This window comes from Bacillus cereus group sp. BfR-BA-01408, from assembly GCF_022663305.1.
Lineage (GTDB): Bacteria > Bacillota > Bacilli > Bacillales > Bacillaceae_G > Bacillus_A > Bacillus_A pacificus.
This window is the reverse complement of sequence record NZ_JAKUFF010000013.1, coordinates 1-81,754: the sequence shown is the minus strand read 5'-3', so window position 1 is coordinate 81,754 and position 81,754 is coordinate 1. Positions and strand designations below refer to the sequence as shown.

Here is an 81,754-nt window from a genome sequence, read left to right as displayed (position 1 = left end):
ATACTTTACGTATATAAACATGCATAGCACCTATTAAAATTACATACAAAAATACGAGAGATAAAAACAGTAGATTACTTGAAAATATACATAAAATAACTGCTACAACTGACATAACTCCCATTACGAAAGGCTCCGCTAAAGGTGTATACACAAGCTGTTGATTCATCGTACATTCTCCACTGGCACATCAATCGTATGAAGAATTTCTTTCATGATTTGTTCTTTCGTCGTTTTCATCTCCCCCTCAATCGTTAACGTTAAACGATGAGTGCATATGGAAGCAGCAAGTTGTTTTATATCATCTGGCGTACAGTAATCTCTTTCATTTAATATTGCCCGTGTTTGAATCGCTCTCATAAATGCCAACGTTCCCCGCGGGCTTACACCAATTTCAATTAGCTCATGCTTACGAGTTGCTTCAATAATTTCAAGAAGATAATCTTGCACATCATTCCCTACTAACACTTCTCTTGCACGCTTTTGCATCGTAATAATTTCTTCACTTGAAATAATAGAATGTAACGTTTCTAACGGATCATTCATTTGAAACCGATTCATCATTTCCTTTTCAGCTTCTCTCGTAGGATAACCTTGGCGTATTGTGAGTAAAAACCGGTCTAACTGAGCATCTGGTAACGGAAATGTACCGGCTGATTCGAGTGGATTTTGCGTAGCTATAACTAAAAAAGGTTCTGGTAAGGAATGCGTCTGTTTCGCAATTGTAACAGTACGCTCTTCCATCACTTCTAATAACGAAGATTGTGTTCTCGGTACAGCCCGATTAATTTCATCCACCAATACTATATTTGCAAAAATAGGACCTAGCCTCGTTTTAAAATCCGATTCCTTCACATTAAAATATTCGAGACCAATAACATCTCCGGGCAAAGTATCCGCTGTAAATTGTATTCTTTGAAATTTTGCGTCCACGCTTTTAGCCAAACTTTTCGCTAGTGTTGTTTTTCCTGTCCCCGGTACATCTTCTAATAAAATATGTCCTTTTGCTATTAGAGCAATGGCTGCAAGTTCTATGGATTCATCTTTTCCTATAATAACTTTCGAAATATTATTAGTGATTTTCTTTAATGTGTTCATCTATTTATCCCCCCACTTTCTCTTGTTCCGAAAATTAAGAATTATCATTTTCCGAATTATAACACATTACGATAAAAGTAAATATATTCCTGTCAAAATAAAAAAGATGACCTTAGCACTATAAGCTAAAGTCATCTTTCTCATTATTTTACTAACTCTCCATTATAAGCTTTTATATCAAGAGGAGCAGTTAAAAACTGTTTTACTTTGCTAACGAAAGATGTGAAGTGTTCACTCGTATTATGACTCGCAACTGCTGCTTCATCTTTCCACACTTCAACCATCGTATACACATTTTCTTTTTCTATGTCCTTATACAAGTCATAAGAAATATTTCCACTTTCTTCTCTTGAACTATGAATCAGCGGACGAATCTCTTCTAAAAATGTTTGTTGTTTCGCTGGATCTACTTGAAATGTTGCGTGAATAATAATCATGGTGTTTCCCCTCTCATATCTCACTTATTTCTTTTAAAATTACTTCCACTCAGCAACTTTTTCAACTGGAAGACGTACTGATTGGTAACCACTGTCAGCAGCTTTTCCGATTGAAATTAACATAACTGGTACGTAACGTTCTTTATCTAATCCAAACGCTTCAGCAATTTGGTCTTTTTCAAATCCACCAATTGGACAAGTGTCATAACCGTGAGCACGAGCTGCTAGCATAAATTGCATTGCTACAAGACCGCCGTCAATAAGTACAGTATCTTTCATTACTTCTGGTGTAACCATTGAGAAGTAAGCTGAAAGTTTTTTCATTTGATCTTCTTTTACTTCAGCTGGCATGAAACCGCGCTCTACTGCTGTTCCGTAAATTTCTTCTGCATTATCAAAGTTGTTTAAATCACCAAATAAAGCGATCATTGCTGAAGATGTTTCTACTTGTGATTGATTGAACTTCGCAAGTGGTGCAAGTGTTGCTTTTGCTTCGTCACTTTCAATCACAAGGAATCTCCATGGTTGCATGTTTACTGATGATGGTGCAAGTGTTGCTTCTGTAAGAATTTCTGTCATTTCTTCTTTGCTAATTTTCACTGATGAGTCGTATTTACGAATGGAACGACGTCCTGTTAAAATTTCGTTAAAGTCATTTGTTTTTACTGAGTTAGTCATAGTTGTATTCTCCCTTTTTTAAAGTTCTTTTATATTTTCTTGAATGTGATTTAACATATTTAAAAGATTATCGCGTTCTTCCTCACTTAATCCTTTAAATGCAGATGCTGCAAAACGTTCTTTTTCCTCTTGAAACGCCTGGATTTTATTTCGTCCCTCTTCAGTTAGAGAAACTAACGTAATTCTGTTATCATCTGGATTTTTACGTCTTACAATCATTTCATTGGCCTCAAGCTGCTTTAAATGCCTCGTTATCGCCGCATTATCAATATTCACTTCTTGCTGAAGTGCTTTTTGACTAATTTCACCTACTTCATATAACTGAAGTATAAGCTCTAAACGAGATTGGCTCATACCCGTACACCCTTCAAACTTCGAACTTACTTCCTTGTTTAGAAAGTGTAATTTATATAAAATAATCGCTTCTTTTGAGCATGAACTTGTCAAATTACCCCTCCTTTACATCCAATTCAAAAACGTTTGATATATCAATAGTTGATACGTCAATTAATATAATCTATATCGATTAAGAATGCAAGCATTTTGTTTTCATTTTATTTTTTCCAAATTAAGGCGCTTTGTAGCGTTACAAAAAATGTAAATTACATTATAATAGTAATAATTTAAATGACTGGAGTGTGATTGTAATGCGGCAATACACAAATAGAAATGAGGAAATGAAAATGGAAAATGAAATGAGGATATTGATATATGACAACAATAAATATAGGGATTGTCGCGCATGTAGACGCTGGCAAGACGAGTTTGACTGAACGTATTCTTTATGAAACGAATGTGATTAAAGAAATTGGCCGAGTTGATGGCGGAAGTACGCAAACAGACTCAATGGAATTAGAAAGGCAGCGCGGAATTACGATTAAAGCATCCGTCGTTTCTTTCTTTATTGATGACTTAAAAGTAAATGTCATCGATACACCGGGACACGCTGATTTTATTGCTGAAGTGGAGCGATCATTCCGCGTTTTAGACAGTGCAATCTTAGTTATTTCTGCCGTTGAAGGTGTGCAAGCACAAACGAAGATTTTAATGCGAACGTTACAGAAACTAAACATACCGACTATTTTATTTGTAAATAAAATTGATCGTCGTGGTGCAAATAGTAAAAAAGTTGTAAAGCAAATAAAAACGATTCTTTCAAATGAAGCATTCCCCTTTTACTCTGTCCTAAACGAAGGAACAAAGGAAGCTCGTATTATTGAATATAAATCATATGATGATTGTATAGAACGATTAGCACCATATAATGAATCGTTACTTGAGTCATATGTAAATAACGAAATCGTAACGGACACAATGTTAAGAGAAGAACTCATTAAACAAATAGCGCAAGCAAATGTGTATCCGATTTTCTTCGGTTCCGCAATGACGGGTATAGGAGTATCTGAACTACTTGAAAATATTTCAGCCTTACTTCCAGCTAATAATCTGTCTCAAGATGAAGAATTGTCCGGTATTGTTTTTAAAATTGAACGTGAACCTTCTGGAGAAAAGATTGCATATGTAAGAGTTTTTTCTGGTAACTTACACGTTAGAAAACATGTTGATATACAGCGCGATCAGTCTCTACCACATAAGGAAAAGATTAAAAAAATGTGCATGTTTCATAATGGAGATGCCGTTCAAACTTCTACCGTTCCTAGCGGAGAATTTTGCAAAGTGTGGGGACTAAGTAATATTAAAATTGGTGATATTATCGGTGCACGGACTGATTATATAAAAGATATTCACTTTGCCGAACCACAAATGGAAGCTGCCATCGATGCAGTACCTAAAGAACGAATTCATGATTTATACGCTGCACTTATAGAACTATGTGAAGAAGATCCACTCATTAAAGTGTGGAAAGATGATGTTCATAATGAACTATATATTCGCCTTTTCGGTCAAGTACAAAAAGAAGTAATTGAAACAACTCTTTTTGAGAAATATAATTTGCAAGTTACTTTTTCAAATACGCGAGTTGTATGTATTGAGAAGCCAATTGGCATTGGGATTTCCGTTGAAATAATAGGTGAAAAAACAAATCCATTTTACGCAACAGTTGGATTCAAAGTTGAACGTGGTGAACTGAATTCTGGCATAACATATAAATTAGGCGTTGAACTTGGCTCACTACCTTTAGCCTTTCATAAAGCGATTGAAGATACTGTATTTCAAACGTTAAAACAAGGTTTGTACGGATGGGAAGTTACGGATATTATCGTTACGTTAACCCATACAGGTTATGCTAGTCCTGTTACAACAGCTAGTGACTTTAGAAACTTAACGCCACTCGTTTTAATGGATGCTTTAAAGAAAGCTGAAACATATGTATATGAACCAGTTAATGCGTTTGAATTAACTGTACCGGAGCAGGCAATTAGTACCGCAATGTATAAGCTCGCTTCTATTTCAGCAACTTTTGCAGAGCCTATATTCAATAATGATTCTTATCAGTTAACAGGATCATTACCTGTTGCAAAAACAGAGAATTTTAAACGCATGCTCCATTCATTTACAGAAGGAGAAGGCATATTTACAACGAAGCCAGCTGGTTTCACAAAGCTGAGACCTCCCTTCCCTACTCGAAAACGTGTTGATTATAATCCGCTGAATCGGAAAGATTATTTGCTTCATGTGTTGAGGGCTTATTAAGTAAAACACGCTGGGTTCTCCTCAGCGTGTTTTACTATTAGAAATAGCTTAATAAATAACTGAATTTTCTGATTTAATTTGAGAAATTTTGAATTTCCATATTTACAATTTATTTTCGTTAACATATTTATTACAATAATTGGTATATAAAATATAAATGAAAGAAGGGGTTTGAAATGAGCATCCAGCTACAGGGATACGAACAAGTCACTCATCTTTTACATACTTGGTACCATGAAATACGCGCTCAACACATATCGACAGCTACCAAGATTAAACATGAAATTGAAGAAATAATTGACACAATTGAAAAGGATCGAAATTTACTACTCTATTATTATCTTCTTGATTTTCGCTTTAAGGTTTTACATAATAACTTAAGCATCGCTCCAAATAGTTTTGACAAGATTGAAACAATATATACTGAAACAGAAAGAACACTATCTTACTATTATCACTTTTTCAAAGCCATTCATTCTACAATTCTCTCAAATAACAATGTAGCAAAAGAGCATTACGAAAAAGCGGAAAATTATATAAATTCATCATCAGATGAACTAGAGAAAGCAGAATTTAACTACCATTTTGCTAACTTCTATTTACATACATATCAGCCACTATTAGCTATTCAATATGTAAGTAAAGCAAAAGAGATTTTTTCTAAACATGTCGGGCACGAAAATAATGTAGCCGGATGCGACAATATATTTGGTGCAGCGTGTATTGATATAAAACAATTTCCACAAGCTGAAGAAAGCTTTAATTCTGCAATAAATATTTACAATAAACAACATGAAGAAACCCTTCTTTTAAGAGTGCGTAATAATTTAGGATTCCTATATGCAAGTCAAAATTTATCTGAATTAGCTATACGTCAATTAACTGATGTTACGAACAAACTTCCAAATCATTTCAAAGCAATTTTTCTTAAAGCAAGAGAACACTTTAAACTAGGAGAATTGTATGTTGCTGAAGAACTAATTACTCGTGGATTAACTATTTGTAAAAACATAGATAATCAAGAATACTTGTATCATTTCACAATTTTAGACCTCATAGTAAAAGGAAGTCCTGCAAAAGTTCTCGAAGAATGTATTATTAATGCTATTATGTTCTTCAATAACGAGCAATTGTTTAATTACACTCAAGAATATACTGAAAAATTAGCACTTGCATTCCATGCGGAAGACAATCACTCTAAAGCAAGCGAATATTTTTATTTGAGTCATCAAACGAAAGAAAAAACTTTTGAAAAGGGAGCGTTAAAATAATGAAAAAATTTACTGGAATTTTAATGGGGTTATCTCTTTCAGCTATCTTATCTTTTGGATTCACATTCTCTGCACAATCAGAAAATGTGAAAGATTCAAAGTCAAATACACCGGTTATTCAGTATAGTCATGCTGATACTTGGTAAAAAACAATTTGTAATAGAAGAAGGTTACGATATATAATCGTAACCTTCTTCTATTACGTTGAGAAATCCTTTAGATTCCCCCGTTCTCTAACAATTCTTCAAGCTTTTCTATCACTCTTGATAAAGCTAAAATTGAATTCTCTGTTTCAAATTCTCCAACATTCACAGAATGATTTGCATTTTTGACAACATCGATCGTTAAATTCGTTTTATATAACTGATCAATTTTATTTGCATTATAATGATGATCTTTATCCCCAATAACTAAAAGTCCTTCGTGATTACTTTGTAAAATAGATTCGAAAATAGATTCAAAATTTAGTAAAGGTGTAAGTACTATCATTTTTGACTGTAAAAAATCTTCTCTCTTCATTAAATCATTTGCAATTGGAATTGTTCCGAGTGATTTTCCTAAAAACATCGTCTCGTTGTATTGCTCACCTTTTAATACTTCATTCATTATAGGATGAATATCCCCCATCATTACTTTCGTTACTTCTTCTATTGGTTTATTCATTAATTGTTCGTCGTAAGAATAATGAATATGTACAACATCTATTTTATGTTCAAGCATAAGCATCGTCGCGTAATAAAATAACGGCTTATCATAATTGTATCCTGAACCTGAAAACATAAAGCAAACCGTACTAGAACCTTTTTCGATATGTGTGTAATAAATTACTTTGTCATTTATATGTATCTTTTTTTTAGTCCTCTTCACCGTTTTCCCCTCCGAATACATTTACTTTTGTAATACAATATGTTCTGTGTGAGCTACTATATCCTTTACTTTTTCTTTTATAAATGCTGGTTGTAAGTTATATGCATGTAACTCTTCTACCGACACCCACTTAAACAAATATGTTCTACCCTCTTCTTCCAAAATATATTGATTCGCTCCATTCGCGGGTAATTCATGCAATTCTACTTCGTAATAAAAACTAATCTCATGAAACTTTCGCTCAGAAAGTGTGAAGAAATTTTCTACTGACCATAGTAATCTCTTTACTTTAATAGAAACAGCTAATTCTTCCGCAAGTTCTCGTTTTAACGCGTCTTCACTATTTTCTAGCATTTTCACTCTACCGCCTGGTACGTACCAAAAATCTTCACCTTCACCTTGCAATATAAGGATTTTATTACCGTGTTTACAAATGGCTCCGACTCGGTAATTAAAACATGTTTCCTCAACTTTGAACGTAAGATCCACAACGATTGCCTCCTATACTTCATTTAAAAATCGCTATAAAACTATTATGTATGTATCGTATAAATAAGATTACTAAATTTTTCTAGTTCATTCAATAGTTTTTAATTTTCCGAATCTTTTTCCATCAATTATACATATGCATCTATTACAATAACAGTACACACGAAAAAGCGCCTTGTTTCTTTAATAACAAGGCGCTTTTTCTTGATACTATATTTAAATTGTTATCTTCCCACTCTCCCACCACTCCATGAAAGTTTTTAAAGAAAGCGCAACCCACGTTCTACTATCATTTTCATGATTCCATACATATATATCATCTCTTTGTACCATTCCATTCAAAATGGAATAACCAAACAAGTCACCATTTCCGCCACCGATAAGCTGCTCCACAAAAATCTTTTCTTTTGTTAAACGAATTGCTATCATAAAAAGTTACGGGGGATTTGTTATTTTACTTTAATTCTAGAAACAAAAATAGAATCCATTTTGAAAAATAAATCAACATGGATTCTTAAATAAAAAACAATTTTTTGATGTATCTTAGTTTAATTGTTAACTCCGCACAACTTTCCCATCAACTAACTCAATGATTCTATTACACTGATTCGCCACTTCCATATCATGCGTTACAATAATAATTGTTCGTCCTTCCTCATTCAGTTGTAACAGTAGGTTCATAATTTCTTCTCCTGTTTTTCTATCTAAATTTCCGGTCGGTTCATCTGCCAATATTAATTCTGGTTCGCCCACTAACGCTCTTGCAATTGCGACACGCTGCTGTTGTCCACCTGATAGCTCGTCGGGTGTTTTATACATATGTTCTTTTAATCCTACTTTTTCTAAATAGAACTTCGCCTTATTTTCTCTTTCCCGTTGCTTTAACTTTCTATATGTGAGTGGTAGCACTACATTATCCAGTACAGTATGTTCTTTTAACAATGCAAAATATTGAAAAATAAATCCGATCATTTCATTTCTTGTTTTATGAACTTTATTTGCTCTAATTTCAGTTAATGTTTTTTCATTTAACGTATATTCACCCTCATTTGGCATATCAATTAACCCGATAACATTTAATAGGGTACTTTTCCCTGAGCCTGATCGACCCATTATCGCTATCATTTCGCCCTTATTTATCGTTAAGTTTATACCGTTTAACGCAAATGTTTTATGATTCTTGTTACTATACACCTTTTTAATATCTTTTAGCACAATCAAACTCATTATTCCATTCCTCCTATTAATGTTTTCGGTTCGAGCTTTCTAATAAATAAGAAGACAATTACATTTGATACAATGATGATCAGTAATAAGAAAAGAAATACTAAAAGTAATATAGGCATGTCCAATTTAAAGTCTAATGCGGATACTGCTTTAAAATCCTTTGACATTTGCAGCAGATTACCATATCTCCATGAAAAGTAAGCTATTGACATTCCTAAGCCAGCTATTGCTACAATAATGTTTTCTATAACAATTTGAATAAACATTCCAAATTTACTTTCGCCAAAAACTATTTTTATACCAAATTCCCTCTTTCTCATCAAGATAGAAACGATGGTTGTTACTACCATTCCGACGATCGAGAATAGAATGAATAAGATTCCTACTATAAGTTGAGGTATTTCAGAATAACTATTAAGAGTAACATCTATATTTATTTCATCACCTAAATTTTTTAAATAAAACGTACCGCCGTTTCCTTTAAGTTGAATTGATTTTTCTAGTTTCTTTACATCTGCATCTTTTCGTAAATGTAAAACTGTACTTTGATGCAGTCTTAAAAACATCGCTTCATAATTTTCATATCTATCAGATGACATAGGCATTATCATTGCATAATCCAACTTCAAATAAACGTTCGTTGTATTATTATTTACGATAAATTTATTCTCTGGTAAAAAGCCTATAATTGTATATTGATTATTAATTGTATCCCCAACTTGAAAATATTTCTTAAAGTAAGAACCCATTAATACTTTTGTTTTTTCTTCACTATTTTTTGGAAAATCTTCATGCAAGAAACCCTCTTCAGGTTTTAAAGGTAAACCTAACAATTTATAGTAATTTTCATCAACAACAATTGTTTGAACAGTAGGTCTGTCATCGTGAAACGTTTTATGTTTCAAATCAGCAATCATACTATTTTGAAGTGGCCTATTACTTAATTCTATTTCAATTAAACTCTCCTCGTATGTACCATACGAAATCACATCTTTATTTTGATGAATTGTATTATAAACCGCTTGAATTTGCTCTTTATTAAATTGATCGCTTTGTAACCTATCTGTCGTCCTTTCAAAAGTAACTAAATATGTTTTATCCACATTTAATGCTGAGCTGGCTTTATCATTTAGTTGGTGTAAATTATAAAATACATTAATTGAACTCGTTATAGTTGCTAATCCAAATGTAATCTGTATTAGAAGAAGTACGGAAAATAGAAATCTCTTTTTTAATGCTAGGAACGCACTTTTTATTCTCATCATTTTTACTCCTTTAACGCTTTAGCAGGTTCACTTTTAAGCACATATACAAATGGTATTACAGAGAGGATAAAAGCTATAGTAAGTGAAAAAAATACACACATTACAATATGAGTAGACTGTAAACTAATGCTATAACTTGTAAACTCTACAATATTTTCACTCAAAGTGCTAAAAATCCATTGTATGCATATTGCACAGGTTGATGCAGCGATTGCACATAAAAATAATTGACTAAATATAAAAATAAACAGATTTACATTACTTGCTCCCAAAGCTTTCCTTAACGACAGACTTTTTTTCTTCGTATAAATCCAATAATAACTTACTATTATACTGGTAATGAAAGCTATACAAAAAAGCCTAAATGGAAAACTAAGTAACTCTTTCACGGCTTTACTTGTGTTTTTTTCTTTCTCATAGTTCTCTTTTTCACTAATCACTTTGGCATTTATATCTTTATTGTTCTGTTTCATATGCTGTATGAAAGTTTCTATCTCTTCTTTAGGGTTTTCGTTAGAACGAACAATCATTTGGAATGTATTATCTTTTTGTATCATCTGTTTCACTTCATCTGGCATGTCATTTAGAGAGACGTAAATTTTAATATTATACTCATATCCAGTATTTTCTCCAGCTACGCCTTTAACTATATATTCCTTATTAAATAATTTTATTGTTTCCATATCCTTATAAATTTTCTTCCCCACTATTACACTATTTTTTTCATCTTGTCCCATCTGAGAACCTTTTAGCAAAGGTGGAGACCAATTTTTATTAAGGAGACCATTCATTGTTACTCGGCCGATATCTGGAATAGTAGTACGAATATCATTTGTAATAACACTAGCATTTTTAAAATCCGATTCTACTAACGTCTGAAACTGTTTGAAATTGATTTCCCCCATATTAGTAAGTTGAACGGAATAGTAATAATTAAAATAACCATTTTTTCTATCATAAAATTTCTCATCATAATAATCTTTCGTCGACATTGCTATAAGTATCGGCCATATTGTCAATACAAACGCAATAAATAACATAATGAATATTGTTTTGTTTACCACTATTTCTTTTAATACTAGATTCATATATCCTCCTCATTTTAAAAACCGTGAAAAAGGCATTTATCCTTTGTCACGGTTTTTGTTGATTGTTATCTAATTACCATTTCCTTAGAGGTATAGGCACTATCCCCTTTCATTACCCATTCATGACCCGAATAGCCAGTGGTAATTGGCCCTCTGGATGAAACTTTAACGTTCACACGATCTGTAATTTTAGCATTATTCTTTTCTACCTCTTTAGAAGACCCATCATCAAAGCTAGCCCTTACAGTCATCTTGTAAAAATGAGGTTCATTTGTTTGCGCAGTGTAGGCGTATCCTGTAGCCTTTCCTCCACTTCCGTCCCATTCCCCATAAGAATCCCAACTAATTGAAGCAAATGAAGCGGAAGAAACCATACCTAATAAACAAGCAGTAATCCCTGTAGTAGCTAAAGTTTTTTGAAGTAAGCTTTTCATATATCCTTAATCTCCTTTTTAAAATATTCACTTAAATATTTAAGTATTTTTAGGCCTTGTCCTCATTATACATAAAGAAAACAAGATGATATTTAAAAATCCTAATATTTACATTATTTTACACGGAACTTACCTTCTCATGAACTTTCCTTCATAAAACAAAAAGATAGTATGAAACTCCCATTCACACCATCTTTTTGCTTCCGTTATTTATTTGATTCTGTATAAGGAAGAATATATTTCACAATTAATTCCCATCTATCCCGTGCATTCGGCATAACTTCTGAAGCAATTACTACAACCAAATCCTTCTTAGGAATACAACAAATCACATTCCCACCATCGCCCATTGCACAGTATGAAAAGATTCCATCCTCTTCTCGTAACCACCATAAGTAACCATATTGATTTTGGTTCATTGTTGTCGATTCTTTTATCCATGGTGTTGATAGAATTTGTTTTCCATTATGAGTACCTTCATTCAAATACAGCTGTCCAAACTTAGCCATATCTTTAACCGTTAACGTTAGTCCCCAGCCGCCTGTCGAAATACCATTTGGATCATGAACCCATCCTTTTACATCTTTTCCGAATAAGTCATCAAATCCAAACGCTTTCATATTGTAGTTTGGAATTTCTCTCATACCGAGTGGCTGGAATAAGTATTCATTCGCAAATTCACGTGTATTTTTTCCTGTTACGCTCATTATGATTGCTGATAGTAAATGAGCTCCTGCAGATGAATATTTAAAAGATCCAATTTCTCCGCCGTTTCCTATCCTATTTAACGTATATTGTATCCAATCTTGTTGTGTACATAGTTCTTCTAACGGTTCCTGCCAGTCTACAAAAGGATATGGCGCTGTCATTGTTAGAAGATGGCGTACTGTTACTTCAGATGCCTTAAGTTTATATTCCGGGAAAAACTCTATTACTCTTTGATCAACGCTTTTTATATATCCCTTATCTATACATATCCCAATTAGCGCAGAGATTATCGTTTTTGTAACTGACGCTACATGAAACGCATCATCTGGACCGTGTCCCTTATAATATTTTTCAAAAATAACATTACCTTTCTGCACTACTAACATACCATTCATATTTTCATATTCTTCTTTTATAATCTGATCTAACTTTTCAGCAGTTTTCATTATTCCTTCCCCTTTAACCTATCATTAAAAAGGTTCGATAGGTACATATATATCAACTATATGTTTATGTTTTGGATGCTGCTTTGGATCATTTCTATATACTTCAAAAGGATACGAGTCTCTCGGTTTATATCCGCTATTTGGAAGCCACTCACCGTATAAAAAATCCCATGCTCCTTTATATTCATCTTGGAATATTTCAAAATGACCTACCGCATACTTTCCAGAAGGTATTACCATTATTCCTATGTCGCTCGTTTCTACTGCGGACTCATTTGGAATTGTTATACATAAACTTGTTCTTAAATGATAGTCCTCTGTAAATTCATGATGATCGTGGTAAATGGTTAATACTTTCGTATCCTCAAATACATGATAGTTTTGCAACGCTGCGTAATGAAATAATTTCTCTATCATTTTCGGAAAAGCTACAGTTAACTCTTCATATGTACCGATATGTCTTATGTATGCGACGTTTATATCGTCCGCTGTTACAATTTCAACATTCCCTCGAACCTTCTTACATTCATTGTATTGAGAAGTTCTTCTTACGTCTTTGCAATTCTTGCTATTGTCGTTTCGATATTGAGACGGACTTACTCCGTAATAATTTTTAAATGTACGGGAGAAAACTGCTGAATCTGTGAAACCAAAATGGTAAGCGATATCTGTAATCGTCATATCCGGGCGATATGTAAGTAGATTTGTTGCCCTTTCTAACTTCAAGCGATTCACATACCGAGATAACGGCTCGTGTACTATTCCTTTAAAAATCCGATGAAAATGAAACTTTGAAAATCCTGCTACATCGGCCAGCTCTTCAATAGATAGTGAACTATCTATGTTTGATTCTATATAATCTTGAACTGTATGTATGCGTCTTACATACTCATTTCTACTTTGTTTATTCTCCATACTTCTAGCTCCTCACAACAAAAAGGCTAACTTTGTGCTAGCCTACTTTTACACATTTTTCAAAAATAAAACTCTACTCCCGCCATTCCCGTCATAATTTGTATGTACCGATACACCCTCTATCTCATCATCCCCAGCCTCAATTTGAAAGCCAATCTCCCTATGAAACTGTATCGATTTTTTATTAACCGGTGATGTGATTGCTTTTATAACTTTACGATTGTTTGCACGTGCGACATCAAAGAAGTAAGAATACAATGTCGATGCGATTCCTCTTCTTCTATACTTCGGATTTACTCCGATAAAATGAACGTACGCTTCCTCTTTATGTGTTTGCGAAAAGAAGCCGCATAAGAAACCTAACGTTTCGCCTTCTTCTTCAATAATAAAACTCGTTTCTTGAAAGTGAACGAAGAACAGTTTTGGCAACATAGCCGCCATATCTCTCCCGCCCCACCAATCATTTAAAACAGAATGAATCTTTACATAATCTTCCCCTTGAATGTTTCTTACTCGCATATGTTTCTCCCTCTCACTCACTTCATTTTTTCATAAATTTTAATGACTGTTTCTACTAATAGGATGAATACCCATATTCCGCAAAATACAAGTACAGACTGGAATAAAGAACCTAGCATAACAATACTTATTAAACCTAATTCTGGGCCTGAAATGGACATTTCATCAAATCCTATATTATGTATAAATGGACCGGTTGAAAAAGCCATAAAAATAGATCCTATTAAATAAATCACACTCATTATTTTTAATATTTTTATAGAAAGATACGAAGTTTGTTCTTGCTCCACTTGTGATAATTCGATTTCCCCACTCTCAATTCCTTTTTGCAAACAATCTTCACACAAAAATTCTTCCTTAATTTTTTTACCACCATGCAATGCACCTGTAATTTCTTTACAGCGCGAACACTTTCGATTTATCATTTTGTTATCACTCCAATCTCGTAAGATTATACTTATACAATCCCATTTTTACCTTATTATCCCTTTTATGTATTTTATAGAAAGGTGACGTGTTTTATGATATCTAAACTTACTTTTGGTTATAAAAAGCCTACTGAGCAATATGTATTACGACCTAGTTGTTATGCAATTATTTTTAACTCAACCTCTTCAAAGATTGCTATTATCCAAAAAGGAGAACACTACTTTTTACCCGGCGGCGGTATGGAAGGTACCGAAACAAAAGATGAATGCTTACATCGTGAACTACTAGAGGAATTAGGATGGTCTATTGAAATTGATCGGTATATCGGTAATGCAATGCGGTATTTTTATGCTGAAAAGGAAGATACATATTATTTGAACGATGGGTTCTTTTACATTGCGAACATGGTGCAGAAACAAACTGAAAACTGGGCGGAGGATCACGTTCTAAGATGGATGTCTCCATTACATGCTGTAGAACTTCTACTTCACGATCATCGAAAATGGGCGGTTGAACAAGCACTTTTATTACGAAATAAAAAAGGATCTCCTTCTATATGAAAGAGATCCTTTTTACTGTTAACTCACTTTCTTCAAATTGAGAGCTGGCTTTTTCATTCCGCCTTTTTTTACAACGTATAAGCCGATAAAGATGATAAGTCCACCAACGAGTTGCATCATATTGATCTGCTCTCCGATTGTTACTGCCGCAAAGATAACTGCGAACAATGGCACGAGATACATATAAACCATTACTTTCGTTGAACCGATTTGACTAATGCCGACATACCACATTGCTAGCCCAAAGATGGTCGCAAAGACGATTGAATATGCTAGTGATCCCCAGCTTGGCGTATCTACTGGCCACGTTAATGTGTTTACGTTGAATAAACAGTATATAACGAGAGGTACAATTCCAATTAAAGTAGACCATGATGTGACTCTCATTGCGGAATATTTTGTAATAAGAGGTTGCGCTAATATTGGATACCATCCCCACGCAATTGCTGCGACTAATCCAATTATATTTCCGAGCCATGCATACTCGTAAGTAGCTCCTCCTGTATGTCCTGTTAATAAAACGAATGCTGCACCAATAAACGCTACTATTGAACCAATTTGTACTTTCATCGAAAAGCGTTCTTGTTTGTGCAATACCGCTAATATCCCTGTAAATATAGGTGACATCGCAATTAATAATGAGGCGTTCGTTGCTGAAGTATATTTCACAGATAGCATAAACATCGTTTGATACATTGTCGTACCAACGATACCGACTGCTACTAATCGTAACCAATCTTTTCTTTCAATACGTAATGAGCGTTCCATTAAAAATGTAATAAGTAATAATACCGGTGATGCTACTAAAAATCGTAAGCTATTAAATTGAATGGATGACATAAATGCCACACCATACTTTCCAATTGTATAATTTGCTCCCCATACTAATGCTACTGATACTAGGAGCCATTCCATTTGCCATCTTTTCATCCGAATCTCCCCTTCCATATTTAGCATAGTAAAATTGGCTGGATATAACACCGTCCAATTGGCTGTTTTTTTACCCAGCCAATTTGTTATACTAAATGTATATAAGAGTTACGGAGGCGTTTTTTATGGAATGGAAGCTAGATAGCGACAGTAAAATCCCTATTTATCAGCAAGTTGTTGACTTTATTGAGAAACGTATTACATATGGAGAACTTCCTCCAGGTAGCTTCCTCCCTTCCGAACGGAAATTAGCTACACAGTTAAATGTAAACCGAAGTACAGTAACGACTGCTTATAATGAACTTCGTGCTATGGGAATTGTAGAAAGTACGACTGGTAAAGGAACACGAGTGAGTACACATATGTGGGGCGTTTCTCCAACATTAACGCCGAACTGGAGAAATTTCGTAGAAGGCGGTACATTTTTACCAAACTTACCGTTACTTCGCCATATTCGGGCAGAAATACAACAAAATGAAAATATTATAGATTTTGCAAACGGAGAGCTCGGTTGTAACCTCTATCCTCACGATCAACTACAAATGATTTTACGAGAACAACCGTTAACGCATTCATTAAGTTATGATCACCCGCAAGGCTATCTCCCACTAAGACAAGCGGTCGTAAAATATATGAAGGAATATTTAAAAGTTGAAGCGACTGAACAGTCCATTATGATTACTTCTGGCGCACAGCAAGCCTTGCACCTTATCGTACAATGTTTATTAAATCCAGGTGATGCTGTTGCTTTTGAAAGTCCTTCACACTGTTATTCCTTACCGTTATTCCAATCAGCAGGTATTCGTATTTTCCCGTTACCTGTCGATGAACACGGTATTAATCCAGATGATGTGCAAGAGCTATATCGGAAGCATCGTATTAAAATGATCTTTTTAAATCCAAACTTCCAAAATCCTACAGGCACAATGCTGCATCCAAGCCGTAGAAAAAAACTATTATCACTTTGTGCAGACTTACGAATTGCGATTGTTGAAGATGATCCGTCTAGTTTACTTACGTTAGAAAAAAAACAACCTTGCCCTACTTTAAAATCAATAGATGAAAATGGAACAGTCATCTATGTACATTCTTTATCAAAAATGATTGCACCGGGATTACGAGTCGGCTGGCTTGTCGCCCCGCAATCGGTAGTAGAAAGGTTATCTGACGCACGACATCAAATGGAATTAGGTATGAGCATTTTCCCACAGTGGCTTATGCAGCAATTTTTTGAAACTGTACCATTTCAGTCTCATATCGTACCGTTACGAAAACAACTAGCAGAAAAAAGAAACGTTATCGTCCGTGCCCTAAACGAGCAACTTCATGATAAAATCTCTTTTTCCAATCCTACTGGTGGTATTTACATATGGGGAAAATTAAAAGAACCGATAAACGAAAAACAACTCATTATGCAAAGCTTAAAACAAGAAATAGCCTTTATGCCGGGGAGTATTTTCGGCGCGAAAGATGGTTATATTCGTTTATCTTATGGAAAAGTGAATATTGATCAAATTGAGGAAGGGGTTTCTCGTTTGCGTGAGGCTATTTTGGTTTGTGGAAAATAAGTAGCATCCTTACATATCGTCAATAGAATTTAATTAATTTTTAAATAAGTACATAAACTAAAAACCACTTTAGTTTATGTACTTGTATTGGTTCATTTTTTTATTTGAATAAAATATGTATCATAAGGTTCTTTAAAAGTGTAGCCTAGCTTTTTTGCTAGTTCAACAGATTCAACATTTGCTCCATCCCAACTAGGATATTTCTCTCTATCTAAACAATCTAATATAAGTGCAGATGCTACAATCTTAGCTAAGCCTTTTCTTCTATGTTCAGGATGGCTCGCAATTTCAATCTCGATTCCATCATCAAATATACTAAATGATGTTGCAGCAGAAACAACTTGCCCTTTATTTAAAATGGCGTATCCTACGCCCCTATCAATAAAATCATCAATTGAATCAAACTGACTAGTAAAATCTTCTGAGAGTGCATGAAATGAAGATGCCTTTGCTATATCTTTATCAATTTTTTTCATTTCGTAATTTTGGGGTAATGTAGACAATATATCCCGTATGTATTCTTTATCTAAATCGCCGGGGTTCTTATTAAATCTAAATCTTTGAAACTTCTCAATTGATCCTTTGTGAACAGTCTCTATCCGTTTTTTCCATTCATCCGAATCTACAATGGCAAGAGTAAAATCAGGTAGATTATATAATAATTCTTCCGCCTCTTCTGCGTTTGGATTCCCGGCGTAAAACACAAAAATTCCTACAGTTATTTGAGCAACAGTTGGATTTTCGAGATTGTCTACCCACGCACTTCCCATATGTCCTTGGAGATAGGAAAGTACAATCGTACTATCGAAATCATCAAACATCTCAACTAACTTTTGCCTTACATTGTTATCTGCTTTATAAATCATTCCATTCCCACTTTCTGAAAATTATTATTATTACACCGATTATATGTTAGCATATATTTTTAAATATATACAATTTTTGTAAGTTGAAATACAAAATCCTCGTTTGACAAAACCTAAATCTACCATTATCATCAACACGAACCTAGTTATAGGAGTGATACCAATGAAAATCTATGTTGATGCAGATGCTTGCCCTGTAAAAGATGTAATTATTTTTGAAGCTACGAAGGCAGAAATTCCTGTTACCCTCGTTACAAGCTTTTCTCATTATTCTAATGCTGAGCAGCCAAAAGGCGTGGAAACAATTTATGTTGATTCTGGAGCAGATGCTGCGGATTACCGAATTATGCAGTTAGCCCAAAAAGAAGATTTAATCGTAACACAAGATTACGGTCTTGCTTCGCTTGCTTTAGCAAAAGGCTGTATCGTTCTTCATCATAAAGGGTACAAGTATACGAATGAAAACATTGACCAACTATTACAAACACGTTATTTAAGTGCAATGGTTCGAAAAAGCGGTAAGCGTACAAAAGGACCGAAACCATTTACAGCAGAAGATAAAGAGAAATTTAGAGCGCTCTTTAAAAGTATGATCGCACTGTAGAAATGAACCGTCTATTTGTAGAGAAAGAAAAGAAGAGAATATCCAAATGAACATTCTCTTCTTCAGGTTTACCCGTTTAAAATGAAGGTAAATTATCTAAGTTATTTTCTTTTATTCCATCCGGTTCGCTACGTATAATATCTCTACCATACTTATGAAATACGTCCACATGAGCTAATTTCCCTGATTTTGCTTCGCTAAGAGCAGTCATATAATCTAACTCTCTTCCGCTACTTGTTTTAAACGCTATTAAATCCCCATCATCATTTTTACGAACGGCAACAATTTGTTCTGCTCCTGTATTAACTTCATGGTCTACTTCAAATTGAGCTTGTTCTTCTCCTTGATGTAAATAATCATTATACACTTTTTCAAAATCTTTTTTGTCCATTAAACTCACCTCCAACACATTTTATTAGTATGGTTGGGAGATGGTGGTTTTATGTAATTTCATTTTAGCAAAATGGATTTTTAATACCTACGCAAATCCTTCAAAGTTTCCAAAATATCATCTGTAAAGGCTGTACTACCCTCTGTCTCTAAAACTCTAAAGTATAAACTTCTTAAAAAAGCTCTAATATTTTGTACTAAAATATCATGCTGAGGATGCGGGATGTCTTCAACGATTGCTATACTATGTAACCAGTTGCTCCACTCTTCTTCTGTTAAAAGATTTTGATTACGTAATGACATAATTGGCGTTACTAATCTCTCATCCTCAAAGTGTATGTAAACATAGTCATTTAGGCGAACTTTCTGACGAACAGCTGCAAGAATCGCATATGAAAACTCACGATTTTGTATTGTACGTGCTAACGCATCGAGCGCATCCGCTGCATGCGCAGTAGAGTGTGCCCACCCTTTTCCTTCTACGTAACCTCTTACATCTTCTTCTAAATATACATATTCCAGCACTTGTTCTGCCACGCTGTACAGTTGTTCTTCGGATAACAACGGTTCTCTTTCATGAACAGATAAAATAAGTGGTGGAATTAATACGGAGAACGCACGTTTAAATACAGAATCTGTTCCCTTTTCACCAATTTTATAAAATAAATAATCAGGGCTAATTGCTTGTAACATTAATCCTCGTAATTCTTTTTGTCTAAACACATCAGTTGTAATCCATGTGTGAAGCGTACTATAAATTAAATCATCGCGTAATTCAGCATCAGGTGATCCGATATAATCTAACATCCACTGCGCATATGGATATGCATCTACGTCTTCTGGTACAGCATAATTATTATTTTTAATTTGTAGTAGTTCTTCTTTTAATTCTAATACTTCATTCATTATATTTTTTCTCCCCTTTTTGCGTTTCTTATTGCCTTATCCCCCGTTTTTCACTTTCTAAAGCTAATATAATTATACGAGAATTATAACTATTAATAAAAGGCTATACATATACTTTTGATTGTGTATTTCTTCCGCGAATTCGTTTGCAAATGTTGTTTTTCCTGATGCTGTAATACCGCTTACTCCAACTCTTGTTGGGTGAGTTAAGTTTAATTTTAAAATATGATCTACAATTTCTTTAATTTGTTGTTTTCGGTTCATGATATTTCCCACCTTCATTTAGTTTACATAACAAAATTATAATTAACTTTTATGTCACTATTTGTCGGTAAGTCGATATCCTATGTCGAATCGTCGATATATCGAAAAAATCGTTGATATATTTTAAGTTACGATAGATATATTATGATTGGTTTACTTCCCCTTAAATCCTCGATACAATGCAGTCCGTAATTCTTGCTTGTATTCCTCTATTTCTGGCATATCGAGTTCTTCTGCTAGTCTGATAGCTAATTCAATATCATACGGTACACGTACGAGTTGTATGGAAAAGCTCGCTGCTTCTTTTTCATTGTAAATCCCTTCGAATATTAAATAAGAAGCTTGTGTAATTTCAAGCGGATTTCCTACGCTACCAGCGTTACATAACGTTTTGCCACTGAAATTTTGAACGAATGCTTGGTGAACATCACCGTAGCAAACGACATCTGGTTTTCTTTCTCCTTCTATATTCTCCGTGAGCTCACTGTTTTCAAACATACTAATTCGCTCTTCTCTTGCGGCATGTGGTTGAATTCTTTCATATAAACTTCTCGGTGAAGCGTGGAACATACGAATGAGTTTGCCACTCATATAAAACTCGATTGAAAATGGTAAGCTTCTTAAATAGTCATTTTGTTCTTCCGATAGTTGTTTTTGATGCCATTTTAATGCCTCAAATTCAGTCGGTTTTGTTATAAAATCATCCCAGTTTCCCATTACAACTACTCCACATTCTTTACGAATGATTTCAATTACTTCGCTAGAATGAGGTCCTTTTCCAACTAAATCTCCAAGACAAATTATGTGTTCGATTCCTCTCAATTTAATATCTTGCAGTACCGATTCTAAAGCTGGAATATTACCATGTATATCTGAAATTACCGCAATTTTTTCCATATGTATTCCTCCTTTATTTATTACATTCACTTGATTGATACCATTTTGGAATATAGGATGAAAAATGATTATGATCATCTAAAATTCCGTTTAATCTTTCCTTCATATCTTCTACTAAATGCGGTGTGCTTCGGTTTGTCCAAACGATATCCGCAGGGAATGTCATTGCTGCATATAATGAGTACAGTTTCCAAAAATGAAGCGACGGTTCACCTCCGCAATAACCGTGAACTTGTCCAACCGCAAATGGTTTGCTTATTCTTGTAGTAAAAATCGCTACGTTATAAAAATCGTGTATCGGATCTCCAAAATCATATCCACCAAAATCAATAACGATAAATTCCTTATTATGAATCATACTATTTGCTGGATGGAAGTCATCGTGTAAAAATGTGATTGGACGATTTCCCAATAATTGTTTATGCTCCGCTACAAATCTTAATACTGGCTTCAAATCAAGGAAATCTATTTCATAGTTTGCTAACGCTTCTACGTATCTTTCGTATTTATTCCATCGAACCGTTTCCCATTTATCACTTGCACTTTCTCTTTCAATTGAGTGAATTCGCTTTAATACTTCTCCAGCTTTTCTTCCTGCATGATACTGTTCTTCCGCCGATAGCTTACTTAAGCCCTCTTCACCATTTACACCTTGGGCCCATTCAAATACTTGAACACATTTATTTAATTCCTCAAGTTTTATGAAGTGAATTAACTTAGGCGTTGGAATATGTAATGACTCTAATTGTTTCATATATGTATATTCTTCTTGTTTACGTTCAAAGTTTACAGCATCACATACTTTCACAAAATATGTTACTCTGTTTTCTAATTTTATTTTATATTTCTCTTCATGTGAAAAACCTTTTGAAATAGCTGTACACTTTACAATACGAGGCCATTCTAGTTTTCTCTCTATCTCTCTAAGCATTTCTTCCACAACGTTCACCTCTATCAATATATGTACAAACTACCTAGTACTTCATGCTCTCGTTTACTTTCACCTTTAAACTCCACTGCAAATGGATTTTCGCCATGATGATTCAATCGTTCTAGCACTAGCCCTTCTCCAATTGGTTCACAAAACTGCACTTGAATGTCGCCAAACGATACACTTTGACATTCCGCATTCCATTCTTCATTTTTAACGATCTGGCTTGCAGTTAGTCCCATTACTTCTTCCCATTTCCGCACTGTTTCTCGAACATTTTTCACTGCGTAATGAACTGTATCAATTTGTTGTACTTTGTTTTTATGCACAGTGATCGTTCCTATGTTACGTAAATCGTTTCTTCTTTCTTCATCCGTTTCATTCCACTGTATAAAGAAAGGTAATTTCGGCCCGTTCTCTTCTTGCTTTACAAATAACATTTTCCATTCTAAAAGGCGGCCATCTTTTCTCATACGTTTCCCTTCAAATGGTCCTATCGTATGTAATCCATGTTTATTAAACTTAACTGCTAGTTCTTCAATTGCATCTGTTCGAATTGCGATTTGTAACATTCCTTCTCCATCTTCTAATTTCACTACCGTTTCTTGTACTAATGGATTGTCTGCTTTCTTCGCTTTTTCTTCATGCTGAACTGCCAAAAATTCTATATAAGATAAATCAAAATAACATAAACTATTCCAAGTACCCCAATTTGTATGCTCTCCGCCTAGTACAGTATGAAATCCACGCTCCTGCATTTGTTTTGCCGCTTCCTCCGGTGTACAATGTACCGCGTGAACGAGATGATCAAATGCTAACATATTCCTTCTCCCCTTTCTCTCCATCCTTTTATTGTATATTTTATTTTTCTTTCGTTCAATTCAAAAAACTTTAAAACCCAGTTGATTTATACGATTAATATGTATTATAATGAAACAAATTTCAATATTGCCGATTGGAAAAACCAAAGGCACTTTTCTCACACGGGAAAAGTGCCTTTTTCATTTACTATTACAGGGGGATTATTTATGCAGAAATTAATTGTATTTGCTATTATTGGATTTTTCGCTCAATTAATCGATGGAGCGCTTGGAATGGCGTACGGTGTAACATCTACCTCACTATTACTAATGTTTGGTATCGCACCAGCTGTCGCTTCCGCCTCTGTTCATTTAGCTGAAGTCGTTACAACCGCAGCTTCTGGTGCATCTCACATCAAATTTGGAAATGTTGATAAATATACCGTTTCTAGGCTTACATTACCAGGAGCAATTGGCGCATTTGTGGGGGCATGTTTTTTAAGCAATTTACCTGGGGATGTCATTAAACCGTACATTTCTGTATTTTTATTTACTTTAGGGGTTTATATTTTATTACGATTCATTATTCAAAAACAAGTTATTACTTCAAATAAACGTATGTCGGCTAAACAACTTGTTCCACTTGGCTTATTTGCTGGATTCGTTGATTCAACTGGTGGTGGTGGCTGGGGGCCGATTACGACACCTGTACTTTTAGCAAGAGGAAATGAAGCTAGAAAAGTTATCGGATCTGTAGATACGAGTGAGTTTCCTGTCTCACTCGCTGCAACAATTGGTTTCTTCATCTCACTCGGCTGGGAACAAGTAAGTTGGGTTTGGGTATTTTCGTTAATGCTTGGCGGTATTGTCGCAGCTCCAATCGCTGCATGGTTAGTGCGCATCGTTCCTTCTCATTTACTTGGCGTATTAGTTGGTGGCCTTATTATCTTTACAAACATTCGTACACTACTTACTACATTTAAAGTGGATCCAACTATTATTTCACTTTCTTACGTGGCAATTGGTCTTGTCGTTATTATTTCTATTTTCATTGCTGTTCGCAATCATTCCAATCGTTCTAACACACCGACAACTGGATATCCGAATGATCAAAAACAAATGCTTCCATAACAATAAAAATACCGCCCGATATACTTCGAGCGGTATTTTTTATTTTTCTAATTTCCAATTCATCATCGTTTCTGTAGTGCCAGTTCTCTGCATATGTAATTTCTCTAATACACGAATGGAGCTTTCGTTTTCCAGAAGTGTCTCCGCAATAATCATTTCTACCTCTCCAGTTTGAAAAGCCCAATTTATTAGTTCTCTTACAGCTTCTGTTGCATACCCTTTATTCCAATATTTCTCAATAAAACCGTAACCAACTTCTACTGTATGTTCCTCATTTGGTTTCCCTTTAAACCCTATATCGCCTAGAACGATGTCATCTTCTTTTCGAATAACATACCAGGCGCCCCAAGGTAATAAATCCTTATCCTGTTTTACATTTTCAACATGCCCTACAATATGCGGACCACTATTATATCCTTGCTCGTTAGCAACGTGTATACTCTCCTCTGTACAAGGCACTATATAGAGCCTTTCTGTTTCTAATTTCATTTTGATTTCCCCTTTTCACTTAAACGTTACTCTAATTATAGCAAAAAATATGACTTTATTATGAATGTCGAATTATATTTTCTGAATTTTCTTTTAATTTTTGAAGGGTTTTTCAATATTTTTTGCGAAACATTTGTATAACAATTTTTTCTTTGCTTATTGTTACATAATAGTAGGTTCGGGTGGAGTTTTGCAAGCGTTTCCTATACAATAACCGATATTTTTTGACTTTTCCTAACAAAATATCTTGCAATATATTCAGAAACTCATTACAATTGCCATATATTAAAAATCTTAGCAATATATAAATCCTCATCAATCCGATGAGGTAGAGGTTGCGACTTTTAATAGTAAAACGGACGAGACACAGAGAATGTCTTAGACTCCGTTTGAAAGGAAAAGTTGCCGAAGTTTATATTTCTTCTCTGGAAATATGAGCTGGGGCTGTCTCCGAAAGGAACAGAACTGTCACGTTTACAAAATTACCGTGTAAACGTGGGGTGCTATCTTAACGGAAGGGTATGATGGGGTGGTTATTTGTGAAACGTTCCGCCAAATTCCTTTGGCGGTTTTTTGTATTTTTCTCCCCCGCTCCTTCCTATCTTACAAGAAAAGGAGTGTTGAACATGAATAGCGCAACGAATCAAGCTACCTCTAAAACAGAAACTACAAAAGGAAAAGGTGAATTAAGACGCGGTCTAAAATCTCGGCACCTTACGATGATTTCTCTCGGCGGTACAATTGGTACCGGACTATTTCTTGCCAGCGGTGGTGTCATCCATTCAGCTGGACCTGGTGGCGCATTAATTGCATACGCCGCAATCGGAATTATGGTTTACTTTTTAATGACAAGCCTAGCTGAACTCGCAGCTTACATGCCTGTTACTGGATCTTTTAGCACGTACGCAACAAAATTTGTTGATCCATCACTTGGCTTTGCACTTGGATGGAACTATTGGTATAACTGGGCAATTACTATCGCTGCTGAACTAGCGGCTGTAACATTAATTATGAAATTTTGGTTCCCAAATACCCCTTCTCTTATTTGGAGCGGATTATGTTTAGCTATTATTTTCCTTTTAAACTACTTATCTGTTAAAGGGTTTGGTGAATCTGAATATTGGTTCGCACTTATTAAAGTCGTTACTATTATTATCTTTTTAATTGTCGGCTTTATGATGATTTTCGGAATTATGGGCGGTGAAACTGTTGGATTTAAAAACTTCACTGTTGCAGACGCACCATTTAACGGTGGTATTATGGCAATTATTGGTGTATTTATGGCAGCTGGTTTCTCATTCCAAGGAACAGAATTACTTGGGGTAGCTGCTGGTGAAACTTCTGATCCAGAGCGCAATATTCCGAAAGCAATTCGTTCAATTTTCTGGCGTATTCTCTTATTCTATATCCTTGCGATTCTCGTTATCGGTTTATTAATTCCTTATACAACTGAAAGCCTTGCTGCAAGTGATGTAACAGTAAGTCCATTTACACTTATTTTTGAAAAAGCGGGCGTTGCCTTCGCTGCTTCTGTTATGAACGCTGTTATTTTAACGGCAGTACTGTCTGCTGGTAACTCTGGTATGTATGCTTCAACTCGTATGCTTTGGGATTTAGCTCGCCAAGGAAAAGCACCAAAATTCTTAGGAAAATTAGATAGCCGCGGTGTACCTGTTAACGCATTAATCGTAACATCAATTGTCGGTAGTATCGCTTTCATTGCTTCTTTATTCGGTGATGGTGTTGTATACATTTGGTTATTAAACGCATCTGGAATGTCTGGCTTTATCGCATGGGTCGGCATTGCAATTAGTCATTACCGTTTCCGTAAAGCATATATCGCACAAGGAAAAGATTTAAAAGACTTACCTTATAAAGCAAAATGGTTCCCATTCGGTCCACTCTTCGCTTTTACGCTTTGTATTATCGTAATTTTAGGACAAAACTACGGCGCATTTATGGGCGAATCAATCGACTGGAACGGTGTACTCGTTTCTTACATCGGTTTACCACTCTTCTTAGTACTATGGTTAGGATATAAATTTACGAAAAAAACGAAAGTGATTCCACTTGATAAATGTGAACTGAAATAAAGGGAGACGAGCAAACATATTTGTTTGCTCGTTTTTTATTTACTTCCCTATTTCTTCTGTTTTTGCAATAATAAAGGAAATATAAATAAAGGTTGGGATATCATGAACATTCGCATTACTGATGAAGCAAAAGCAGCTATACATAGATTAGAACGTGAAGACAAAAAGATCATTCGCATTAGAGGGACAATGACAAACTCTTGTAGTATATTCGTTGATGTCGATTTAATTTGGGATACATATGTTGCAGATGATGTTGTATATGAAGATGCTGACTTTATTGTACAAATGGATTCATTCACGAAAGACTACACTGGTGATACGGTGAAGCTTGATTATAAAACAACAGGTTTTAGTATTACGACTCCGAGTGAGACGTTAGTTTATGGGTTGTCGATTAAAAAATAAAGATTGTTTTTATTTAACCGCCGGGGTAAAAAAACGAGTTGAGAACGGTAATAAAAAATGATACTTTACCAAACGATTTTTGTTTTTGAGTATTTTAAACAAAACCGCTTATGCTTCAAAAATGAAGTATAAGCGGTTCTTTCTTTTGAATGAACCAATAATAAACGCAATTCTACCCTTATTCAATGAAAGGTCTACAGCATTATTTCGATGAAGCTAAACATTCATAAAATCTATCCCTCTTCCATTTCTACTTGCTTCATATAATATTCCATCGCTTCATTAAGCCATTTTTGTTCATCTTCTGCGAAAGGCGAAGGTATCATATTTTCAAGTTCTTGCATATCCAGTTCTCCCACACTAGTATTAGCTAACTTTTGTATCAAATCTTCACTAAGAAATGAAAAAGACTCTTCTATATATTCCTTTACCATCTCTTGTACTTTCAAGTCCTCGACTGGTTTACCATATAATCGTTTAACCTTTTTAGACAATTGAATAAACGTTTTATCCAAAGCAATTTTATCTTCTTCTCGTTTCTTTGATAATTCTTCCACGATATCCGTTAACTCATGACGTTCCATCCATTCTTTATGTGTATGTTCTGTATTCATACCGTAAATAAGACTAAATAATACCCTACTATCTACCTCTTCTTCCGCTTCGACTAACTTCATTACTCTTTTAATTGCTTGTATTGATTGCCCAATTTGTTCTTTTTCTCTTTCTAACACTTGCAAATGGAGAGACAAACTTTCATTCAAATCAACACCAAAACTTGATTCGTGTAACAAATTAGCGACTTTATCTAGACTATAGCCTAGAAATTTTAAACTTATAATTTTTTGTAAGGTTATAATATCTTGATACTTATAAATGCGGTGCCCTGAAGAAGGATTCTTTTCAGGTTGTAATAACCCGATTCCATCATAATAATGCAAAGTAGGAATTGGTATTCCCGTTTTTTCTGAGAATTCTCCGATAGAAAACTTTTTATCCTTTTTCATCTAAATCCCCCTATTAAAATTATAAATTCATTATAAAACCTAAAGTAACTAGAGGTTCAAGAAGATAATTCAAGAAAATTCAAAAACGTTAAAATACATGTAATCAATACGTATTGCACTATTTCATTTAATGGCCCAATTATTGAATAGCATAACCTTCCCTCACAAATTCAAAAGACTTTCACTTACTTATCCCGAATATATAAATTATCATTCTCACAAGGAGCGAATGTATATGAATCTATTCGAGCACGAAACGTAAAACCGTTCCCCTTTCATAAGAGGTCCTCCTTTTTTCTTTTCTCACCATATCATTTACTTACAAAATAGGAGGATACAATTATGAAACGTGATCCATTATTTTTAACTTTATTAGAAAGTGCTAATACACATTTTAGCGGTTGGGATTTTTCTTTCATTTCAGAAACGGGCCGAATGAAGAGCGAGCCTTTATCATGGTCGTATGGTAGCACTGCTTATCAGCTTATGCAACGTGCTAAATCAATGCTCGATATGGGTACTGGTGGCGGAGAATTTTTATCTATGTTACAACCATTCCCGCCAACTATTTATGCGACTGAAGGTTATGCTCCAAACTTGCCAATTGCTCGGAAGAAATTAGAGCCTTTAGGGGTTACAGTTGTGGCAGTAATTGATGATACTGCATTACCATTTCAAGATGGGCAGTTTGATTTCATTATGAATCAACATGAATCCTATTCTGCTTCTGAGGTAAATAGAATACTTTCTCCTAATGGAACATTTCTTACACAACAAGTCGGTGGTCTCGATTGTGCGGAACTAAATGAGCAGTTTAACGCACCGCTAAATAACGAATTTGCAAGTTGGTCTCTTGAAGCGGCATGTAATGAACTACAGGAAAATGGATTTACTATCTTAGAAGCAAAAGAAGCATTCCCTTTCCAACGCTTTTATGATGTTGGCGCTATCCTCTATTATTTAAAAGCGATTCCGTGGCAAATTCCTGATTTTACTGTCGAAAGGTATTATGAGGAATTATATCATATACATAAAGTCATCTTACAAAAAGGGTATTTTGATGTGACGCAACATCGTTTTCTGATTAAGGCGATTCGCAGTTAATCATGGAGTATATGAAAAAGAGATGGATCTACCATCTCTTTTTTATTTTCACTCAATATTTTCTACAGTTAAATACTTCGTTTCACAGTAATAGCCTTTGCCACCAACATAAACCTTTTCTATTTTATTCTTGCTATCCGTTGCTAATTTAACTAATATTTCAGAAGGCGAGTGTAAAGAATAACCTTGTTCAAATACATAGACTTCTTTTTGTAAGTAGTGCTGTTCATAAAGGTAGCAAGCTAATGCACCGTTTGAAGTTCCAGTGGCTGCTTCTTCATTGATATCATATAGTGGAGCAAAGTTTCTGCATATTATTCGATTGTCATTAAAAGTATATAGGTGCATCCCGACAACATTATAATACTTGCTGATTTCTTTAATTTGTTCAAAATTAGGTTGCAATGTATGTAATTGTGTTTCGCTTTTTATAGGAATTAAAATATCTTTTAAGCCCGTGGAGACAATTTGAATTGGGTATGTATTGTCTATAGCTTTACTATCAAAACAGTCAATGAATTCGTTTGGAGATATAACATCATAGAATATCGGTTCGTTTTGTTCCATGAATATGATGTCATCTTTTATGGTAATAGTAAGAACACCGCTGTTCGTTTCAATCGTATAGCGATTCTTAAAAAGTTTATTTACATGCATCAGTATCGCGAAAGAGCCAATTGTGGCATGCCCACATAAATCAACTTCCTCTTTTGGTGTAAAATACTCAATTTTATAATCCGCAATTTCAGATTCTGATATAAATGCGGTTTCCGCATAGCCCAGTTTTTTGGCTATTGCCATTTTTTGAGTAGTGGTCAATATATTCTCCATAAATACCACTCCTGCTTTATTTCCACCTTTATGATCCTTGCTAAATGCACTTGCAACATAAACGGATATTTTCATAAGACACCTTCCTCCCTTATAGTAAATTGTAGCATAGAACGTACTACATATATATATTGTTGGATAAATTCGCCATAAAGCAAAAGACAAACTATTTTTTAGCATCTAAACTCTCCAAAAATGTTTGTCTACAGCCTGAGAGATGGGTCTACATCTCTTTTTTTTCGTTTATTTTTAAAAATTTTGTGGGGGTTTCTAGATTGTTAAGTACGTCCACGTCTTGCAATCACATCAGCTTAATTACATAATGATTGTTATTTCTATTTGATGAGAAGTAGTACCCCTCCCCACCTTTTGCATTACTCATTATACTTTGGCCATCCACTTCTATTTTACTAATCTCATTTCCTTTCTTATCATATGCATATATGTAACCACCGGCTTTCATTGCATTTGAATAGGATACGAGGTAATCTACTTTTTGAATGTCTTTAAGTTTTTTATCACTTTTAGAACAGGCTACAAAAAGGAACATCGTACATATGACGATTATGATCAATGAATTGTATTTCTGGAACATATCATCACCTCACATATATAGTGAAAGCAATCGACAAATAAATGCCGATTGCTCTTTAAAATATTTTATCAATTAGAGTATGAAAGTGATCTTTTTATATACTGTTTGTTTACATCATCTTCTGTCAAAAATGAAGTTGTGTAATGAATAATATTCCGGTTATCATATGTGAATATATGCTCTAACTTATTTTCTTCTGTTAATACTATTGGTAAGTATTTTGGTAAATTGCTAACTACACCTCTATTATCCTTATTTAATATCCATTCAATTTCTTTCCATTCTAATAATCCTTCCGCCGTACTTACTGGTGTGTCCATATGTACTCCAGCTGGCAGGTCAGCAAGGAATACGTACATTCCTTCACGCCCCTGAGGCTCGTCCTTGCTTTTAAAAACTACATTCCCTTTATACGTTACACTTGGAAGATCTATGCCTGTTTCCTCAAGCGTTTCTCTAATTATTCCTTCATATGGTGTTTCATTGTCTTCAATTTTTCCACCAACACCATTCCACATTCCCATATTCGGCTTTTTGTTTCTATTCAATAAGAGTATTTTCTTTCCCTTTTTAATGAAACAAATTGTGTACTTATACATACGTTCATCTCCTTTCCTTTTCCCCTCATTTACAGATTTAAACTGTAACTTCCTGCAAAAAGTTTTTTATTATACAAACAATTGGTTTTTAATGAGGTATTTTTCTCATTTTTATTAAAAAACATTCTCCTTACAATTATATTTCACATAATATATTGTACAACTTTCGTTTCAGAAAGGAGTGTTCAAAATCGATAACATAAGCAGCGAATTTTTAAAACAATTTTACGATAGTCGAGTCTGGTTATATGATACACATTGGCTTGGAGTCCCCATTCTCAAACTTCCTTCTGATCTTTTTTTATATCAAGAAATGATTTACGAATTAAAACCCGACTTAATTATTGAATGTGGCACTTGTTATGGTGGTAGTGCACTATATTTAGCTTCTATATTAGATTTAATTGGAAAAGGTCACGTTCTTACTATCGATATATTTCCACAACCAAATCGTCCATCCCATGATCGCATTACGTATTTAACAGCTTCCTCTGTTTCAGTAACCGCTGTGCAAACAATATTAAGTATGCGCAAACCTAATGATGTAATTTTAGTTATTTTAGATTCTGATCATAGTAAAGAGCATGTAGCAAAAGAATTGTTGCTTTATAAATCTATCGTTACTAAAGGCAGTTATATTATCGTAGAAGATACATCTATTAATGGAAATCCTGTTTCTCCCGATTGGGGGCCTGGTCCAATGGAAGCAGTTGAAGAGTTTTTAGCTACAAATAACAATTTCATAATCGATGAATCTAAGCATAAGTTTTTCATATCATTTAACCCAAAAGGTTTTTTAAAGAAGATAAAGTGAAACGTTAATAAGTGGGGTTTTGTAAATCCCCACTTATTCTATAATCTTCATTTTTGAAAAAGGATAATATACAAATTCCACTTTTCCTATTATATTATCTTCTTCAATATATCCTAAGCCGTTTCGACTATCTCTACTAATTTCACGATTATCGCCCATTACAAATAACTTATTTGGCGGGATTTTTGTCTTTTGAAAGTTATAAAACACTTGCGTATTATTAAACAAATCTTTATTTGTATACGGTTCTTCTTGTTTTTTATCATTCACATATACAGATCCATTCGTTATGTTAATTACGTCACCAGGAAGTCCTATTACTCGTTTCACATAATATTTTGATTCATCCTCTTCCTTTATAATGACAATTTCTCCATGCTCTAAATCGGAAAAGTGTACCGCTGCTTTATTTACAAATACGTAGTCTTCTTCATATAAAGTCGGTTGCATCGATTTCCCTTCCACTTTACATAAAGTAAAAGAATGATAGGCTACGACCAAAACAAACACGAAGAGTATGTATTTCCCCCAACCTCTCTTAATCTCCTGTTTCATATCCATTCCCACCTTATTCAAACGCTTTTTAAATCAAAAAATATATCACTGCACCATAAGTCTCAATGCAGTGATATTATTTTTACTGGGCCTTGTTCGGCTGCTCTACTGGGACTGGATTTCCACCCGATCTTTTCGTTTTCAATTCAAAATACGCATCCAAAATCTCTTTACCAATCGCGGAATTAATTCCTGATTTGTCATCATTTACCCATGGTACAACAACTGAAAAAGCTACTTCTGGATCAGCATCATATGGTGCATAACCGGCAAGAGTTAAATTATAACATTTTTTTCTATTATTGTTTTCATCTCTTCCAATTTCACTTTCTCCACCATACACGGTTTCAGCTGTTCCCGTTTTTCCAGCTGGTTTATATGGTAATCCTTTAAACGTTGCAGTACCAGTTCCATCATTCTCTTGAAAAACTCTTCTAAATCCTTCTTTTACATGATTAATGTATGAGGTGTTCATATCCACTCGATTTAAAATAACTGGCTCAATAGACCGAATAACTTTTCCAACATCCTCTGGTCTATGTGGTTGCTCTCTCACTTCTTGCACAATTTGCGGTTTCATTCGGTAACCACCGTTTGCAATTGTTGAAATATATTGAGCAAGTTGCAGCGGCGTATATGTATCGTATTGTCCAATCGCATAATCGAGTAAAAAACCAGGTATGTTATCTGTTCTACCCATTTGACCAATCGATTCATTCGGCAAATCAATACCAGTCGGTACACCTAAGCCAAACTGTCTAAAATAGTAACGCATTTTATTAAATGTCTCTTGTTTAATGTCTAATGGATTGTTTGGCACATAATTTATACCTGCCATTTTTAAAGCCGTGTTAAACATATAAACGTTTGATGAAACTTGTAAAGCTCTTAAATCATCAATATCACCAAATTCTTTCCACGATTTCTTCGGCTTGGAGCTTCCTTTAAAATACATTGGTGCATCAAAGAAATGCGTATACGGCTTAATTGTGTCAGTTTGATAACCGGCTAATAATGTAGCCCCTTTCACAGTTGACCCTAACTCATAAGAACTTGTCATCGTTCCTAAAGCGTAGTCTTCTATTTGCATCCCGCCATCTTTATTTACAATTTTCTTTCCTGCCATCGATAAAATTTGACCGTTTTTCGGGTTCATCATTACAACGAATGCACGATCCATCATCGGCTCTGCAGAATGAAATGCTCGTAAATTCTTTTCAAGACTTTGCTCTACTTTTTTCTGTAACTCCATATCTACTGTTAACATTAAATTATTTCCACTTTTTCCTTCGGTTACTTTTTCATTTCGAATCACATTTCCTGTTTTATCTGTAATACTTCTAGTCTGTTCTTTCGTTCCATGGAGTGCATCTTCATATTGTTTTTCAATGTAACTCTTACCAATACGATCATTTCTGTTATAATCACGTACTAAGTAATAATCTAATTGTTCTCTTGGCAATCCTTCATTTTCAGTAGAAACGCTACCAAGGATAGAACGAAGTATTTTATCATTTGGGTATTCACGTTCCCAGTCTACTGTCGTATCTACTCCAGGCAAGCTTGCCAATCTTTCACTTACGACTGCATATTCATTTTGACTTACATCTTTTTTAACGATTTGCGGCGTCATTTTATATCCCGCATTCATTTTGCTTTTAATTGCTAATACTTCTAGATCCTCTTTTGAAAGTTCGCTTAATTCTTCTTGTGTAATTCTTTCCCTACGTAACTCTTCAACTTTTTTATCTAATTCTTTCCCTTCTATCTCCTGCTTCCTAAATTTACTCTCATCTTCTTTCGTTACTTTTGCTGCTGCCCGCTTTTCATTTAACTGCATCCAAAAATCCTTTTTGTCTGTTTCTGTTAACTTGTCTATATCCTCTGGCGACATTTCAATTAACTGTGCTAATTGTCTTGCTACTTGTAAAACTTCTTTCGAGTCTACTCCTTTCATTTTTGTATATGTAACGGTTCGTAGTGGTTTGTTATTTACAATCACCTGACCTTGTCGATCAAACATTTTCCCTCTAGGAACAGGTGTACTTACCGTTACATCTTCCTTTTTGTTCACTTCATTTCTATACGTTTCTCCATCAATGATCTGTACTTTACCTAATTGAATTATAATAGCTGAAAATAAAAGAAAGACGATAAAAAATAGTACATTTAACCGAAAAGGAATATGAGTCTTTTTCTTTTTCGATTGTTTCTTCTGCTCCTTTTTCTGTCTCATTTCGCTCCCTCGCTTCATTCTATTAACATTTCTACGGAAAATCATTATGTATCAAATTTATTTATATGATATATATAGAATTTTATATTAATTACAAAAGAAATAAAAGATTTAATTTTCAGTTTTTTAATTTTATATCCTATTTATTACCATTCCCTTATTAAGGAATAACATGAATGTTATTCTAAAAGAAAGATTATATTCCATTGTTTTTATACCATTCATTTATATTTATTTGTATACTAATAACAAAAGACATTACTAAGGAGAACATGAAATGACAAATTCATTTACAATATATACTAATGCGTCTCATTGTTTAAACTTTATGATTTACATTCAAAATATGTATCTCAACCAAAAAGAGAAAACAGGAAATTTACGTTTTCCTTACATAGCAAGACAATTCAATTTCTCTACTAACTTTGAAACAAATTTCAAAGAATTATGGCATTCACTTCGCAAACAAATTGCTAACGAACGATATGATTTACAAATTTTTCATGAAGAAAACCATATCTTCTATGAGAAGCTTTTTGACACCCAATTATGTAATGAAGACTCTTTTAAAGAATTAATATGTAGTTTTAAAGTATGGTGGACTAGCATAGTAGGTCAGCATTCATTAGAATGGTCTGTAAGTGAGTATAGTACGCAACTTTATAATGACTTAGTTGTATACTTAAAACAAAACGAAATAGAACCTTTACAACAGCTACATATTAACTTACTTTATGAAGACTGTGTATTCGTTAAAAATAATACTACTTCTTACTCTGCTATTTTACCTACGAAACACTTTTTTATAAATTATAGAGACGTGGTTACTACATTATCGACATGTTTTCATGTTGCTTAATATAATGATTACTCAAATAAAAAACTGAGGCGGATACCTCAGTTTTTTCGATAACTTATTTCCTTGAAGACAATCCTTCAACAAATTCACCAATCTTATTTTGAAAAACATAATCAAAGTTATATTCTTGCCCTGTTAACTCTTCATTTACTAAGATGGTTGTTGCTCCTACTTCTCTCTTTGCGATTTGCGGGAATGAAGCGACAGGTTGTACTTTTAATGACGTTCCCATAACGATAAGCACATCTGTTTCATATAAACGTTTGACCGCATTTTGATATTGCGGCAACGTATCTCCGTATAACACAACGTCTGGATTTAAAATGAAATTACACTTCTCACAGCGCGGCACTTCATGATCAATCATATACTGCAAATCATATCCCGCTTTACACTTCGGACAATGTGCTGTTTGAAGTGTTCCATGTAGATCGATGACATGTTTACTACCACCTAATTGATGTAAACCGTCAATATTTTGCGTTAAAATCGTAATATCTTTCCCTTGTTCTTCTAGTTCTGCTAAAAAGCGATGACCACGATTTGGTTTATATTGATGAAACGTATTAATTTGAAAGATTTCTTTATAATGCTTCCAAAATTCTTTCGGACTTCGGTTATAGTACCCTCTTGATAAGTACATTTCCACATTCGCATCAGCATACAATCCATTTGCTGAACGGAAATCTGGAATACCACTTTCCGTACTTGCTCCTGCACCTGTTAATACTGTAATTTTCTTCGCTTTTTCTAAAATCGAATGTACTTCTTCAAATTGTTGCACAAAAATCACCTCTATGTATATTGCTATACTTATTATACCAGTTGTTTACAGGAGGTGTCGTACAATTCATTCTACTTAATGCGTCGCACCCCCAATTTCCACTATATCCACCTCAACGGTCATCGTTACCTCAACTGCCAACTCTATCCCTTTACGAATAGTAGAAAGTGACATACTCGGTTGCCCTGGATACTTGCTCGCTTGCTCTGGTAAAAATGGAATATGAACAAATCCGCCTTTTATTTTCTTATCACGCTTCTCTAGTTCATGCATGAGACCATAGAATAAGTGATTACAAACGAATGTACCTGCTGTTTGTGAAACGGAAGCTGGTATGCCTTCTTCTTGAAGTCTTTTTACAATTGCTTTCATCGGAAGTGTAGACCAGTAAGCAGTTGGTCCTTCTTCTACGACTGGTACATCTACCGGCTGGTTCCCTTCATTGTCAGCAATTCTTGCATCATCAATATTAATTGCGACACGCTCTATCGTAATATCTGGTCTACCCCCTGCTTGTCCAATACATATAATAAATTCCGGTGCTAATTCTTCTATATACTCTTTTAATACGCTGATTGATTTATGAAATACAGTTGGGACTTGTTTACTAATAATCTTGTATTCTCCGATTGTTTTTTCATGCAAATTTTTTGCAACTTCCCAAGCTGGATTGATGTTTTCTCCGCCAAACGGATCGAACCCTGTTAATAATACTGTTTTCATAGTTTTCCCCTCCTAATTAGAAACGATATACGAGACCGTACATAATAAACATATTTATGATAAAGATGGAAAGAGCGATTGGTACTTGCGCTTTAATAACGGCATTTTTATCTTTTAGCTCTAATAGCATCGCAGGAACGATATTAAAGTTTGCTGCCATTGGTGTAAGTAACGTTCCGCAATATCCAGCAAACATACCGAGCGCTGCCATAATTGCTGGGTTTCCGCCGTGCATTTGTACAATTAAAGGTAAACCAATTCCACCAGTAATAACAGCAAACGCTGCGAAAGCATTTCCCATTACGACTGTGAAAAGCATCATCCCTAAACAGTACGCCATAACAGCAACGAACGGATACTCTGTCGGTAACACTTGGCCGACTAAATCAGAAACGACTTGTCCAACGCCAGATTTTGCGAAAATACCGCCAAGTGCCGCTAACATTTGTGGTAAAATGACAGCCCAGCCGACAGCTTGTAATAGTCTACTTCCTTCTTGTACAGGAGTTGTTATCTTCGATTTTGTAATACGCATCGCCGCAACGAATGCAAGTAATGCTCCTAGTGCTAATGCTACTAGCGTTACTTTATCTGGATCAACAAGGGAGACATTTCCCCATTTCATTTTCCCTAACGTTAACGTACCGATAATTGTAAAAATAGGAATTAATAGTGCAGGCATAAAGATTTTATTTTTTAATTTCTCCGCATGTTTTACACGTTGTTGTACTGGAACTTCTTTCTCCTCTGATTTTGTTACTTTATTTAGTGAAGCTAACACAACCATAGCGAGTACAATACAGCCAACGTAAAACGAAGGGATTACATTTCCAAATAAAAATGTAACTGCAAATAACGCCCAAAATAGGCTAGAACCAAATCGATTTGGATGTTCACGATCGAATGCGATACGAACAGCGATAAAGGCAACGATTATACCTAATAAGTAATAGATTGTATCCATTGTGATAATGTTCATTTTATATTGCCACCTTCTCTTCTTTTTCTTTTGCTTCCATCGTTTTCGCTATATATTTATCAAATCTTCTAAATCTGATCCAGCTCACAATAAGTGCAGATATTGCAGTTGGAATACCCCAAAGCGCCATATCCCATACACCGACATGCATACCTACTGAATCGAAGAATCCCTTCATTAATAAAATAGCACCAGTTGCGATAAAAATATCTTCTCCGAAAAACCAAGCTGTATTTTCCGCCGCTGCTGCATTTGCTTTAATTTTTTCTCTTAACTTTTCAGGAAGCTTACCGTATTTACCTTGCGCCGCCCCTTCGGCCATAGGCGCAACGAGTGGTCTTACTGTTTGTGCATGACCACCAATATTCAGTCCAAGTGCTGCTGATGATTCTCTTATCGTGAAATATGACATTAATACTCTTCCAGTTGTTGCGCCTTTTGATTTCGTTATAAGTGCTTCTGCTCTTTCTTTTAAACCGTAACGCTCTAAAATTCCGATTACCGGTAAAGTTAATATAATTGGCATAGACATATATCTATTTTCTATGAAAAATTTACCGAACATACTGATGACATCATAAAAGCTTAATCCTGAAACCATACCAGTAACAATACCTGCAACCATAACTACTAAAAGTGTATTTAATCTAAATAAAAAACCAACTGCAACGAGTAGTATCCCGATTAATTTAATCATTTCAGCACTTCCCCTCATATTTTTACTTCGGTGCACAAATAGAAATACCATTAAGTTCGAATGTTCTGTATATTCTCTCCGCAAATTGCACTGCTTTTTCACTATCACCATGTAAACAAATCGTTTTCGCTTGAACTTCTACTTTCTCGCCATTCACCGAATTTACATACCCTTCTTTCACCATTTGAAGCACTTGCTTTATCGCTTCGTCTTCATTTTTTATAAGCGCATTTTCTTCCGTACGACTCGTTAATGTTCCATCTTGCTTATACGTACGATCTGCAAAAGCTTCTTGTACGAGAGTTATATTATATTTTTCCGCAGCCTGTATAAACGCCTCGCTATTTGCTAATCCATAAAGTAATAGATTTGGATTACTATGATATATTGCCTTTGCGATTGCATCCGCAATTTCCGGATTAGTCGCTGCCATATTATATAAAGCACCGTGCGGTTTCACATGCTGCATCTTCCCACCTGCTGCTTTCACAAATGCGTCTAATGCGCCAATTTGATATAAAACATAATCGTATACTTCACTTGCTGAAACATTCATGTTCCTTCTACCAAATCCAATTAAGTCTGGAAAACCTGGGTGTGCCCCTATCGCTACGTTATGCTGCAGAGCTTTTTCAACCGTTTGCCGCATAACAGACGGATCACCTGCATGAAAACCGCAAGCAACATTTATAGAGGATACGAATGGAAGAATTTCATCATCATTCCCCATTTTATAAGCGCCAAAACTTTCTCCTAAATCACAGTTTAAATCAATTGTAGTCACACTGTTCCCCTCCTAATTTCAGCTTCGTAAAACAATGAATTTCTTTAATAGATTCATATTTACTTCTTGTTCTATGTACAATTGTTCCGCTTCTTCAAGCGTAATTTTCTCAAAAGAAACATAGTCCCCAGGTTTTAGCTGGGCTAGAAGAGGTAAATCTACTGAAATGATATTTCCCATTCTCGGATAGCCACCTGTCGTTTGCCTATCTGCCATTAATATAATCGGCTGTCCACCATTAGGAACTTGAATGGTTCCAAATGTAACAGGACTCGATAAAATCTCTTTTTCAACGGCTCTATTTAAAATTTCTCCTTCAACCCTATAACCCATACGATCAGCGTAATTAGATACTTTATACTCTTTCGTAAAAAATGCCTTTTTGCTTTCTTCTGTAAATTGATCATATTCAAAATCAGTTATAACGCGAAGTTTAGGATACTTCTTATATTTTGGTCGTACGCTGCTACTAATTGCCCATTTTGTTTTTATGTGCTCATCCTTTTGTAAGTCTTGAATGAAACAATTTGCTATTTCTGATCGTTCACCAATTTGAAAATAATCTCCTTTTTTCAACATTCTCCCTTCTATACCGCCAATCGCAGCACGTATGTAAGTACTTTTGCTTCCCATGATGCGATCAATATGGATACCACCTGCAAAAGTCACATATGCTCTGCAACCACTTTTCACTTTTCCAAAGCAAAGCATACTACCTTCTTCCGCTAAAATGGGACGCCATAATGGTATACGCTCCCCATTCAATAACGGTTCCATATCCGCACCGCCAATCGCAAGTAACGTCGTTTTCTTTATTAACAATTTCGGTCCCATAATCGTCATTTCAAGCGCCGCTTCATTTTCTTCATTACCAACTAACATATTGATCATCCGAAGTGCACTTTGATCCATCGCCCCGCCAACGGTTACGCCGTATCGTTGGTAATGAGATCGTCCTAAATCTTGGACTGTTGTAAACATTCCCGCATGCAAAACTTCTACATCCATTCTTTAGCCCCCTCAAGTGATACGTACTCTTCCTTCGTTATTGGGATAAATCGTAAATACATGCCGCTTTGAATAAAGGTTGGTGTTTTTTCTTCCGGATTAAATAAGGAGATTGGTGTTCGTCCAATAATATTCCATCCACCCGGTGTTTCAAGCGGATAAATACCTGTTTGATTTCCGCCGATTCCTACCGAACCAGGAGAGATTTGTAACCGCGGTGTTTCTTTTCTAGGCGTTTCTAGTTCTTTTGATAGTCCTCCTAAATACGGGAACCCTGGTGTAAAACCTAACATATACACAAAATACGTTGTTTCACTATGTATTCGAATAACATCTTCTACTTGTAAACCGTGATAATGTGCGACCTCTTCTAAATCAGGTCCATATTCTCCCCCGTAACAAACAGGTATAGAAATATGTTTCACATCTCGTTTCAGCTCTTCCTTATACGTATGTAACATTCCAGTTATGTATTGGCATACGTAATCATACGGTCTTATCTTTCTATCATTTTCCTTCCATACTTCATACAAATCATAGTAAACAGCTAATGAAGTAAACGACGGAACACATTCAACCATCCCTACAAACGGATGTTGCTGCAGCGCTTGAAATAATCGCTGCACTTTTTCGTAAGTATCCATTCCAATTCTTTCACCAAATGTAACAATAATCGCTTGATCCCCTAACGCAGAAAATTTCATCCTACTCCCTCTTTCTATGCCAAAAAGCCGAGTTCTTTCGAAATGCGATTCGCTGTCTCTTTTACCTTCTCGATAAAATAAGGAATGTTACTTTCGCTATACTCAATTGCTAATCCCGAAATACTAATGCCTGCTACAACCGTTCCATCGCTTGCGAAAATGGGCGCTGCTATAGCCGCTGTATGATTTTCTAACTCAGAGTAGCTAATTGTATGTCCTTCCTTTTTTGCCATTTGTAACACTTCTAGCAATTGTTTCTTATCTACAATTGTTCCATCTGCAAATTGCTTTAAATCCGTTTCCTCTATGTATTTTCGTTTTTCTTCCTCAGAGAAATACGATAATAAAATTCTCGGACATGCACCCGCATAAAGTGGCGCTCTTCTTCCAACCGCCGTATACACACGTACAGGTTGAGCACCTTCCATCTTTTCCACATAAATCGCATCATTACCATCTTGAATAATTAAATTAACTGCCTGCCCTAAACTATCTCTAAGCTCTTTCATATATGGAATCGCAATATTTCTTACGGATAGTCTTTGTGAAACAAGTTGACCGAACCGTAAAAACACGACTCCTAAACGATATTTCCCCTTTTCGTTTTTTTGTAAAAACTCCATTTCTTCTAACGAGCCAATTAAACGATAAACAGATGTTTTCGGCATACTTGTAAGCTGAACCATCTCTGTTAAACTTAGCTCTTCATGCTCATAAAACAACTCTAAAATATCCATTGTCTTAACTGCCGTTTTATTTATAATCATTCTATCTCCTTCTTGTTCCGAATTCCGGAACTTAAATTCCATTTTCTGAAACAAACATATAATTTAAAATTATAAAATATTCTTTCAATTTTAACAATATATTTTTCAGCTACTTAACCTTTATGTAAAGTGAATACAAAATGAAATTTAGAAATAATGATGGTTCTCTTTCAAAAGCTCAAGTTATGGCAAAACCAAACATTTAAATAAATAGGCATAAAAAAAGTATGGAAGAATATTTCTCCCATACTTTTTCTTTATAACGCTCTCACTTGTTTCAACGGCCAGAAAACAGCTTGTCCTTTTCCGACAATTTCATCTTCTGAAATAAATCCAAACATACGACCGTCTTTAGAAACTTCACGATTATCTCCTAAAACAAACACTTGGCCTTCTGGCACTTTCGTTTTTCCTGTGATTTGTTCTAACGTAAAGTCTGGAGTTAACACACGGCCTGCTGCTTTTTCTTTAAACTCTTTTAAATATGGTTCTTCCATCGCTTTTCCGTTTACATATAATACATCATTTTTATACTCAACTGTATCGCCTGGTAAACCAATTACTCGTTTTACTAAATCGTATCCTTCTTTTCCGTGGAAGACGATAATATCAAAGCGTTCTAATCCACTTATACTATAACCAATCTTATTTACGAGAACTCGTTCATTATTTTCTAGTGTAGGCATCATCGATTCGCCTTGTACTAATGACGGTGTAAATAATACACCGCGAATAATTGCGATTAATACAAGGGTAAATCCTATCGTTTTAGCCCATGAGAATAATTCTTTCTTCGTATTTTCCTTCATCATTTCTCCTCTTTCTTACGCATTTATTTTATGATTTGAACTAATTCTTGTACTAAATTAAGATCAATTTCAGCAAAACATGATTTCCCTTCTCTTACGGCTGTACCGACATGAGCTTGCGAAATGCCAGTTTCATCTAGCAATTGCTTTATATTTTCTTTCGTCACGCCAGCTCCAACTACAAGCTGAATTTGACCATCGCTTACCTTTTGCATTTCTGTAAGCACCGGGATATTCTCCACTATATTTCCTTGTCCACCTGAAGTTAAAACGTGAGTCACTTTATGAAACTTCTTTAAAGTTCTCATCGCTTCTACTGGATTTTCTATGTCGTCTATTGCACGGTGATATGTAACATTTATCCCATCTACCACAGATAATAAATTCGCTAGTTTCTCTTCATCCACTTCATTCTTTTCATTTAATACACCTAATACAACACCAGCTACTCCTGATTTCTGAGCAACTACAATATCTTCTTTCATCATTTCAATTTCTTCTTCCGTATATGTAAAAGACTTCGCATGCGGGCGAATCATAACGTGAATCGGTATATGTACTGCTTCTACCGCTTTTTTAATAAATGCATAACTCGGCGTCAAACCGCCTTCTGTATAAGATGAAATTAATTCAATTCGCTTCCCGCCAGCTCGTTCAATTCGTTTTACATCTTCTAAACATGTTGCAATAACCTCTAGCATGAGATGACCTCTTTTCGTGCTTTTTCCTTATTATACAGTAGGTGAAATAAGAAGCATAGCATTCTCCTATAAAACTAGAAAAAGAAGAATGAAAAGAAAGATTTTTTAACTACTAACATCTATTGGTGATTTTATATTCTACAAAAAAAGGAGTAACCCCCTAGCACTTCTGACTAGATGTCACTCCTTTTTATTTTAATTATTTTTCTTAGTTACTTCATTATAATAGTGGCTAAATGCTTCTACTAATGCATCAACGGAAGCATACAATTCTTCTGGTGTATTATCTACCCCTCCCATTTCAATAAGTAAAGCATTGGGAGAAAGGTCTTGATTATATACTCCGTTCCCGCTTTTACGATCTTTAATAAAAATACCTCGGCTTAAACCGTAATACTTTTCATCTAAATATGAATTGATTGCCGTTACTATTTTTTTATTTTTTTCATAGTTAGGATTTTCTCGACCTAAAATAAAATAGAGTCGTGCATAATCCTTTCCATTAATCGTTTTCTTCGTAATATTTTTTCGTGCATCGTCCCTATGAAGATCAATGGGAAACATAATATTTTTATCTTGTGCCAATTTATCTTGTAATATTTGACGGGATCCTTTGTAGGATTGCGCCCAATTTAAATTTTTATTTCGCAGAAAATCTCTCATATTTGTCGTATCATGTGAAACACCTATTCCTTTTTCTTCTAGCTTTTGTTTTAAATAGTTTCCAACAAACGTAATGTTCACTTCATTATTTGTACTTGAGGCATCATCAGGTACAGTAGCACCTGGGATGAGAGGAATAAACGACTCCCAACTATGTGTATGATAAATAAAAACTTTATTTTCACCGTTATTTTGTGTATTTGAATTGTTTTCTTTCTCACTCTTTGGGTGTTTAACAGCAGTACCTTCATTCTTAATATTCTCTAAAGGAATACTAGATTCTTCAGGAATATTCGTATAATCTGTTCCTTCCCCGGCAATTAATATTTCCGAATAAAATTGATTCATATTTGGAAGTTCTCGAGTTAATAAGCTTCGGAGGTCATTTACATTAATATTTGTAGAAAGTGAAAGTAAAAAAGATTCCAAAGACGCTCGTCCTTTTTCTTTATGAAATTCTTCTGCAAAATAACGATTTTCACTACCTATCATATACATGAGGCCTTTCGTAGAATTCGTTCCTAATAATTGATTAACATAATACGATTTAAATACGTTTGAATTACTAGAAATGAAGAATGAAGTGAGAATACATATAATCGTGAATAAAATACATATCATTACATACTTTATATGAAATACTTTCAGTTTCACTTTATTCATTTTATATCTCCCTTCATTTACTCTATTCTTACGCTTAATTTTTAAGTAATATGATTACTAATTTAATAGAATTCCCTTTCTATTAATTTTTATAAAAAAAGAAGATCCAACAATAGGATCTTCTTTCTCTTGCTAGTATGTTTTTAAACCTACGACCGAAACGCCGCATCCGCCAACATAGATAGTGTTGCATCATCCATCGGCGGATTGTGTAGTCCTGCTCTAACGTTTAAATAATAACGATGAAGCGGATTTTTTTCTGATAAACTTTTTGCTCCTACGATGCGCATTGATTTATCCACTATGGATATCGCCGCATTTGTTACGGCGTATTTCACTGCTGCCAGCTCTACTTGTAGTGACAGTTTATCTTCTGCCTCATCGTATTTTTTCGCAATTTGATATAAAAAGACGCGAGCTTGCATAAGCTCGAGTTCTAATTCTCCAACTAATCTTCTAACATTCGGTAATAAACTAATAGAATGGTTTAAACTATTTGGTTTGTATGATCCCGCAAACTGAACTGCATAATTTCTTGCTGATTGTGCAATTCCTAAATAACATGCTGGTATATGTAGCAACCAACCAATACCCTTTTGTTTCCCTTTCCCGCCCAATACATTCGTAAAAAAGCGGTTTTCTATCTCTACATTTTGTAAGACAAGGTCGTGGCTAGCAGTCCCTCGCATCGCGACGCTATCCCACGTTTCCTCAATGGATACACCGAGTGTATTTCTTGGAATGACAAATTCTCCAACTTCTTCTCGGCCTTCAATACTTGCTGAAATAATAAAATAATCAAGTATTGGCGCCATCGTTGTAAAAGTTTTCCTTCCATTTATAACCCACTTCTCGCCTTGTTGAACCGCTATTGTTTCTGGTTTACCGCCACGCGTCGGGCTTCCTGTTTTCGGTTCTGTTGCTGCCCTGTTAAAGAGCGCCCCGTTACGCACTTCTTCGCAAAACCATTTGAACATCTCATCATTCCAAGAGCGATTTTCCGCTAGCTCTTTCACAATGCCAAGATGCCAGCCAATCGATAAGGCAGTTGCTCCGCAGCCTTCTGCAATTTTTTCTTGAAATAAAACGAAGTCATATAAAGAAATCGCACTGCCACCAAATTCCTTCGGTAACGTTAATTTCGTATATCCGATATTTTTCAAATCATTTATATTTTCATGCGGAAATGATCCTAATTCACTTAGTTGATGCTCCCTTTCCATGAACTTCGGAATCAATTTATTTAGTTGTTCAATAATAAAAAATTGTTTTTCTGTTTCAACAAATGAGAGTGCCATACTATAATCTCCTTTATGCTCGATTCATCAACCGTTCATTTTGTCATTATGATTATATGAAGCTACCTCTCTATTGTTTCACTATTCCGATAAAAATACAATGTTTTTGACTAATAAGAAAAGTTCCTATTTAAAGATAGGTTCTTTTCTTATTAATCTCCCTTCAATGCCTTTAATGGTAACGAGGTTACATATCCAATATACGAGAATAATTCTTTAAAGAAGAATGGTATTTCTGTATCTAACGTTTTATATGCTGATGTCGGCGTTGGTGAAGCATACGCTTCAATATTAATATGTTTTGCGATTCTCATTGCGCGTTTCATATGAAGTGGATCACTTACAATCGTGTATGTGCGTATTCCGTTCTCTGTTCCAACTTCCTTCGCATTCTTTAAATTTTCTTCAGTGAAAAGGGATTTTGTTTCAATTAAAATATCTTCCTCTTTTACACCTTGTTTCATTGCATATACTCTTGCCGTACGCGCTTCCTCAAGCTCTGCCTCAAACTTTGTACCACCTGTAAAAATAATCTTTTTAATATTTCCGTTCTTATATAAAGAAATCGCATGATTAATTCTTTCTTTAAATACAGGAGATGGTTTTCCGTTCCAAGAAGCTGCTCCTAGTACGATACCAGCATCCGTTTTCACGCTATCATCTGTTTTAAAACGATAACTCCAAATATCGTAAGCTGCATAACTTACATATAAAATAGCAGAACAAATCATTAGTAAAAATACTTGAAAGATTCGTCTTTTCTTACTCTTCTTATTTTCTTTCATTTGTAATTGCCTCCGTACATCATCCATACTTCTATAAAAAAACATTTATATCAAATCGTTTTGTTTGAGTTTATTTAAAAGAAGGAACTTTACTTGTTATTTATGTATAAAAGGGTTTTCATTTAAAATTGAGGATTATCAATTCATTTTCATTTGCGGTTTTCATTACATGTTTTAAATTCATAAGTTTATTACCATACAACTACATTGTAACGAATTTTTTCTCAGAAGGGAACGATGAAACAAAAGGAATTAAAATAAAGTAGCATTTTGTAAGAAAAAAGGTATATTTTTTATGTATTACAAACAATATACCTTTCAAAACACGAATTATAGCTTTTCTTTATACAATTCTAATTTTTCTAATAGACGTGCTTTCACAACTGGCCATTCGCTTGCGATAATACTATACACAACCGCATCTCTCACATGTCCATTCGGTAATTTTCTTTCATTTCTAAGCACGCCCTCTTTTACTGCTCCTAACCTTTCAATTGCTCGTTGTGCTTTTTCATTTCTTGCATCCGTCTTAATTTGTACCCTCAGCATATGCAGTTTTTCAAAAGCATACTGGAGAAGCATATACTTACACTCTGTATTTATACTCGTACGCTGGACACTTGGATGATACCACGTTTGTCCTAACTCGACTGTTTTATCTTCTACTGAAATATTATATAGACGTGTACTTCCTACAATCGCATTTGTCTGTAAATCCACTACAACGAAAGGAATTTGCGTACCTTTTCCATAACCTTGTATCGCTTTTTGCACATATTGCTGCATATCTTGCACACTATCCATTTTAGAGATTAAATACGCCCAAATTTCCCGATTTCCTTCTACAATCGAAAACAAAGTTTCGACATCATCACTATCCATTAACCGTAGCTTTACTCTTTCGTGAATGATTTCCATTTGTAAGCCCCCTTTTTCTTACTATATCATAGAAATACACATTTTATTATATGGATATTAAAATCAAAGTTTTAATACCTTCTTACATAATAATCGGCAAAAACCTCTAACAAATACCGTGTACATCCCATTATAGCAAGCTACATTTATATTGGTTTCATTTCATGTAAGGTTTTTCTTTTTCTAAAGGTCTATATACGTTCTTTAAAAATTTGCATACCAAAAACGCTATTCTTTCTACAAAAAGATTCTTTTTTTCATTTATGAATCAATTTTTCAGCTTAATAGTATGGATAATTCTGGATTAAACCAAAAAAATACTATATGATAATAAAGTGAAAATTTTACAGTTAATTAATATGGGGTAAATGGGAGGATATAAAAATGCTAGATCAAATTACTTGGGGAACGCCAGGCAGCTTATTATGCTTGGGATTCTTTTTTGCAGGATTAGGAATTTTCTTAAGAAGTATTACGTCATATTCGAAAAACAAATAAAACATCAAAAAAGTGTACATTTTAAGGTATTTAATTGATAAAAACACTAAACAAAAGAATCCTTCCTTTTATAGAAGGATTCTTTTTTATACCTTTCCCCTTTTTAAAGCAACAAATAAGCAATCGGTGTAATGATAAGCAACGTTAATATCGTTCTTTGTACATAGAGAATGATAAGTTCTGATACTTTTAACGGAATATCTGTCGATAAAATGCAAGGGATGGAAGCTGAGAAGAACAATATAGATGATACTGAAACGACCGCAATGACAAACTTTGTCACAAGTGGTGCACTAACTACTAATAATGATGGTAAAAACATTTCTGCAATACCAACGGATGCCGCTTTAGCAGCTAAGTCTGCTTCTGGTAATTGTAATAGCCATGTAAAAGGATAGAAAATGTAGCTGACCCAATCAAATATTGGCGTGAACTTCGCTAAGACAATACCAATTAACCCTACAGACATAATCGATGGTAAAATTCCCATCGTCATAATAAAACCATCTTTTAAATTTACTGCAATGTTTTTCATAATACTCGGCGCAGATTTCGATACTTCTAACGCATCTTCCCAAGCGCGTTCTAGCATTTTCTCTTTATAAACGGGCTCTGGGAACCCTTCTTCCGTTACATATGTATCTGGTTTTCTACTAAGAGGCGGGATTCTTACAGTGATAGCAGTTACGATGAATGTTACAACGAGAGTAGTCCAAAAATAAACATTCCATAAATGCATAATGTCTAATGTTTTTGCGATGATAATCATAAATGTTGCGGATACTGTAGAAAAACCTGTAGCGATGATCGCTGCTTCTTTTGTCGTATACTTTCCTTCTTTATACACGCGATTTGTAATTAATAAGGCCAACGAATAACTCCCCACAAAGGAAGCAACCGCATCGATTGCTGACCGGCCTGGCGTTTTCCATAACGGTCTCATAATGGGACGGCAAAACGTACCGATAAATTCAAGCAATCCATATCCGACTAATAACGCTAAAAACGCCGAACCAATTGGAACGAGTAAGCTTACCGATATGACTAATTTCTCATATAAAAACGGCCCTACATCTGGTGCAAAGAACCAAGCTGGCCCTACTTTCAAACAATATAATACACCAAAAACGACGCCAACTACTTTTAAAACAGAAAAACAAATATCTACGATAGATGTATTCCATTTTTTCATATAAAACGGATAAATTGCACCTATTGCCATAACGAGTAGAGCGTAATAAGGTACGACGCTTGGAACAGAAGTCCTTATCCAGGATACGATATGATCAATCATAATAGAAGAAGCACCATTTATCGTAACTGGTACGAAAAACATAAATACCCCAACTAGACTAGCGAGTATAAACCGAAGAATAACCCCCTTCTCACTCCCAGTCTTAATTACATTCCTTTTTAATTCAATTTCACTCAAAATTCGACACCTCCTATTATCTAAATATTCTGTATAATTATGTTAGATTCCTTCTTTCAATTTCTAATATTTCACCATATGAAAAAGCCTATTTTGAAATAGGCTTTTTCTACTACCTCTTATAATCATTCGCAATCACTTGAATCACACGATATGATTCGTCTACTACTATCTTATTACTAGTCTTATTCGCATCATATGTAATTAACGCTTTCCAAAGTGCCCATCCTCTTGCTCTATTCCATGTTTCTTCATCTATTTGCAATACTTCTTGAAATACCTTTCTACTAAACCAGTATCAATTTGATTCATTCACTATCCCCTTTTCTTTTGAAACTTACTAAGTCCATCTGTACTGCCAACATATTCAAAACCATTTCTCTTATAAAAATCATTTAATATGCGATTATGCCCTACACAATCTAGTTTTAAAAACTCTTTATCATGTTGTATATTCTCTTCTATCCACTGTAACATCCATTCTCCTATTCCGTTCCCCTTATACTTCCGTTTCACCGCAAATCTATGAATATATAATGAATTAGAAACTTCCTCTTTCCCAAAAATATATTCATCCCATTCATTTTGTTTAGGAGATACTGTAACCGTACCGACAATTTCATCTCCTTTCGTAACCACATATGTATATTTCTCTTTTATACTTTCTAGTATTTCAGCCGTAGCTTCTTCTCCTAACAGATACTGCCACTGATCCACTTCTTTATGTTGTAGCCACTGTGCCACTTCTTTTAATAGCGTGATAATGCTATCACTTTCCTCTTCCGTAGCAATTCGAATTGTATATTCTTTAACTGTAGTTCTCTCCATATTGCCGTTCCCCTTTCAAATGACTATCATACTGATAATCGCGTTCTACCGTCATTTTCGTCTGTAACGTATTCAACATAATAACCTTGATTCCTTGCGTTTTCATACATCAGTTCAATCTTTTTTTGATCTTTAGCGTAAATCGTGACGTATGTACAATCCGCAACTAGTAAAACTAATTCACACTTACTCTCTTTAAATTCTTCATATGTCTCAATATCTACTACTTCCTCTCCTTTTGAATACGCTTTTAAATCTGCAAAAATAACATAATATATGTTGTCTTTAAATAAAGTTTTCAAATCTGATCCTTCCACTATACTTGGTTCTTCTGGAAATAATGCCTCATCCAATCCACCACGTGCTACTAAGCATGACTCTTCACTCCCTACCCACCAATCATATGAAGAAATATCAATTGGCTTTAACACTTTCCAAAGTAAATTATCATATTCATTTGGAATATCTACTGTAATTCCTCTTTTCATTTGTTTGTACCTCCCTTATAAATCATAATCAATTCTCTTTCTTCCCCGAATAAAAAGCGGTAATTATTACCTAATCGGGCATATGAATCATTGAAAAGCAAGTATTATCAAGGTTTTTAATATTTGATTAAACAATAGTACTTTTCTAAAAAAACGTAAATCCTTTAAACACTGATATAATGAGCACTGCTACATATCTATTAGGAGGAATACATATGAAAAAACCTTTTTATAAAAAATGGTGGTTTTGGACTGTTGCAGTCATTATAGTATTTTTTATCGCGGGTAACAACGGTAGTAAAAAAGAAGAAACTGCCCCTAAAAAAACTGCTACTACACAGAAACAAGAGCAATCTAAAGAGGCTGCTACACCGCAAGATAAGATTAAAAACAATATTACATCTATCGTAAAAGAATTACACGGCGTATCTATTAAAGAGATTAAAATAAACGAAAATCTTGGTACTGATACTCCTGATGATTATATCGCTTTAGTCCACTTATCATTCGATGCAAAAAATAGCGCGAAAACATCTAAAGATATGATTGAAATGTATAATAATGACATCGGAGCTAAAGTGGGTAAATCAGAAAAGAATGTACAAGAATTAACGATTTTCTGGGAAGTTCCATATCACCAAAAAAATAATAATTTAGCAAAAGCAAATCTTGAACGAGTTGGAGACAATATGAAATTTAACTCCCAATGGTTCGCTCCTGCTTTAAATTAAATATATAAAAGCACCTTAGTTGTTACATTCAACTAAGGTGCTTTTTCTTCTATTTATTTTTCATTCACTTCGTCTTCACAAAATAATATAAAAACCACACCGCATGATTTTGTTCATCGGCAGCTATTCTGCGCATTAACTCTTTCAAATGTGCATCCGATGTTTCATCTGAAATTTCTAAGTAAAAATCTACTGTCTTCTGTTCATCTTGTATAGCGAATTCTAATCCTTGTAAGTACGTATTTGGACAATCTTCCGTAATTTGTGGTTTCGGCTGCTGACCAGTTAAATTTGTATAGATTTGTACAAAATGATGGAAATGCTTTATTTCATCGTTACGAATTTCAAGAATTTGATTTCGTTCCGCCGCATTTGGAGCCATGTTGGCTAATTTCGCATAGCAACTTATTGCACTAAACTCTCCATTAATTGCTTTCTCAATATCGCGAATCAGCTTATCATTTTGCCTATACGAATCATAATAATTCCAATTATACACTGTATCCCCTCCATTATTCCGCATAACATTTTATGCAATTTGTAATAGCAGGAGCATGTATACAAAAAGAACCACAAATGCGAACTCTTCATTTCCCTATAGACTAATAATTATTTCATCACAAAAAGAACGCTTCACTACGAGTGAAACGTTCTTTTTTCTAAGCGTTTAATTCTGTTTTATGTTCCTTTATTGCACTACGTTTGAAAGCAGTCAATAGAATAATAGCCATACTTACCGCACCAATCCAAACGAGTACAGTAAGAGGTGTACTCCAGCTTAACCCTTTTCCGAAGAAGAATATTTCTCTCAGTCCTTCAATCATAAATCGCATTGGCAACCATGCGTACACCCAGTCTTGATAAAATGGCGACAACATTTCCGGTGCTAATGATAATAACGGTGCCCCAAAGAATAGTAAGAGTGCGAATACACCAATTCCTTTTAGTCCAACTAATGAAAGTACGGCCGATATCATTAAGAAGAAACTAAAGGATGTAATAGATAAAAATAGTGCTGTATCAGTGAAATTTGAAATATTTAATCCTACCATTCCATCCGCAATCCATGTAAGACCGAATCCAATAACAAATGCAGCAATTGCGCCTGTTACGATTTGCTTTAGTTTTAATACGAAGTTTTCGTTTCTTGTACGAATCGGCATTTTACTTATCGCCATAAAGATAATTGCTGCGCTCGCTAAACTTGCAATCCATAACGGTTGGAATAAAGACATTGGCGAGTTACCGTTCGCACTATTTTTGCCGGTTTCATTTACATTTGTCACTTTCTTTGTAATCGGTGTTACTACATTTGAAACTTGATCTGCTGTTAATGTAGCTCCTTTTGCTTTTAATCCATCTAGGAGCTGAGTACGAACAGTATTGTTCATATTATCAACGATCCCATTTAACATTTGTCCTGCCATAGATGATGCTGCTGTATTCATTCCTTGATTGATGAATATTTCTACCTCTGGCGAAGATGGCTGCGGTGTTCGTAATGATGCTTGTTTTGTACTAAAGTCTTTTGGAATAACTAATGCTGCGTAATACTCTTGATTATTTAAGCCTTTTTGAACTACTTCTTTATTTTTCACTTCTACCCACTTCACTGCGGGTTCTTCCTCTGATTTTGATGTTTTTTTCATATTATCAACAATCGTTTGCCCCATATTCATCTTCGGTTGATTCGGAATTTCTACTCCTTGATCCTCATTTACAATTGCGATTGGCAAGTTTTTCGGCTGAGGCTGAACGGTTGGAAATAACGTTAATGAAAAAATAAAAACAACAAGTAGTGCAATAACTGGTGATAACCATAAAAGTTTATTTTTAAACATTTTCTTTTCTCCTCCTATCATTTGATTTATAATAACCAACAACGTGTTGTTTATTTATATTTGAATTATATGTTTGAGTTGAACCTTATACAATAATCAAAAATCGTGAATGTGTCGGTTATAAGACACATTCTTAAAATGTGTTGGCTAAAATTAAGGAGGAACCTATTTTGCGTGAGAGTAATTTAGATTTACGTGTTGTTCGCACGAAAACTGCCATACGAAATGCGTTTGTGGAATTAATTGAAGAAAAAGGTTTTGACGCCATTACAGTGAAAGATATTACAACGAAAGCAAACATAAATCGTGGTACGTTTTATGCACATTATCAAGATAAGTTTGATTTAATGACGAAATGCCAAGAAGAAATTATGTATAAGTTTTCTAGCATTGCTAAACAGAAACTTCCGGAAGTTATTGCTGATCTCGGCTCAAGCCCTTCCCCAACAATGCCGTTTATACTCATCACTTCTATTCTTGAATTTCTAAATGAAAATAGTGATTTTATGAAAGCTGTATTAAGTCCAAAAGGAGATTTATCTTTCCAAACAAAACTGAAAGACTTTATGTGGAAAACAATATTTGAAGATACGAATGGCGCTCTCATTAATAAAGAGAATTTACTTGTCCCAAGCCAATACTTAACCTCTTATATGGCATCTGCTCATATTGGTGTGATTCAGCAATGGTTAAATAACGGACAAAAAGAAACACCAGAGGAAATTGCTCGTATTTTATCAACAATCGCAGTTCATGGACCTTTTTATGCGGCTGGTTTAAAGAAATAAGTCAAGTATATATGAAAAGATCATCCACTATAATAGCGGATGATCTTTTATTTCATTACAACACTTCAATATACCCTTCAGTCCCATGTACCCGAATTCGTTGTCCGTCTTTTATTAATTTTGTAGCATTCTCTACTCCAACGACTGCTGGTAATCCGTATTCACGTGCAATTACTGCTCCGTGCGTCATAAGTCCGCCAACTTCAGTGACTAATCCTTTTATAGACACAAACAACGGTGTCCAGCCGGGGTCAGTAAACGCAGTAACTAATATATCTCCTTCTTCTAAATTCGCTTCTTCCATGTTTAAAATCACGCGAGCTCTTCCCTCAATCACTCCTGAAGAAACAGGCAGGCCTACAATCGCATCAGCTGGGAGGTTTTCTCGTTTATATTTACCTGTAACGATTTCTCCATCAGACGTCATGATGCGAGGAGGCGTTAGTTTTTCATATAATTTGTAATCATTTTTTTGTTTTTGTATCAGCTCGTAATCTAGTTTATTCGTGCGAACAACTTCGTGAAGCTCTTCAAAAGTTAGATAGTATATATCATTAACTTCATGAATGACACCGCTCTGCACAAGTTGCTCAGCTTCTTTCAGCAACACCTGCTTATATATGAAATAGCGATTAATCATACCGTATTTCGGATATTCACGATAACCGATAAAATTACGTATATTACGAATCATTCGCTTCGTTTCTTCTACCTTTTGTTTTCCATCCGGCAATTGCTGCAATCGCTCTAATAATTCTTCTTCCTTTTTCAAAGCTTCTTGCAGTCCTTCTTCAAATTTCCGTTTACTAGCACCCGCTTCAAAGTCTCTTATATTATTTAAAACCATCGGAATAATTGTAGTTGGCTTTTCACTCCAGCGCGTTTTCGTAATATCAATTTCTCCGCTACATCTCATTCCGTATTTATTTAGAAAAGTTCGAATCGCATCTCGGGCTTCTTCTCCACCTTTAAACTGAACTATTTCATCTAAAAAGTTATTGTTTTCTACATGTTGTAGATACGCAATAACTTCTGGGTACGGCCGAATCACATCCGCAACATCCATTAATGCTAAACCCATTTCAGATGTAATATTATTTTGTACCGATTGAGAAAGCGTGTCTGCTGCATTTTTTTCGCCTAGCCATTGCTCCATTTTTTCATTGATCCAAGCCGAAGCATTCATGCCTGCCATAATGACAGCCGTACTTTGCGGGTTAAATAATACTTTCTTTAATTGCTGGATGTCTTCCAAAATAAAATCAAGTACATCCGTTCCTGATTTCGTTTGCATGTTTCGTTTTAACTCTTCGATTGATGCTTCACTATTCTGTATTAAATTCGTAACGATTGCCGGATCATTTTCGATTTCTGATTGCGAATTTACAGGTTGCTTACTTTTACTAACAATCTTTTCTTTTTCATCATCCGGCAACAATGTAATAAAATGATCTCGCTCGATTATAGTCGTTAATGCATCTCTTACGAGTGGATCTGATTTTCCTAAAGTATTTATTAAATAATCTCTGCTAGCAGGTGAAGCTAATTGTTGTGTAGCATCAACAAACAGCCGTCCTCCAGCTTTACGCATAGGAGCATTAGTCGTTAACAGGAAAAAAGATAACCCAAGCGGTTTCATCGCATCGGTCATCATTTGTTGGTGACCAACTGATATATACACATGATTTCCCCCATCATTTTCTTCAGGAATTGGATATACAGTCGTAATGGGGCGACTTTGGACAATATAAAATACGTTATCGACTAAACACCATTCTATATCTTGTGGACAGCCAAAATAAGCTTCAATTTGTCTTCCAATCTGTTCTAGTTGTAATATTTGTTGTTCAGACAATGTTTGAAGTTTTTGCTGAGCCGGATCAATTTGTTTCGTCTCTGTTCCGCCCTCTTTTACAGCATAAATAGCTAATTTTTTAGTCGCTATCATCGTTTCGGTAATTTTGCCTTCTTTTACTTTATAATTATCGGCAGAGACCAGTCCTGATACTAACGCCTCACCAAGTCCAAAACTGGCATCAATTGATAGCACCTTTCGGTTAGAAGTAACCGGATCAGCCGTAAATAAAATTCCCGAAGCCTCAGGGAAAACCATTTTTTGAACGACAACACATATAGAAACTTGATTATGTTCAAAACCATTTTGCATGCGGTACATAACGGCTCGCTCTGTAAATAAAGACGCCCAGCACTTTCTTACATGCTGCAAAATCGCTTCTTTTCCGATAATATTTAAATACGTATCTTGTTGACCAGCAAATGAAGCATACGGTAAATCTTCAGCCGTCGCACTAGAGCGCACGGCATACGCATGTTCATTTCCAAAACGTGAGAGATAATGAGTTACTGCTTCCACTACATCAGTAGGGATTTGTACTGCCATAATGACTTCTCTAATCTTCTTGCTAACTTCACCAATTTGAGCTCGGTCTTCACGCTTCAACTTGGTTAGCTGCTGCAACAAAGTGCGAAAATCTTCATTTTGCTCGATGGCCTTTTCATATCCTACTGTTGTCACACAAAATCCTTCTGGCACTTGTATCCCTTGAATATTAGATAACTCCCCTAAATTCAATCCTTTTCCACCGACAAGTGAAAGCTGCACCTTTTCTATTTCCTGAAAATCGAGAACGAAAGAACTCATATAACATCTCTCCTTACTTTACATGTGTTCTTGATTGTAGCAGGAGTAAATACGAATAAACAGTCTATTTCGAACTTGATTTACGTGGTATAATTAAGTTAGGAAGAAATAATAAGATGCCCCAGCTGCTGTGTTTGGCAACTGGGGCATCTTATTTAATACCCGTCTTCAACTTAAATAGTTCTATTGTTTCAGCGGCTTTAATATATCCACCAGCATTTTTTAAAGTACATTTGATTTTATGACTATTTTCTAAGTATACATCATTCGATAATATTTCCATTACTGCATTATATAATGTCACTGGAGTAAGCTTTTTTAGATTTAATTGTATGCCAGCTTTTAAATCTTCTATTCTTTGGGCCACTATCGGTTGATCTCCCATAACTGGGATAACGATCATAGGAACGCCAAAATATAAGCTTTCACTAGAACTATTCATTCCCCCATGTGTAATAAAAAGATTAGCTTGTTTCAATACCTCTAACTGAGGCACATAATTATAAACTTTGAAATTAGATGGGATATTTTTCAATTGGTTGATGTCAATATGTTTTCCTACGGACAATATGATGGTAGCAGGAAAATTTTTAAATGCTTCAAAACATATGTAATAAAAATCCATCTGTTGATTAAATACAGTTCCCATAGAAATATAAATGAGTTTCTCTTCTTCCTTCTGTTTAAAAGTAATTTCTTGCATATCTTTCCGTGATGTAATAGAGGGTCCAACAAAGATATAAGAATCATCCAATTCCTCCACATCAGGTTGGAAAAATTCAGACGTATATACGATAGTAATATTTCCAGCACAAGTCATTACATTTTTCTTTTCATTCATAGAAAAGCCATATACCTTTTGCCACTCTTCTAAAATATGCGTAACTTCTTGATAAAGAGGTGATTTTTTGTCTCCTTCATTATGATTGTTCATCAATGCGTTAAATAACTTTTTCGTAACTGCAAATGTTGTGCATGAAGAGATTTTAGGTAAATGTAATGCTTCAGCTATGATCCATCCTACTGCAAAATTGTTATCATATATTACGTAATCATACTTTTCTTCTTTCAACTCTTCTATAACAATCTTTATTATTTTATCCATGGATTTTACCATATGTAATAATAGTTCAGAGGGATCTATTTCTCCATTCATCCTTTTCAACATGTCTACTTTTGCTAAAAAATTTTCATATGGACGAAACAAAGCTCCTGTTTTTTCAATTTTCTCCTTATACTCCTCTACACAATAATAAACAACCTCTTCCCCTCTTTTTACTAATTCTTCAATAAGTGCAAGAGTTGGGTTCACATGTCCTTCCCCTGGAAAATTAAACATTAGTACCTTTGCCATATGATAGTTCCTCCTCTTAAATAAAAACTTCCTATAATCAAGTACGTTTCTCTCCTCATTTTAATAAGGGCACTTGTGATAGTAAATGTAATAAACGAGTAAGAAACAAAGTCAGTATACTGTAAAGTGAAACTTTAATCAGTGGGGTCTTACTGCCCATTAAAGCGGGAGAAAACGACATCCCCCAAAATGGATTTTCAAAATTAGGGAACTATAATGTCATATTGGAATAAGTTAAGGGGGAGAAAAAGTGGACAATGAAATGAATTATGGAAGTGATTACAAGTTTATTCCAGCAACTTCAATTGAGAGTGGTCATGGCCTCGAAGTATTGCCTGATTTATTTTGCTACACGATTCAAATCGTCAACATATGTTTTGTTGGAAATCCGCATACCGATAATTTTGTTTTAGTTGATGCTGGAATGCCTAAATGTGCAAATGAAATTATATCTGTTACTGAGAAGCGATTTGGTACAAATAGCCGCCCAAAAGCAATTATTTTAACTCATGGGCATTTTGATCATGTTGGAGGAATAATTGAACTCATCAAGTATTGGGATGTTCCAGTCTATGCACATCAAATGGAAATACCTTTCCTGACTGGACAACAAAGCTATCCTGAACCAGATCCAACAGTTGAAGGTGGTATGGTAGCGAAAATGTCACCTCTGTTCCCTAACGAACCGATTAATTTAGAAAATAGCGTAAAAGTATTACCTGCAGATGGAACCGTTCCTCATATGCCAGAGTTTAGATGGGTTCATACACCAGGACATACTCCAGGGCATATTTCATTATTCCGAGAAAAAGACCGAACTTTAATTGCTGGGGACGCTTTTGTTACAGTGAAACAGGAATATTTATATAAAGTAATTACTCAGGAACAGGAAATAAGCGGACCACCTCGTTATTTAACAACAGACTGGAAAGCCGCTAAAGAGTCAGTTATTAAGCTAGAGAAACTAAAGCCTCTAGTTGCTGTTACTGGGCATGGGATACCGATGTCAGGTGATTTGCTATCAACAAGCCTCAACACACTCGTTCAAGAATTTGATAAAATTGCTGTACCTGATTACGGAAAATATGTAGATAAAAAGGCACATTAAGCAAAAAAACTTTGGTTTTAATATTAAATAATTAAAATATACTTCAAAATCAAAATAGAAAAAATTATTAAGTTTAGTGAAAAAACACTGTACTTAAGCAACATCTCTATTATAAGGATAGACCTACCCTTTGTGAATAAAACTCGATATTCCGCAAATACTATCCGTAGTATAAGCCTGCTTCTTACCCAGCTTGTACCTCTTCCCATTAAAGAGTAATTAAAACGGGTTACGCTATATAAAAGCATAACCCGTTTTTAATGAAATATTTTATTCCATATACGTTTAAACAATGGAGGAAAAGGATGAAACATATTGTTGCTTTATTAATTAAATACACAGCGATAACTGCAGTATTACTAATCATACTTAGTATCTTTAAAGGCATTTCAATTCCTAGAGTATTACTCATTTCTCTTTTCCTTACAGGAGCTGCCTATTTAATCGGAGATCTCTTCATTTTACCTAAATACGGAAATATGATTGCTACAATAGCAGATGTCGGCTTAAGCTTCTTCGGAATTTGGTTACTAACATCCTTGTTTACTAATTTAGATGCTACTCGTAATATTGGACTTTCTTCATTTATAGCCGCTTTAATTATTGGTGGAACAGAAATTTTCTTCCACATTTATATGAAGAGGTTAGTACTGCGTAACGAGAATACATTAAGAAATCACAATCATATTCAGCATGATAACTATGCTATGGAAATGTCAAATGAATATATAGATTCTTCTACAATAAATAAATCCAAGCTTGAGGATACATCTAAAAAATAAAAAAGTGGCAAATGCCACTTTTTTATTTTTGTTTATTAAGCTTGATCAGAGTTTTTCACATGTAACGGAGGTGGTACTACCCATCCTTTTTTCTTACTTAAACGCAGCAAAGTTACACCTGCTTGCGCTTTTTTCATATGAAATTGTCCAAATAGCATGCCTACATCTTCTCGAAGACATTTTCCCATCACTTGACTACATGTGACAAGTCCAGCTGCTAATCCTGTAGAAACAGCTGCTGCTATTTCAACATCATTAATACGCGCTCCTGGAGGAATGTCTTCAATAGATGCAACTGGTCGTTCTGGAGGCGCAGGTGGTAAAGCAACCCCATTAACTTTTAAAAGCGCCTTTAATTCTTCTATTTCCGAATTCATGTCATTTTCAATTAAGCCTTCTAGAAACTTTTTCAAATCTTCATCACCTGTGTGATTCATAAATACTTGGTGACTTGCAATGGCACCTTGTGCAGCTAGAAGATAACTCCAAATATCAAATACTTCTCCGTAATGTAATGGTTCGTTTTGAGGATTTCCACTTAATATACCCATTTTTAAATTCCTCCCTTTCGAAAATATCATAATAAATATTGATTTCAATATTGAAATCAAATTTTTAAGTATGCTTTTTCCTGCAAAAGATTTTCTACTATGCATGGAAAACACCTTTCCAACACTGCGTGTTTATTGTTTAGGAAAGTAGTTTACAAATAAAATACTCAAAGATTATGAAAGAAGATTACCAATAATCTTTGAGTGAGAATCCATTTACTATAAGGGTTTTTATTTTTACACATATACAAAAGAAATTGATTTACATATCTACTATATTGTATGTCAATTTACTTAGCGGTTAGCTCTACCACCAAGTTGTTGTTCAGCCATTGCTACTAAACGTTTTGTAATTTCACCACCAACAGATCCATTTGAACGAGCTGTTGTATCTGCACCAAGTTGTACACCAAACTCTTGTGCAATTTCATATTTCATTTGATCAAGAGCCTGTTCAGCACCTCGAACTAACAATTCATTACGATTTCCACTATTATTGTTTGCCATATTATTTCACCTCCGATGTTTTTAATATGCTACAGATTATGAAATAATAATTATCCTTTTTATGGGAATTAGTTTATGAATAAATATTGAATTTCTTCTTAAAATAGTGCAGAAGACATAAGAAAGAAGAGTTGCTATAACATACTGTCATAACAACACTATGTATAGATTCCTCTTTACTAAAGATTTCTGTTTTGCCAAGAGATACATATAAAGTGAAACTTTAATCAGCCCTCACCAATCGGGCTTTTACGTGCAGCCCGCCCCCCCCACCTAACTTCTTTGCTTCCGCTGAATTTTGAGGTGGGGATCTTACTGCCCGTTAATGCGGGATAAATTTTGAAAAATGATTCCTAAGGAGATACGAGATGAAAGCTGTAACCTATCAAGGTCCAAACCAAGTACAAGTTAAACAAGTGGATGATGCAAAGTTAGAAAAAAAAGATGATATTATTGTAAAAATTACTTCAACCGCTATTTGCGGTTCTGATTTACATTTATATCAAGGGAACATGCCTTTACCGCAAGGGTACATTATTGGTCATGAACCAATGGGCATTGTTGAAGAAGTTGGTCCAGATGTTACGAAAGTGAAAAAAGGCGACCGTGTTGTAATCCCCTTTAACGTTGCTTGTGGACATTGTTTCTATTGCCAACATGAGATGGAAAGCCAATGTGATAACTCCAATCCTCATTATGATTCTGGTGGATACTTTGGTTATACAGAGAAATTTGGTAACCATCCAGGCGGACAAGCAGAATATTTAAAAGTTCCTTTTGGAAATTTCACTCCATTTGTCATACCAGAATCATGCGAACTGGAAGATGAATCTCTACTGTTTTTATCCGATGTTTTACCAACAGCCTATTGGAGTGTAATAAACGCAGGCGTTAAGCGAGGTGATACTGTTATCGTTCTTGGTTGTGGCCCTGTTGGATTAATGACACAAAAATTCGCTTGGATGCAAGGTGCTAAACGCGTAATTGCAGTCGATTACTTAGATTATCGGATAAATTATGCAAAAAAGATTAACAATGTTGAGGTATTTGAGTTTACAAAATTTCCTGATATGGGAGAACATTTAAAGGAAATTACACATGGCGGTGCCGATGTAGTCATTGATTGCGTGGGCATGGATGGAAAAAAATCACCCCTAGAATTTCTAGAACAAAAATTGAAATTACAAGGTGGAACTCTCGGCCCTATTCAAATTGCTACGAAAGCCGTAAGAAAATATGGAACAGTTCAAATGACCGGCGTTTATGGCGGCAACTATAATGCCTTCCCACTCGGTGCATTTTGGGTTAGAAATATTAATCTGAAAATGGGACAAGCACCTGTCATTCATTTTATGCCAGAACTATTTGAAAAAATAACAAATAAAGAATTTGATCCAAAAGAGATTATTACGCACAAAATCCCCCTTGAAGAAGCGAGCTACGGTTATCAAATTTTTAATAATCGTGAAGATGATTGTATAAAAGTCATTTTAAAACCTTGAAAATACAATTTATTATTATTAGTGCGAAGATAAGATTACACTCCGTAATCTTATCTTTTTTATTAGATTCTAAATAGATATTCCCCCATTTTCATCTCACATCGAAAATAGTTATTTTCGAAAAACTTTGCATTTTGATGCAATACTTTATTGGTAAAAAAATGAATTAAGGTATTAATTAACCAACTAACGGACACGATAACTATGTTAACTAAGTTAAAAAGAGGTGTACTTCAAAAGACTAGAATGCACTTCAGTTTTGTAGAACTGATTGAACCCTTCCTCCATAATTCTAATTATTTCAAAACATCTATTACCTAATTGTTGAATTCAATATTATTTTACAATAAATCTACATATGTCTCGAACGTTAAATATTAAGACTTTACTATCATCCCTTAGTATTATCATGGTTTTTGATAGGGACCATTCTGGCTTTTTTTAATCCTTTCAATTTCATATGTGCTCTCTAGACAAACTCATAATATAGCTTGTTAAACTCTCGCACATGTTTTTTCTCATTTCTTTAATAAGAAGGTCTACTAAAGACCCTCTATTCATCCACCTATGCTATCAAGCTAAGATTCTTACATACCCCAAAAACAAAAAAATACTCTTATAGGGCTGGTGATTTATAAAAATTCAGCTCGTTTTTTCATTTTTGGGGAACAATTAGTTTCTTAAATTAATGGGTATCCCATAAACTTTCATTGGTAGATAAGTCAAGGACTGTCCCGTAGCAGAAGCAGTTAAGTTTTTTTCTAATTCAAATCCTTCAACTGGTTCGATACAAGAAAACTTTTGTAAGAATACCTCTAATACAATTTTCATTTCTAATCGTGCAAGGGGTGCACCTAAACAAAAATGTGGACCACTTCCGAAAGTTAGGTGCTTTTTATTATTTGAGCGATGAATGTCTATAGAAAAAGGATCGCTATACATGTTTTCATCCATATTGGATGCACTCATCCAAGCAATGACTACGTCACCTTTTTTTAACTCAATCCCTAATAGATTATTATCTTTTTTGACCGTACGATCCCTTCTTGAAATATGAAAGCGATATCGAAGCATTTCTTCAACGGCTTTAGGGACTAGATCTATATCCTTTCTTAGTGTTTCATATAATGACTTGTCATCATAAAGCAATGAATAGAATGTATTGGCTATTGCGTGACTAGTTGTTTCAATACCTGCCCCTAAAAGTAACATAGTTGTTTGTACAATCTCATTATCCGTAAGTTTCTCCCCATCCACTTCAGCTCGAATTAAATCAGAGATAATATCATCACAAAGGTTCGAACGTTTGTGAACTACAATAGGATAAAGATATTCAAAATATTCTTTCGCTGCCTTTTGTTTTTGTTGTTCAAGGTCTTCTAACCGTTCTTTATCATATGGTTGGAACAAAATATCAACCCAATTTTTAAACTGACCTTGACCTTGTGCAGGTACACCAAATAAATCACCTATTACTAGAGCAGGTAAAGGGGATGCCAAAGCGTCCACAATATTAATCGTAGAATTTTCTTGTATGTTTTCTACAAGCTCCGTTGCAATTTGTTGAATGCGGGGTTCCCACTCTTTTAAACTGCGAGGAGTGAAAGCTGCTGCCAATAAGGACCGTACTTTTCGATGATCAGGAGGATCAAGGAACGTAATCATTGTTATAGGTGAAGTGTTTTTTTGATTTTTATTATCACCGACAAAAATACCACTTCTAGGCCCTTGACTTGAAAAGAATTCATAATTGGTTAACACCTGCTTAACATCTTCATACTTAAACGCATTCCATGTATTCGTTTCCTCGTGAAAATAAACAGAATGATTGTAAAGCATTTCTTTATACCACTTTAAAGGGAAAAATTCTTCAGTACGCGTCTGGAAATTAGGGATTTCTTGAATTGCAATAACCTCTTTTTTCACTGATATTCCTCCTTAAAAATACAAATTGTATAAATCAATCTATAAATAGTCATATTTGGAGTAAATCTCATTCCTAACCAGCATAAGATAGAAATGATTTACTCCGAATATGATGACTAACAGTTGGTATAAATTTCTTCTTTTTGATTCGGAAATTCAAATGGTTTTAATTTATTTTCTCTGTAGTTACCATCTCTGCGGGAATATTAGATTCTAATTCGGAAGCCTGTTTAACTTTCTTTATAAAGAAGGAAAGTATTAATCCGATGATACCAATTCCAATGATGACAAGATAGGCGTCATTAATCCCCTGTATAGCGGCTGCTGTAACAAGCTCTTTTTGATTCAACCCTTTAGCTACTGCGGTAGGAACCATATCCTGCAGATGTGATTTCGTACGACTCGTCATCACTGTCACGAGAAGCGAAGTACCGACAGCACCGGCAACTTGACGAATCGTATTGCTTATCGCTGTTCCATGTGCATTTAACCTTTGTGGCAATTGATTTAGACCAGCAGTCTGAATCGGCATCATCATTAAGGCCATACCAATGCGACGCCCTGTTGACATGAGAATCAAATAGATATAACTAGTGGAATCCGTCAAGTTGATAAAACCCATTGTTGTAATAATGGTAATTGTCATTCCAGTAATAGCTAACCATTTTGCACCAAAGCGATCAAATAGCTTACCGGTAACTGGCATAAGGAATCCCATGACCAGCGCACCAGGAAGAAGCAGAAGACCCGACTCAATGGCTGTGAAACCACGCATATTTTGGAGGTATAACGGGAGTAACATCATATCTGCATACATAATCATAGTAATTGCGATATTAATGATTGTTGTTAAAGAAAACATATTGTATTTAAATACACGTAAGTCCAGCAATGGATTTTGTGATCTTAATTCCTTCCATGAAAAGAGGACAAGGGCTAGGATACCTACAATAATCGTACCTGCTACCTCTATATCTGACCAGCCAAGGCTTCCGGCCTGGCTGAAACCATAAATTAATGCACCGAAACCAATGGTAGAGAGAATAACGCTTAGGATATTAAGTTTTGTCTTGATTCGGTCGGATACATTTCGGAGATAAATGAATCCGAGCACAATGACAAGGATAGCAAATGGAATCATTCCGTAAAACATCGTTTCCCATTTATAGTTATCAATAATGTATCCGGCAATTGTAGGACCAATTGCTGGCGCAAAAATGACGGCAAGCCCCACCATTCCCATAGCCGCTCCTCTCTTTTCGCGAGGGAAGATGGTCAAAATAACATGCGTAAGCAATGGCATAATGATTCCTGCACCGGCTGCCTGAATCATACGTCCAGTTAACAAGACAGGAAATCCTGTTGCTACAGCTGAAACAATGGTTCCAGCTAGAAATATAAGCATGGAAGTTTGAAAGAGTTCACGTGTGGTAAAACGTTGCATTAAATAAGCGGTAATAGGAATCAAGACGCCGTTTACTAGCATGTAACCGGTTGTTAACCACTGGGCTGTTGTAGCCGAAATCTTAAATTCAACCATAAGTTCAGGAGTAGCGACACTCATGAGTGTTTGGTTTAATGTTGCAAGAAAAGCACCTAAAATCATAATAAACATAATAGGTCCTTTTTTTATCGAATTGGGGACTGTTTTAGTCTGATTATACAATTCTTTCATATCCTTTCTAATTTTAACGTAGACTTTTTTTACAAAGTGTTGAATAATTTACACTATATAAATTACATTATTATAGATTATTATGACAACAGACAATTTCTTAATAACTGTCTATTAGTTATCACTTCTTATGATTTCTGTTAATAAAGTCTAAGATAATAGACACAACTTAGAATATTGTAAATTTCTAATTAATAGGAAAGGTGATTAGATATGACAAACCATCCAAAGTCCCGTGTAGACCCTCGAATCATTCGTACACGCCAGTTAATAAAAGCGGCTTTAATAGATCTTCTACAAGAGATGGAAATTAGCAAAATAACAGTTAATAAAATTGCAGAACGTGCAACCATTAATCGTGTTACATTCTATCTCCATTATCGTGATATTCATGACATGTTGGAGAAAATGGCACAGGAAATGGTCGAGGATATTGAGAAGATAATGATAAGCACGGAAAACCTCTCAGATTCCTCTGAGGATATAGAATGGTTAAAACTCGTAGACCTACTTGAGTACATTGCTGATAATGCTAAATTCTATAAAGTAGTTCTTGGTTCTAGACGAACACCGATTTTTACAGAACGCTTGTTAAATACACTTTCAGACAAAATAACAGAGAGAACAGAAAGTCACCCCTTTCTCGTTACTAAAGACATTCCAAAAGACATTGTTATTTGGTACGGTTCTTCAGCTTTAATTGGAACAATTGTAAAGTGGTTACATAGGGACATGCCGTATACACCACAATTTCTTGCCAAGAAGTTGTATGTACTTTTTAAATCAAGTAATAAAGAAGTTTAAGTTGGTATGGATTAAAAATCACTTACATAAATCTGAAAGCTACAATTGCCTAGATCTATCGAATAAAAAATTCATTTACGCCATATAAGGTTACGTTAAAGTCGTGCGTCTAGCTCCAAAAAGATTAGCCAGCACTCATACCCAAAAACAAGGGGAAAATACAATAAAAAACACTAATCTTATGTAAGATTAGTGTTTTTTATTGATGACCTTTGTTTATAGAGATACAACAAAACCAATAATACTGATAGTTAAAAATGTATAACCCATTGGTAATAAATAAAATGATTGTATAACCAACAAAATGTCCGCTTTTTATTATTGTCCGTTTAAAATGCTTATTGCAAGATTTGCTTCCATCGCTACTTTACTCAATAATAAATTCGAAGCAATACCAATCGTACTTTCAATTCGCGTACGTTCATATATTTCTCTCTTAAATTTTAAATGCGAACTCGCACGGATTACTCGCAAACAAATGAATGCTTGCGGTCATATCCATGAAAAACTCATCGATACTATATTGATGAAAATCTTCCAGCGCAACATACTTTAAAGTTAAGCCTGATATGTAAGTTGAACATTTCATATACGTATGTATAATCAGATTCACAATTATAATATCCGGCCGCTTCGATATTTCGTACAACCTTGCCATCTTCTTAATTCCTAATGATTTTAATAGCGGTGTTGCTGCTAATACGATTGATCCACTGCGGTTTACATCTCCTACGACAGCCAATTTTGTATATCGGGGATCAAGTCCTTTTTTTAATACATGATACGATTTGGTAAAAGAGAATAATCATATAAGCTTATCACTTCTTGCAAAAAACATAAGTTCCTTTTAAAGATATTCCCATGAAAATTTTGGTTAAAATAACCGTTACTAAAATCTTTTTTAGAAAACCTTAAAGAATTCCCCTCTGTATTCATAGGCATTGTTTTCTATACCGAAAAGTATAAATAGATACAAGGAGAAACAACTAAATTCTTCGTGAATAGGTACAGTATTTTAGAACTCATTTTTTAGTATTCAAGCAAAACCCTGTATTTAAATAGATATTTTCATAGTAGCCATATACTTATATAAGAAAGGGATTGAATTTATGCACAATCTTAATTTCATTTGCGAACAATTTGCTACAATACTTAAAGGGAAAAGTAAAATAAGTCAAGGTGGTTGTTCGGTGTCTTTTCACCGCGATTTTAAAGTACTTGTACAAGGAAAACAAAGTACCTATGTAGTACCCGTCGGAGTAAGTTTTGAATCGTTGGATCAAAATGGTAATGCATTAAATTTAGGCGAAATTGCTATTCTACAAGAAGAGATTCCTGCATTTATGAAATCAATTGTACAACAAGGAATTATTGTAAGTGCTTTACATAATCACTGGCTGTACATGAATCCCTTAATTATGTATATTCATATCCAGTCGATAGAGCCCCCATTACATTTTGCACAAAAGTTAGCCAATTCTTTTTTGTCCTTAAGCAGCTATCCTATCGCTAATAATGAGGGGCAATGATTGGTGTTTAGGGTAATTACATTTTCTATATGTGTGAACATAATAAAATGATTTCACTTTGTGCCCAAAAGTAAAAAAACTACCTATCAAATTTTTAGATAGGTAGTTTTTGAATCTATTAAAGTAAAAGTACTCTACTATTTTATAAAATACTATTCTCTAAACAAAAATACAGATTTTCAATTCACTGTGGCTTGCTTATCCCATATATTCCTCTAAAGTTAGTTTTTCCTTATATATTTTTTCAGCAACCTCTCCTATATAGCGTGAATATGCCAAGGCTCATACACATAACCAGTTATATTTCCCTTTGAATAACGAATGATGTACCCTGCCCAATGCGCATTTTCTTTCATCCATTGTTAAGCCTGTTTTATGTTTGCTATGTCCCGTTTTTTCAAACAAAGACTCCCTGTACGTTCAGGATATCAACTTTTGTTTACTTCACTTTTTTTCTACACTCTGCATCTAGGCGGTATATCCATTGACCACGGTAAGATTTATTTCAAACCCACAAAAAATAGATTACCTGCACACGAAAAAGTATAGCGTACAGGTAATCTATTTGTTTTTGAGATTAATAAAAAACTAATTTATTTTTTGAATTCTTCCATCAATAACAGACTGAATTGGTTCTTTTGATTTTTTTATATAATCTACTAATGCTTCAAAATCAGTTGGTCCTGTTTCAGCATCTTTCCCGTTTTTAAAGGATACAAATCCATCTCCACCTGAAGCTAGAAATGCGTTCGCAACGACGCTGTAAGTTTTAGAAGGAATAATTTCTTCTCCATTTGTTAGGCGCACACTTGTTACTTTTTCTCCATTAGGTTTGTTTGCATCCCAAGTGTATTGGATCCCTGAAATTTGAAGCATTCTTGTTATGTCTTTTTGCCATTGTTGATTTAAAATATCACGAATATCTTGACCCGTTAAATTTACTTTTATTAATTGATTTCCGAATGGTTGAATACCATATATCTCTCCCCATGTAATATCACCAGCATCTAAGTCATTACGAATACCACCAGGATTCATAAGTGCAATTTGAGATTGCATTGTTGCACGCTGGGCATCAGCAACTAAATTTCCAAGAGTAGATTCACCAGCCGTATTTAGTTTACGATCTAGCGGAGCAATAGACTTACCTACAACTTCATTAACAAGAGGTGCGATTTTTGCTTGATATTTCTCCATCTTCTTCTTTATTTTTTTATCAGGCTCTATGCCTTCATGGTAAGTTGTAACAATTTCTGCTTTTTTCTCAACAATATCTTGTGTTTTACGATCAATCTTTACATCAACATCAGCAAAAGCCATACCGTAAGAATTTGCTTGTACGACAAGTTTATTATTAACAGTTCCATTTACATACGTGTGGCTATGCCCACCAAAAATAACATCGACTTCTGGATCAGTCTGATTTGCTAATCGGACGATATCACCATTTGTTACGCCGTTCCCATCTGTTGTACCTCCGTTATGCGCAAGAACAACGATAGATTTAACGCCTAGTTTTTTTAATTTCTTTACGGATTTGTTAATAGCTTCAACTTCATCTGTAATTTCTACATTCTTTAGCATAGTAGGCATAACAAGGTTAGGCACATCCGTTGTTACGACTCCGATAAATCCAACAGGAACTCCTTGTACCTTTTTTATAGTGAATGGTGGTAAAAATAAACGACCAGTGGATTTATTATAGAAATTTGCGGCAACATATGGGAATTTTGCACCTTTAAATTTCCCTGTTTTCTCATGGTATCCACCATAAATAAGGCGGTTCATTTCCTCAACACCTTCATCAAATTCATGATTTCCTATCGTTCCAACATCGAATTTCAAATCATTTAGAAATTCAATGGTAGGTTCGTCTTGTAATAATGCTGAAACAGGAGTACTTGCTCCAACAACATCGCCGGCATGTACCTTTAATGTATTTGGATTTTGTTTTTCGCGATCACGTAAATAAGACCCTAAGTACTCAATTCCCCCTGCATCTTTATTGTTAATTTTTTTTACAGTATCTAGTTGCCCATGAAAATCGTTAATACCGAGCATTTGTACATCTATGTAGCGGTTTGGTTCTGTACTTGCTTGGGCTGAAGGCACAGCGAATACACTAGTAAAAGTAACTGTACTTATTGCTAAAGCAACTGGAATGATTTTTTTCAACATAAAATTTCTCTCCCCTAATTAAAATCTTACATAATACAATGTTATTTTAATATATTAAGAGGATTATTTCTATAAAAATTCTACTAATTATAAAAATTAATAAGATTTTATTATTTCCCAACAAAACACTATTTACTCAAAAATGTGAGGATGTAAAACGACAATTTTAAGAAGGAAATGATTATTTGTAGGCTCTATCCTACACTTTTGGATTAGGATATAAAGGCCCCACTCAACTTAAGAAAATTCACTACCCAAAATAAGAAAATGTGCATTTCTTTGTTTTGAGGATTCTTCAAAATATTATCTTGATAGTAATATAACAATACTTCTAAGAGACTAAAAAACTCTAATCCATACATGTTAGCTGTTAAGAAGCATATTCAATCCAAAACTAATGGATATTTATAAACCTAACTCAATATCACCATTTAAAAATGAATAAAAATTTCATTATGGAAGATTTCGATTCTTTAAATTGATTACAGTGGTGCACTACGCCGCATTCAAAAAGATGCTCCTGGATTTATCCAAGAGCATCTTTTTAAATGCTTTATTTTACTTGTTTATAATTTATCAATTAACAATTATATAGTTGTAATCAGTCCTTTAAAAATAATAGGAGCGCTTCATTAAATTCTTTAGCATGCGTTGCATTTAGCCCATGTGGACCACCCTTTATTAATGCTACTTTAGAATTAGGAATTGCTTCATGTGTTAATTTCCCACTATATTCAAATGGTACAGTTGCATCTGAATCACCGTGAATAATAAGAGTAGGTATATTAAACTGCTCCAAGTCTTTTCTAAAATCTGTCATACTAAAGGCGGTAATACAATCAAGCGTTCCTTTAGGTGATGCACTGGCTGCAATATCCCAATTATATAAACGGAATGGCTCACTAACTAAATCTGTTCGATTACCAGCCGCGAAAAATCCCTTAGTAAATTCATCAAGAAATGCAAGGCGATCATTTATCACACCACTTTTGAATGCTTCAATTGTTGCATCATCTAACGCCCCTTCAGGATGATCCTCTGATTTGTATAAATATGGAGGAACTGCCCCAGCAAAAACAGCCTTTTCAATACGATTTGTTCCATACGTACTAATATACCGTGCTACTTCGCCTCCACCCATAGAAAAACCAACAAGTGTGACATTTTGAAGCTCTAAATGTTCTAATAGTTGATGTAAATCAGAAGTAAAGGTATCATATTCATACCCTTCCCACGGCTGAGATGATTTTCCAAAACCTCGACGATCATATGTTATCACTCTGTATCCAGCCTCAACAAGAGCGGGAACTTGGTATTCCCAAGATCGACCACTTAACGGCCAACCATGAATAAGTACAACTGGTTTTCCTATACCATAATCCTCATAATATATCTCAATTGGTGCTTGGTTTTCGGTTCCTACAGTAATTTTTGCCATTGTCCTACCTCCTTTAATATGTACCCTTCTCTTCAATAATCCGGATAAATCTCATAACCTATTTATGCTTATTTATAGTGTGAACTCTATTGTTCCGATGAATTCATTTTCTGTTTATGGACGATTCCCCATCTCCTACCTTTTTCATCACGAAGTATTTGCTGAACACTCCTCCTGTTCAATTCTAATAACAAAAATAGGTGACTATCAATATCATTCTATCTATAGAATGTATAGATAAAATCAATCTATTTTACAGTAAAAACAACTATAGTTACGACCTATACAAATTATAGATAATTCGGAATTGATTAATGAATCAGTTTTCAAATACTATAAATTTGTATAGCGCTTCATGTTCCGTGAATGCTGCTATAACCAATATTATTGGTGAGCTTAGTTATAAACGAAGAAATTTATGATAGTATTCGACTATTTAAACTTTCTTCGATTACTTAATTTTTAGGAGGAATACATAATGACTGATCTCTATTCTCGTATTAACAAAGATGATGCTATCGTGCTTTTAGTAGATCATCAAACTGGTCTTATGTCCGGACTAGTACGTGACTATGGTGTTGATGAATTCAAGAACAATGTTTTAGCTCTTGCTCATACTGCTAAGTTTTTTGATTTACCAGTTATTTTAACAACAAGTTTCGAAAACGGGCCTAATGGACCTTTAATGCAAGAATTGGTTGATCTCTTTCCTCATGCACCAAAAATAGCTCGACCTGGACAAATTAACGCATGGGATAATGATGATTTTGTAAAAGCAATTGAAGAAACTGAAAAAAAACAACTTATCATCGCAGGCGTAGTTACGGACGTTTGTGTTGCTTTCCCGGCACTTTCCGCTATAAAAGCTGGATATGAAGTATTTGCTGTTACTGATGCTTCAGGAACTTTCAGCAAACAAGTTGCAGATGTTGCCAATACGCGTATGGCACATAATGGTGTACAACTTATGAACTGGTTTAGCGTAGCTTGCGAATTACAACGCGATTGGCGCAACGATGTCGAAGGTTTTGGCAATTTGCTTGCTAGTAATCTTCCAGGCTATCAAAATATAATTGGAAGCTATAGGGGAGCTCAGCGAGATCTTAGTAAACAAAATGCATAAATGTATCTCAAGGAAATAGCTTTAAATCACCTTTTTTAAAGTAGATAGTATAAATTTAGTGCTGATTAAATCAGCACTAAATTTAAATTAAAAAGTATAGTAGAGCTTCAATTGACAGAAGATACATTACTTTCAATAAACAATTGAAAAAGGAGCGTTTTATTATGAGTAATTTAGAATTGTTAAATCCGGAGAACAGTGCCTTAATTTTGATTGATTTTCAACCTCAAATGACTTTTGGAGTTGCAAGTATTGATAGACAAACATTGATTAATAACGTTATGCTACTTGCTAAATCAGCAAAAACTTTTAACGTACCTACTATTCTTACTACAGTTGAAACACGTAGCTTTTCTGGTTATTTTTGGCCACAAATTCTTGATATATTCCCAAACCATGAAATTATAGAACGTAGTTCAATGAACTCTTGGGAAGATCCGAAATTTGTTGAGGCAGTTAAAGCAACCGGTAGAAAGAAATTAATATTTGCAGCACTTTGGACTGAAGTTTGCCTTGCATTCCCTGTGCTTGAAGCAATTAAAGCTGGCTATGAGGTGTATGCAGTTGATGATGCTTCAGGTGGTACTAGTTTGACAGCACATAACGCTGCTATGCGTCGTGTAGAGCAAGCTGGTGCAATTCCAGTGACAGCCATTCAAGTTTTACTTGAATACCAACGTGACTGGGCACACAAAGACACTTATGATGCTGTAATGGAGATTGTAAAGGAACACACTGGTGCTTATGGTCAAGGTGTAGAATACGCATATACTATGGTGCATGGCGCGCTCCCAAGCAGAAAAATATGAAACAAGAAGGCGTAACTGTCGAAGAGACTCATACAGAGAACACAATGGATGCTACTGATCCAGTAACAACGATTGTTACATGGGAAATTCAACAAGGGAAAGAAAAACAGTTTGAAACATGGAGACATGAAATCGAAGCTGCCGCTACTAAATTCCCAGGGCATTTAGGCGTAAACCTAATAGTCCCAAGTAACGAATCCAGAGAGTATACTGTTATTTTTCGCTTTGATACGTATGAGCATCTACGTGCTTGGCAACAATCAGATGTTCGCCGAGATTTGCTAAAAACGGCAGAACAATTTCAAGTTACTAATCCAACTTACAAAACTGAAAGCAGTTTGGCTTATTGGTTTGTTACTCCGAAAACACCAGTTCCACCGCCAAAATGGAAAATGTCTATCGTTACCCTTCTGGGTGTATGGCCTCTTAGCATGTTAGTTCCTAAATTGATAGGACCTATTATAAAACATATGAATCCTATTATGTCGGCTTTTTTTGTTTCTGTATGTATAGTGTCCTTGCTATCATGGGTAGTTATGCCGATTTTCGGTAAATTATTTCATCCATGGTTACAAAATAATAGGAAGTAGACGAGGTGTGAATATGAATGTACCGGATATGATTTTATATAACGGAAAAATTACTACCCTTGATCCCTCTCAACCTGAGGTATCTGCTATCGCCATAACTGATGGTTTAATAACTGCAGTAGGTGGAGATGAGCTTCTTAATAGTGCCACAGAAAAAACAAAAAAAATAGACCTTAAAAGAAAAAGAGCTATTCCAGGCCTGAATGACTCTCATATACACGTTATTCGTGGCGGTCTTCATTATAATATGGAATTACGATGGGAAGGTGTGCCTTCAATTGCCATTGCTCTTGAAATGCTCAAAGAACAGGCAAGGCGTACACCTGCTCCTCAGTGGGTAAGAGTAGTTGGAGGTTGGTCTGAATTTCAATTTAAAGAGAGACGGATGCCAACTTTGGAAGAGATTAACGCTGTTTCTGAAGACACCCCTGTCTTTGTGCTACATCTTTATGATAGAGCACTTGTAAATCGTGCAGGGCTTCGTGCACTGGGATACACAAAAGATACCCCAGACCCTCCAGGTTGTTTAATTGAGCGAGATAAACGAGGTAATCCAACGGGCCTTTTAATTGCGAATCCTAACGCTTCTATTCTTTATTCAAGTTTGGGTAAAGCTCCCATACTTAATTTTGACGATCAGATTAACTCAACTCGCCATTTTATGCGCGAATTAAATAGATTAGGTATTACAAGTGCCATTGACGCAGGTGGCGGTTTCCAAAATTACCCTGACGACTACAGAGTTGTTGAACATTTAGCCGAGAAGGAACAATTAACTTTACGTATTGCTTATAATCTATTTACACAAAATCCTAATCATGAATATGAAGACTTTGCTTCATGGGCAAAAATTGTTTCTCCAGGTCAAGGAAATGATAAGTATAAAATGAATGGTGCCGGAGAAATGTTAGTATTCTCTGCAGCTGATTTTGAAAAATTTCAAATGCCACGGCCCGAACTAGCTACGATGATGGAAGCTGACTTAAAGAAAGTAATTTCTCTATTGGTGGAAAACCGTTGGCCATTCCGTTTACATGCAACTTATGACGAATCAATAACACGTTTCTTAAATGTATTTGAGGAAGTCAACAAAGAAATTCCTTTTAATGGTCTACGATGGTGGTTTGACCATGCAGAAACAATCTCAGATCGTAGTATGGAACGTGTTAAGGCTTTAAATGGCGGTATTGCCATCCAAGACCGCATGGCTTTTCAAGGTGAATACTTTGTTGATTTATACGGAAAGGAAGCTGCAAAGCGTACTCCTCCGATTTATCGGATGTTAGACCTAGGTATACCTGTTGGCGCCGGTAGTGATGCAACTAGGGTTTCCAGCTATAACCCTTGGGTTGCTCTTTACTGGATGGTTGCCGGAAAAACCATTGGTGGGCTTTCCATATACGATGAAAAAAATAAACTTGATAGAAAAGTAGCCCTGGAATTATATTCAAAAGGAAGTGCGTGGTTCTCTGGTGATGAAGGTAAAAAAGGTACCCTTGCAGTAGGTCAGTTTGCTGATATTGCTGTATTGTCTGCTGACTACTTTACTGTGCCAGAAGAAGAAATTAAAGACCTTGAATCATTACTCACAATTATGGGCGGGCAGGTTGTTTATGGAAATGATGAATTTAAAAATTTATCACCTGAATTGCCGCCAGCATCACCTGATTGGTCACCGACGGGAGTTTATGGTTATGGTGGCGCTAACCTAGCCCACACTATACTTTCTCACACTTCTCATGATAACAAGTTACATAGTTGCAGTAACCCTCTCCATCAACACACTCATACCGTAATAGGAAAAGATGGAACTAAATGGGGTATTGGTTGTACTTGCTTTGCTTTCTAAGTCAAAACCACCGGTATAATGCCGGTGGTTTTCTTTCTACAATAAGGATATGTAGATTCAATATAGCAATGTATATCCATAATGGGACTATACGATAAGAGCGAAGAGTTGATTGATTAACTTGACTTGTTTTTGACAGCCTTCTCTTCTTGTAAAGTCCGTCCTTTTTTCCTTAATTAAAAGTCAGTGGTATCCCCTTTTGATCGACTACACCATACATATAAATCCACTACCCTTTGACTTTAATATAGGTCTCATCTCAAGACGTATAGATTTTTTCAATTGTTACACTAAAATCATTATTATACTAATACCTTTTGAGGGTTATTTAACTTCTGCATAAAGATACGTGCTGCAAAACTTAAAAATTTATCGTCAAAGTGAATAAGATTAATATCTTGCCTTGGTGTTGGATCAATAATACGAACTATGCTCAAAGTATCATTATTAACAAAATCAACCAGTGAAAGAGGTATTATGGCAACCCCATGACCATTGTATACAAGGCTCAATAGAGAAATAGAAGATTTTGTTTCTATATTTGCTTCAGATAAAGATAACCCTAAACTCTCACAATATATTTTAATAGATTCACGACAACTACATGAAACCATTATTCTACTCAGTCCTACTAATTCTCTAAAAGAAACAAATGATGTTTCATTCAAAGGATGATTTTTTGGAATGACAAGGACAAGCTCTTCGCTATACAAAAGGGTACTTGTTAATGTGTCTGGAATTTGAGCACTACGCGTGATGCCTATATCAATATTTTTATCAACGATTTGATTTACAGCAACTTCGGATTCTATAATTTTTACAACGATGTTGGGATAATGTTGTTGAAACTTCATAATATAAGGTGTTAAATAAGTGAGGTCCTCTAATAAACCTCCTATAGTAATTACACCTCTTTTTACACCCTTTAATTCAAAAATTTCATTATAAACGTCATCAAATTGTTGCATGATAAATTTTCCTTTATCAAATAGCAGCTTACCCGCTTCTGTCATTTTGATACCTCTTCCAACTCGATGAAACAAAGGTGTATCAAGTTCACCTTCTAACACACGGATTTGTTGACTTAAAGTCGGCTGTGAAATACCTAGAACTTCCGCAGCTTTAGTAAAACTATTATTATTACAAACTTGAATAAAGTACTCTAAATGACGTAATTCCATTCTTGATACCCACTCCCACTCTCCGCTTTATGAAAGATTTATAATGACAAGGACAATATGTATACGTTATGCATAACAACTATCTTTCCTACTATATCAATTGCAATTACATAATTTCTTTATTTTGTACTACAATACATTTACTACTATTTATTAATTTTCCCTCCTATTTATTTAATTTATATTTAATTAGGATATTACTAAACAGAAATAACATCTAAAAACTTACACTTTCTGTGCGTAATATCCTAACTTTTTCAACTGTTTACTTATCATTTTTTCTCAATATAGTCCAAACTACCAAATATTTGCCGAATCCCCTCTTTATGCTGAGGAAAAATTAGTGTCACCAATTCAATACTTTCTGAAATAATTGATGCATACGTGACACGGCGGTCTTTAGGACATGGTTTCACCTCTTCTTTTCCAACCTATCCACTACATACGTGATACAAAAACTTGCAAGTAATATTTTGTCCCCAATTTTTTTATAGGCTGATCAGCTTTACTGTATAGTAGCTCAAGCACTGCAAATTCAGTTGCATTAAGTCCATAAATTTTTAAATCCTTTTCAATACGTTTAGTGATTGGCTGTAATTCCCTTGATAATATAACAATTAACTTTAAAGATAAGCTCTCATCCTTAATCACGCTCACAATTACCAATCCTTTACAAATTATCTCGAATTCGAGATTTATTATATTATCGTCAAAATATTATGTCAATCATTCATTTTAGCTTTATCAAGCCACTTATAATTTATTTCTCAACATAAGACATATGGAATTAGAAGAAAACAATTGCTAATATATAAGTATCTCAATTACGTTATTTCTTTTAAAGAGAGCTTGTTTTTAATCGCAAGTTCTCTTTTTCCATATTCTAAATTGGATTCGAACAAATTTCAGATGATGAGACTGCCCCATGTATATGCTATAGTTTTTAAACAAAGATTACTAACCATATATCTATCATATTTTTTATAAACTGGATTAATTAGATTTAAAAAAAGACTTCTTTTTCTTTACTCGTAATAAATCACCTGTCCATCCTTTGACTCGCATATACAAATACATACCCCCTGTTGTAAAAATAATAAATAAGAGAGCGATTAAATAGCTATATTTCCATTCCAGTTCAGGCATATATTTAAAATTCATCCCCCACAATGCTCCTAAAGCCGTCAAAGGCGTACTTACAGCAGTTAATACAGTAAGAGCTTTCATAATTTCATTCCCACGATGAGAAGAAACAACTTCTTGTAAATGAATCATCGTGTCTAATTCTTCTTGGTATTCTTTAACGAGTTGTAATCCACGCTCTAATTTTACGTGTGTTTGTTTATAGCAAAAGGTGTTTGTTAAGTTTTCTAACCAAGCTTCCTCCAAGCCTTGTAACACTTCTTGTATTAAGCGAAACACATGTGTGTTCATAAATAATTCATGACGAATATGGTAAATTCTTTCTAAAACTGCTATGTTATTATGATGATAAAAATCCCATAACACATTTCTGAAATTGTTTTCAAAGTAGTCAACCTTTCGTAAATAGTGAGATATAAATATTGATAAGATCGCACATACTCCTTCAGCGGAACTATTACAATTTTTTATACTCATAGGGAAATTATGTATTAATTTTTGGAAATCCTCTTCCTCTTTTTCCTGGACCGTTATCAGTATTCCATGAGCTACGAAATAATGAAGAAAGTTTTGGATTTTGGCGTCCTTTTTATCTTGATCATATAAAAACGAACCATATACACAAGTTTGACTTGGTGATAACGTATAAACATATAATCCATTTTCACAAGGAGAACTTATTTTTTTTACAAATTGAGAGAAATAAGATGTTACATCACGAGGGATTATAGAAGAAAGTTTTTCAAGTTCACTAGTTTTTACATGATACCAATCCCATTTCGGCATTTTTATGCATTCCATATTATTCTTCCTTTCTGAATAGTTTTATGTTTGATCAAATAATATCCGTAATATGAAATTTATATGTAGGTATTCATGTCTTGGAGGAAAAGTTTTTAGATCCTCTAAATTACAAACTAATATATAGGAGGTCTTCTTCTGTTACAAGGAAGACCCCCTATATATTAGTTATTTGTATTCTCAATTTTAAACATTTCCTCTATACAAGTACTTTTTATCTTTTCTTATTGATATGTGGAAAAGAAGCCACATACTTTGGCGCGTCTATTCAACGAACTACATTCCGGTCGTTATTATAATTTAGATTCATATGCAGATTGATTGGTGATGTCGTCAAATACTTGACTTCCAATCATGTAGTATCCATGAAGTGCAGCCTCTTTCGAAGCGTCTACCATACGGAAAGAAGAAATTTCATCTTGCATTTTTTCAATTCGTTTTTTGTGGAGATCTACTATTCCTCCTGTCCAAATAATAGTGTCATACTGGTCTAACTTAAATTGTTCTTGTAATACACGTATTACGTCTTGGAAGTGTGTATCCAACTCTTTTTGAATCAAAGTATAAACCTGACTTGTCTGAGGATTTTCTTCTCGATCCCCATATCCTTTTTCTAATATGTTTGGCATGTCGTTAATATGCAAGTGATCACTTTCCCCTGCATGATTCTGCACGATATTCTTAATATTTTTCAAAGGCTTGCTACATCCTAGTTCCGTCTCATAATGATTTAAAATGACATTCTGTTTCATATCTGTCATTTCTAATGTACGAAATCCACCATCAATAATTAAGATACGATCTCGTTCCTGAATAATTCCCTCTTTTAAGAAATAGGCATGTAAAGCGACTGGTTGCTGAAGAATCAAAGCATTTTCAACCGTAATATTTATAAATTTCCCATCAATTTGTACGGAAGTTTCTTTTTTTAGTGCACGTTGTAATTGCTCATGTTGACTACCAAAATAAGTAACGGGAAGCCCGGTAACAACTAAAGGTAACACGACATTTTCTTTATAATCCTTTGCAATGCAACCAAATATTTGTTGTTTAAACTGTTCGCTTTCATAATAATTTTCTATTTCTTCGTCAAATGGAGGAAGAAATGAAGCGTCAGATTGATGCGCTTCATTTCCCATGTAGTATGCAAAGTCTAAGTCTATAAAACTTACCTTTGTTAAATCTTCACTTTCAGCATGATTAGGTACAGGGGCTAGTGTGGAAGCTTCACTCTTAATCGTCACCTCAGAATCTACATCCTGTCGATATGCCCGCTTAGTAAAGCCAATTCCTACATCAATTGCATACAGAGATTTCATACTTTTTTCCTCACTTTCTCTTTTTAGAATTAAATCTAAGCACTCTCTTCTTTCCCTTCTTTCATATATTT

80 protein-coding genes, 8 pseudogenes and 1 riboswitch are annotated in these 81,754 nt (G+C 34.7%); of the genes and pseudogenes, 23 read left to right on the top strand and 65 right to left on the bottom strand.

What is annotated here, in order from left to right; all coding sequences use genetic code 11:
- The 5 genes and pseudogenes from MR083_RS28335 to MR083_RS09165 all read right to left on the bottom strand — a co-directional run.
- Nucleotides 1-169: pseudogene (locus MR083_RS28335) on the bottom strand (DUF58 domain-containing protein); the annotation flags it as partial.
- The gene (locus MR083_RS09180; protein WP_242269044.1) at nucleotides 166-1,098 is read right to left on the bottom strand and encodes an AAA family ATPase; all 933 of its coding nucleotides are present in this window, start codon (nucleotides 1,096-1,098) and stop codon (nucleotides 166-168) included. The pseudogene MR083_RS28335 and the gene MR083_RS09180, both read right to left, overlap by 4 nt.
- Before the next feature lie 143 nt (nucleotides 1,099-1,241).
- A complete protein-coding gene (locus MR083_RS09175) occupies nucleotides 1,242-1,535 on the bottom strand; it encodes a putative quinol monooxygenase (protein ID WP_000583837.1) in 294 nt (97 codons plus the stop codon).
- 39 nt (nucleotides 1,536-1,574) lie between these two features.
- Nucleotides 1,575-2,213 carry a nitroreductase family protein gene (locus MR083_RS09170; RefSeq protein ID WP_000185398.1) on the bottom strand — a complete coding sequence of 213 codons (639 nt, stop codon included), beginning with the start codon at nucleotides 2,211-2,213 and terminating at the stop codon, nucleotides 1,575-1,577.
- 18 nt (nucleotides 2,214-2,231) lie between these two features.
- The gene (locus MR083_RS09165) at nucleotides 2,232-2,660 is read right to left on the bottom strand and encodes a MarR family winged helix-turn-helix transcriptional regulator (protein ID WP_000204172.1); all 429 of its coding nucleotides are present in this window, start codon (nucleotides 2,658-2,660) and stop codon (nucleotides 2,232-2,234) included.
- Between the two features lie 264 nt (nucleotides 2,661-2,924).
- Here MR083_RS09165 and MR083_RS09160 point away from each other — a divergent pair, with 264 nt between their 5' ends.
- The 3 genes from MR083_RS09160 to MR083_RS09150 all read left to right on the top strand — a co-directional run bounded on the left by MR083_RS09160 (nucleotide 2,925) and on the right by MR083_RS09150 (nucleotide 6,285).
- Nucleotides 2,925-4,868, top strand: a complete 1,944-nt coding sequence (locus MR083_RS09160) for a GTP-binding protein (RefSeq protein WP_242269041.1) — start codon at nucleotides 2,925-2,927, stop codon at nucleotides 4,866-4,868.
- Nucleotides 4,869-5,044: 176 nt separating this feature from the next.
- On the top strand, nucleotides 5,045-6,139 hold the full coding sequence (locus MR083_RS09155; RefSeq protein WP_000027217.1) for a response regulator aspartate phosphatase: 1,095 nt from the start codon (nucleotides 5,045-5,047) through the stop codon (nucleotides 6,137-6,139).
- Nucleotides 6,139-6,285: a Phr family secreted Rap phosphatase inhibitor gene (locus MR083_RS09150; protein WP_000714748.1), complete on the top strand. Its 147-nt coding sequence runs from the start codon at nucleotides 6,139-6,141 to the stop codon at nucleotides 6,283-6,285. Before MR083_RS09155 ends, MR083_RS09150 begins: the two co-directional genes overlap by 1 nt.
- A 70-nt stretch (nucleotides 6,286-6,355) precedes the next feature.
- Here the strand turns inward: MR083_RS09150 and MR083_RS09145 are convergent, their stop codons facing one another.
- The 11 genes and pseudogenes from MR083_RS09145 to MR083_RS09095 form a co-directional block, all read right to left on the bottom strand.
- Nucleotides 6,356-7,027: an alpha/beta hydrolase gene (locus tag MR083_RS09145; protein ID WP_242269040.1), complete on the bottom strand. Its 672-nt coding sequence runs from the start codon at nucleotides 7,025-7,027 to the stop codon at nucleotides 6,356-6,358.
- Nucleotides 7,028-7,495 (bottom strand): NUDIX hydrolase, encoded by a 468-nt coding sequence (locus MR083_RS09140; protein WP_242269038.1) that lies wholly within the window; start codon nucleotides 7,493-7,495, stop codon nucleotides 7,028-7,030.
- A gap of 216 nt (nucleotides 7,496-7,711) precedes the next feature.
- Nucleotides 7,712-7,870: pseudogene (locus MR083_RS09135) on the bottom strand (SMI1/KNR4 family protein); the annotation flags it as partial.
- Between the two features lie 180 nt (nucleotides 7,871-8,050).
- Nucleotides 8,051-8,722 (bottom strand): ABC transporter ATP-binding protein, encoded by a 672-nt coding sequence (locus tag MR083_RS09130; RefSeq protein ID WP_242269036.1) that lies wholly within the window; start codon nucleotides 8,720-8,722, stop codon nucleotides 8,051-8,053.
- On the bottom strand, nucleotides 8,722-9,987 hold the full coding sequence (locus tag MR083_RS09125; protein WP_242269033.1) for an ABC transporter permease: 1,266 nt from the start codon (nucleotides 9,985-9,987) through the stop codon (nucleotides 8,722-8,724). Before MR083_RS09125 ends, MR083_RS09130 begins: the two co-directional genes overlap by 1 nt.
- A 2-nt stretch (nucleotides 9,988-9,989) precedes the next feature.
- Nucleotides 9,990-11,075 (bottom strand): ABC transporter permease, encoded by a 1,086-nt coding sequence (locus MR083_RS09120; protein ID WP_001055046.1) that lies wholly within the window; start codon nucleotides 11,073-11,075, stop codon nucleotides 9,990-9,992.
- A 65-nt stretch (nucleotides 11,076-11,140) separates the two neighbouring features.
- A complete protein-coding gene (locus MR083_RS09115) occupies nucleotides 11,141-11,509 on the bottom strand; it encodes a hypothetical protein (RefSeq protein ID WP_000838686.1) in 369 nt (122 codons plus the stop codon).
- A gap of 206 nt (nucleotides 11,510-11,715) precedes the next feature.
- A complete protein-coding gene (locus MR083_RS09110; RefSeq protein WP_242269029.1) occupies nucleotides 11,716-12,663 on the bottom strand; it encodes a serine hydrolase domain-containing protein in 948 nt (315 codons plus the stop codon).
- Between the two features lie 24 nt (nucleotides 12,664-12,687).
- Complete coding sequence (locus MR083_RS09105; RefSeq protein WP_242269026.1) at nucleotides 12,688-13,578, bottom strand: AraC family transcriptional regulator; 891 nt, start codon at nucleotides 13,576-13,578, stop codon at nucleotides 12,688-12,690.
- Between the two features lie 48 nt (nucleotides 13,579-13,626).
- Nucleotides 13,627-14,097 carry a GNAT family N-acetyltransferase gene (locus tag MR083_RS09100; RefSeq protein ID WP_001266056.1) on the bottom strand — a complete coding sequence of 157 codons (471 nt, stop codon included), beginning with the start codon at nucleotides 14,095-14,097 and terminating at the stop codon, nucleotides 13,627-13,629.
- A 17-nt stretch (nucleotides 14,098-14,114) separates the two neighbouring features.
- Entirely contained in the window at nucleotides 14,115-14,522 is a 408-nt protein-coding gene (locus MR083_RS09095) for a DUF3980 domain-containing protein (protein ID WP_000610478.1), read from the bottom strand.
- A gap of 96 nt (nucleotides 14,523-14,618) precedes the next feature.
- On the opposite strand from MR083_RS09095, the gene MR083_RS09090 reads away from it, so the two are divergent.
- Nucleotides 14,619-15,086 carry an NUDIX hydrolase gene (locus tag MR083_RS09090; protein WP_242269023.1) on the top strand — a complete coding sequence of 156 codons (468 nt, stop codon included), beginning with the start codon at nucleotides 14,619-14,621 and terminating at the stop codon, nucleotides 15,084-15,086.
- Nucleotides 15,087-15,104: 18 nt separating this feature from the next.
- On the opposite strand, the gene MR083_RS09085 is transcribed toward MR083_RS09090, so the two are convergent.
- The gene (locus tag MR083_RS09085) at nucleotides 15,105-16,016 is read right to left on the bottom strand and encodes a DMT family transporter (RefSeq protein WP_000832948.1); all 912 of its coding nucleotides are present in this window, start codon (nucleotides 16,014-16,016) and stop codon (nucleotides 15,105-15,107) included.
- Nucleotides 16,017-16,141: 125 nt separating this feature from the next.
- Between MR083_RS09085 and pdxR the strand changes: the two genes are divergently transcribed.
- On the top strand, nucleotides 16,142-17,584 hold the full coding sequence (gene pdxR / locus MR083_RS09080; RefSeq protein ID WP_242269020.1) for a MocR-like pyridoxine biosynthesis transcription factor PdxR: 1,443 nt from the start codon (nucleotides 16,142-16,144) through the stop codon (nucleotides 17,582-17,584).
- A gap of 92 nt (nucleotides 17,585-17,676) precedes the next feature.
- Here the strand turns inward: pdxR and MR083_RS09075 are convergent, their stop codons facing one another.
- Complete coding sequence (locus MR083_RS09075; protein ID WP_000639432.1) at nucleotides 17,677-18,450, bottom strand: GNAT family N-acetyltransferase; 774 nt, start codon at nucleotides 18,448-18,450, stop codon at nucleotides 17,677-17,679.
- A 163-nt stretch (nucleotides 18,451-18,613) separates the two neighbouring features.
- Between MR083_RS09075 and MR083_RS09070 the strand changes: the two genes are divergently transcribed.
- Entirely contained in the window at nucleotides 18,614-19,054 is a 441-nt protein-coding gene (locus MR083_RS09070) for a YaiI/YqxD family protein (protein ID WP_000708754.1), read from the top strand.
- Nucleotides 19,055-19,130: 76 nt separating this feature from the next.
- Here MR083_RS09070 and MR083_RS09065 read toward each other — a convergent pair whose 3' ends face one another.
- The 6 genes and pseudogenes from MR083_RS09065 to MR083_RS09040 all read right to left on the bottom strand — a co-directional run bounded on the left by MR083_RS09065 (nucleotide 19,131) and on the right by MR083_RS09040 (nucleotide 23,263).
- A complete protein-coding gene (locus MR083_RS09065; RefSeq protein WP_000358171.1) occupies nucleotides 19,131-19,445 on the bottom strand; it encodes a DUF3892 domain-containing protein in 315 nt (104 codons plus the stop codon).
- Between the two features lie 80 nt (nucleotides 19,446-19,525).
- Nucleotides 19,526-20,350, bottom strand: a complete 825-nt coding sequence (locus MR083_RS09060; RefSeq protein WP_001006692.1) for a DUF2785 domain-containing protein — start codon at nucleotides 20,348-20,350, stop codon at nucleotides 19,526-19,528.
- Between the two features lie 126 nt (nucleotides 20,351-20,476).
- Nucleotides 20,477-20,614 (bottom strand): annotated as a pseudogene (locus MR083_RS09055) (uridine kinase); the annotation flags it as partial.
- 153 nt (nucleotides 20,615-20,767) lie between these two features.
- The gene (locus tag MR083_RS09050) at nucleotides 20,768-21,511 is read right to left on the bottom strand and encodes a metallophosphoesterase family protein (protein ID WP_000410975.1); all 744 of its coding nucleotides are present in this window, start codon (nucleotides 21,509-21,511) and stop codon (nucleotides 20,768-20,770) included.
- 13 nt (nucleotides 21,512-21,524) lie between these two features.
- The gene (locus tag MR083_RS09045; protein WP_046647474.1) at nucleotides 21,525-22,451 is read right to left on the bottom strand and encodes an aminoglycoside phosphotransferase family protein; all 927 of its coding nucleotides are present in this window, start codon (nucleotides 22,449-22,451) and stop codon (nucleotides 21,525-21,527) included.
- Between the two features lie 14 nt (nucleotides 22,452-22,465).
- Nucleotides 22,466-23,263 carry a VOC family protein gene (locus MR083_RS09040; RefSeq protein ID WP_000879122.1) on the bottom strand — a complete coding sequence of 266 codons (798 nt, stop codon included), beginning with the start codon at nucleotides 23,261-23,263 and terminating at the stop codon, nucleotides 22,466-22,468.
- 207 nt (nucleotides 23,264-23,470) lie between these two features.
- On the opposite strand from MR083_RS09040, the gene MR083_RS09035 reads away from it, so the two are divergent.
- Nucleotides 23,471-24,373, top strand: a complete 903-nt coding sequence (locus MR083_RS09035) for a sulfite exporter TauE/SafE family protein (protein ID WP_016717872.1) — start codon at nucleotides 23,471-23,473, stop codon at nucleotides 24,371-24,373.
- Nucleotides 24,374-24,412: 39 nt separating this feature from the next.
- On the opposite strand, the gene MR083_RS09030 is transcribed toward MR083_RS09035, so the two are convergent.
- Entirely contained in the window at nucleotides 24,413-24,862 is a 450-nt protein-coding gene (locus tag MR083_RS09030; RefSeq protein ID WP_000764619.1) for a GNAT family N-acetyltransferase, read from the bottom strand.
- A gap of 321 nt (nucleotides 24,863-25,183) precedes the next feature.
- Nucleotides 25,184-25,376, top strand: a riboswitch (Lysine riboswitch).
- A 112-nt stretch (nucleotides 25,377-25,488) separates the two neighbouring features.
- Here MR083_RS09030 and MR083_RS09025 point away from each other — a divergent pair.
- A complete protein-coding gene (locus MR083_RS09025; protein ID WP_001083375.1) occupies nucleotides 25,489-26,955 on the top strand; it encodes an amino acid permease in 1,467 nt (488 codons plus the stop codon).
- Between the two features lie 102 nt (nucleotides 26,956-27,057).
- A complete protein-coding gene (locus MR083_RS09020; protein WP_001026179.1) occupies nucleotides 27,058-27,363 on the top strand; it encodes an iron-sulfur cluster biosynthesis family protein in 306 nt (101 codons plus the stop codon).
- A 233-nt stretch (nucleotides 27,364-27,596) separates the two neighbouring features.
- On the opposite strand, the gene MR083_RS09015 is transcribed toward MR083_RS09020, so the two are convergent.
- A complete protein-coding gene (locus MR083_RS09015) occupies nucleotides 27,597-28,370 on the bottom strand; it encodes a MerR family transcriptional regulator (protein WP_242269018.1) in 774 nt (257 codons plus the stop codon).
- A gap of 342 nt (nucleotides 28,371-28,712) precedes the next feature.
- Between MR083_RS09015 and MR083_RS09010 the strand changes: the two genes are divergently transcribed.
- Nucleotides 28,713-29,474, top strand: coding sequence for a class I SAM-dependent methyltransferase (locus MR083_RS09010; protein ID WP_242269015.1), 762 nt, complete (start codon nucleotides 28,713-28,715; stop codon nucleotides 29,472-29,474).
- A 48-nt stretch (nucleotides 29,475-29,522) separates the two neighbouring features.
- On the opposite strand, the gene MR083_RS09005 is transcribed toward MR083_RS09010, so the two are convergent.
- From MR083_RS09005 to MR083_RS08995, 3 genes and pseudogenes are all read right to left on the bottom strand, one after another.
- Nucleotides 29,523-30,380, bottom strand: a complete 858-nt coding sequence (locus tag MR083_RS09005; protein WP_242269013.1) for a PhzF family phenazine biosynthesis protein — start codon at nucleotides 30,378-30,380, stop codon at nucleotides 29,523-29,525.
- Between the two features lie 238 nt (nucleotides 30,381-30,618).
- Nucleotides 30,619-30,900, bottom strand: a pseudogene (locus tag MR083_RS09000) (hypothetical protein); the annotation flags it as partial.
- A 68-nt stretch (nucleotides 30,901-30,968) separates the two neighbouring features.
- A complete protein-coding gene (locus MR083_RS08995) occupies nucleotides 30,969-31,499 on the bottom strand; it encodes an NUDIX hydrolase (RefSeq protein WP_000280170.1) in 531 nt (176 codons plus the stop codon).
- 181 nt (nucleotides 31,500-31,680) lie between these two features.
- Between MR083_RS08995 and MR083_RS08990 the strand changes: the two genes are divergently transcribed.
- Nucleotides 31,681-32,313: a CmcI family methyltransferase gene (locus tag MR083_RS08990; protein WP_071713438.1), complete on the top strand. Its 633-nt coding sequence runs from the start codon at nucleotides 31,681-31,683 to the stop codon at nucleotides 32,311-32,313.
- A gap of 33 nt (nucleotides 32,314-32,346) precedes the next feature.
- Here the strand turns inward: MR083_RS08990 and lepB (MR083_RS08985) are convergent, their stop codons facing one another.
- Nucleotides 32,347-32,868: a signal peptidase I gene (gene lepB, locus MR083_RS08985; RefSeq protein WP_000806882.1), complete on the bottom strand. Its 522-nt coding sequence runs from the start codon at nucleotides 32,866-32,868 to the stop codon at nucleotides 32,347-32,349.
- A gap of 82 nt (nucleotides 32,869-32,950) precedes the next feature.
- Nucleotides 32,951-35,104 (bottom strand): peptidoglycan D,D-transpeptidase FtsI family protein, encoded by a 2,154-nt coding sequence (locus MR083_RS08980; protein ID WP_001249205.1) that lies wholly within the window; start codon nucleotides 35,102-35,104, stop codon nucleotides 32,951-32,953.
- Nucleotides 35,105-35,381: 277 nt separating this feature from the next.
- Here MR083_RS08980 and MR083_RS08975 point away from each other — a divergent pair, with 277 nt between their 5' ends.
- Entirely contained in the window at nucleotides 35,382-35,963 is a 582-nt protein-coding gene (locus tag MR083_RS08975; RefSeq protein ID WP_000185063.1) for a hypothetical protein, read from the top strand.
- A 55-nt stretch (nucleotides 35,964-36,018) separates the two neighbouring features.
- Here MR083_RS08975 and MR083_RS08970 read toward each other — a convergent pair whose 3' ends face one another.
- The 18 genes and pseudogenes from MR083_RS08970 to MR083_RS08885 form a co-directional block, all read right to left on the bottom strand.
- The gene (locus tag MR083_RS08970) at nucleotides 36,019-36,756 is read right to left on the bottom strand and encodes an NAD-dependent protein deacylase (protein WP_073569451.1); all 738 of its coding nucleotides are present in this window, start codon (nucleotides 36,754-36,756) and stop codon (nucleotides 36,019-36,021) included.
- Between the two features lie 66 nt (nucleotides 36,757-36,822).
- Nucleotides 36,823-37,470 (bottom strand): pyroglutamyl-peptidase I, encoded by a 648-nt coding sequence (gene pcp / locus MR083_RS08965; RefSeq protein WP_000859716.1) that lies wholly within the window; start codon nucleotides 37,468-37,470, stop codon nucleotides 36,823-36,825.
- 16 nt (nucleotides 37,471-37,486) lie between these two features.
- Nucleotides 37,487-38,449 (bottom strand): DUF979 domain-containing protein, encoded by a 963-nt coding sequence (locus MR083_RS08960; RefSeq protein ID WP_001021640.1) that lies wholly within the window; start codon nucleotides 38,447-38,449, stop codon nucleotides 37,487-37,489.
- Nucleotide 38,450: 1 nt separating this feature from the next.
- Nucleotides 38,451-39,146 carry a DUF969 domain-containing protein gene (locus MR083_RS08955; RefSeq protein WP_000593385.1) on the bottom strand — a complete coding sequence of 232 codons (696 nt, stop codon included), beginning with the start codon at nucleotides 39,144-39,146 and terminating at the stop codon, nucleotides 38,451-38,453.
- Nucleotides 39,147-39,168: 22 nt separating this feature from the next.
- A complete protein-coding gene (pxpA, locus tag MR083_RS08950) occupies nucleotides 39,169-39,930 on the bottom strand; it encodes a 5-oxoprolinase subunit PxpA (protein WP_000207328.1) in 762 nt (253 codons plus the stop codon).
- 18 nt (nucleotides 39,931-39,948) lie between these two features.
- A complete protein-coding gene (locus MR083_RS08945; protein WP_000382251.1) occupies nucleotides 39,949-40,938 on the bottom strand; it encodes a 5-oxoprolinase subunit C family protein in 990 nt (329 codons plus the stop codon).
- Nucleotides 40,929-41,642, bottom strand: a complete 714-nt coding sequence (gene pxpB / locus MR083_RS08940) for a 5-oxoprolinase subunit PxpB (RefSeq protein ID WP_000672298.1) — start codon at nucleotides 41,640-41,642, stop codon at nucleotides 40,929-40,931. The genes MR083_RS08945 and pxpB overlap by 10 nt, the downstream gene beginning before the upstream one ends.
- A gap of 14 nt (nucleotides 41,643-41,656) precedes the next feature.
- Nucleotides 41,657-42,409, bottom strand: coding sequence for an IclR family transcriptional regulator (locus tag MR083_RS08935; RefSeq protein WP_000586223.1), 753 nt, complete (start codon nucleotides 42,407-42,409; stop codon nucleotides 41,657-41,659).
- Between the two features lie 257 nt (nucleotides 42,410-42,666).
- Complete coding sequence (gene lepB / locus MR083_RS08930) at nucleotides 42,667-43,218, bottom strand: signal peptidase I (RefSeq protein ID WP_000662493.1); 552 nt, start codon at nucleotides 43,216-43,218, stop codon at nucleotides 42,667-42,669.
- Between the two features lie 23 nt (nucleotides 43,219-43,241).
- Nucleotides 43,242-43,919 carry a copper homeostasis protein CutC gene (locus tag MR083_RS08925; RefSeq protein WP_242269009.1) on the bottom strand — a complete coding sequence of 226 codons (678 nt, stop codon included), beginning with the start codon at nucleotides 43,917-43,919 and terminating at the stop codon, nucleotides 43,242-43,244.
- Between the two features lie 195 nt (nucleotides 43,920-44,114).
- Nucleotides 44,115-45,245 carry a stage II sporulation protein P gene (spoIIP, locus tag MR083_RS08920; protein ID WP_001045265.1) on the bottom strand — a complete coding sequence of 377 codons (1,131 nt, stop codon included), beginning with the start codon at nucleotides 45,243-45,245 and terminating at the stop codon, nucleotides 44,115-44,117.
- A 149-nt stretch (nucleotides 45,246-45,394) separates the two neighbouring features.
- The gene (locus tag MR083_RS08915; protein ID WP_242269007.1) at nucleotides 45,395-46,543 is read right to left on the bottom strand and encodes an acyl-CoA dehydrogenase family protein; all 1,149 of its coding nucleotides are present in this window, start codon (nucleotides 46,541-46,543) and stop codon (nucleotides 45,395-45,397) included.
- 152 nt (nucleotides 46,544-46,695) lie between these two features.
- Nucleotides 46,696-47,328 (bottom strand): YdcF family protein, encoded by a 633-nt coding sequence (locus MR083_RS08910; protein ID WP_000662225.1) that lies wholly within the window; start codon nucleotides 47,326-47,328, stop codon nucleotides 46,696-46,698.
- Between the two features lie 330 nt (nucleotides 47,329-47,658).
- Nucleotides 47,659-48,246 (bottom strand): GNAT family N-acetyltransferase, encoded by a 588-nt coding sequence (locus MR083_RS08905; protein ID WP_016717897.1) that lies wholly within the window; start codon nucleotides 48,244-48,246, stop codon nucleotides 47,659-47,661.
- A gap of 601 nt (nucleotides 48,247-48,847) precedes the next feature.
- Nucleotides 48,848-50,176, bottom strand: a complete 1,329-nt coding sequence (locus MR083_RS08900) for a YjiH family protein (protein WP_242269005.1) — start codon at nucleotides 50,174-50,176, stop codon at nucleotides 48,848-48,850.
- A 112-nt stretch (nucleotides 50,177-50,288) separates the two neighbouring features.
- Nucleotides 50,289-50,465, bottom strand: a pseudogene (locus MR083_RS08895) (aminoglycoside phosphotransferase); the annotation flags it as partial.
- Between the two features lie 26 nt (nucleotides 50,466-50,491).
- Nucleotides 50,492-51,004 (bottom strand): GNAT family N-acetyltransferase, encoded by a 513-nt coding sequence (locus MR083_RS08890; protein WP_000442625.1) that lies wholly within the window; start codon nucleotides 51,002-51,004, stop codon nucleotides 50,492-50,494.
- A gap of 26 nt (nucleotides 51,005-51,030) precedes the next feature.
- The gene (locus tag MR083_RS08885; protein ID WP_016717899.1) at nucleotides 51,031-51,492 is read right to left on the bottom strand and encodes a DUF2691 family protein; all 462 of its coding nucleotides are present in this window, start codon (nucleotides 51,490-51,492) and stop codon (nucleotides 51,031-51,033) included.
- 215 nt (nucleotides 51,493-51,707) lie between these two features.
- On the opposite strand from MR083_RS08885, the gene MR083_RS08880 reads away from it, so the two are divergent.
- On the top strand, nucleotides 51,708-52,223 hold the full coding sequence (locus MR083_RS08880) for a hypothetical protein (protein ID WP_016717900.1): 516 nt from the start codon (nucleotides 51,708-51,710) through the stop codon (nucleotides 52,221-52,223).
- 64 nt (nucleotides 52,224-52,287) lie between these two features.
- Here the strand turns inward: MR083_RS08880 and MR083_RS08875 are convergent, their stop codons facing one another.
- Together MR083_RS08875 and MR083_RS08870 are read right to left on the bottom strand one after the other, a co-directional pair.
- A complete protein-coding gene (locus tag MR083_RS08875; protein ID WP_016717901.1) occupies nucleotides 52,288-52,722 on the bottom strand; it encodes a ferritin-like domain-containing protein in 435 nt (144 codons plus the stop codon).
- 160 nt (nucleotides 52,723-52,882) lie between these two features.
- Complete coding sequence (locus MR083_RS08870) at nucleotides 52,883-54,064, bottom strand: YhgE/Pip domain-containing protein (protein WP_016717902.1); 1,182 nt, start codon at nucleotides 54,062-54,064, stop codon at nucleotides 52,883-52,885.
- Between the two features lie 170 nt (nucleotides 54,065-54,234).
- Here MR083_RS08870 and MR083_RS08865 point away from each other — a divergent pair, with 170 nt between their 5' ends.
- Nucleotides 54,235-54,852, top strand: a complete 618-nt coding sequence (locus tag MR083_RS08865) for a TetR/AcrR family transcriptional regulator (RefSeq protein WP_073530845.1) — start codon at nucleotides 54,235-54,237, stop codon at nucleotides 54,850-54,852.
- 55 nt (nucleotides 54,853-54,907) lie between these two features.
- On the opposite strand, the gene ppsA is transcribed toward MR083_RS08865, so the two are convergent.
- Nucleotides 54,908-57,514: a phosphoenolpyruvate synthase gene (ppsA, locus tag MR083_RS08860; protein WP_242269003.1), complete on the bottom strand. Its 2,607-nt coding sequence runs from the start codon at nucleotides 57,512-57,514 to the stop codon at nucleotides 54,908-54,910.
- Between the two features lie 151 nt (nucleotides 57,515-57,665).
- Nucleotides 57,666-58,868, bottom strand: a complete 1,203-nt coding sequence (locus MR083_RS08855) for a macrolide family glycosyltransferase (RefSeq protein ID WP_242269002.1) — start codon at nucleotides 58,866-58,868, stop codon at nucleotides 57,666-57,668.
- Nucleotides 58,869-59,118: 250 nt separating this feature from the next.
- Between MR083_RS08855 and MR083_RS08850 the strand changes: the two genes are divergently transcribed.
- Nucleotides 59,119-59,976 carry an MBL fold metallo-hydrolase gene (locus tag MR083_RS08850; protein ID WP_242268998.1) on the top strand — a complete coding sequence of 286 codons (858 nt, stop codon included), beginning with the start codon at nucleotides 59,119-59,121 and terminating at the stop codon, nucleotides 59,974-59,976.
- Between the two features lie 305 nt (nucleotides 59,977-60,281).
- Complete coding sequence (locus MR083_RS08845; RefSeq protein WP_088106667.1) at nucleotides 60,282-60,758, top strand: YndM family protein; 477 nt, start codon at nucleotides 60,282-60,284, stop codon at nucleotides 60,756-60,758.
- Nucleotides 60,759-60,793: 35 nt separating this feature from the next.
- Here the strand turns inward: MR083_RS08845 and MR083_RS08840 are convergent, their stop codons facing one another.
- Both MR083_RS08840 and sasP read right to left on the bottom strand, forming a co-directional pair.
- Nucleotides 60,794-61,309, bottom strand: a complete 516-nt coding sequence (locus tag MR083_RS08840; protein ID WP_000512121.1) for a DUF3231 family protein — start codon at nucleotides 61,307-61,309, stop codon at nucleotides 60,794-60,796.
- A gap of 294 nt (nucleotides 61,310-61,603) precedes the next feature.
- Nucleotides 61,604-61,816, bottom strand: a complete 213-nt coding sequence (sasP, locus tag MR083_RS08835; protein WP_000002833.1) for a small acid-soluble spore protein, SasP family — start codon at nucleotides 61,814-61,816, stop codon at nucleotides 61,604-61,606.
- A gap of 368 nt (nucleotides 61,817-62,184) precedes the next feature.
- On the opposite strand from sasP, the gene MR083_RS08830 reads away from it, so the two are divergent.
- Complete coding sequence (locus MR083_RS08830) at nucleotides 62,185-63,318, top strand: zinc-dependent alcohol dehydrogenase (protein WP_000649081.1); 1,134 nt, start codon at nucleotides 62,185-62,187, stop codon at nucleotides 63,316-63,318.
- A 672-nt stretch (nucleotides 63,319-63,990) separates the two neighbouring features.
- Here the strand turns inward: MR083_RS08830 and MR083_RS08825 are convergent.
- Together MR083_RS08825 and MR083_RS08820 are read right to left on the bottom strand one after the other, a co-directional pair.
- Nucleotides 63,991-65,244, bottom strand: a complete 1,254-nt coding sequence (locus MR083_RS08825) for a cytochrome P450 (protein WP_242268995.1) — start codon at nucleotides 65,242-65,244, stop codon at nucleotides 63,991-63,993.
- 166 nt (nucleotides 65,245-65,410) lie between these two features.
- Nucleotides 65,411-66,859 (bottom strand): DHA2 family efflux MFS transporter permease subunit, encoded by a 1,449-nt coding sequence (locus MR083_RS08820; protein ID WP_242268993.1) that lies wholly within the window; start codon nucleotides 66,857-66,859, stop codon nucleotides 65,411-65,413.
- 273 nt (nucleotides 66,860-67,132) lie between these two features.
- Here MR083_RS08820 and MR083_RS08815 point away from each other — a divergent pair, with 273 nt between their 5' ends.
- Entirely contained in the window at nucleotides 67,133-67,723 is a 591-nt protein-coding gene (locus MR083_RS08815) for a TetR/AcrR family transcriptional regulator (protein WP_242268990.1), read from the top strand.
- Nucleotides 67,724-68,077: 354 nt separating this feature from the next.
- On the opposite strand, the pseudogene MR083_RS08810 reads toward MR083_RS08815, so the two are convergent.
- Nucleotides 68,078-68,503 (bottom strand): annotated as a pseudogene (locus MR083_RS08810) (Y-family DNA polymerase); the annotation flags it as partial.
- 329 nt (nucleotides 68,504-68,832) lie between these two features.
- On the opposite strand from MR083_RS08810, the gene MR083_RS08805 reads away from it, so the two are divergent.
- Nucleotides 68,833-69,252, top strand: coding sequence for a DUF1259 domain-containing protein (locus tag MR083_RS08805; protein WP_242268987.1), 420 nt, complete (start codon nucleotides 68,833-68,835; stop codon nucleotides 69,250-69,252).
- A 198-nt stretch (nucleotides 69,253-69,450) separates the two neighbouring features.
- Here the strand turns inward: MR083_RS08805 and MR083_RS08800 are convergent.
- The 3 genes and pseudogenes from MR083_RS08800 to MR083_RS08790 form a co-directional block, all read right to left on the bottom strand.
- Nucleotides 69,451-69,614: pseudogene (locus tag MR083_RS08800) on the bottom strand (D-alanyl-D-alanine carboxypeptidase family protein); the annotation flags it as partial.
- Between the two features lie 226 nt (nucleotides 69,615-69,840).
- Nucleotides 69,841-71,430: a bifunctional metallophosphatase/5'-nucleotidase gene (locus MR083_RS08795; protein WP_242268984.1), complete on the bottom strand. Its 1,590-nt coding sequence runs from the start codon at nucleotides 71,428-71,430 to the stop codon at nucleotides 69,841-69,843.
- Nucleotides 71,431-72,031: 601 nt separating this feature from the next.
- The gene (locus MR083_RS08790) at nucleotides 72,032-72,868 is read right to left on the bottom strand and encodes a bromoperoxidase (protein WP_242268981.1); all 837 of its coding nucleotides are present in this window, start codon (nucleotides 72,866-72,868) and stop codon (nucleotides 72,032-72,034) included.
- Between the two features lie 478 nt (nucleotides 72,869-73,346).
- Here MR083_RS08790 and ycaC point away from each other — a divergent pair, with 478 nt between their 5' ends.
- The 4 genes from ycaC (at nucleotide 73,347) to MR083_RS08770 (ending at nucleotide 77,239) form a co-directional block, all read left to right on the top strand.
- A complete protein-coding gene (gene ycaC / locus MR083_RS08785) occupies nucleotides 73,347-73,991 on the top strand; it encodes an isochorismate family cysteine hydrolase YcaC (RefSeq protein WP_242268979.1) in 645 nt (214 codons plus the stop codon).
- A gap of 164 nt (nucleotides 73,992-74,155) precedes the next feature.
- Entirely contained in the window at nucleotides 74,156-74,800 is a 645-nt protein-coding gene (locus tag MR083_RS08780) for a hydrolase (RefSeq protein ID WP_000067162.1), read from the top strand.
- The gene (locus tag MR083_RS08775; protein WP_000806865.1) at nucleotides 74,797-75,390 is read left to right on the top strand and encodes an antibiotic biosynthesis monooxygenase; all 594 of its coding nucleotides are present in this window, start codon (nucleotides 74,797-74,799) and stop codon (nucleotides 75,388-75,390) included. Before MR083_RS08780 ends, MR083_RS08775 begins: the two co-directional genes overlap by 4 nt.
- A 13-nt stretch (nucleotides 75,391-75,403) precedes the next feature.
- On the top strand, nucleotides 75,404-77,239 hold the full coding sequence (locus tag MR083_RS08770) for an amidohydrolase (protein WP_242268976.1): 1,836 nt from the start codon (nucleotides 75,404-75,406) through the stop codon (nucleotides 77,237-77,239).
- A gap of 302 nt (nucleotides 77,240-77,541) precedes the next feature.
- Here MR083_RS08770 and MR083_RS08765 read toward each other — a convergent pair whose 3' ends face one another.
- The 4 genes and pseudogenes from MR083_RS08765 to MR083_RS08750 form a co-directional block, all read right to left on the bottom strand.
- Nucleotides 77,542-78,420, bottom strand: coding sequence for a LysR family transcriptional regulator (locus MR083_RS08765; protein WP_242268975.1), 879 nt, complete (start codon nucleotides 78,418-78,420; stop codon nucleotides 77,542-77,544).
- Nucleotides 78,421-78,645: 225 nt separating this feature from the next.
- Nucleotides 78,646-79,077: pseudogene (locus MR083_RS08760) on the bottom strand (MarR family winged helix-turn-helix transcriptional regulator).
- A gap of 336 nt (nucleotides 79,078-79,413) precedes the next feature.
- Nucleotides 79,414-80,364, bottom strand: a complete 951-nt coding sequence (locus MR083_RS08755) for a magnesium transporter CorA family protein (protein ID WP_242268973.1) — start codon at nucleotides 80,362-80,364, stop codon at nucleotides 79,414-79,416.
- Between the two features lie 293 nt (nucleotides 80,365-80,657).
- Entirely contained in the window at nucleotides 80,658-81,683 is a 1,026-nt protein-coding gene (locus MR083_RS08750; RefSeq protein WP_242269045.1) for a ParM/StbA family protein, read from the bottom strand.
- Nucleotides 81,684-81,754: the final 71 nt, after the last annotated feature.

What these genes read in the sequence shown, in the direction of transcription:
- MR083_RS08815 (WP_242268990.1), top strand. Translation starts at nt 67,133, where the DNA reads ATGACAAACCATCCAAAGTCCCGTGTAGACCCTCGAATCATTCGTACA.
- MR083_RS08775 (WP_000806865.1), top strand. Translation starts at nt 74,797, where the DNA reads ATGAAACAAGAAGGCGTAACTGTCGAAGAGACTCATACAGAGAACACA.
- MR083_RS09115 (WP_000838686.1), bottom strand. Translation starts at nt 11,509, where the DNA reads ATGAAAAGCTTACTTCAAAAAACTTTAGCTACTACAGGGATTACTGCT.
- pxpB (WP_000672298.1), bottom strand. Translation starts at nt 41,642, where the DNA reads ATGAAATTTTCTGCGTTAGGGGATCAAGCGATTATTGTTACATTTGGT.
- MR083_RS08910 (WP_000662225.1), bottom strand. Translation starts at nt 47,328, where the DNA reads ATGAAAGAAAATAAGAAGAGTAAGAAAAGACGAATCTTTCAAGTATTT.
- MR083_RS09060 (WP_001006692.1), bottom strand. Translation starts at nt 20,350, where the DNA reads ATGAATGAAGTATTAGAATTAAAAGAAGAACTACTACAAATTAAAAAT.
- MR083_RS08770 (WP_242268976.1), top strand. Translation starts at nt 75,404, where the DNA reads ATGAATGTACCGGATATGATTTTATATAACGGAAAAATTACTACCCTT.
- MR083_RS09120 (WP_001055046.1), bottom strand. Translation starts at nt 11,075, where the DNA reads ATGAATCTAGTATTAAAAGAAATAGTGGTAAACAAAACAATATTCATT.
- ycaC (WP_242268979.1), top strand. Translation starts at nt 73,347, where the DNA reads ATGACTGATCTCTATTCTCGTATTAACAAAGATGATGCTATCGTGCTT.
- MR083_RS09010 (WP_242269015.1), top strand. Translation starts at nt 28,713, where the DNA reads ATGAAACGTGATCCATTATTTTTAACTTTATTAGAAAGTGCTAATACA.
- MR083_RS08925 (WP_242269009.1), bottom strand. Translation starts at nt 43,919, where the DNA reads ATGCTAGAGGTTATTGCAACATGTTTAGAAGATGTAAAACGAATTGAA.
- MR083_RS08945 (WP_000382251.1), bottom strand. Translation starts at nt 40,938, where the DNA reads ATGGATGTAGAAGTTTTGCATGCGGGAATGTTTACAACAGTCCAAGAT.
- MR083_RS09040 (WP_000879122.1), bottom strand. Translation starts at nt 23,263, where the DNA reads ATGTTAGCATTTGATCATCTCGTTCACGCGGTACATTGTACACCGGAG.
- MR083_RS09030 (WP_000764619.1), bottom strand. Translation starts at nt 24,862, where the DNA reads ATGAAATTAGAAACAGAAAGGCTCTATATAGTGCCTTGTACAGAGGAG.
- MR083_RS08980 (WP_001249205.1), bottom strand. Translation starts at nt 35,104, where the DNA reads ATGAGACAGAAAAAGGAGCAGAAGAAACAATCGAAAAAGAAAAAGACT.
- MR083_RS08790 (WP_242268981.1), bottom strand. Translation starts at nt 72,868, where the DNA reads ATGGCAAAAATTACTGTAGGAACCGAAAACCAAGCACCAATTGAGATA.
- MR083_RS08845 (WP_088106667.1), top strand. Translation starts at nt 60,282, where the DNA reads ATGAAACATATTGTTGCTTTATTAATTAAATACACAGCGATAACTGCA.
- MR083_RS09170 (WP_000185398.1), bottom strand. Translation starts at nt 2,213, where the DNA reads ATGACTAACTCAGTAAAAACAAATGACTTTAACGAAATTTTAACAGGA.
- ppsA (WP_242269003.1), bottom strand. Translation starts at nt 57,514, where the DNA reads ATGAGTTCTTTCGTTCTCGATTTTCAGGAAATAGAAAAGGTGCAGCTT.
- MR083_RS08960 (WP_001021640.1), bottom strand. Translation starts at nt 38,449, where the DNA reads ATGAACATTATCACAATGGATACAATCTATTACTTATTAGGTATAATC.
- MR083_RS08840 (WP_000512121.1), bottom strand. Translation starts at nt 61,309, where the DNA reads ATGGGTATATTAAGTGGAAATCCTCAAAACGAACCATTACATTACGGA.
- MR083_RS08975 (WP_000185063.1), top strand. Translation starts at nt 35,382, where the DNA reads ATGACAAATTCATTTACAATATATACTAATGCGTCTCATTGTTTAAAC.
- MR083_RS09180 (WP_242269044.1), bottom strand. Translation starts at nt 1,098, where the DNA reads ATGAACACATTAAAGAAAATCACTAATAATATTTCGAAAGTTATTATA.
- MR083_RS09175 (WP_000583837.1), bottom strand. Translation starts at nt 1,535, where the DNA reads ATGATTATTATTCACGCAACATTTCAAGTAGATCCAGCGAAACAACAA.
- MR083_RS09050 (WP_000410975.1), bottom strand. Translation starts at nt 21,511, where the DNA reads ATGGAAAAAATTGCGGTAATTTCAGATATACATGGTAATATTCCAGCT.
- MR083_RS09150 (WP_000714748.1), top strand. Translation starts at nt 6,139, where the DNA reads ATGAAAAAATTTACTGGAATTTTAATGGGGTTATCTCTTTCAGCTATC.
- MR083_RS08830 (WP_000649081.1), top strand. Translation starts at nt 62,185, where the DNA reads ATGAAAGCTGTAACCTATCAAGGTCCAAACCAAGTACAAGTTAAACAA.
- MR083_RS08805 (WP_242268987.1), top strand. Translation starts at nt 68,833, where the DNA reads ATGCACAATCTTAATTTCATTTGCGAACAATTTGCTACAATACTTAAA.
- MR083_RS08820 (WP_242268993.1), bottom strand. Translation starts at nt 66,859, where the DNA reads ATGTTTATTATGATTTTAGGTGCTTTTCTTGCAACATTAAACCAAACA.
- MR083_RS09145 (WP_242269040.1), bottom strand. Translation starts at nt 7,027, where the DNA reads ATGTATTCGGAGGGGAAAACGGTGAAGAGGACTAAAAAAAAGATACAT.
- MR083_RS09020 (WP_001026179.1), top strand. Translation starts at nt 27,058, where the DNA reads ATGAACATTCGCATTACTGATGAAGCAAAAGCAGCTATACATAGATTA.
- MR083_RS08870 (WP_016717902.1), bottom strand. Translation starts at nt 54,064, where the DNA reads ATGTTTAAAAATAAACTTTTATGGTTATCACCAGTTATTGCACTACTT.
- lepB (WP_000662493.1), bottom strand. Translation starts at nt 43,218, where the DNA reads ATGAAGGAAAATACGAAGAAAGAATTATTCTCATGGGCTAAAACGATA.
- MR083_RS09125 (WP_242269033.1), bottom strand. Translation starts at nt 9,987, where the DNA reads ATGATGAGAATAAAAAGTGCGTTCCTAGCATTAAAAAAGAGATTTCTA.
- MR083_RS09005 (WP_242269013.1), bottom strand. Translation starts at nt 30,380, where the DNA reads ATGAAAATATCCGTTTATGTTGCAAGTGCATTTAGCAAGGATCATAAA.
- MR083_RS08885 (WP_016717899.1), bottom strand. Translation starts at nt 51,492, where the DNA reads ATGAAAAGAGGAATTACAGTAGATATTCCAAATGAATATGATAATTTA.
- MR083_RS09160 (WP_242269041.1), top strand. Translation starts at nt 2,925, where the DNA reads ATGACAACAATAAATATAGGGATTGTCGCGCATGTAGACGCTGGCAAG.
- spoIIP (WP_001045265.1), bottom strand. Translation starts at nt 45,245, where the DNA reads ATGAATAAAGTGAAACTGAAAGTATTTCATATAAAGTATGTAATGATA.
- MR083_RS08995 (WP_000280170.1), bottom strand. Translation starts at nt 31,499, where the DNA reads ATGTATAAGTACACAATTTGTTTCATTAAAAAGGGAAAGAAAATACTC.
- MR083_RS09110 (WP_242269029.1), bottom strand. Translation starts at nt 12,663, where the DNA reads ATGAAAACTGCTGAAAAGTTAGATCAGATTATAAAAGAAGAATATGAA.
- MR083_RS08795 (WP_242268984.1), bottom strand. Translation starts at nt 71,430, where the DNA reads ATGTTGAAAAAAATCATTCCAGTTGCTTTAGCAATAAGTACAGTTACT.
- MR083_RS09075 (WP_000639432.1), bottom strand. Translation starts at nt 18,450, where the DNA reads ATGATTTATAAAGCAGATAACAATGTAAGGCAAAAGTTAGTTGAGATG.
- MR083_RS09065 (WP_000358171.1), bottom strand. Translation starts at nt 19,445, where the DNA reads ATGGACAAAAAAGATTTTGAAAAAGTGTATAATGATTATTTACATCAA.
- MR083_RS09090 (WP_242269023.1), top strand. Translation starts at nt 14,619, where the DNA reads ATGATATCTAAACTTACTTTTGGTTATAAAAAGCCTACTGAGCAATAT.
- MR083_RS08750 (WP_242269045.1), bottom strand. Translation starts at nt 81,683, where the DNA reads ATGAAATCTCTGTATGCAATTGATGTAGGAATTGGCTTTACTAAGCGG.
- MR083_RS08905 (WP_016717897.1), bottom strand. Translation starts at nt 48,246, where the DNA reads ATGGAAATCATTCACGAAAGAGTAAAGCTACGGTTAATGGATAGTGAT.
- MR083_RS09155 (WP_000027217.1), top strand. Translation starts at nt 5,045, where the DNA reads ATGAGCATCCAGCTACAGGGATACGAACAAGTCACTCATCTTTTACAT.
- pdxR (WP_242269020.1), top strand. Translation starts at nt 16,142, where the DNA reads ATGGAATGGAAGCTAGATAGCGACAGTAAAATCCCTATTTATCAGCAA.
- MR083_RS09085 (WP_000832948.1), bottom strand. Translation starts at nt 16,016, where the DNA reads ATGAAAAGATGGCAAATGGAATGGCTCCTAGTATCAGTAGCATTAGTA.
- MR083_RS09015 (WP_242269018.1), bottom strand. Translation starts at nt 28,370, where the DNA reads ATGAAAAAGGATAAAAAGTTTTCTATCGGAGAATTCTCAGAAAAAACG.
- MR083_RS09100 (WP_001266056.1), bottom strand. Translation starts at nt 14,097, where the DNA reads ATGCGAGTAAGAAACATTCAAGGGGAAGATTATGTAAAGATTCATTCT.
- MR083_RS09025 (WP_001083375.1), top strand. Translation starts at nt 25,489, where the DNA reads ATGAATAGCGCAACGAATCAAGCTACCTCTAAAACAGAAACTACAAAA.
- MR083_RS08915 (WP_242269007.1), bottom strand. Translation starts at nt 46,543, where the DNA reads ATGGCACTCTCATTTGTTGAAACAGAAAAACAATTTTTTATTATTGAA.
- MR083_RS08890 (WP_000442625.1), bottom strand. Translation starts at nt 51,004, where the DNA reads ATGGAGAGAACTACAGTTAAAGAATATACAATTCGAATTGCTACGGAA.
- MR083_RS08765 (WP_242268975.1), bottom strand. Translation starts at nt 78,420, where the DNA reads ATGGAATTACGTCATTTAGAGTACTTTATTCAAGTTTGTAATAATAAT.
- pcp (WP_000859716.1), bottom strand. Translation starts at nt 37,470, where the DNA reads ATGAAAACAGTATTATTAACAGGGTTCGATCCGTTTGGCGGAGAAAAC.
- MR083_RS08755 (WP_242268973.1), bottom strand. Translation starts at nt 80,364, where the DNA reads ATGGAATGCATAAAAATGCCGAAATGGGATTGGTATCATGTAAAAACT.
- lepB (WP_000806882.1), bottom strand. Translation starts at nt 32,868, where the DNA reads ATGAAACAGGAGATTAAGAGAGGTTGGGGGAAATACATACTCTTCGTG.
- MR083_RS08880 (WP_016717900.1), top strand. Translation starts at nt 51,708, where the DNA reads ATGAAAAAACCTTTTTATAAAAAATGGTGGTTTTGGACTGTTGCAGTC.
- MR083_RS08955 (WP_000593385.1), bottom strand. Translation starts at nt 39,146, where the DNA reads ATGATTAAATTAATCGGGATACTACTCGTTGCAGTTGGTTTTTTATTT.
- MR083_RS09070 (WP_000708754.1), top strand. Translation starts at nt 18,614, where the DNA reads ATGAAAATCTATGTTGATGCAGATGCTTGCCCTGTAAAAGATGTAATT.
- MR083_RS08935 (WP_000586223.1), bottom strand. Translation starts at nt 42,409, where the DNA reads ATGATTATAAATAAAACGGCAGTTAAGACAATGGATATTTTAGAGTTG.
- MR083_RS08855 (WP_242269002.1), bottom strand. Translation starts at nt 58,868, where the DNA reads ATGGCAAAGGTACTAATGTTTAATTTTCCAGGGGAAGGACATGTGAAC.
- sasP (WP_000002833.1), bottom strand. Translation starts at nt 61,816, where the DNA reads ATGGCAAACAATAATAGTGGAAATCGTAATGAATTGTTAGTTCGAGGT.
- MR083_RS08780 (WP_000067162.1), top strand. Translation starts at nt 74,156, where the DNA reads ATGAGTAATTTAGAATTGTTAAATCCGGAGAACAGTGCCTTAATTTTG.
- MR083_RS09130 (WP_242269036.1), bottom strand. Translation starts at nt 8,722, where the DNA reads ATGAGTTTGATTGTGCTAAAAGATATTAAAAAGGTGTATAGTAACAAG.
- MR083_RS09095 (WP_000610478.1), bottom strand. Translation starts at nt 14,522, where the DNA reads ATGATAAATCGAAAGTGTTCGCGCTGTAAAGAAATTACAGGTGCATTG.
- MR083_RS09035 (WP_016717872.1), top strand. Translation starts at nt 23,471, where the DNA reads ATGCAGAAATTAATTGTATTTGCTATTATTGGATTTTTCGCTCAATTA.
- MR083_RS09105 (WP_242269026.1), bottom strand. Translation starts at nt 13,578, where the DNA reads ATGGAGAATAAACAAAGTAGAAATGAGTATGTAAGACGCATACATACA.